This is a genomic window from Salinicola sp. CPA57, assembly GCF_003206035.1.
Taxonomy (GTDB): Bacteria; Pseudomonadota; Gammaproteobacteria; order Pseudomonadales; family Halomonadaceae; genus Salinicola; species Salinicola socius.
Genome location: NZ_PZJR01000014.1, coordinates 1 through 113,999, shown reverse-complemented (window position 1 = coordinate 113,999; position 113,999 = coordinate 1). Strand labels below are relative to the sequence as shown.

The following is a 113,999-nucleotide window of genomic DNA, read 5'->3' as shown; positions in this document are numbered from 1 at the left end:
TCCGGGTCGAACTCACTGCGCTGACGCCGGACGACTTCAAGCGCATCCTGACCGAGCCTTCGGCGGCACTGACCAAGCAGTACCGGGCCTTGCTCAATACCGAAGGTCTGGACGTCCAGTTCACCGACGACGGGATTTCCCGTATTGCCCAGATCGCCTGGCAGGTCAACGATGGCACCGAGAACATCGGGGCGCGTCGCCTGCACACGGTGATGGAGCGACTGCTCGAGGAAGCCTCTTTCCAGGGCAGTGACTTCGCGAGTCCGCTGGTGGTCGACGCGGACTACGTCAACGACAAGCTGGGCGAACTGGCGGTGGACGAAGATCTGTCGCGGTATATTCTCTAAGGCACGAGCCGCGAAACGCGTCGGTCGCTCGCCGTCATGGCGGGCGATCGGCCCGAAGCCAGGAGTCCGTCATGTCCGTCCCGATTCCCACCCGTGTCCACTACCACAAGGGCGATCGCGAGCTCGAGCTGGGTTATCCCGATGGTCAGAGCTATCGCCTGCCGGTGGAGTTGCTGCGCGTCTACTCGCCCTCGGCGGAAGTCCAGGGCCATCATCCCAGCGAGGCCGTGTTGCAGACCGGAAAGCGCCACGTCGGGCTGCTGGATATCTCCCAGACCGGCCGCTACGCGCTGAAGCTGCACTTCGACGACGGACACGATACCGGGCTTTATACCTGGGAGTACCTTCACGACATGGCGATCCACCGACAAGCGTGGTGGGAAGATTATCTCGCTCGGCTGGCACGCGCCGGCGCCTCGCGCGATGCCAGCGTGATTCAGATTCACCAGGTCTGAAGCCGGACGAGCGACGCCAGGAAATCCCGGGCGAGAGATCTCGAGCAGGAAATCGAAAAGGGCGGCGACCGCAAGGTGCCGCCCTTTTGCGTGCGTGAAGCGCAAAGACAAGTTTGCGACCAGACGCTACAATGCGGACTCGATCGATTCACATCGTTTTGGCCCTGACCTTCAGCGCGTCACCCACATCGGCTCGGTCCGCTCGACAGCTCATCGCCGGACAGCGACAACATCGCCTCGATGGCGATACGATCGCCGCTCGCGTCATCTCGGAGAAAAGCACATGGATAAGCGCACCACCGACTTCGGCTACGAAAAGGTCGCGGTCGACGAGAAGGCCGCCCGCGTGGCCGACGTCTTTCACTCGGTGGCCGCGCGCTACGATGTCATGAACGATCTGATGTCATTCGGCATTCACCGCCTCTGGAAACAGCTGGCACTCGAGCGCAGCGTTGTTCGCCAGGGCCACAGCGTTCTCGACATCGCCGGCGGCACCGGTGACCTGACCCGCCAGTTCGCCAAGCGCGTCGGCCCGAAAGGCCGGGTCATCCTGGCCGACATCAACGAATCCATGCTGCGTGTGGGTCGTGACAAGCTGATCGATCACGGCGTCGGCGACAACGTCAAGTACGTTCAGGCCAATGCCGAAAGCCTGCCGTTTCCGGACAACAGCTTTCACTGCATCACCATCGCCTTCGGCCTGCGCAACGTGACCGACAAGGACGCTGCATTACGCTCGATGACACGGGTACTCAAACCCGGCGGACGCCTGCTGGTGCTGGAGTTTTCCAAGCCGGTCAACGGCCTGCTGTCGAAAGCCTACGATCAGTACTCTTTCCGCCTGTTGCCGCAGATGGGCCGACTGGTGGCCAACGATGCCGACAGCTACCGCTACCTGGCGGAATCGATCCGCATGCATCCCGACCAGGAAACGCTCAAGACCATGATGCAGGCGGCCGGTCTGGAGCGCGTCGAATATACCAACATGACCGGTGGAATCGTCGCGCTACACCGCGGCATCAAGCTCTGAGGGCTGGCGTCATGCTGGATACTTTCGCCCTGGTCGCCCTGGAGCGCTCGCTGAACACGCTGCTGCGTCGTGACCCCGCATCGCCCGCACGTCTGGCAGCGCTGGCCGGCCATACCTTGCGGCTGACCTTCGTCGACGCGGAACTCGGACTGCGCGTGGCTTTTCATGCCGAAGGCGTCACGCTCGGACGCGTCCATGACTGGCACGATTCAGACGATCTCGAAATCACCGTCACTCGCCACGTCATGACTCGCCTCGTGGCCGGCGACTCGCCCGAACGTCTGCTGTTCAGCGGGCAATTGCCGGTCACCGGCCAAACGGGGCTGCTGTCTCCGATCCAGGCGCTGTTCATGGAGCTTGATGTCGACTGGGAAGGCGCGTTATCCCGGGCGATGGGCAACGCGACGGCTCATGGTGTCGCCAGCGGCATTCGCCACCTCGACCGCCAGGCCCGTTTCCTGGTCAGCGAATGGCATCAGGACATGCGCGACTATCTGTTCGAGGAACGGCGCTGGCTGGCCGGACGCGACCAGCTCGCAGTGGCGCGCGACCATCTCACGGCACTTCAGCAATCCGTCGACCGTCTCGGTGCCCGAGTGGCTCGGCTACAACGTGGCCAGGAGTCGCATTCATGAGCTTGCGGTTATTTCGCATCGCCTGGACCGTCTCCCGTTATCGCCTCGACAGCCTGGTGCCTCCGGAACGGCTACCGCCGGTCATCCGTTGGCTATGGCGCTTCGCGCCCGTTCGGCTGATTCCGATCGGCAACGATTCGCGCGGCAAACGGTTACGCCTGGCGCTGGAGTCACTCGGGCCGATCTTCGTCAAGTTCGGCCAGATGCTGTCGACGCGCCGTGATCTGCTGCCGCCGGATATCGCCGACGAGCTCAAGCGTCTTCAGGACCAGGTTCCGCCCTTCCCCGGCGAGACCGCTCGTGCCATGGTCGAAGTCGAACTCGGCAAGACCGTCGAGGAAGCTTTCGCGGCCTTCGACACCGAACCGCTGGCCTCGGCGTCGATCGCCCAGGTTCATGCCGCCGAGCTGCACAGCGGCGAGCAGGTCGTGGTGAAGATCATTCGTCCCGGGATCGATCGCATCATGCGCGAGGATATCGGGCTGCTCTATACCTTCGCGCGCCTGATGCGACGAATTCCCGAAGCGCGCCGCCTGCGGCCGGTCGAGGTGGTTCAGGACTACGAGGCGACCCTGTTCGACGAGCTCGATCTCAACAAGGAAGCCGCCAATACGTCGCAACTCAAGCGTAACTTCCTGAGTTCACCGCTGCTCTATGTGCCGGCCATCCACTGGTCGCTGACCCACCGCCAGGTCATGGTCCAGGAGCGCATCAACGGCATCCCGGTTGCCGATATCGACGCCCTGCGCGCCCAGGGCACCGACCTCAAGAAGTTGGCCGAGCGTGGCGTCGAGATCTTCTTTACCCAGGTCTTTCGCGACAATTTCTTCCATGCCGACATGCACCCGGGCAATATCTTCGTGTCGCGGGACAATCCTGCCGAACCTCGTTACATCGCCATCGACTGTGGCATCGTCGGCAGCCTGACCCGTGAAGATCAGGACTACCTGGCCCGGAACCTGCTCGCCTTCTTCCGCCAGGACTACTACGAGGTCGCGGTGCTGCACATCGAATCCGGCTGGGTCGGGGAAGGCACGCGGGCCAACGAGTTCGCCTCGGCGATCCGGGCCGTCTGCGAGCCGATTCTGGAGAAACCGCTCAAGGACATCTCTTTCGGCCAGGTGCTGCTGGGCCTGTTCCAGACGGCTCGCCGCTTCAATATGGAAGTCCAGCCACAGCTGGTGCTGCTGCAGAAGACCTTGCTCAATATCGAAGGCCTGGGTCGTCAGCTCTATCCCGATCTGGATCTGTGGAGCACCGCCAGACCGTATCTCGAGCGCTGGATGCGCGAGCGCGCCGGCCCCAAGGGGTTCTGGAAAGCCCTGCAGAAGCACGCACCCGAACTGGCTCACCAGATTCCAGAGCTGCCGGTGCTCGCCTATCAGGCGCTATCCGATCGCGAACAGCAGCGTCGGCTCAACCGCCAGCAGACGGAGGCGCTGACGGGCCTCGAAGCCCGCTTCCAGCGAGCCGCGCCTCGGGCCAGGCGCCTGCGTCTGGGCGCCGTTCTGCTGGCCGTGGCGCTGGCCTGGCAACCGATGCTGGAATGGGCCGAACAGCAACCCTGGCCGGTACTGGTCGCCGCCGGACTGGGCTTGGTGCTGCTCGCCTGGCGCTGAGTCTATAATGGTGGCCCGAGCCACGACGTCGTCGAGCGCCTCGCCGGGCCAAATTCGCTATACACGCAGGAATGTCATCTGATGAGTGATACCCTCGAGCAACTGGCAGCGGTACTGGACGCCCGTCGCAGCGCGGACCCGGGCAACTCCTATGTCGCGCAGCTGCATCACCGAGGCCTCAACAAGATCCTGGAAAAGGTCGGCGAGGAAGCCACCGAAACGCTGCTTGCCGCCAAGGATTTCGAGGTAGATGATGCACGAAGCCGTCAGGATCTGGTCGGCGAAGTGGCCGATCTCTGGTTTCACAGTCTGGTCATGCTGTCGCATCTCGATATCGATCATAGGGAAGTGCTGGCGGAACTGGCCCGGCGTGCCGGCGTCTCGGGGCTGGACGAAAAGGCCTCGCGCCAACGAGATTCATGAATCATCATCGCGCCAACGCGCATCGGTAAGGAGAGAGTTATGCTGGGCGGGATTAGTATCTGGCAGCTGTTGATCGTCCTCGGGATCATCATCCTGATTTTCGGCACCAAGAAACTGCGCAACGTGGGCAGCGACCTCGGCGGCGCCGTCAAGGGCTTCAAGAAAGCCGTTGGGGAAGATGAAGAGGAGAAGAAGGGGAGCAACACGCAGCAGAGTATCGACCACTCCCAGGACGCGACTCGCAACACGACGCCCCATGACACGACCAGCCAGGACAGCAACTTCGACAGTCGCCCCGACGAGACGAAGACAACGTCCGGCGACAAGGTCGAGCGCCAGTAACCGACATGTTCGATATCGGCTTCTTCGAACTTCTGCTGATCGGCATCGTCGGCCTGCTGGTGCTGGGTCCCGAGCGACTGCCCAAGGCGGCACGAACCGCCGGCCTGTGGGTCGGTCGGATCAAGCGCAGCGTCTCGACCATGCAACGGGAAATCACCTCCCAGCTGGAAGCCGAAGAGCTGCGCCAGAAGCTCGCCGAGCAGCAGAAAAAACTGGATGAAGGCATCAATCAGGCGCGGCGCGGCGTCGAAAGGAGCTTCGAGAGCGAGTCGAAAAACGACTCGTCCGCTTCGACGTCAGCATCCGCGGCCGGCGGCGATCGCGAGCAGACCGCCCTGCCTTCCGATACCGACCTGCCCTCGTCGTCTTCCGCGCCGGGTTCGCCGCCTTCCACGCCCTCCTCCTCACCTGCGGACAAGGATTCGGCTCCCCGATGAGCGATGCCTCCTCTCCACCGCCAGATGACAAGCAGCCACAGGCACCGTTGATCGAGCACCTGATCGAATTGCGCTCGCGCCTGCTCAAGGCGGTAATCGTCGTCGTGGTGATTTTTCTCGGGCTCTACGCTTTCTCCAACGACATCTACCGTTTCGTGGCCGATCCCCTGGTGGCATTGCTGCCGGTCGGGTCGAAGATGATCGCCACCGAGGTCACGTCGCCCTTCCTGGCACCGTTCAAGCTGACCATGGTGGTCGCCGTCTTCGCGGCGATCCCGTTCATTCTCTATCAAGCGTGGGCGTTCATCGCACCGGGGCTCTACAAGCACGAGAAGGCACTGGCGTTTCCGCTACTCGCCTCCAGCATTCTGCTGTTCTACTGCGGCGCGGCTTTCGCCTACTACGTGGTGTTTCCGCTGTTGTTCAGCTTCTTCGTGCATACCGGGCCTCAGGACGTCACGGTGATGACGGACATCAACGCCTACCTCAATTTCGTGTTGAAGATGTTCTTTGCTTTCGGCGTCGCCTTCGAGATCCCCATCGCCACGTTTCTGGTGATCTGGACCGGGATCACCGACGTGAAAAGTCTGAGCCAGAAGCGCCCCTACGTGATTCTGATCTGCTTCATCGTCGGCATGCTGCTGACCCCGCCGGACATCATCTCGCAAAGCCTGCTGGCCGTGCCCATGTGGCTACTGTTCGAGGTAGGCATCATCTTCGGCCGTATCGTCCAGCGGCGACGCGCGGAAGAGCCGACCGAGGCTGGCTGAGCCGCTTGCTTGTCGAACTGCTGCGACAACCGCCCTCAACCTGGCGTTCGCCACGGTTGTTATACTGAGGCGTCGAACCCACTGTCATCGTTCTGTCACTCGCCGTCGGTAAGTTAGCTACCGGCGCCGCGAACGTGTCGAAAGGCACGCTCGCCGTCTATCGTGGAGAGATTCATGCGTTACAACCTTCCTCGTCAGTATCCGGCCACACGCCTGCGTCGTCTGCGCAAGAGCGACTTTTCCCGCCGCCTGGCCAGAGAGTCGACACTGACGACGGACGACCTGATTCTTCCCGTGTTCGTCCTCGATGGCGAGAAACGCCGCGAACCGGTCGCCTCGATGCCGGGTGTCGAACGACTGTCCATCGACGAATTGCTGCGCGAGACCGAGGAGCTGGTCGAGCTCGGTATTCCGGCGATCGATCTTTTCCCGTTCACGCCGGCGGAAAAGAAGACCTTCGACGGGGCCGAAGCATGGAATCCGGATGGCGTGATTCAGCGTGCGATCCGGGCGCTGCGCGAGCGATTCCCGGAACTCGGCATCATCACCGACGTGGCGCTCGATCCTTACACCACCCATGGTCAGGACGGCGTACCGGACGACAACGGCTACCTGATCAACGATCGCACCATCGAGGCGCTGATCAAGCAGGCACTGTCCCACGCCGAAGCCGGCGCCGACGTGATCTCGCCATCCGACATGATGGACGGTCGGATTGGCGAGATTCGTGCCACCTTCGAACGCGAAGGGCTCCACGAGACCCAGATCATGGCCTACTCGGCCAAGTACGCCTCAAAGTATTACGGCCCGTTCCGCGATGCCATCGGTTCCAGCGCCAACCTGGGGAAGGCCGACAAGTTCAGCTACCAGATGGATCCGGCCAACACCAACGAGGCGTTGCACGAAACCGCCCTGGATATTCAGGAAGGCGCCGACATGGTGATGGTCAAGCCGGGCATGCCCTACCTGGACGTGATCCAGCGCGTGAAAGAGTCGTTCGGCGTGCCCACCTTTGCCTATCAGGTCAGCGGTGAGTACGCCATGCACATGGCCGCCTTCGAGAATGGCTGGCTGGATGCGGACAGCGTGATTCTGGAATCGCTGACCTGCTTCAAGCGCGCGGGCGCCGACGGCATCCTGACCTACTTTGCCAAACGCGCCGCACAACTGCTCAAATCCTGAGGACCGCGGGCGTGTCTACCCCGGTACCGGAGACTTCTCATGACAGACTCAGGCACACCCGACACGCCCGACACCTCTACCGATACCGATATCCCGCTGGCGGTTATCGGTGACGAGATGAACACGGCACCCTTGCGCGTCAACCGCACGCGCAAGGGCATTCACGCCAAGCAAACGCCTTCTTCCCATGCGGATCTCGATGACCCGGCGCTCTATTTCAACCGGGAACTGTCACATCTGCAGTTCAATATCCGCGTGCTCGAGCAGTCATTGGATGCCTCGCACCCGCTGCTCGATCGCCTGATGTTCCTGTTGATCGTCTCTTCCAATCTCGATGAATTCTTCGAAATTCGGGTCGCCGGGCTCAAGCATCAGCTGGCCTCGTTCCACGAGGAGACCGGCGCCGACGGCATGCCGCCCATCCGCGTGTTGCAGGAAGTCTCACGCATCGCTCATGAGCAGGTGGAACGCCAGTACCGCATCCTCAACGATGTGCTGGTACCGGCTCTGGAAGAGCAGAAGATCCGTTTTCGACGTCGCGCTCAGTGGACACCCGAGCAGGCCGCCTGGGTCGCGGACTACTTCGAGGAGGAGATCGCACCGGTCATCAGCCCGATCGGACTCGACCCCTCGCATCCGTTTCCTCGGCTGGTCAACAAGAGCCTCAACTTCATCGTCGAGCTCGATGGCACCGATGCCTTCGGCCGCGAGGGCGGCATGGCGATTCTGCCCGCCCCACGCTCGCTGCCGCGACTGATCCGGCTGCCGGCGGCGCTCTGCGAGGAGGGTTTCACCGACTACGTGTTTCTGTCGTCGATGATCCACGCCCATGCCCATGAAGTCTTTCCCGGCATGGAGGTGGGGGGCTGCTACCAGTTCCGGCTGACCCGCAATGCCGACCTGTCGGTCGATCCCGAAGAAGTCTCGGACCTGGCCTCGGCACTGCGCGGTGAGTTGCTGGCACGACGCTATGGCAGCGGTGTCCGTCTGGAGGTCGCCGACAACTGTCCCGACAGCCTGATCGACTTTCTGCTCAAGCAGTTCGAGCTTGGTGAAGAGGACCTCTACCGGGTCAATGGACCGGTCAATCTGACCCGGATGATGGCCGTGCTCGGCGATGTACAGCGCCCCGATCTGCGCTACCGACCCTTCACTCCGGGCCTGCCCAAGCCATTGCGCGGCGAGGTCAACCTGTTCTCCGCCATCCTCCAGGGCGATATTCTGCTGCACCACCCCTTCCAGTCGTTCAATCCGGTAGAGGATCTGCTGCGCCAGGCGGCACGCGACCCCGACGTGATGGCGATCAAGCAGACGCTCTACCGCACCGGCGCCGACTCCTCGATCGTCGGCGCACTGGTGGAAGCCGCGCGCGGCGGCAAGGAAGTGACCGTGGTCATCGAGCTGCGCGCGCGCTTCGACGAGGCCGACAATCTGGTACTGGCTTCCCGGCTGCAGGAGGCCGGCGCCATCGTTATCTACGGCGTCATGGCCTACAAGACTCACGCCAAGATGATGCATATCGTGCGCCGCGAGAAAGGCGCGCTACGTCACTATGCTCACCTGGGAACCGGCAATTACCACGCCAAGACCGCCAAGCTGTACACCGACTACAGCCTGATGACCACCAACGAGGCGCTGTGCGAGGACGTGCACAAGGTGTTTCAGCAGCTCTCCGGCATGGGCAAGCCGCGCAAGATTCACACGCTGTTGCATGCACCGTTCACGCTGCACAAGGCGCTGATCGAAATGATCGAACGCGAGGCCAAGCTGGCCGAAAGCGGCAAGAAGGCCCGGCTCGTCATCAAGTGCAATGCGCTGACCGAGCCCAGGCTGATTCGGGCACTCTACCGGGCCTCTCAGGCTGGCGTGATCTGCGACCTGATCATTCGCGGCATGTGCTGTCTGCGCCCCGGCATTCCGGGCATCTCCGACAATATCCGGGTGCGCTCGATCATTGGCCGCTTCCTCGAGCACACCCGCGTCTACTACTTCCACAATGACGGCAAGCACGACGTGTGGTGTTCCAGCGCCGATGCCATGGAACGCAACATGTTCCATCGGGTTGAGACCTGCTTCCCGCTGCTGGACAAAAAAGTGGCGCAGCAGGTACGCAAGGATCTCGACACCTATCTACTGGACAACTGCCAGAGCTGGGAGCTCGACACCGAGGGGCAGTATCAGCTGCGCAACCCCGGCGATGCCGAGCCGATCAGCGCCCAGGAAACGCTGCTTTACGCCTACGCCAGCCAGGCCTGAGAACGCTACCGTCGCGCCCGGCCAGGGCGCGGCGGCAGGCCCCCTTCCACAGCGTTTCCTGCAGCCGTAAAGCGATGCCTGACGCTAGCCCTATCACTTATCCTCGGCCCTAGGCACTGTCTGAAAAGTACTGCGCTCGCCCATGCGGCGTTAAAAATCGGCTCACTGAACAATCGGCTCACTGAACAACGTTCAGAACGTCCGAAGGACGGCCCGAAGGGCGAGCGGAGCGAGTCGCATGCTCATTGACACCGCGTAAACTGGAGCGCCAGCCCGGTCCGCTTTCGCCGATCTTTGCCTTAGCTACGCGTCCCGGTCTTGCCTTCGCTCGTCGACGTTTCAGACAGCACCTAGCACTATCGCGGTCTATATCGCTCTCCAGACCAGCACATCGGCTGTTTTCACATCTTGGTTCTTACGTCCTGGGTGCTCACGTCGCGTGTGCTCATCTCATCTGTATATGGCCCGCGCTGACAGGGCTGCGGCGCCCTTCCTCGGCACCTACCGCTGGCATCTCCCTGAATGAAAAGGGCCGCGCAGTGCGGCCCGAGACTCGAGTGGCGAGTTGGTTGGCGTGGTGGGACAGCCGCGGGTCAGACCCCGACCTCTCCACCGTCGCGCTTGCGGATAACCACGGTGGAGGCCCGCGGGCGGACACTCTCCGAGGTGGTGGCGACCGTGGCATCCTGGACGCTGGCGTCAGGATCGGCCGGCCAGTTACCCGGGTGCTGGATGTTGATGAACAGCGAGGTCTTGTCCGGCGTGGCGAAGATACCGGTCACCTCACAGCCGTTGGGGCCGACGGCGAAACGCTTGAGCTGGGCCTGGTCCGCGGCATCGATGACCGCTTTGTCTCCCGGACCGCGGCTGACGCTGCCCGGCACCACCGCCAGCACCTGGTCGTTGGTATAGTCGGTGACGTTTTCGTAGCCGTTGTCGGTCTCGATCCACAGGATGCCGCGGCCATCGCCGCGGTCGTCGTACCACAGGCCGTCGGGGCTGGCGAACTGGTTGAGTTCGGTGAGACCCGAGAAGTTGTCGGGATCATTCTCGGCGGCGCCGAAGACGAACACTTCCCATTCGAAGCCGGTGGCCGACGGCGAAGGCTCGCGCCAGCGAATGACCTGGCCACCCTCGTTGTCCGGACGCGGGTTGGGGGCATTGACCGGGGCCGTGGCATAGCCCGCGCCAAGCGCCTCGGCGTCGCTGCCACCGCTGGTGTAGGTGGCGTCGGTGCCCTCGGCGGTGCGCTTGGAGTTGTTGGTCAGGGTCATGTAGACCTCGCCCGACGACGGGTCGACGGTGCCCCACTCGGGGCGGTCCATCGGCGTCGCGCCCATGAAGTCGGCGGCGTCACAGGTGTTGATGATCACCCCGGCGAGATCGCGCTCGTTGGCCAGTTCCAGCGCCTGCCACAGTGACTTGCCATCCCGAGTGGTGGCATCCGGGGTCAGCGGCAGCCAGTCGCCGCTGCCGTCGGCGTTGAAGCGTGCCACGTAGAGGGTGCCCTCATCGAGGTACTTGGAACCGATCGCCAGGCGGTCGTAATCCTGCCCCGGGCGATTGGCGTCCTTGGGATCCCAATTGGCCTTGGAGACGAACTTGTAGATGTACTCGTTGCGCGAGTCGTGGCCAGAGTAGAACACCACCGGCTCGCCCTCGATCACCTTGCCCGGCCAGCACCCCTCGTGGCGGAAGCGCCCGATATGGGTGCGCTTGAGCGCGGCGGTCTCGGTGTCGACGCTGTCTGTATTGCCATAGGGGTCGATCTCCACCACATAGCCGAAGGTACGCGGCTCGTTGCGGTAGTCGCCGGCGGCGGAGGCGGCACTCGGGGTGGCATCGAAGCGCACGAACTCGCCATTGGAACCGCCCTGGGCGGTCTCCCAACCGTAGCGGCCGCGGCCTTCGGGCAGCCCCAGGCGGTCGTCGTCGCGATAGCGTCCGCTCGATTTGGTGAAGACCTCGGGCCAGTTCTCCTCGCAGGTAAGATAGGTGCCCCAGGGTGTGTAGCCGTTGGCACAGTTGTTGTTGGTGCCGCGAGTGTGCGTGCCGTTGGTGGAATAGGCGGTCACCACGTAGTCACTGCCGCGTACCGGTCCGGCGAGTTCGATCGGCGTGGCCGAGGTGATACGACGGTTGTAACGCGAGCCACGCTCTTCTCGCCACTGGCCGTTGGCGTCGAGCATGAGCTTGACCAGAGTCACGCCGTGGGCGTTGATCTCGGTGCGCACCTCGTTGGCCGGACGCGCGCCGCTGTCGGCATTGGTCGGGCCGCCCTGGGGCGCCCACAGCGCGTCCTGGTCGATGTACTCGTTGTTGAGCGCCATGATGAACTCGCGCGAGGCGCTCTCGTCGCTCAGCGCGAAGTTGTGCATGCCATCGTGGTGCATGCCCACGCTGGCTGCCTGATATTCGGGCGTCACGCGGAGGTTGGCCGACCAGTTGCCGACACTGTTGTCGAGCGGGGTGCCCCAGGGAATCAGCACCTGGGCGACGTAGCCTTCGGGCACCACCACCGCATCGGTGCGCGAGCCGCGGATCGAGGCGAACGCCAGCGCCAGCGGGGTGGCTTCCGGCGAGCCGTTGCTGGAGCCGCCGTTGTCATCGTCGCGGCTGCAACCGGCCAGGCCGAAGCCGCCGAGCAGGCCCATGGCAGCCAGCCCCGCCCCCCCCTGCATGACGCCGCGACGCGATACACGGCGTGAGAGTACCGACGAGAACGGCTCGTTGCTGCTCTGATTGAGAACGCGGTGATCCTCGATTTCCTTGCTCATGGGGTATCCCCTCTACTCTGAGTGATCCACTAATGACGGTCTGCTAGTCAACGGCACCCGGGCCGGCGATGCGCGCCGCCGGCCACTTGGCATCCCGGTGCCTTTGGTCACCGGGCTGCGTTACCGGAGGTAACTTAGAGCAGCAACGTGACAACACCATGACGATTCCGTCGGCAGCGCCGCGCCCGTTGCGTAGTCACGAAACCGTCATCTCCCAATCATTAGGATGCCGAGTCCGGCGGCGGCGAAGACCGTACGTCGCGTTGACTCATTCGCGGGAGCCTCATGACTGACCCCCTTTCCACCGCCGCCCAGGCCGCCACCGGCCGAGGCTGCAACTCCAGCCGCCGTCGCCTGGTCGGCGCCCTGCTGGGTGCCGGACTCGGCGCCGGGCTGAGCGGCTGCGCCACGCCGCTGACAGACACTGCGCGGACGCCGGCCCCTGGGCGCCAGGTCGAGTTCCTTTACTTCGCCGACACCCTCGAGTGCCTCGGCCCCACGCGCATCGTCGCCCCCGCCACTTACCTCGGCCCAGCGTCGCTGCTCGGCGCCGCGCCCTGGGCAACTGCGGACGGTGTGACCACGCTGGCGGGCAGTGCTAGCGCCGAGTGGGCCGCACTCTATACACCGCGCAGCGCCGCCAGACGCCACACCGCCGGCTATGGCGGGCTGGCCGCGCAGCTCGACCGACTGCGCCGGGAACTCGGCGCCGAGCGCACCCTGACGCTGGAGAACGGCCAGTGCTGGAGCGGCAGCGGCCTTGGCCATCTCGCCACCGGCAGCGCCGGCGTCGCCGCCAGCCGCCTGCTGGCCAGCGATGCCCGGGTCAGCAGCGACGAGCGCGTGCTGTGGCCACAGCGTGCCGCGGCGCTCTATCGCGACTATGCGCGCCCGGTGCTGGGCAACCTGGCCGCGCCGCCCGCCGGCGTCAGCGCGGCGACCCTCTTCGAGCGCGACGGCGTGCGGGTAGCGGTGGTCGGCGCCAGCGACCCCAACGCCGTCGACGAGACCCGCTCCCTGGACCAGTGGTACCAGACCCTGGCCCAGAGCGTGTCAGAGGCCGCCGCAGAGGCCGAGCTGGTGGTCCTGCTGGCCGATACCGGCAGCGCCACCGCGCGCTGGCTGGCCGGGAGGCTGCCGCAGGTGGACCTGGTGCTGGCCGCCCGCGGCCAGGATTTCTGGCCCCGTCTGATCGAGGTCGACAATGCCCACGGTGCCCCGGTGTCGCTGTGTCTGCCCGGCAGCCACGCCAGCGGCTTCTTTCATCTCAGCTGCCGCAGCACCCAGGACGGCTGGCAGATCCACGCCGAGTTCCAGCGCAACGACACTGCAGTGGACACCCAACACCAGGCGCGCTTCGACGCCCTGCGCACCCCCTACGCCGGCTGGCTCGACCGCCCGTTGGGCAGCGCGCCCGACTGGCTGTGGCGCCGCGACAGCGTCGGCGGCAGCTGGGACGGCCTGATCGCCGCCGCCCTCACCGCGGATAGCGACGCCACCCGCGCCCTGCTGCCGGGGCTGCGTCACGACACCCTGCTGGCCCCGGGCGAGACGATCACCCGCGATCACCTGTGGCGCCTGAGCGGCGGCCATCCGGCACGGGTCGTCGACCTCGCGCCAAACCCCGACGCGCTGAAGCGCCTGCTCGAACGGGCGCTGGACAGCAGCCTGGGCACGCCGCTGATCCTCAATGACAGCCGCGACCTGCCGCGTCTCTCGTCGACCCGCTGGACGCTCGACTACGGTGCTGCCCCGGGCGCTCGCGCCCATCTCGACCCACTGCCCGAAGGGCTCACCTGGCGCAGCTTCAGCGCCCGCCTCCAGGCCAGTGGCGAACCGCTGTGGCAACGTCTGGAGCGCTATCTCGGCGACCATGGCGGCACCCCACCGGCCCCCACGCCGCCGAGCATCGAGGCGCGCTACGTCGAGGGGCATCCCGGCTGGCATCCCCAGGCGCGCCTGAGCGCATGATGGTCCTGCCCCGGATGCGTGCGCTGACGCAGTGGCTGGCGCTGTGTCTGCTGGCGTGGCTGGCGGCCCAGGCGCTGACCGGCACGGCACGGCTGCTGGCCCCCGCCGCCCCTGCCTTGCCGCCGACGGCCTTTGTTCTCGACCCCGCCGCGCTGCCGCCGATACCCGCCGCCTGGCAGCGGCAGGCATCCGCGGCGGACCGGCGCATCCCGCTCACCGACCTGCCCTACCACGTGGTCGGTCGGGCACTTAGCGCAAGCGGCTCGGACTCGCTGGTGGTGCTGGCGACCCCAGACGGCCAGCGCGCACTGATGCCGGGCGACCGCATCGCCGCAGACATCACCCTGGCGCGTATCGATGGCGAGGGCGTGGTGCTGTCCCGCGGCGGGCGGCTGGAGCGGCTGCCCTGGCCCGAGCCGCCCGCGGCACCGAGCGGGGGGATCTCGCCCGCCGCCCCGGCCGCCGCCTCTTCATCCACGCTTTCGGAGTCATCCCCATGAGGCCCCTGCCGTATCGCTTGGTGGTCACGCTGCTGCTGGCGCTGCTGGTTCCGCCCCCTGCCCTGGCCCAGGCGCCCGCGGGCGAGGCGGCCAGCGCCACGACGGACGCCGCGCCGCGCTATGACGTCGACTTCCAGCAGACCAGCCTGCGCGAATTCATCGACAGCGTCGGGCGGATCACCGGCCATGAGTTCCTCGTCGACCCGCGGGTCCAGGGCAACATCTCGTTGACCAGTCAGCGACGGCTGAGCGCCGACGAGCTCTACCGCCTGTTTCAGAGCGAGCTGCAGATCAACGGCTATGCCACGGTCCCGCTCGGCGACGGTCGGGTGCGCATCGTGCCGGCCCAGGCCTCGCGCACCCAGCCGCTGCCGTTCGCCGATGCCGCCGAGGGGGCCAACGTCGCCACCCGCGTGATCGAGACACGCAACCTGGACGCCGCGACCCTGGCCAACGTGCTGCAGCCGCTGGTCGACAGCCAGGTGGGCACGGTCACGCCGTGGCCGGAGAGCCACCTGGTGGTGGTCACCGACTGGCGCGACAACCTCCAGCGACTGACCCAACTGGCCCGGCGTCTCGACCGCCAGCGCGACCTCCAGGCCGCAGTGCTGCCACTGGCGCACGCCTCCGCCGACGAGCTCGCCGGCACCCTGGACACGCTGATGCAACGCGAGGGCGGCGGTCAGGTGAAGGTGGTGGCCAACCCGCGTGCCAATGCCCTGGTGGCCTACGGCGATCCCGCCGGGCTGGCCCGGGTGCGCCAGCTCGTCGCCTCGCTGGATGCGCCCCAGGCCCGGACCCAGCAGCGCAACACCCGAGTGATCTATCTCGACAACGTCAGCGCCGAATCGGTGGTCGCGGTCCTCGGCGGGCTGACCGGCGAACGCCCCCAGAACGCGGACAGCGTCAATCCCCAAAGTCAGGTGCAGCAGTTGCTCCAGCGCGCCGGCGGTAGTGATAGCGCACTGCAGGGAGGCAGTCTCGGCGCCATGGCTGACACCAGCACCGGCGGGCTGCCGGCACTGCCGGACGCCACCAGCCGCAACGCCGCGGTCGCCGGCACCCTCGGCAGCGGCGACGACGCGGTCGGCTTCGCCGTCCACCCCTCGACCAACGCGCTGGTACTGATCGGCCCACCGGCGCGGCTCGACGCCTACGCCAGTATCATCAAGCAGCTCGACATCCGCCGCGCCCAGGTGGCGGTGGAGGCGATCATCGCCGAGATCACCGAGTCTCGCGCCAAGCGCCTCGGCGTGCAGTGGCTGTTCGGCGATCTCTCCGGCAGCGGCACGGTGCCGGTGGGCGGCTTCAACTACGCCGCCGACGGCCAGCCGGGGATCAACGCCATCGCCGGCGCCGCCGCGCGCAACGACACCAGCCAGCTGGCGCGGCTGCTCGGCAGCATCACCGGGGCCAGCGCCGGCGTCGGCCGGATCAGCGACAGCGGGGTGAGCTTCGCCGCCCTGCTCGGCGCGCTGCAGAGCGACAGCGAGACCAACCTGCTGTCGACCCCCTCGCTGACCACCCTCGACAACGCCCAGGCCTACATCCTGGTAGGCCAGGAGGTGCCCTTCGTCACCGGCTCCACCACCTTCAACGAGAACCCCTACCAGATCATCCAGCGCGAGGACATCGGGGTCAGCCTGCGCATCCGCCCCTCGATCAGCTCCGACAACACCATCCGCATGGATATCGTCCAGGAGGTGTCGTCGATCGATCCCAACGTCCAGGCCTCCGACGTGGTCACCAACAAGCGCGAGATCGAGACCTCGGTGATCACCCGCGACGGCGGCATCGTGGTGCTCGGCGGGCTGATCAGCAACGCCGGCAACTCGACCTCGGCACAAGTACCGCTGCTGGGCGACATCCCGCTGATCGGCAAGCTGTTCCAGTACGACCGTGACGAGCAGGAGAAGCGCAACCTGATGGTGTTCATCCGCGCCCGGGTGCTCCGCGACGCCGCCCAGATGGACAGCGCCACCGCCGACAAGTACCGCTACATGCGCGCCCAGCAGCTGCTCGCCGGCTTCGACGAGGATCAGGCGCTGGCGCCCTGGGAGGTGGCCAGCACGGTCGCCGCCGACAGGTCGTCGGCTGGCGCGGGAACGGGTGGTGGCGGTGGGGATGGAGCGGCGCCGGCCTCACCGGGTCAGCCGCGCTGGAGCGCGCTGTTCCCCGACCAGCGCAGCCGCCTGGGGAGCCTGGCGCCATGACCGCGACCGCGGCCCTCACCGCCGGCGACGACCTAGCGCCACTGCCCTACCGGCTGGCCAAGCGCGCCGGGGTGGCGCTGGCCCCGGGCATCCATGGCTACCGCCTGCTGTGCCGCGACACGCCATCGCCGCTGCAGCTCGAGGTGCTGCAGGACATCCAGCGTCGCCTGGGCCGCGCCGAGGGCTGCGAGTGGCTCGACGGCGACACCTTCGAGGCGCGTCTGGCCGCGCTGCACGATGGCGAGCGTGCCGACAACGCGGCGCTGCTGGAGGGCCTGGCCGAGCACGTCGACCTCGACAGCCTGATGCAGGAGCTGCCTCGCGCCGAGGATCTGCTCGAGAGCGAGAACGAAGCGCCGGTGATCCGGCTGATCAACGGCGTCTTCTCCGAGGCCCTGCGCCTGTCCGCGTCGGACATTCACGTCGAGCCCTTCGAGCGCGAGCTGGTGATCCGCCTGCGGGTGGATGGCGCCATGCGCGAGGCGCTGCGCCCGCCGCGAGTGCTGGCGCCGGTGCTGATCTCGCGGATCAAGGTGATGGCGCGGCTCGACATCGCCGAGAAGCGCCAGCCCCAGGATGGCCGCATCACCGTGCGCGCCGCCGGGCGTGACGTCGACATCCGCGTCTCCACCCTGCCCGGTATCCACGGCGAGCGGGTGGTGATGCGTCTGCTCGACAAGCACGCGGCCCTGCTCGATCTCGACCGTCTGGGCATGCCGCCGGCGGTGCTCGAGCGCTATCGTCGGGTGCTCCAGCAGCCCAACGGTATCCTGCTCAACACCGGGCCCACCGGTTCGGGCAAGACCACCACGCTCTACGCCAGCCTCAATGCGCTCAACGACCGCAGCCGCAATATCCTCACCGTCGAGGACCCGGTGGAGTACGCCATCCCGGGTATCGGCCAGACTCCGGTCAACCCCCACGCCGGGCTCACCTTCGCCCGCGGCCTGCGCGCCATCCTGCGCCAGGACCCGGACGTGATCATGATCGGCGAGATCCGCGACCTGGAGACCGCCGCCACCGCGGTGCAGTCGAGCCTCACCGGCCACCTGGTGCTCTCGACCCTGCACACCAACAGCGCGCTGGGGGCGATCGCGCGCCTGCGCGACATGGGCATCGAGCCGTTCCTGCTGGCGACCAGCCTCAAGGGGGTGATGGCGCAGCGCCTGGTGCGCCGGTTGTGCCCGGCGTGCAGCGATTGGCGCCCGCGCCGCGCCGACGACGCCCAGTGGCTGCCCGGCATCGAGACCTTACCGCGCCTGGCCGAGTCCCAGGGCTGCGAGAGCTGCGACCACAGCGGCTATCGCGGGCGCCTGGGCCTTTACGAGTTCATCCCCATCGACGCCCATCTGGCCGGCCTGATCCATGAGCGCGCCCCCGAGGCGGCGCTGGCCGAGTACGCCTTCGGCCAGGCCGGCGCCCAGAGCCTGGCGCAGGCGGCGCTAGCGCGGCTGGCTGCGGGCGAAACCGCCCTCGACGAGGTGCTGCGTGCGATCCACCGCTGAGCGCGCGGCCCGCGCTGACCTCAAACTGCCATCGTCCGTGGGTCAGACTACGGCGCCATCGATGCCCGTCATGACCGTCGCGATGCGTGACGGGCGCCATATCGACATCGCTACTGGGGAGGGTCCATGCCTACCTATCGCTATGTCGCCCTGAGCCCCGACGGCCGCCGCCAGCGCGACGTGCTGCAGGCCGAGAGCGAGCGCCAGGCGCGCCAGCTGCTGCACGAGCGTGGCCTGTTCCCGCGCCGGCTGGCGCTGGTGCGGGGCGCCGATGCCCCAGGTCGCAGCGCAGGCCGCGGGCGCCTCGATACCACCAGCCTGGCGCTGCTCACGCGCCAGCTGGCGACGCTGATCGACGCCGGCATCCCGCTCAGCGACGCCCTCGACGCCCTCACCCGCCAGGCCGAGCGCCAGCGCGAACGGGCGCTGCTGCTGGCGGTGGGCAACCGGGTGCGCGAGGGCCACTCGCTGGCCGACAGCCTGAAGCCCCACGCGAGCTTCGATCTGCTCTACCGCTCGCTGGTCGCCGCCGGCGAACGCGCCGGGCGCCTGGCGTTGGTGCTCGAACGCCTGGCCGACCACCTCGAGCGGGTCCAGGCGCAGCGTCAGAAGGCGCGCACCGCGCTGGTCTATCCGCTGGTGCTGGCGGGGGTGTCACTAGCGGTGATTAGCGGGCTGATGACCTGGGTGGTGCCACGCCTGGCGCAGCAGTTCGAGCGCTCCGACATGGCGCTGCCGTGGCTGACCCGGCTGATGATCGGCCTCTCCCAGCTGACACTGAGCCTAGGGCCGTGGCTACTCGCGCTGCTGCTGCTCGGCCTGCCGCTGGCGATACGGGTGCTGCGCCGACCGGCGCCGCGGGCGCGGCTCGACGCCCTGCTGCTCGGCCTGCCGCGCCTGGGCGAGCTGATCCGGCTGCTCGACACCGGGCGCCTGACCCGCACCCTGGCAATCCTCACCCGCAGCGGCATCGCCCTGCTGGAGGCGCTGCGGGTGAGCCGCGACACCCTGGGCAACCATGGCATGCGCGAGGCGGTGGCGCTGATCGAGCAGCGCGTCGAGAGCGGGGTCAGCCTGCATCGGGCGATGCAGGAGTCGGGGCGCTTCTCGCCCTCACTACTGCACATGGTCGCCAGCGGCGAGGCCAGCGGCACCCTAGACAACATGCTCGAACGCATCGCCGACGCCCAGGAGGGCACCTTCAACCGCCGCGTCGACATGGCCCTGGCGCTGTTCGAGCCGCTGATGATCCTGGTCATGGGCGCGGTGGTGCTGACGGTGGTGCTCGCCATCCTGCTGCCGATCATGCAGCTCAACAGCAGCGTGGCGCTGTGACGCCCACCACGCCGCCATCGACGATATCGCGCGCTGCAGGCCATACGCCGTCAGCGCCCATCCGCCATCAGCCCATCTGCAACAACAGAGGAAACGGCATGACACGCGCTCCCCGTCCCGGCCACCAGTCCGGCTTCACCCTGCTCGAGATCATGGTGGTGATCTTCATCATCGGCCTGCTGGTGGCGATCGTCGCCCCCAATGTGCTGAGCAACCAGGACGACGCCATGCAGCAGAAGGCGCGCGCCGATCTCTCGACCCTCGAGCAGGCCCTCGACATGTACCGTCTCGACAACTACCGCTACCCCACCACCCAACAGGGGCTGGCGGCGCTGGTCAGTCGCCCCACCAGCGACCCGCAGCCGGACAACTATCGCGAAGACGGCTATATCCGGCGCCTGCCCGAGGACCCCTGGGGCCACCCCTATCACTACGCCAGCCCCGGCCAACACGGCCGGGTCGATCTCTACAGCCTGGGCGCCGACGACCAGCCCGGCGGCGAGGGCATCGATGCCGACATCGGCAACTGGATGCTGTGAGGTCTCGTGGCGCCCGGGGCTTCTCGCTGATCGAGCTGCTGGTGGTGATCGTGATCATCGCCCTGGGATCAAGTCTCGCCGTGGCCTGGCTGGCGGGTACGCGCCCCGGCGAGCGGCTCGACCGCGAGGCCCGCGAGCTGGCCGGTACCTTCCGCCTGGCCGCGGACGTCGCCCGGGCGCGCCAGCGGGTGATCGGCTGGCAGCCGCAGGGCGACGGCTATCGCTTCGTCAGCTGGCAGCCCGGCCATGGCTGGCAGCCCTTCGGCGAGCGGCTGGGGCTCGCCGCGCAGCGCTGGGATCCGCCGCTGCAGCCCAGCCGCCAGCCGCCGGCCGCCGACACCACCACGCCCTGGCTGGTGTGGCTGCCCGACGGCGAGGTGGTGGGCGCGCATGTCCAATTGGCCAGCGACGGCGCCCGCCGCACCCTGGCAGTGGACGCGCTCGGCGTCAGCGTGACAGGCAGTGGACGATGAGTGCCAGGCGCGGCTACCACGAGGCCCCATGCCAGCGCGGCTTCACCCTGCTCGAGGTGATGGTGGCGCTGTTCATTCTGGCGCTGATCGCGGTGATCGTAGCCCAGGGCGTGCAGCAGCGGGTGCGCATCGCCGAGAGTGCGGCGCGCCGCGCCCCTATGCTGCTGTGCGCGCGGGAGTTCGAGAGCCGCGCTGCGCTCGACCACTACTGGCCGCGCCTGGGCACCCAGCAGGGCGAACTGAGCCAGACGGGGCACACCTGCTGGTGGCGGCTGACGGTGAGCACCACGCCGATCCAGCGTCTGCGCCAGGGGCGCCTGGCGCTCTACGACGCCCCGGCCCGCGCGCACCCGGTGCTCACCTTCACCCTCTATCTGGCGCCACCGTGATACCCGTCCTCCGAGCCACAACGCGCCAGCGCGGCTTCACCCTGCTCGAGGTGATGATCGCCATCGCCCTGACCACGCTGGTCGGCATCGGCGTGGCGGCGCTGGTCAATCAGCTGGTGAGTGTCCGCGAGCGCTTCGCCGAACCAGCCCCACTGGACGCGGAGATCGATTTCAGCCGCCTGCTCACGCGGCGCCTGGAGGCGCTGGTACAGCGCCCGGTGCACGAACGCGGCCTGGTCCTGTTCAACCTGCCGCTGGCCTATCGTGCCGATCTGGCACGGCTGGAGTGGGTCTCGCTGGGCGCCCTGGCGCTGCCGGTAGGCGATTTCTACACCCGCCTGCGCCGCCAGCGCCTGCAGTGGGATCGCGACAGCGCCACCCTGACGCTCGATTCCAGCGGGCTGCTCGACGCCGCCGGGGAGCCCGAGTGGCAGCGGGTGGCCGCGCTCGACGGCGTCAACGCGTTGACGCTGGAGTTCTTCGCCGCCGGGCGCTGGCTCGCCGCGCCGCCGCCGAACGGCATCGCCCAGGGCGTGCGCGTGCAGTGGCAGCGCCACGGCCGGCTAATGACATCGACCGCCATCCTGCCGGAGCTGCTGCCATGACCCCGCCGCCGAGCGCCCGCCGCGGCTCATCGGGCGTGCCGCGCCAGACCGGGGCCGCGCTGCTGATGGTGCTGCTGGCGCTGGCGCTGGTGAGCGTCACCCTGAGCGCGCTGACCCTGCAGGGGCGGCGCGAGCTGACCCGGCTCGAACTGCTGCAGCAGGAGACCCAGGCCGAGTTCTACGCCCGCGGCGCGGAGATCATCGCCCGCCGTGCGCTCACCGATGCCGCGGTGCGCCACGCCGACCTGTGGTGGCAGACCCTGGCCGGGCGCCCGCTGCGCTACCCCACCGACGCCGGCGAGCTGCGTCTGGTGGTGCACGATCTGCGCACCTGCTTCAACCTCAACGCACTCGGCGGCAGCCAGGCCGCGCTGGCCCAGCTCCAGCTGCGCTACTGGGCGGCGAATTACGCCGGCGAGCGCCTCACCGACATGACGCCGGGCGAGTTCGTCGCCCGCCTCGCCGACTGGATAGACCCCGACAACATCCCCCGCGCCGGCGGCATGGATGGCGCCGACTATGCGCGCCTCGATCCGCCCCGGACGAGCGCCGACACCTGGCTGCGCGATCCCAGCGAGATCAACTGGCTGGCGCCCCTGGACAGCCGCCGCGTCGGCCGCTTCGGTGAGCTCTGCACCCTCCCCGACGACGGCCCCTGGCGGCTCAACCTCAACGCCCTCGGGCCCGGCGACCTGCCGCTGCTGGATGCGCTGTTCGAGGGCCAGGTCGATCGCGGCGCCCTGGCCACGCTGCTGCGTTCCCGCCCACCGGGGGGCTACAACAGTCTCGACGCGGCGCGCCAGGTGCTGGGCGGCGATGCACCCTGGCTCGACCGCTTCAGCAACCGCCTGCGCCTGACCCCGGACTATGTGGCACTGGAAATCCGCATCCGCCTGGCAGGGCAGCACTACGACTTCCAGCGCCGGCTGCTGGCCGAGGGCACCAGCGCCTTCTACCCGCAGCAGCCGGCCGCGCGGGTGCGAGTGCTGAGCCGCCGCAGCGGCTACCCCAGCGACCGGCTCGACGCCGTCTCGACCGACGCCACCGGGCCGGCGGCGGACAACCTCTTCACCCAGGAGCAGCCCTGATGCGCCGATCCGGACGCCCGGCGCGCGCCGCCACCCGCCTGCTCGTCGCCCCGCGCCAGCGCCTTGCGCCGCTTACCGATGCAGGCGCCGACGCCAACACAGGCACAGGCACAGGCACAGGCACCATGCCCTGCGTCGACTGGTGCCTAGAAGGCACTACCCCACAGACGCTGAGCGCCGCCAGCCCCGCCGAAGCGTGGCAGGCGCTGACGCGGCTGGCCGCGACCCATCCGGTCACCCTGCTGCTGCCAGCGGATGCGGTCAGCCACTTCCATCTCGCCGCGCCGCGCGGGCTCAAGCGTCGCGAATGGCCGCTGCTGCTGGAGACAGTGACCAGCGATGCGGTGGACCAGCTCCATCTGCACGCTCTGCAACGCGGCCGCGGCCACCTGGAACTGATCGCCCTGCCGCGGGCCGAGCTCGCCGCCTGGCACGCCTGGGCGCAGCACCTCGGCCTGGCCCCGGCGGGCTGGAGCTGCCCCTTTCTGGCACTGCCGCGGCCGGCGACACCGGAGCAGATCACCACACTCGACGACGGCAGCCATCGCCTGTGCCTGGGGCTGGCAGCGCCCGCGGCATCGGGCGCGCCGGAGACTCGCCAGTGGCTGGCGTGGCCGCGAGACTGGCCGCCGCCGCCGATCTGGCGCGAGCGCGACTGCCAGGTGGTCGATGGCGCTATCGATACCCATCTCGATGCCGATACCCATGGCGGTGCCGGCCAGCCGCAACAGTGCGGCGACAACCGAGACGACGACGGGAACGATGGCGGCGAAGAAGCCGCCGAGCACGCCCGGCGTCGCAGCCTCACCTGGCTGGCGGCGCGCCCCCCCGCCGCGCTGCCATTCGCCGATGACAGCGGGCCGCGCTGGCACGGCGCTGCCTGGCGACCGCGGCGGCGCACGCGCTGGCTGGCGGGAGCCATCGCCCTGCTGGCACTGCTCGACGCCTCGCTGTGGCTGGCCACGAGCTGGCGCGAGGACGCCGCGGCGAGCCAGCGTCAGGCGGCGGCCCTGGCCGCGCGCTTCACAACCGCCCCGCCGGCCGATGCCCCGACCGCCTTGGCCCGACGTGAAGCCGCCATCGAGGCCCTGACGCAGCGCAACCGCCAGCTGAGCGAGGCGCTGGCGCAGGCCACGGCACAGCTCGCCGCCACGCCCTGGCAGCTATCACGGCTGGCAGTCACCGGGAACCAGGCGACGCTGGCCTGGCGCTACCCCGAGCCGCCGGCGCCGGTGGTGGTGAACCGGGCCCGCCAGCGGCTGGCCGACCTGGGCGAGCCGCAGTGGCAGGCGGGGCCGGGCGAGCTGAGCCTGAACCTCTCCCTCGCCGCCAACACCCCGGAGCCCACGCCATGAGCCGACTTGTCCCTCGTCTGCCCGCTCGCCTGGCGCCGCTGTGGACGGCGCGCTCGGCGCGGGAGAAAGGACTCCTGATGCTGGCGCTGGTCGGTGTGCTGGCCTACGCCGGCCACGCCGCACTGACACGTCTGCCCGCAGGGGGCGAGCCGTTCGCCACGGTGAGGCCGGCGCCGAGCCTGCTGCGGCTGCCGCCGATCGCGCCGGTGAACGTCGAGCAATGGCGCAGCGCCGCGGTGGAACAGGGGCTGGCGCTGACCCGCATCGAGGTGACGGAGCATGGCGTCACGACCCGCGGCGAGGCGGCCTCCCCCGCGGCGTTCAGCGACTTCGCCCGCTGGGCGGCGCAGCATGGCTGGTGGGCGGTGGGATGGCAGCTCGAACGCCGCGAGGGGCAGAGCCTGGCGCTGGCAGCGCACTGGCGCAGTCAGCTCGAAAGGCCGGGTTCGGGGCCAGAGTCAGAGCCGGGTTCGGGGCCGGAATCAGAGCTGGGGCCAGGATCGGCGCCGCTGGATACCCGCGCAACAGCGACGGAGAGCCCATGATGCGACGCGGTATCGCCGTTCTGGGGACACTCGGCGCGGGGCTGACCATCGCCCTCGTCTTCGTATCGACATTAGCCCTGACCTGGCCGCTGACGACCTTCGGCCCGCGGGTAGCGGTGGCCCACGATGTCACCCTGGTCGCCCCCTCGGGGACGCTGACGGCGGGCCGCGTGGCTCGCATCGTCTGGCGCGCCGATGGCTGGCCGCTGGCGCTGGGGCCGCTCGACTGGCAACTGGCCTGGCCCGGCCAGCTCGCGCTCACCCTGGGTGAAGGCCGCGGCGCCTGGCACGCCCGCGGCACCTGGCGCGGCCTCGACACCCACTGGACGATCAGCGGCGGCGACCTCGACGCGCTCGATCTCTCGCGCCTGCCGCTGGCGCTGGCGGCGCGCTGGGAGGGGCAGCTGGATGTCACCCTGCGCGGCAGGCGCTGTCTCGCCAGTCACGGCGCGCTGACGGCCTCCAGCGTGACGTTGCTCACCCCGATCCGGGTCGCGCTGGGCCACGCCAGACTGCAGCTCACGTGCCGTGGCGGCGCGCCCGAGCTGCGGCTGAACCTGGAACGGGGTCAGGCCCTGGCGCTCGCCCTGACACTCGAGCCCGACAGCGGCCGGGGCGAGCTGCGCGGGCGCATCGCCGACAGCCATCCGCTGGCCGAGTGGCGCCGGCGTCTAAATCCCGACGCCAGCGGCGAACGACTCGAACACCATTTCCGCTGGTAGCGCTTGCGCTGATGGCGCAGCTCAGCGCGGCTGGCGCAGACGTTCGGCCACTCGCGTCAGCAGACTGCCGGTCGCGTCCCACCCCAGGCAGGCGTCGGTGATCGAGACGCCATAACGGAGCGCGGCGGGATTCAGCGCCTGCTTGCCTTCGAACAGATGGCTCTCGAGCATCACGCCGATCAGGCTGCGCTCGCCCGCTAGCCGCTGCTCCAGCACATCGTGGAGAACCTCTGTCTGGCGCCGATGATCCTTGTGCGAGTTGGCATGGCTACAGTCGACCATGATCCTCGGCTCGAGCCCGGCCTGCGCCATTGCCCGGCGGCTGGCAGCCACGCTCCCGGCATCGTGGTTGGGCCCGCTGCGACCGCCGCGCAGCACCAGGTGCGTGGCGGAGTTTCCCGGCGTCTCGATCATCGCTGGCCCCCCTTGGGCAGTGACGCCGAAATGGCGATGCGAGTGGGCGGCCGACTGCATTGCCGCTATCGCGACATCGATGTTGCCCTGGGTGCCGTTCTTGAAACCTACCGCCGCCGCCAGACCGCTGGCCAGTTCACGATGGATCTGGGATTCGGTGGTACGCGCGCCGATCGCCACCCAGCTCAGCAGGTCGTCGAAGTAGGCGCTGGCCATCGGCTGCAGCAGCTCGGTGGCGATCGGGAGACCCATTTCGGCGATATCGCGCATCAGGTGTCTTGCCATGGCCAGACCTGCGGCCATGTCGTCGCTGCCATCCAGGTGGGGGTCGTAGGCCATGCCCTTCCAGCCGACGGTCGTGCGCGGTTTCTCGACGTAGACTCTCATCACCAGCAGCAACCGATCGCCGACTACCGCATTGAGCGCCGCCAGACGTTCGGCGTACTCGAGGGCCGCGGCAGGATCATGTACCGAGCAGGGCCCGGTGACGACCAGCAGACGATCGTCCTCGCCGTCGAGAATGGCACGTATGGCCTGTTGGCTCGCGGCGATCTGGGTCTCCAGTGCCGTGCTCAACGGCACTGCCTGGCGCAGTTCGTGCGCCGTCGGCAACGGCAGCGTTCTGATGGTAGACAGGGTAGCCCGTCTCGAAGGGGTCGGTTTCAGCTCGGCGGTAGCGGCGTTCATAACGATCTCATTCCAGGTGAATTCAAGAATTGAGACCCGAAACGCGAGAACCCCCGGTTGGGGCTGCCATCCGGGGGTTCTTGATGCGAGGAGGCAGCCCGGTTCCGGGCGTGCCTCGCGGGTTCAGGTCATATCGACCAACCGGCGGGCACGCCAGTCCTAAACCAGTAGCCATAACCAGAGAACGCCAACGCCATCACACCGCCAGAAGCGCAGGCGGTGTCGATGAAGCGTGTGTCGTGGCGTTCGGTCATGACAATCTCTCGCAGAGAGTCTTCGTAAGTCGTGGTTCTATCCTAACGCCCCGATGAATTTTGACAAGTCTTTTGGCGTGAATGACAACCGATCGCCATCCGCGCTTTACTTGTTGGGGCCCGTTGGCGAGACTGACGCACAAGAAAAAGAAAGCATTCTAAGGACTTCCATGGCCTACCCGCCTCATGACGTGCTGATCGACAATCTCCACGCCAGCGCCCGTGGCGACGGTCTCGCATTCGAAAAGCTCTACCGCGCGACCAGTCCGCATCTATATGCCCAGCTATTGCGTATCGTCAGACAGGAAGCCGCCGCACAGGACTGCCTGCAGCTGGTGTATCTGCGCGTGTGGCAGGTGGCCGGGCAGTACGATGCCACCCGCGCCCGTCCGATGACCTGGCTGTCGACGCTCACGCGCAATATCGGTATCGACTGGCTGAGGCGTCAGCGCCCCCAGGAAGCCGACGGTAATGCCATCATCGAGACCTTGCCCGGCGAGACCGATGTCGAGCGCGAGAGCGACCTCAATCAGCAGGCGGCGTCTCTACAGCAGTGCCTGACCGAATTGACGACGCAGCAGCGCCAGGCGCTAGAACTCGCGTTTTTCGAAGGGCTGACCCACCACGACCTGGCATCACATCTGACCACGCCGCTGGGAACCGTCAAGAGCTGGGTCCGGAGAGGCCTCGAGAGGTTGAAGGCATGCATGACACGTTTAGCTTGAGCGATCCCGAAGCGCGAGACCTGGCGGCCGGCGAGTACGTCCTCGGCACGCTGGATCGCGACCAGTGCGCAGAATTCGAAGCGCTGCTGGCGGTCAGCTCGGATCTGCAACGCAGCGTCGATGCGTGGCGGGAACACCTGCAACTGCTCAACCAGCAGTTGGAAGCGGTCTCCCCTCCCAGCCGGTTGTGGGCGGATATCGCCTCCCGCCTGGGGCTGCGAACCGGTCTGATCCATCGACTCGATTTCTGGCGTGCTTTCAGTGGTTTCGCCACCGCTGCGGCGCTGGCGCTGGCGACGATCGCGCTGGCACCACGCGAGCCGCCGATGATGCCGGGGGAATATGTCTTCGTGATCAATCAGCCCAGCGGTCAGCCGGGCTGGATCCTCAATGCCACGCTGGATGGCAAGATGATGGTTCAGGCCGTCGCGCCGGGCCCGATGCCGTCAGGAAAAGGTGGCGAACTGTGGATGATGGAGAACGGCACGCCGATCTCCCTGGGGATGCTGCCCATTCACGGGCAGGCCACCATGCAGCTGCCGGCCAAGATGCTGGGGCTGATGAAGACGGCAGATTTCGCCGTCAGCATGGAACCCAGCGCCGGTGCACCGGGAGGCAAACCGTCCGGGCCGGTGATCGACGAAGGCAAGCTGGTGCAGATCCGCAACAGTACCGTCTCGTTGTGATACCCGTCTCGTTATGACACGCCGTGGCGGGCTCGTGGGTGGCCGTCAGGCGAGGTGCTGGCCACCGTCGACCGGTACGACGGTGCCGGTCACGAAATCGTTGTCCAGCAGATAGCGCAAGGTCTGATACACCACGCCGGGCCCGGGCACACGCCGCCCGGATTCCCGGCTGCCATCATCGTCATCGTTGAGCATCACCAGGCCCGGGGCGATGGCGTTGACCTGAATCCGCGGCGCGAACTGCGCCGCAAACGATCGGGTCAGACTCTCCAGCCCGGCCTTGGTCGCGGCATAGGCTGCCTGGCCGGCAGCGCCACGCTGCACCACGCTGTCGGTGATATGCACGATGTCACACTGCGGTTCCTGACACGCCTCCAGCAGCGCCTTCGCATGCAGATTGATCAGATAGGGCGCCTGCATGTGGACGCGAAACAGGCGCTCGAAGGTTGCCCCTGCCGCCTCCGGCTCGGGATCCGATAGCCACTCGCCGGCGTTGTGAATGATGGCGCGTAGACTCGAGGTGCTATCGCGTAGCCGAGCGATGAAGTCGAGAATCCCGGCTTCACTGGCAAAATCCGCGGCCAGGGTCACGGCACCGCGCGCCCGCAGCGCCGACAGCGCCTCGCGCTCGCGGCGATAGGTGAGGATGACCGGATGGCCGTCGTCGAGCAGCCGTTCGGCGCAGTGTCGACCCAGGCGCTGAGCACCACCGGTGATCAGAATCGGGGATTGGCTCACGACTTCTTCTCCGATGACCACGCGCTCTCGCCCGGGGTCAGTGGCGCCCGTGCCGGGTCGCCTTCCGGCAGCGGCAGAAAGGGAATGCGCGGCGCGTAGCTGAAGACGTCCGAATGGACCTGCTGTTCGACCAGCCCCATCGGTGCCAATGTGTCCACGCAGGCATAGACCATGCCCGGAGAGCCGGCGAGATAGATCTCGATCCCCGTCAGCGACTCGAGCTGCCGCCCCAGCACGTCGGCCAGTACCTGGTCGATACGCCCGCTGTGCCAGTGGATGTCCGACAGCGCCTCGAGCTCGGTCTCGGGTGACTCGACCACGGCGTGGAACTGCACGTTCGCGTAGGTTCGGGCCCACTCCCGCGCCAGGGTCTCGGCATAGAGATCGCGACGCTCGCGCACCGCCCACCAGATCGAAAGGTCTCTCTCGGGGTTCTCGGCCAAAGCCGCTTCGACGATAGCCTTGAGCTGGGCAAAGCCGGTGCCGGCGGCGATCAACAGCAGCGGCTCGGAGCGCTTCGGTGGCAGAACGCACTCACCGCTGGGGAGACGAACCGACAGTCGGTTACGATGGGTCAACAGCTGTCGCAGACGTGCCGAGTGAGTGCGTTCCGGCCAATGCTGGATATGCAGTTCCAGCCGACCGTCGCCGGCCTCGGCGCAGGCGATAGAGAAAGGCACCCAGGTCTCCTCGTGCAACTCCAGTTCGAGATACTGGCCGGGTGCATGGGCAATCGCCTCGGCGCGCCCTTCTAGCACGACCCGAAATACGTCGGGCGTCAGATCCTCGACGGTTTCCACCTGGCAGGTCAACGTTCTGACCGTCATGTTCACCTCATTGCTTGCCGTCATGCCGCCCCATCATTCGAGGATTTCCCGGTTCGCGCCGATGGTGGCGCGATATCGATACCGTAGCTTTCCCAGCGTTCGTCGACGCGCGATCGGGTCGCTGAATCCATCACGATGGGCTCGCCCCACTCGCGCGTGGTTTCACCGGGCCACTTGTTGGTGGCATCGAGACCCATCTTCGATCCCAGCCCCGCCGTCGGAGAGGCAAAATCGAGATAGTCGATCGGCGTGTTTTCCACCATCACCGTATCCCGTGCCGGATCCATCCGTGTGGTGATCGCCCAGATCACGTCTTCCCAATTGCGCGCGTCGACATCGTCATCCAGCACGATCACGAACTTGGTGTACATGAACTGACGCAGGAAACTCCACACGCCCATCATCACGCGCTTGGCATGGCCGGGATACTGCTTCTTCATGGTGACGATCGCCATCCGGTAGGAGCAGCCTTCCGGTGGCAGATAGAAATCGACGATCTCGGGAAACTGCTTGCACAGGATCGGCACGAACACTTCATTGAGCGCCAGGCCCAGCACCGCCGGCTCGTCCGGCGGGCGGCCGGTGTAGGTAGAGTGGTAGATCGGATCACGACGATGGGTGATTCGCTCGACGGTGAATACGGGAAAACTTTCGACTTCGTTATAGTAACCGGTATGGTCGCCATAGGGCCCTTCGGGCGCCATGTCATCCGGATGAATGTAGCCTTCCAGCACGATCTCGCTCGACGCTGGAACCTCCAGATCGGCATGGCCGCACTTGACCAGCTCGGTCCGCGAGCCGCGCAGCAGCCCCGCGAAGGCATACTCGGAAAGCGTGTCCGGCACCGGCGTCACTGCGCCCAGGATGGTCGCCGGATCGGCGCCCAGCGCTACCGCGACCGGGAAGGGCTCGCCGGGATGAGCCTGCTGCCACTCGCGGAAGTCCAGCGCCCCGCCCCGATGACTCAGCCAGCGCATGATCAGACGATTCCTGCCGAGCTTCTGCTGGCGATAGATGCCCAGATTCTGGCGCGACTTGTGCGGGCCCTTGGTCACCACCAGCGCCCAGGTCACCAGCGGCGCGACGTCGCCCGGCCAGCAGTGCTGAATCGGCAGGCGGTCGAGATCGACATCCTCGCCTTCGAGCACGACCTGCTGACACGGTGCCGAACGCAGCGTTTTCGGCCCCATGCTCATGACCTGCTTGAAGATCGGCAGCTTCTCCCAGGCATCCTTGAGCCCCTTGGGCGGGTCCGGCTCCTTCAGAAAAGCCAGCAGCTTGCCGACCTCGCGCAGTGCCTCGACACTCTCCTGGCCCATACCGAACGCCACCCGCTCAGGCGTCCCGAACAGGTTTCCCAGGACCGGCATGTCGCTACCCTTGACGTTCTCGAACAGCAGCGCGGGTCCGCCGGCACGCAGCGTGCGGTCACAGATCTCGGTGATCTCGAGGTATGGATCCACCTCCACCGTGACGCGCTTGAGCTCGCCGCGAGCTTCCAGCGCCGCGATGAAGTCCCGTAAATCATGATATTTCATGGCGTTGCCCGTATCCCGCTATCCAAGAACGCAAAAAGGGCAGCATAACATGCTGCCCTATTGCATCTCTGCTCGATTTCCAAATCTCGATCCCATCAGACCCGAACATCGGATCGAGCGATGGCAGGACAAGGCGAACGACGACGAGCCAGCCGAGTGTACTGTCGTACATGAGCATGGCGAGTCGGCGTTCAACGCCGTACTGCCGAGCGCAGCCCGACGTTATCTACGCTTCATGGCTTCGAAGAATTCAAGATTGGTCTTGGTATCCTTGAGGCGATCGATCAGGAACTCGGTGGCGGCCACATCGTCCATCGGATTGAGCAGCTTGCGCAGAATCCACATGCGCTGCATCTCTTCCTCGGACGCGATCAGATCCTCGCGACGGGTACCGGAGCGGCGGATGTTGAAGGCCGGATAGACCCGACGCTCGGCCAGCTTGCGATCGAGATGGGCTTCCATGTTGCCGGTACCCTTGAACTCCTCGAAGATCACTTCGTCCATCTTCGAGCCGGTATCGACCAGCGCCGTGGCAATGATGGTCAGACTGCCACCCTCTTCGATGTTACGCGCGGCACCGAAAAAGCGCTTGGGCTTCTCGAGGGCGTGAGCATCGACACCACCCGTCAGTACCTTGCCCGATGACGGCACCACGGTGTTGTAGGCACGCGCCAGGCGAGTGATGGAGTCGAGCAGGATGACCACATCCTTCTTGTGCTCGACCAGACGCTTGGCCTTCTCGATGACCATCTCGGCCACCTGGACGTGGCGTGCCGGGGGTTCGTCGAAGGTCGATGCCACGACCTCGCCACGCACCGTACGCGACATTTCCGTCACCTCTTCCGGGCGCTCGTCGATCAGCAGCACGATCATGTGGCATTCAGGATTGTTGCGCGTGATCGAGGTGGCGATGTTCTGCAGCATCAAGGTCTTGCCGGCCTTGGGCGGCGACACGATCAAGCCACGCTGGCCCTTGCCGATCGGCGCGGTGAGATCGATCACCCGGGCCGTGATGTCCTCGGTAGAGCCATTGCCGATCTCCATCACCATCCGTTCCTGCGGGAACAGTGGCGTCAGGTTCTCGAACAGGATCTTGTGCTTGGCGTTTTCCGGCTTGTCGAAGTTGATTTCATTGACTTTCAACAACGCGAAATAGCGCTCGCCTTCCTTCGGCGGGCGAATCTTGCCGGAAATCGAGTCGCCCTTGCGCAAGTTGAAGCGGCGAATCTGGGACGGCGAGACATAGATGTCATCGGGGCCAGCCAGATAGGAAGAGTCGGCACTACGCAGGAAACCGAATCCGTCCTGCAGAATCTCCAGGACGCCATCGCCGTAGATGTCCTCGCCGCTCTTCGCGTGCTTTTTCAGGATCGCGAAGATGATGTCCTGCTTGCGTGAGCGCGCCAGATTATCGATTCCCATTTCACGGGCGATATCCAGCAGTTCAGGAACGGATTTTTGCTTGAGTTCGGTTAGATTCATGAGTTCGGTCAGAGAGGGCTCGTGTCGCAGGCAATGACTTTTGCCGAGATAGAAAAGAAGGACAAGAGGCGGTCAGTTCAAACGCCGCGCGGCGCGTTCAGTCGTCCCAGGATGTCAGGCATTCGTATGGTCTATTGGTCCAACGCCGAAGCATGTCGAGAGCCGACTGCTGGGTGACGAAGGTGCCGGGAGAGCGTTTCGATTCGCCTGCAATCTCACGGAAGAGTCATCCGAGAGAGTTGTCACTGTCCAACGATCGGGGTTGCCGAAAATCGGTACTGGGATTGACTGACGACTTGGGGGACCGCGACGCGGTCGAGAAGCATTCGGAACAGGCGAACGTCCAGATGGTAGACAAGCTATCTGCCGAAAGCAAGTCACGATAGGGCGATAACCGATTGTATTGTCCAATGTCTCCGACTAATTACGCGCACACTCTTCGCCAATTTGCAGCAGTTGCTGTTCCGACAACGCGCCGACTCGCGTCAGCCGCGGTTCACCGTCGATGAACAGAATCAGCGTCGGCGTTCCCTTGACCCCGTAGCGTTCGGCCAGCATCGGCTCGCGATCGACATCCACCACGGCTACCGGCAGACCGCGAATCGACTCCTGGGAGACCGAGGACAGCCGTGATAGCAGCGTTTCGCAGGGCTGGCACCAGTCGGCAACGAAGACCGCCAACCACGGAGAGTCATGATCTTCACGCTGAAGCTCGAAAGCTTCACTGTCCAACTGGCGACGCTGTGACGACATGTTCTCGGGTCTCGATCGGGGTAACTGCCTGTTGCCGACAGCATGCCTGCCGCCTCATCGATTGACAAGGCCACGCCCCCACCGCAATCTTGCGGTGCCCGAAGCGCCTGCCCTGCCGGCATTGGTCCGGCGTCGGGCATACCCGGCAGACCCGCCTTCCACTTGCCAGCTTTCGAGGACGCCACGCCATGAGCGGGAAGTCGACCGCCGAAGACGCGACGCGCCGTCTGGCCGCCATCGATCTCGGTTCCAACAGCTTTCATCTGTTGGTTGCCAACTATCAGGACGGCCAACTCCAGGTCGTCGCCAAGATGGGCGAGAAAGTCCAGCTCGCCGCCGGGCTCGACGACGATGAGAACTTTACCGACGCGGCGATGGACCGGGCACTCGGGTGCCTGGAACGCTTTGCCCCCTTTCTCGAGGGCGTGCCCTCCGCCGATCTGCGAATCGTCGGCACCAATGCCCTTCGCGCCGCCCATAACGCCCGAGCGTTGATCGAGCGTGCCGAAGCGCTGATCGGCCATCCGATCGAAATCATCGGTGGCCGTGAAGAGGCTCGCCTGATCTATCTCGGCGCCGCCCACGCGTTGGCCGAAGTCCACGGGCGACGTCTGATCGTCGATATCGGCGGTGGCTCCACCGAATTCATCATCGGCGAGGACTTCGAACCGCAGGCGCTGGAAAGCCTCCACATGGGCTGTGTCGCCTACACCGGCGCCTTTTTCGCCGATGGCGAACTCAGTGAAAAGCGCTTCCGGCGTGCCGAGATGGCCGCGCTGTCGGAGCTGGCCCATATTCAGCGCCATTATCGTCAGTTGGGATGGCAGGATCCGATAGGCTCCAGTGGCACGATCAAGGCGGTGGCAGCCGTCATCGCCGCGCGAGGCGACGGAGACGCCACACTGATCGAGCGCGATGCGCTGATGAAACTGCGCAGGAAACTGATCGCCTGCGGCCACCTGGACAAGGTCGCGATGGACGGGCTCAAGGAGGACCGAGCGCGAGTCTTCCCGGCTGGCGTTGCCATTCTCTGCGCCGTTTTCGAAGCCTTCGAGCTGGAACGCATGCGCTATTCGGACGGCGCGCTACGGGAGGGCGTGCTCTTCGACCTGATCGGCCGCAACACGCTGGAAGACCCCCGTCGTCACAGCGTCGAACTATTGATGCGACGCTACAGCGTCGAGACCAGCCATGCCGATCACGTCGCGGAAACCGCCATGGCTGCCTTCGATCAGGTCCAGGATCATTGGGAACTCGGTGAACAACAGCGACTGTTTCTCTATTGGGCAGCCCAGGTGCATGAAATCGGCCTGGCGATCTCTCACAGCCAGTTTCATCGTCACGGCGCCTATCTGATCGAATACTCCGACCTGACAGGCTTCTCCCGTCCCGAACAGCAGGCGCTGGCGTTCCTGGTCCGCGCCCACCGGCGTAAATTTGCCCAGAAGGAGCTGGAATCGCTGCCTCGCGCCGTGCAGACCACCTATCAGCGCCTGGCCCGCCTGCTCAGGCTCGCAGTCATGCTCAATCATGCCCGGCCGGAGCAGGCGAGCACCGATTTTCGCCTCGCTTGCGACGGTGACGCGCTGCATCTTGCATTGCCACAAGCCAGACACCAGGCCCTGCTGCTCAACGACCTGGAGCAGGAAGCGGAATTTCAGAAGGCCGCAGGGCTGTCGTTGACCTACGATGCCTGACGTCGATCTAGCGCGTCTGACACCAGCCTTCCGCCGACACCAGGCCAATGACAGCCACCAGCTCTTCGCCAAACCATACCAGTGGCAGGCGATCTCGCTGCCACGGCGGGACGCCGGCTTCCTGCAGCAGGCGCTTGAGATCGCGCCTGCCGCGACCGGCCAGACGCAGACTTTCTCCACCCCGACGCAGACCGACCCGTAAACGCGCCGTGGCGGCTTCCGGTGGCGGGCGCAACTCAAACGGATAGACGCCCCAAGGCGTCGCAAGCGGCGCGTGACCCTCCCAGATCGTCTGCCAGGCTGGATCCACCGCCGACAGTGGCGCCATCAGATGGAGATGGTCCCGCCAGATCCGTGCCTCGGCGCCCGGCCAGAGAATGGCCGGCAGGCGGTCCGCGCCCGCCTCGGCAAGCTGACGCTCGAGTTCGACCAAGCGCGCGGCCGGCGGCGAGGGAAGGCCCAGACGTTCCAGCGCATGACGAATCAGCAGCCGGCGCCGTGGCCCGCTCAACGCCATCAGCGTCGATAACGGCAGACGTCCGGGATCGCCACCCGCGGCCGCCAGATCGATCGCCGCCAGCTCTGTCATCAACCCATCGCTCTCCTGCAGCCAGACGGCACTACGCGCGAGCGATTCGACAGCCGTTGACCAACGGTCCCGCAACGGTGGCATCAGACGATGGCGCAGATAGTTGCGATCGAAGACCAAGTCCTCGTTGGTGGGATCTTCACACCAGGTGACACCGCGCCGAGCCGCTTCCTGCGTCAGCGTCGACCGGCTGATAATCAACCAGGGTCGCTCGATCTGGATGCCCCGCCACTCGCGCCGGGAAGGCATGCCCGCCAGCCCGCGCACGCCGCTCCCGCGCAGCGCGGCCAGCAGGAACGTCTCGGCCTGGTCATCGGCGTGCTGAGCCAGCCATAAGTGGTCCCCCGCCGAAAGATGTTCGGCGAAGGCCCGATAGCGGGCGTCTCGCGCCGCCGCTTCGAGCCCTTGCCCCTGCAACTCGACCTGCACCTGCGCCACGGTCAACGACACCGCCAGCGCATTGCACAGCTCACGGCAATGTGACTCGAAGTCGCGTGCCGCCGCCTGCAGGCCGTGATTGACGTGAATCGCCCGCAGCTCGATCCCGCGCCGGCGCGCCAGCGGCACCGTCACGTTCAACAGCAGGCAAGAGTCGAGCCCCCCGGAGAGCGCCACCCAAACGACACGCCCCGACACATGACGTGCCAGGGCGTTATCGACGAGATCTTCTAGAGAATGCTGCAACGCGGGGCTCCTGAACGCTCGACCTTTGGACAACATCCCATGTCGCCGAGTGACCGTGCGAGCGATACTCAGACAAGGCGAGCGCGGTCGAGGGCGCGCAGTGTAGTTCACTACATGAGCGGACCGAGTGAGCGCTCAACGCCGTGTGAGTGAGCGCAGCCGGTCATTTTCACTAAGGGGCGCCATAGCTCATCAGGCGATCATACCTTCGCTCCAATAGCGTCTCGGTATCCATCGCCCGCAGCCGATCGAGACTGCCCGTCAGCGCGTCCTTGACTCGATCGGCCGTCTTGCGCGGATTCCGGTGTGCGCCACCCAACGGCTCGTCGATCAGTGAATCCACGAACCCGAGTTCTTTCAGACGCGACGCGGTGATGCCCATCGCATGGGCGGCTTCGGAGGCCTTGTCGGCGCTCTTCCACAAAATCGAGGCACAACCCTCCGGCGAGATCACCGAATAGGTGGAGTACTGCAGCATCTGCAGCTCGTCGCAGACACCGATGGCAAGCGCCCCGCCGGAGCCGCCCTCGCCGATGACCGTGGCGATGATCGGCGTCTTCAGCCGCGACATGACGGCGAGGTTGTAGGCGATCGCCTCTGACTGGCCCCGCTCCTCGGCATCGATACCGGGATAGGCACCCGGCGTATCGATGAAGGTCAGCACCGGCATCTTGAAGCGCTCGGCCATCTCCATCAGACGACACGCCTTGCGATACCCTTCCGGACGCGGCATGCCGAAGTTGCGGCGAACCTTCTCCTTGACGTCACGACCCTTCTGATGGCCGATGACCATCACCGGCTTGTCGTCGAGCCGCGCCACACCGCCGACCAGGGCGGCATCGTCGGCGAAATGACGATCGCCGTGCATCTCGTCGAAGTCGGTAAAGATGCTGTCAAGGTAATCGAGCGTATAGGGGCGCTGGGGATGGCGCGACAGCTGCGTCACCTGCCAGGCGGTCAGGTCACGGAAGATCTGCTCGGTGAGCTTGCGGCTTTTCTCCTCGAGCTTGCCGATCTCGTCACTCAGGCTGATACGGCTATCGTTGCCGACCAGTCGCAGCTCTTCGATCTTGGCCTGAAGTTCGGCAATCGGTTGTTCAAAGTCTAGATAGTTGGGATTCATAGAGCTTCTACTTTGTGATCCTGGCAAGCTTCGATTTCTGAAATACGGGCGACTGGCGTGCCGCGAAACGGATCATTATCGCACCTTCACAAGTGTTGGCAAGGAGGCGTCCGGCGAGCACGGGTCAGCCACCCCGATAGCGAAGGGCGACTTTTTCATAACCTTCTACGTCACGAAGCGCGCTCATCAGCTCATCGCTGGGCGATACCTTCCACGCCGCCGCCAGCTCGAAGCAGCCGCTGGCCTGGGCATTGCGATAGCGCACGCGAACCGGAAGACCGGATTCGCTCAACCACGGCGAGAGGCTGTCGTGCAGCGAGCTGGAGAATCGCCCGTTGAGCTGACTGCCATCCACCGAGAGCTCCACCGCCTCGCCGAAACGCGCGCGGGCGTCCGCCATCAGGGTGACGTCCTTGGTACGCAGCCGCAAACCGCCGGAATAATCGTCGCTCGAGACCTCGCCTTCGATGATCAATACCTGATCGGCGGTGAGCTTGCCGCGGACCTGATCGAACAACTCGCCGAACAGCGAGGCCTCGATGCGGCCGGTACGGTCATCGAGGGTCACGAACGCCATGGTGTCGCCACGCTTCGATTTCATGGTCCGCATCGCCACGACCAGCCCGGCAACGCGCTGGGGCTCGCGGGACGGCTTGAGGTCGACGATGCGGGTCGCCACGAAACGTTTGAGCTCGTGTTCGTACTCGTCGATCGGGTGACCGGTAAGGTAGAGCCCCAGCGTCTCCTTCTCGCCCGCCAGACGCTCCTTGTCGCTCCAGTCGCGGGCGTGGCGATAGTCGGCGTAGATGTCCTCGCTGCCGTCGACTTCGGCAAATGCCTCGCCGAACATGTCCATCATGCCCCGGCTCTGGTTGGCCTGATTCTGTGAAGCCGCCTTGATCGCGGCATCGACCGAGGCCGCCAGCACCGCGCGGGATGGCCCCAGCGTGTCCAGCGCACCGGAGCGGATCAATGCTTCGAGGGTGCGCTTGTTCATGCGCTTGCCATCGATACGTCGGCAGAAATCGAACAGATCGGTGAACTCGCCGTCCGCCTCGCGCGCCTCGACGATGGCACCGATCGGACCTTCACCGACGCCGCGGATCGCCCCGAGCCCGTAGACAACCTGACCACTCTCGTCGACGGTGAACTTGTAGGCGCCCACGTTGACATTGGGCGGCGTCACCGTCAGCCCGATATGACGACACTCCTCGATCAGCGGCACGACCTTGTCGAGATTGTCCATCTCGGTCGAGAGCACGGCCGCCATGAACGGCCCGGGATAGTGTGCCTTGAGCCAGGCGGTCTGATACGAGACCAGCCCGTAGGCGGCCGAGTGCGACTTGTTGAAGCCGTAGCCGGCGAACTTTTCCACCAGGTCGAACAGGTTGCCGGCCAGATCCTTGTCGATCCCGTGGGCGGCGCACCCTTCCATGAAACCGGCGCGCTGCTTGGCCATCTCCTCGGGCTTCTTCTTGCCCATGGCTCGACGCAGCATGTCTGCCTGGCCCAGGGTGTAGCCGGCCAGCACCTGGGCGATCTGCATCACCTGCTCCTGATACAGGATGATGCCGTAGGTCGGCTCCAGCACCGGCTTGAGCAGCTCATGCTGGTAATCCGCACTCGGGTAGGCGATCGCCGCGCGCCCATGCTTGCGGTTGATGAAATCATCGACCATCCCGGACTGCAGAGGCCCCGGCCGGAACAGCGCCACCAGCGCGATCATGTCCTCGAGCGAATCCGGCTGCAGCCGCTTGATCAGTTCCTTCATGCCGCGGGATTCGAGCTGGAACACCGCCGTCGTCTCGGCCTTCTTGAGCATGTCGAAGGTCGGCTTGTCGTCCAGCGGAATGGTGCTGATATCGAGCGGACCGACATTATCGCGGGCCCGCACCACGTCGACCATTTCCAGCGCCCAGTCGATGATCGTCAGCGTGCGCAGGCCGAGAAAGTCGAACTTGACCAGGCCGGCATCCTCGACGTCGTTCTTGTCGAACTGGACCATCAGCCCCGAGCCGTTGGCCTCGCACAGCAGCGGCGAGAAATCGGTCAGCTTGGTCGGCGCGATGACCACCCCGCCGGCGTGCTTGCCGGTACCGCGGGTGATGCCTTCGAGCTTGAGCGCCATCTCCCAGATTTCGGCCGCTTCCTCGTCGTACTCGAGATACTCCTTGAGCTGCGGCTCCTGCTCGATCGCCTTGCCCAGCGTCATGCCGACCTCGAACGGAATCAGCTTGGAGAGCTTGTCGCCCATCGAGTAAGGCTTGCCCTGGGCACGCGCCACGTCACGCACCACGGCCTTGGCCGCCATGGTGCCGAAGGTGACGATCTGGGAGACCGCATCGCGGCCGTAGCGATTGGCCACGTAGTCGATGACCCGGTCACGCTTCTCCATGCAGAAATCGACATCGAAGTCGGGCATCGAGACACGTTCCGGATTCAGGAAACGCTCGAACAGCAGATCGTATTCGAGCGGATCGAGATCGGTGATCTTGAGCACATAGGCGACCAGCGAGCCCGCGCCCGACCCACGCCCCGGCCCGACCGGGATGTCGTTGTCCTTGGCCCACTGGATGAAGTCCATCACGATCAGGAAGTAGCCCGGGAATCCCATCTTGAGGATGATGTCGAGCTCGAAGTCGAGCCGCTGCCGGTAGGCCGGCTCGTGATCGGCCAGCGACCGTCCCGGGTAGATCGGCGTGTCGCCACCGAACAGCAGATTCAGACGGTCGGTGAGACCATCATGGGAAATCTTGCGGAAGAATTCGTCCTGCGTCAGCCCTTCGGGAATCGGGTACTCCGGCAGGAATATCTCACCCAGGCGCACGCTGGCAGTGCAGCGCGCCGCGATCATGACACTGTTCTCGAGCGCCTCGGGGACGTCGGAAAAAAGCTCGGCCATCTCCTGGGGCGTCTTGAGATACTGCTCTTCGCTGTAGCGACGCTCGCGGCGGGGATCCTCCAGCGCCTTGCCCTCGCCGATCGAAACCCGGGTCTCGTGCGCCCAGAAGTCCTCGCGTTCGAGAAAGCGCACGTCATTGGTCGCCACCACCGGCACGCCGGTTTCGCTCGCCAGCCGCACGGAGTGGTGGACACACTCTTCATCGTATTGGCGACCGGTGCGCTGCAGCTCCAGATAGAAACGCCCGGGAAAATGCTGCTGCCATTCCGACAGCAGCTGACGCGCGGTATCGACATGCTCGGCGATCAGAAACCGGCCGATCTCCCCTTCCCGGGCACCGGATAGCGCAATCAGCCCCTCGCTCTGCTCGAATACCCAGGCCTTGTCGAGAATCGCCAGATTCTGACGCTGACCTTCGGTCCAGGCTCGCGAGATCAGCTCGGTCAGATTGCGGTAGCCGATATCGTTCATCGCCAACAGCGTCAGACGATAGGGGTGGCTCTCATCATGGGCGTTATGCAGCCACAGATCGGCGCCGATGATCGGTTTCAGGCCGGCGCCCTGGGCCGCCTTGTAGATCTTGACCAGCCCGAACAGGTTGGTGTCGTCGGTCACGGCCACGGCTGGCATGCCGGTCTCGGCCGTAGCCTTGACCAACGGCTTGAGCCGGACCAGACCATCGACGAGAGAGTATTCGCTGTGGACACGAAGGTGAACGAAGGGTGTTGTCATGACGAACTCGAGTCAGGCGGCGAATGAATTCAGACACTGGCTATACGATCGATAAGGCCCGGTCATGCGCCTGGCAACGCGATAGCGGCATGCCATGGCCAGCGCATTGAGAAGATCAGCATGCCTAAAGGCGGCACGAGCCACAATGGGCCGATGGATAAAGACCGGGGAGCCGGCGCGATCCATCACGGTCGATCGTTCATGCCCAGGCGAGCCGGGCGCGGACGGGCGCGAAAGAGCTGCGGTGCTCCGCCAGCGGGCCAAGACGAACCAGCGCATCGAGATGTTCCGGCGTCGGGTAGCCCTTGTGACGGCAGAAACCGTAGTCCGGATACAGCAGATCGAGCGCGGCCATCTGCGCGTCCCGGGCCACCTTGGCCAGAATCGACGCCGCGCTGATCGCGGAATGGCGCAGGTCGCCTTTGACCACGGCCTGCCCCGGGCAGGCATGCCCCGGCAACCGGTTGCCGTCGACCAGCAGATACTCGGGCGGGGTCGGCAGCGCGTCGATGGCACGTCGCATTGCCAGGTGCGTAGCGTGATAGATATTGAGCGAATCGATCTCCTGGGGCGAGGCTTCACCGACGGCGAAGGCGAGCGCGCGGTCGCGAATCTGTACGTCGAGCGCCTCGCGCCGTACCGCGCTCAGACACTTGGAGTCGGTCAGACCCTCGATCGGGCGGTCGGGGTCGAGAATCACGGCGGCAGCCACCACCGAACCGACCAGCGGGCCCCGCCCGACCTCATCGACGCCGGCGAGCAGATGCCCCTCGTATTCGATGATGATTTCCGGCCAGGCGGATGGCGAAGATTTCAATGGCATGACTTCTCTCGTCAAACACTTCTCGTCAGAGACTTCCGGATGCTGGCTCCAGCGTCCCGTACTCGGCCAGCGAAAGGATGGCCGTGGCGGCCCGCTCGCTGGCATCACGCTGCAACTCGGCGTGCAGTGCCGCGAAACGCCGTTCGAGCGCAGCACGAGCCTGGTCATCCTCGAACCACGGCAGCAGTGTCTCGACCAGCGATTCGGGTGTCACCGCCTCCTGAATCAGCTCCGGCACCAGCGTTTCCTGGGCAATCAGATTGGGCAGCGAGATCCAGCGCGTCTTGACCATCCGCTTGGCCAGCCAGTATGTCGCTGGCGCCATGCGATAGGCGACCACCATGGGCCGATGACAAAGCATGGCTTCCAGCGCCGCCGTGCCGGACGTCAACAGCACCGCATCGGCGGCCGTCATCACCTCTCGCGAACGTCCCTCGACAATGACCGTATTGGCGGCGAGATCCGGAAACCGTCCGAGCAGCGACTCGAGCTCCTGGCGCCGCTCCGGCGAGGCCGCAGGTATTGCCACCTGCAGGGCGCCGAGATGCGCACGCAGCGCGGACGCCGCTCGCAGGAACATTTCGCCCTGGAACCGAACCTCATTGCTGCGCGAGCCCGGCAGCATGGCCAGCGTCGGCACGTCGAGAACCAGCCCGAGCGCTCGCCGGGCTTCAGCACGGTCGTTGACCAGCGGCATCTCGTCGGCCAGCGGATGCCCGACATAGGCGACCGGCACGTGGTGGTCCGCGTAAAAATCCGCTTCGAACGGCAGAAAGGTCAACATTCCGTCGACCGCCTTGGCGATCGTCTTGACGCGCCCCTGACGCCAGGCCCAGACCGAGGGACTGACGTAATGCGCGGTCCGGATACCCTCGTCATGGAGCTGCCGCTCGAGGCCGATATTGAAGTCCGGGGCATCGATACCCACCATGATGTCAGGTCGCCAGTCCAGCGCATCTCGCTTGAGATGACGGCGCACCTTGATCAGGCCCGGGAGATGCTTGAGCACCTCGACCAGACCCATCACCGAGAGGGTTTCCAGCGGATAGAGCGACTCGAGCCCGTGTGCCTGCATTCGCGGGCCACCGATGCCGCGAAACTCGATTTGGGGATGGCGACACCTGAGCGCCTGCATCAGTCCGGCACCGAGAATGTCGCCCGACAGTTCGCCCGCCACGAGATAGACGCGCATCAGGCTGTTCCTAGCGGATGATGCCGCGTTGAGACACTTTCAGAGAATCGATGAAGCGTTGCGTTTCGTCGAGCGAGAAACGGCTTTCGATTTCGCTGACAGCCTGCTCCAGCGTCAGACCTTTGCGATAGACCAGGCGGTACGCCTCGCCCAGCGCCTTGATCGCCTCGGCGGAGAAACCCCGGCGCTTGAGCCCGATCGAGTTCAGCCCGTGGGGTGCCGCCGGATTGCCGCTGACCATGATGAACGCCGGAATGTCCTTGGTGATGGCCGAGCAGCCACCGACCATGGCATGTTCGCCCATGTGGGCAAACTGATGGATTGCGGAGAGCCCACCAATGATGGCGAAGTCGCCAAGCGTCACGTGACCGGCCAGCGTCGCCTGGTTGGCGAGAATGCAGTCGTTGCCGATCAGGCAGTCGTGGCCCACATGGGAATAGGCCATGAACAAGTTGCGGTTGCCGATGGTGGTAACGCCACGGTCCTGGATGGTTCCGCGATGGATCGTCACGCTCTCGCGCACGACGTTGTCGTCCCCCATTTCGAGCCGCGTCGGCTCGCCGGCGTACTTCTTGTCCTGACAGTCCTCCCCGACCGAGGCGAACTGGAAGACCCGATTACGCTTGCCGAGTCGAGTCGGCCCCTTGAGCACGACGTGCGGCCCGATCACGCTACCGGCATCGATCTCGACGTCGGCTCCGATCACGCTGAATGGACCGACTTCGACGTCGTCGGCCAGTCGGGCGGAGGGATCGACGATGGCGGAGGGATGAATCAAGCGACTTTCCTCTCGGCACAGATGATTTCTGCTTCGCAGGCCAGCTCGTCACCGACCGTTGCCCGGCAGGCGAACTTCCAGATACCGCGCTTGCCCTTGATCACGTTGGCCTCGAGCCGCAGCTGGTCACCCGGCATGACCGGGCGCTTGAAGCGTACGTTATCGCTACCGACGAGGTAATAGACGTAGCCATCGGCCGGCAGCTTGTTGACGGTCTTGAAACCGAGGATGCCACAGGCCTGGGCCATCGCTTCGATGATCAGCACGCCGGGCATGATCGGGTGATGAGGAAAATGGCCGTTGAAGAAAGGTTCGTTGATGCTGACGTTCTTGTACGCCACGATCGACTCGCCAATCGTGATTTCCATCACGCGATCTACCAGTAAAAATGGATAACGATGCGGTAGATATTCGCGAATCTGGTTGATGTCCATGATCATCAATACAACCTCTGAAATAACGAAATGCCTGCCCCTACACTTTGGCTAAGGGCAGGCAAAGGGCGGCAAAACGGCGTTCACCCATGTGGGCGGGCATTATACAGGCGCACCTGACGACTGCCAGCCTCGGGAGGCGACCGGTGACGGCCCCGAGGGTGTCACGGATCCTCAAGCGTCGCGGATATCGCGCTCGAGCCGCGTCAAGCGCTTGGCGATCTCGTCGAGCTGTTTGAAGCGTACCGCGTTCTTCCGCCACTGACTATTCGACATCGAACCCGTGCCGGAAGAGTAGACGCCGGGCTCCAGAATCGAGTTCGTGACCAGACTCATCCCGGTCACCTGGACACCGTCGGTGAGCGTGAGATGGCCGGAGAGCCCGACGCCGCCGCCCAGCAGACAGTGGCGGCCGACCTTGGTGGAACCCGCGATGCCGACGCAGCCTGCCAGCGCACTGTGATCGCCGACCTGAACGTTGTGGGCGATCTGCACCTGGGAGTCTATCTTGACCCCGTTGCCGATCAGCGTGTCGCCCAGGGCTCCGCGATCGATGCTCGAACAGCTACCCACTTCGACATCGTCACCCAGACTGACGCCACCCAGCTGAGCGATCTTCTCCCAGCCTTTGCCATCATGGGCGAACCCGAAGCCGTCGCCACCGATGACGCATCCGCTATGGAGAATCGCCCGCTCACCGATGATCACCCCGTGATACAGCGTGACATTGGCGTGCAGGCGAGAGCCGCTACCGATCGCGGTGTCGGCGCCGATGAAACACCCGGCACCGATGACACAATCATCAGCAATGTGCACACCGGCTTCGATGACGCAGTGAGCGCCGATCTCGACGCGCTCGCCAAGGGTCGCCTCGGGGGATACGACTGCCGTCGGATGCACACCTTGCGAAGCCTGGTTGGCCAGCGGATCGAACAGGCGCGACAGCTTGGCGTAGCCCAGATACGGGTTTTCCAGCTCCAGCCGCGGGCAAGGGCAGTTTTCACCATGCGCCGGGTGCACCAGAACGGCACCGGCCTGCGTCGTCGCCAGATACTTCAGATAAGCCCGGTTGGCGAGAAACGCCAGATCCGTCGATATCGCGTCGGTCAGCGTCGAAAGACCACTGACACGCACTGTGTCATCACCCACCACGCGGGCGTCGATCCGCTCGGCGAGCTCGCCAAGCGTGTAAGAGGTGGAAGCATCTCTCTTCATGAACGGGCGCCGGTTTGAATCATCAGTTGAGCGAATTGAAGATCTGCGTCACTTCGGAAGTAATGTCGAGGCTATCGCCGGAATAGACGACGGCATCACGGTCGACGACCATATCCAGATCATGCTTGTCGACGACTCGCTGAATGGCCTGATCGAGCTTGGGCTTGGCCCCTTTCAGATACTGCTGCTCGGCCTGCTGCTGCGCCTGGGAGATCTGACCGCGCAGCTGCTGGAACTGACCACCCTTCTGACGCAGCTGCTGGGTCACCGAGTTGCGCTCGGATTCCGACATCACGTCGCCATCCTTCTGCAGCCGCTGCTGCAGCTGCTGCAGCTCTTGGCTCAACGACTGCGCCTGCTGCTGTTGGGAACTGATACGGTTCTTCAGCTGATTCATCGATGCTTGGGCGGAACTGGAAGACATCAGCGCTTCGCGCCAGTCGAGCACGCCCACTTCGGTGGCCATGGCCGGCACCGAGACCATGGTCAACAAACCGAGCCCGAGAACTCCTGCTATCTTGCGCATGCGGCAACTCCTTGAAAGCCTGACTTGGAATCTGGAATTTTTCTGACTCCGGATTCACGGCCCTGTGAATCGTGCCGTGAATCCGGTGCGATGGCGCTAGAACGTCTGACCCAGCGAGAACTGGAACACCTGCGGGTCGTCACCATCCTTCTCGTTCAGCGGCTTGGCAACGCTGAACGTCAGCGGGCCGACCGGTGTCAGCCAGGAGAGCCCCAGGCCCACGCTGTAGCGCAGGTCGTCGAGGCTGACACCGCTGTTACAGCTGGACGGACCATCGCCGGGCACCACTTCGTAGCAGTCGGAGAGGAAGGTATTACCCCCGTCGAGGAAAATACTGGTCTGCAGCGACCGGCGATCCTCGATCCAGGGGAACGGATAGATCAGCTCCGCAGAGCCCTCGACCAGAATGTTGCCACCCAGGGTATCGTCATCCCCATCGCCGCGCTGCGTGGTCTTCTGCCCCAGCGTGTTACCGGTGTAGCCACGTACCGAGCCCAGACCGCCCGAGTAGAAGTTCTCGTAAAACGGATAAGGATCGTTGGAACCCAGCGTATCGGCATAGCCGAGATTGCTGCCGAACTTGAGCGACCAGTCCGGGTTGAGCTCGAACAGCTTCTGGCCGCGGTAACGCACCTTGTAGTACTCGGCGTCCGATCCCGGCAGTGCGGCTTCCAGCGAGACGCGCTGATAGCTACCGGCCGTCGGCATGATCCCGCGGTTCAGGTTGTTGCGGGTCCAGCTCGCCGTCAGCTTGTAATTGAAGAAGTCTTCACCCTCATCGTCGGTGTACTTGACGATTTCGGAAGGCGTGTCGTCGTAGGTATCGATCGACAGATTCTCGAGCCCGACACCGAAGTTCAGCCGCGACAGATCATTGATCGGATAACCGAAATTGATGTTGCCGCCGTAGGAATCGGTCGAGTAGGTCGAGATATCGGAGTCTTCGTAATCGGTTTCGCGGTAGAAGACATTGTAGCCGCGCGAGATGCCGTCGAGCGTCCAGTACGGGTCGGTGAAGCCGAAGTTGATGTTGGTAAACGTGTCACTGCGCTGCGCGCCGATATTGACGCGATTGCCCGTCCCCAGGAAGTTGCTCTGGGACAGCGCAGCGCCATAAATGACGCCTGCGGTCTGGGAAAACCCGACGCTGGCCGAAATGGAGCCCGAGGGCTGTTCCTGAACGTTGTAGGTCACGTCCAGCTGATCCGGCTCGCCGGCTACCGGTCGGGTGTCCACATCGACCTGCTTGAAGAACCCGAGCCGCTCAAGACGCTGACGCGACTGCGATATCTGGTCGGTCGAGGCCGGCGCGCCCTCCATCTGTACCATTTCGCGGCGCAGGACTTCGTCCTGCGTCGTGGTATTACCTTCGAAGTTGATCCGCCGCACGTAGGCACGACGACCCGGATCGACGCGGAAAGTGATGTCCACGGTATCGCCCGCTTCATCGACCGTAGGCACCGCCTGAATATCGGCAAAGGCGAAGCCTTCGGCGCCGAGCTTCTGGCGCAGCGCTTCCGAAGATTCGGTCAACTTGCTCTGGGAAAAATACTCTCCCGACTTGGCAGTCACCAGCGAGCGCGCCATCGATTCGTCGATCTTCAGATCGCCGTCGAACTTGATCTGGTCGAGCTTGTAACGTTTGCCTTCGTCGACGTTGATGGTCACGAAGATCCGCGACTTGTCCGGGCTGATCGAGACCTGCGTCGAGGTGATGGCGAAGTTGACGTAGCCACGATCGAGATACCAGGAACGCAGCGTTTCCAGATCACCGGAAAGCGCCTCCCGGGAATACTCGTCGTCGGAGAACCAGCCGAAGAACCAGCCCGGCTTGTCCTCGAGCTGAAACAGGTCACTCAGAGTGCCGTCGTCGTAGGCCTCGTTGCCCACGACGTTGATCTGGCGAATCTTCGCCACTTCCCCTTCGTTGATGTCGATGTTGACGCGAACCCGATTACGTTCGAGCTGCTCGACCGAGGTCTTGATGCTGGAGCTGTAGCGGCCCTGGGACTGATAGAGACGCTCAAGCTCGCGCTGCATCTCTTCCAGCGTCGAGCGCTGCAGCACCTGACCCTCGGCCAGGCCAGCGTCGGTCAGGCCCTTGCGCAGGTCGTCGTCGGAGATCTGGGAGTTGCCTTCGATGTTGATCTCGGCGATCGACGGCCGCTCGACCACATTGACGATCAGCACGTCGTTGTCGCGGGATAGCCGAATGTCGTCGAACAGCCCGGTGTCGAACAGTTGCTGGGCGGCCTCGCCCAGTTGCTGGTCGTCTACCGTCTGGTCGGCACTGACGGGGAAAGCGTTGAAAACGGATGCAGCCGAGACGCGCTGCAGCCCCTCTACACGAATATCCGAAATCTCAAAAGGTGCCGCCAGCGCAACGGGAGAGCTGGCCAGCAGTAGTCCTGCCAATCCGATGGTCTTGAGTTTCATGCAATCAATCGCTTCTGTGGGGTCCGCCCGCGTATCGAACAGGCACCTTATACATTTCTCCCTACGACTGACAAGCTCATCGCTCGCCACGCCTGGGGTCTTTCCGTTCGCCGCCACTGCGGCGCCGACCGCTGACCGTTCGCATCGCCAGCGTCGCCTCTCGTTCCTCTCGTTCCTGTCGTTCCTGTCGTTCCTGTCGTTCCTGTCGTTCCTGTCGCTACAGTCGCATCAAGTCAAAGTAGAGCGCCATCATCATCAAACATCCGACCAACGCCACGCCGACACGCAGACCCATCGCCTGGGCGGCCTCCGACACCGGCTTGCCGCGAAGCAGCTCGATCAGGTAATAAGCCAGATGACCACCATCGAGCACCGGGATCGGCAGCAGGTTCAAGACCCCCAGACTGATCGACAGATAAGCCAGAAAGCCGACGAACGTCTCGACGCCGCTGCGGGCCGAGTCGCCGGCAATGCGAGCGATGGTGATCGGCCCCGACAGATTCGAGGGGGATATCCAGCCGACGATCATCTTGCGAATCGAATCCGCGGTCAGCCAGGTCATCTCGCCGGTCTTGCTCACAGCCTGCCCGATCGCGGCGATCGGACCATATCGAATTTCACGCCGATAGGACTCAGGCCATTCGACTGTCTGTGATGCGGCACCGACATAACCGATGTTCTCGCCATCCTCGGCCTGCTTCGACTCGGGCGTCAGCGACACGCGGCGCTTGCCGCCATCGCGCTCGACTTCCAGCGCCAGCTCGACGCCAGGATGACGGCGCACGGCCTCGACGAAGGCGACCCAGTCGTCGACCGGCTTGCCGTCCACGCTGACGATGCGATCATCCGCCTTCAATCCCGCACGGCTGGCCGGGCTGTTGTCGAGCACGCGGCCAAGAACCGCGGGCACCTGCGGGCGCCAGGGCGTGATGCCAAGCGACGACATCGGCTGCGGCGGGTCCTGCCGCACCAGCCACTGCCGCACCGGTACGTCGTGGGTTCTTGTCGCGCCGCCTGCGGGATCGCGCGTCGTGAACTGCAGCTCGCCATCGGCGCCGATGGCCGCGATCAGCTGCAGATTGACCTCATTCCAGGAGGGTGTCTCGCGTCCCTCGATGCTGACGATTTCCTGGCCGCTGCGTAGCCCCCCCTGAGCCGCGGGCGAATCCGGCATCACGTCGCCGACCACCGGCGCGACGGTGGTGGCGCCGTAGACGAACAGCGCCCAGTAGGCGACCAGTGCCAGCAGGAAGTTGGCGATGGGGCCGGCTGCCACGATCGCGATCCGCGCCCAGACGCTCTTGCGGTTGAACGCCCGGTCGAGCTCTGCCGGTGCCACCGGACCTTCCCGCTCGTCGAGCATCTTGACGTACCCGCCCAGCGGGATGGCAGCGATGGCGTACTCCGTACCCTGGCGATCGAAACGCGACCACAACGGTTTGCCAAAGCCTACCGAAAACCTCAGCACCTTGACGCCGCAGCGCCTGGCGACCCAGAAGTGCCCGAACTCGTGAAACGTGATCAGCAGGCCGAGTACGACGATGACCGCCAGTACGTTCTGGATCGTATCCATCACGCCCGCCCCCTCTGGAAAGACCGTTGGTGCAACAAACGCTCGGCCAGCTGCCGCGCTCGTGCATCCTCGCACAGTATCACGTCGAGCGAGTCCGCCGCGCGTACCTCGGTCGCTTCGAGCGTCGCTTTCACCAATTGTGCGATACCGAGAAACGCTAGCTTTCCATCAAGAAACGCCTGCACAGCGATCTCATTGGCAGCATTGAGGCTCGCCGGGGCGGTGCCGCCTGCAGCCATTGCCTCTCTCGCCAGGCGCAAACAGGGAAACCGTGCTTCATCCGGAGCTTCGAAATCGAGCCGGGAAACCGCGAACAGATCGAGCGGCTCGACGCCGGCATCGATCCTGGCGGGCCACGCCAGACCATAGGCGATCGGTATGCGCATGTCGGGATTACCCATCTGGGCCAATATCGAGCCGTCGGCATAACCCACCATCGAATGGATGACGCTTTGCGGATGCACGACCACTTCGATCTGCTCAGGTTTCGCATCGAACAGCCAGCACGCTTCGATCAGTTCCAATCCCTTGTTCATCAGAGTGGCACTGTCGGTCGAAATCTTGCGCCCCATCGACCAGTTGGGGTGCGCACAAGCCTGATCCGGCGTCACCCTCTCCAGCGCTGACAGCGACCACTCGCGAAACGGTCCACCCGATGCGGTCAACAACAGCCGCGACACGCCGTGAGCCGATAACCCGCCCCGGTGCTGCATAGGCAGACACTGGTAGATGGCATTATGTTCCGAGTCGATAGGCAAAAGCGTTGCGCCATGGCGGGATACGGCGTCCATGAAGAGCCCCCCGGACATGACCAGCGCTTCCTTGTTGGCCAGCAGCACCCGCTTGCCTGCCTCCACGGCCGCCAGCGTCGGCAACAATCCTGCCGCCCCCACGATCGCCGACATCACCGCGTCCACCTCCGGTGCCCGTGAGACCTCGAGCAGCGCCGCTTCGCCATGACTGACATCGATGTGCGTCAGACGGGCCTCTCGCAGCTGGGCACGCAGCCAGTTGGCATCTTCCTGCGTGCCGATGACGGCTCGCGCCGGCTCGAATCGTCGACAGATCTCGAAAAGCGCCTCGCGGGAGCGCTGAGCGGTCACCGCGTGGAGCTCATAGGCATCGGGATGCTGGCCGATCACGTCCAGCGTGCTGCGACCGATGGAGCCGGTCGCACCCAATAGCGTGACTTTTCGGGGAGAAGATGTGGACATCGGATTGCTATCCCAGCCAGGGGCTAATCAAGGCGAAGAGCGGAACGGCAGCGGTCAGGCTATCGATACGATCGAGAATGCCACCGTGCCCCGGCAGCAGATGGCTGGAATCCTTCAGGCCCCGGAAGCGCTTGAGCATGCTTTCGAACAGATCCCCGATGACGGAGATGAAGGCAACGCCCCATGCCACGACCATCAGCGCCAGCGTCTGCGCGACATCGAAGGAGAGCCAGACGGCATAGATGAGCACCAGCACGGCCACGGCCACCCAGCCGCCGTAGACGCCTTCCCAGGACTTGCCCGGACTGACGTGCGGGGCCAGCTTGCGGCGCCCGAAGCGACGTCCGGCGAAGTAAGCCCCGATATCGGCGACCCACACCAGCAGCAGCACGAACAGCAGCCATTCGCTCCCTTCCTGGCGCAGCTGATAGAGCCCGACCCAGCAGGGCACCAGCACCCACGCGCCCATGCCGAGGCGCAGCGCCGGAGGCTGCCACTGGCCGGTGGCTCGAGGGTAGCGCGACACCCACCAGGCATTGGCCAGCCAGCCGATGGCACCGATCCACAGTGGCCAGCGATCCAGCAGCCATCCCGCCCACCAGGCGACCAGCAGCAGGAGTGCCAGCCCGGCGGTGTAGAGCAGCCGCGGCTGAGCGTCGTCGAACCCGGCCAGACGCGCCCACTCCCAGGCCCCGAGCAGCAGAACCAGTGCGGTAAATGCTGCGAAGGCACCACCCGATAGCCCGAACAGGCCACCAAGCGCCAGAGGCGCCAATATCAATGCCGTCAATATACGCTGTCTAAGCACCCTGAACCTCGACCTGCTGCTGGCTCAGGCCGAAACGGCGCTGACGCTGCTGAAAAGCCTCGAGCGCCGCATCGAATGTCGTACCATCGAAGTCGGGCCACAGCTCCGGCGCAAACACGAACTCCGCGTAGGCAAGCTGCCACAACAGAAAATTTGAGATTCGCTGCTCCCCACTGGTGCGGATACATAGATCGATTGGCGGCTCCTGACTCAGGCACATCTCGCGGTCCAGCGCTTCCTCGTCGATCGACTCGGGTGTCATCAGGCCATCGGCAACCTTGCGCGCCAGACGCTGGGCGGCGCACGCGATATCCCAGCGACCGCCGTAATTGGCTGCGACCACGAGATGCATGCCCGAGTTGTCGCGAGTCAGAGCTTCGGCACGGCTCATGTGCTTCTGCAAAGACGAGGAGAAACGACGGCGATCGCCGATGATGCTGAGTCGAATACCATTCTCGTGGAGTTTTTTCACCTCGCGCTTGAGCACCAGCATGAAAAGCTCCATCAAGGCACTGACCTCGGCCGAAGGCCGACGCCAGTTCTCGCTCGAGAAGGCGAAAAGCGTGAGGGTCTCGATGCGCCGCTCGGCCGCGCGCCGGATGACCGCACGCAGCGATTCGACGCCAGCACGATGCCCTTGTGCGCTGGAGAGCCCCCTGGCGCGCGCCCAGCGATTGTTGCCGTCCATGATGATCGCCACGTGGCGAGGCATCGACGACACCGCTTGAGCGTCGCGCAACTGCATGTCAGTCATGATAGCTCGCAAGACAGGTAGGTAGCGGCGCCCGCGGCAGGTAGAAAACGGGCGCCTGCGTTCCTTAGACCTGCATCAGGTCGTGTTCCTTGGTTTCCAGAAGTCGGTCGATTTCACTGACATGCTTATCGGTCAACTTCTGGATTTCCTCTTCGCCGCGGCGCTCTTCGTCTTCGTTGATCTCTTTGTCCTTGAGCAACGCCTTGAGATCGCCATTGGCATCACGACGTATGCTGCGGATCGCAACACGCGCGTTCTCGGCCTCGGCTCGCGCCTGCTTGATGTAGTTGCGACGCGTCTCCTCGGTCAACGGCGGCATCGGCACACGGATCACGGTACCGGCCGTGGCAGGATTCAATCCCAGGTCGGCCGTCATGATCGCTTTTTCGACCTTGGCCACCATCGGACGTTCCCACGGCGTCACCGCCAGGGTGCGGGCATCTTCGACCGTGATGTTGGCGACCTGGTTGATCGGCATGTTGCTGCCGTAGTAGTCCACCATCACCGCATCGAGAATGCTCGGATGGGCTCGACCCGTGCGAATCTTGTGGAAGTTGCTCTGAAGCGCTTCCAGGCTTTTCTGCATGCGCGCACTGGCGTCTTTCTTGATATCGTCGTTCATGTCCTATACCTCAATCAATCAGCGTGCCTTCTCGCCCACCAACCACCAGATTCAGCAGTGCGCCAGGCTTGGTCATATCGAAGACGCGTACCGGCATATCATGGTCCCGTACCAGGCAGATAGCGGTCAAATCCATCACGCCGAGCTTCTGATCCAGCACCTCATCGTAGCTCAAACTCTCGTACTTGATGGCGTCAGGATACTTGACCGGATCCTTGTCGTAGACGCCGTCGACCTTGGTCGCCTTGACCACCACATTGGCATCGATCTCGATGCCACGCAGGCAGGCCGCGGAATCCGTGGTGAAGAACGGGTTGCCCGTACCGGCTGAAAAGATGACCACGTCACCGGACGTCAAGTAGCGAATCGCGGAGCGGCGATCATAGTGCTCGACGACGCCGCTCATGGGAATCGCCGACATCACCCGCGAACGGATGTTGGAGCGCTCGAGCGCGTCCCGCATCGCCAGCGCGTTCATCACCGTCGCCAGCATGCCCATGTGATCGCCGGTAACCCGGTCCATGCCCGCCGCGTGCAGTGCAGCGCCACGGAACAGATTGCCACCACCGACCACGATACCGACCTGGACGCCGATACCCACCAGCTGCCCGATTTCCAGCGCCATGCGATCGAGCACCTTGGGGTCGATACCGAACTCCTGCTCACCGGTCAGCGCCTCACCCGAGAGTTTCAGCAATATGCGCTTGTACTTTGATTTATCACCACGCTCCGATTTATCACCGCGCTCACTGGGCTTGCTGGTTCGATCGATGACTTCAGGCATGACGCTCTCTCCTGGTTTGACGAGTCGGGTCGGCAGGTCATGACAGATGATCTTCTCATCTGCCGGATACGCAATGGCGTGCGCTTTCGCGCACGCCATCGATGAGGCCGGGTTCAGTCAATGTTACCTGACACCTCAGCCTTGGGCACTGGATGAAACTCGGCCCTGCAAAACTTAACTACGGCGAGCCTGTTCCATCACTTCCTTGGCGAAGTCGACTTCTTCTTTCTCGATACCTTCACCGACCTCGAAGCGCGTGAATCCGACGACTTCACCGCCAGCCGCCTTGGCATATTCAGCGACAGACTGGTTCGGATCCTTGACGAACGGCTGCTCGGTCAAGCTGTTTTCCGCCAGGTACTTCTTGAGACGGCCCTGAACCATCTTCTCGGCGATTTCCGCCGGCTTGCCGGCCATGTCCGGCTGCGCCAGGATGATCGCCTTCTCGCTGTCGAGCTGCGCCTGCGGCATGTCCTGCGGACGTGCCACGACCGGATTGATCGCCGCTGCGTGCATGGAAATGTCCTTGGCCACTTCCTGGCTACCGCCAGTAAGCACGGTCAGCACGCCGATGCGATCGCCGTGGACGTAGGCACCAACCACGCCGCCTTCCGGCGCGTCGACGACGACTGCACGACGTACGGAGATGTTTTCGCCGATCTTCTGCACCAGCTGGTTACGAGCGTCTTCCAGCTCGCCATCCATGATGGTGGCAATGTCTTCGGACTTGGTCTCGAACACCTTGGCCAGCACCTTGGAAGCAAAGCCCTTGAAGTTGTCATCGCGAGAGACGAAATCGGTCTCCGAATTGACTTCGAGCATCGCGGCGCAGCTGCCGTCTTCGGCAACCTGAGTCAGGATCGCGCCTTCGGCGGCGATACGACCCGCCTTCTTGGCGGCCTTCAGGCCGGAATTCTTGCGCAGATCTTCGATCGCACGCTCGATATCGCCGTCGGCTTCGGTCAGTGCTTTCTTGCACTCCATCATGCCGAGACCGGTACGCTCGCGCAGTTCCTTGACTAGAGAAGCGCTGATAGCTGCCATGTTCTACCCCTGAGGATCGCTGTTTCGTCTGACGAGCGGTGCCGCGCGGGCACCGCTCCGGGTGTAAAAAGGGGGCTATAGAGCCCCCTTTCTGTCTGCGCCGATATCGGCACATCGACTGCCTTCTGCAGGAGCAGGTTCAGCGCAGACTCGATGCCGTGGCCATCTTGCGTTACTGGGCGGCGTCGCTGGTTTCACTCGTCTCGTTCACCTCGACGAAATCGTCGGGGCGGCCTTCCTTCGCCTTGCCGCAGGCATCGGCGATGGCCTGGACGTAGATCTGGATGGCGCGAATGGAGTCATCGTTACCCGGGATGACGTAATCGACGCCATCCGGGTTGGAGTTGGTGTCGACGACACCGATGACCGGAATGCCCAGCTTGTTGGCTTCATTGATCGCAATACGCTCGTGATCGACGTCGATCACGAACAGCGCATCCGGCAGACCCGCCATTTCCTTGATACCACCGATGGAACGCTCGAGCTTGTCCTGCTCGCGAGTCGCCATCAGGACTTCTTTCTTGGTCAGCTTCTCGAACGTACCGTCTTCGCGCATGGCTTCGAGTTCGCGCAGACGCTTGATCGACTGACGAATGGTCTTGTAGTTGGTCAACATGCCGCCGAGCCAGCGGTGATTGACGAACGGCTGACCTACGCGATTGGCTTCTTCCTTGATGATCTTGCTGGCGGAACGCTTGGTGCCGACGAACAGGATCTTGTTGTTGGAAGAGGCCATCTTCTCGACGACACTGGTCGCTTCCAGCAGGGCCGGCAGCGTGTGCTCGAGATTGATGATGTGGATCTTGTTACGTGAACCGAAGATGTACTGCCCCATCTTCGGGTTCCAGTAACGGGTCTGGTGACCGAAGTGAGCGCCTGCCTTGAGCAGGTCACGCATATTGACTTGTGCCATGATGACTCCTGGAGAATCGGGTTAGGCTTCCACACACCCCATGGATCCGACCGTACGGCTAGGCCGTCACGGCACCCGGGACCATGTGCCGGTGCATGTGTGTTTTTTGATGACGCGGCAATCACGCGGAGAACCATCGTCGCTACTGACTCGGCTGCGCTGGCGCCTCGACATGAATGCCGACGGCAGGCAAGCTCGGCCACCACTTCGCAGAACGCAGGGATGGGCAATTGCAGTCGAGCGCGCGGATTTATACCATAGAAGACGCACAAGATGAAGTCGCCGGACGTCCAAGACCGCTCCCGGGCGAGCCATTCATCGCCATCCGGAACGACTCATTCTCCTATTGCCCCATTGCGAGAGCGCATGAACATTCCACGCAAGACCCCCGAAGAAGTCGAGAAAATGCGCGAAGCCGGCCGCCAGGCCGCCGCCGTGTTCGAGATGATCACACCGTACGTTACCGCAGGCGTCTCCACCGGCGAACTCGACCGCCTCTGCCACGACTTCATCGTCAAGGAGCTGGGGTCGACGCCGGCACCACTCGATTACCATGGTTTCCCCAAGGCGATCTGCACCTCGATCAACCACGTCGTCTGTCACGGCATTCCCGACTTCGACAAGAAGCTCAAGAATGGCGACATCATGAATATCGACATCACCGTGAAGACGACCGACGGTTATCATGGCGACAGCAGCATGATGTTCGTGATCGGCGATACCATCCAGGGCGAACGTCTCTGCCGTGTGACTCGGGAGAGCCTGTATAAAGGTATCGCCGAAGTCCGTCCGGGCGTCAAGCTGTCGACCATTGCCAAGGTCATCCAGGCTCACGCGGAAAACGCCGGCTACTCGGTCGTGAGAGATTTCTGCGGTCACGGTATCGGCGCCGGCTTCCACGAGGAGCCTCAGGTGCTGCATTACGACGGGTATGCATCAGAGGCCGACGCCGAACTCGCCGAAGGCATGTGCCTGACCATCGAACCGATGCTCAACGCCGGTGGCTACCGGACCAAGGTGCTGAAGGATGGCTGGACCGCCGTGACCAAGGACAAGAGCCTGTCGGCGCAGTGGGAGCACACCCTGCTGGTCACCGCCTCCGGCGTGGAAGTTCTGACAGCGCGTTCCGACGAAGACTTCAGCTTCCTGACGGCCTGATCGCCGCGCCATTGCCTCGCCATCGGAGACGCACGTCGCATGCTGCTGCATCACTATCGCTTTCATCCGGACCCGACGCTCTTCGATGCAACGGCGTTTCGCGAGGCACTGGCGCGAGATCGCCAGCCGATCCCGCTATTCAAGCAGGCGCTCAGGACGATCCGCGAGCGCCTCGACGAACGCTTCCGTGCCGGTGCCGATGTACGCGACCTGGTCTACGGTCGCGCCTGGTGCCTGGATCGGCTGCTGGAAATTGCCTGGGCGCGTTTCGACTGGCCCGACGACAATGTCGCACTGCTCGCCGTCGGAGGCTACGGCCGCGGCGAACTGCACCCCCATTCCGACATCGATCTGCTGCTGCTGCTCGGCACCAACGACGACACCCCCTATCGCGAGTCGCTGACAGGCTTCATTACCCTGCTCTGGGACATCGGCCTCGAGATCGGCCAGAGCGTGCGCTCGCTCGACGATTGCGAGCGCGAGGCCCGGGCCGACATCACCGTGATCACCAACCTGCTGGAAACTCGCACCCTGGCGGGCCCGGAAAGCCTGCGGAGCGCCATGCGAGAGCGGCTGTCGACACAGCACATGTGGTCATCGGCGGCGTTTTTCGAGGGCAAATGGCAGGAACAGATCACCCGCCACTACAAGCACAACAACTCCGAGTACCATCTCGAGCCCAACCTCAAGAGCGCGCCGGGCGGACTGCGCGACATCCAGATGATCGGCTGGGTGGCCAAGCGTCATTTCGGACCGCTGCGCTATGAAGATGTGGTCGCCCAGGGCTTCATGAACGATGCCGAACTGCGGATTCTGAGCCAGGGCCAGGCCTTTCTGTGGCAGGTTCGCTATGCACTGCACATGATTGCCGCGCGGGCCGAGGATCGCCTGCTGTTCGATCATCAGCGCGCGCTGGCAACGCTATTCGGCTACGCCGACACCCCGCAGCGCCTCGCGGTCGAGCAGTTCATGAAAGCCTACTATCGTCATGTCACCGCGCTGGCCGGGCTCAACGACATGCTGCTGCAGCATTTCGACGAAGTGATTCTGCACGCTGGCGAATCGCTGGAGATCAAACCGATCAATGCGCGCTTCGAGATTCGAGGTGGCTACATTCAGCATCGTCATCCCAACGTCTTTCTTTATCGCCCCGGCGCGCTGCTCGAACTCTTTCTACTGATGGCCCAGCATCCGGAAATCGAAGGCGTTCGCGCCGATACCATTCGTCAGATCCGGGATCACCGCCACCTGATCGACGATGCCTTCCGCGACGATCTGCGCCATCAAAGCCTGTTCATGGAGCTGCTGCGCAGCGGTGGCGACGTGCCGACCCAGCTGACCCGCATGAACCGTTACGGGGTGCTGGGCAAGTATCTCCCCGAGTTCGGCGAAGCCGTCGGACTGATGCAGCACGACCTATTCCACATCTATACCGTCGACGCGCATACCCTGCGGCTACTGAGCTTCCTTCAACGGTTTCGCGAAGAACGGGAGACCGATGAATACACCGTCGCCCTCGAGGTGATCCAGAAGCTGCCCAAGCTCGAACTGCTGTGGATCGCCGGGCTCTATCACGATATCGGCAAGGGCCGTGGCGGTGACCACTCCGTGCTCGGCGCTGTCGATGCCGCCGACTTCTGCCGCCGGCACGCGCTGTCACACTGGGATACGCGCCTGGTCGCGTGGCTGGTCGAGCACCATCTATTGATGTCGAAGACAGCCCAGAAACGGGACATCTCCGACCCGGACGTGATTCACGCCTTCGCCCGCACCGTGCGCGACGAAACCCATCTCGACTATCTCTATGTGCTGACCGTCGCCGATATCAGCGCCACCAACCCGACGCTATGGAACGGCTGGCGCGCCTCGCTGATGCGTCAGCTCTATACCGAGACCCGCCGGGTGCTGCGGCGCGGTCTCGACAATACGGTCGACCGTCAGGGCTGGGTCAGCGAGACCCGCGAAGAAGCCTCTGGATTGCTGCGGGCCATCGGCGCCGACATCGCCCGGGTCACCGCCCTCTGGCAGACCTTCGGCGAGGACTACTTCCTGCAGTACACGCCCAGCGAGATCGTCTGGCAGACCCAGGGGATTCTCGCCCATCACGACGACCACTTGCCGCTGATCCTGGTCAGCGCCCCCAGCGAAGACATGACCGAGGGCGGCACCAAGCTGTTCATCCATACGCGCTCGGCCGACGACCTGTTCGCCGCGACGGCAGCGGCCATCGAACAACTGGGCCTGTCGATCCACGACGCGCGCATCGCCACCTCCAGCGACGACTGGACGCTCAACACCTTCATCCTGCTGGATGACGACGATGACGCCATCCGCGACCCCGTTCGGCTGGAAACGATCCGTCGTCATCTGGTCGAGGAACTCGACGATCCCGATGACTATCCGCAGATCGTCAGCCGTCATACGCCTCGCCAGCTGAAGCACTTCCGGGTACCGGTCGAGGTCATCATCGAACAGGACCCGGCCAATGCCCGCACCTCGCTGGAATTGATCGCCCCCGACCGTCCGGGGCTGCTGGCTCGCGTCGGCCGCATCTTCATGGAGCAGGATATCGCGCTGTCGACGGCCAAGATCGCCACGCTCGGCGAGCGGGTCGAAGACGTGTTCTTCATCACCGACAAGCGCGGCCGGCCGCTGACCGATCCCGAAGCCCAGGCACGCCTGCGCGCGCGCCTGTATGAAGTGCTGGATGTATAGCGCTCAGGTCGGCCAGCCCTAAATATTCTCAATCGACCGGCGCAGGGTTGGCTTTCAGCCACGCCTGCATCTGCGCTATCTCAGCCTGCTGAGCCTCAATGATGTTTTGAGCCAACGCCCGCATTTCCGGGTCCTTGCCGTAGGCGAGCTCGACCTTGGCCATCGCAACCGCTCCCATGTGATGAGCCAGCATGCCGGTAGCAAAGTCGACATCCGGATCACCGCTATTCGCCAGCTCCATGTCGTGCTGCATGGTCTTCGCTGCCTCACGGTAGGCATCGACGGCCTCACTGGATTGGACGTCCGATTCAGAATGAACCTGATGCTCATCATGACCATCGCGCTCTGACTGAGCCAGACTACTGATGGCAAAAGCCAGCGAACCAACGGCCACGATACCGGCCAACCAGCGCTTTGAAGTCATCATTCGTTATCTCCCAGGAAAAATCCGACGCTAGCACCATGGTGTCACCCCTAGGTCAAGCGCAACCAAAACCCTATATCATCGTTCCATCGACACCCATCAGACCGAGCCTTGACCAACACCAGGCTGGCGTCGAACCGGCGCGGTTTGAGCCGTCGTCCGTGGGCGCCTATAATCCCCCGCTTCTCCGCAAGCGCTCGACGGACCCGTGACATGACCATTACCGTTTACGGCATCAAGACCTGCGACACCTGCCGCAAGGCGCGCCGTCAGCTCGATGCAGATAACGTCGCGTATCGCTATCACGATCTACGCGAAGACGGTCTCGATCCACAACATCTGGATCAATTCCTGCGCCACGTCGATTGGCAGACACTGCTCAACACTCGCAGCACGAGCTGGCGCCAGCTCGATGCGGCAGACAAGAAGCCGCTCGATGCCGAACGGGCGCGGGAACTCATGCTCGCCAACCCGACGCTGATCAAGCGCCCGGTGTTGCAACGCTCAAAGCCGGGTACCGACGACACGCTGATCGTCGGTTTCGACCCTGCCCGCTACGCGGCGCTCGCCTCATGAGCGGGCTCGACCCGCTGGATCGATGGCCGCCTCGCCGGTGTCTGTCAGCGAGCGAGCATGGCTTTCAGCGAACGACTTTCACTGAACGACCCTCAACAACCGACTAACCAGAGGAACCTTCGATGCTGAGCTTCGCGCTAGGAATCGGCACCCAGAACAGCCAAGGCGATTGGCTCGAAGTCTACTATCCGGCGCCCTTGCTTCAGCCAGCCGATGACCTCGTCGTGGCGGCACGTCAGGCACTGGGTGCCGACGAGGTCGAAGAAGTCGTCAGCTTTCTGCCGGAGCATGCCGTCAAGCTCGCCGCAGCGCTGCGCGAAGCCGGCGCCGCCGATCAGGCCGACGTTGCCGAGGCATTGGCGGACGCCCAGCGCCCGCTGGTCGCAGTCTTTCTGAGCGAGGATCATGCCCCGACCAGCGTGCCGGAGGTCTATCTCAAGCTGCACCTACTGTCCCATCGCCTGGTCAAACCCCACGGCACGCAGCTCGATGGCATGTTTGGCTTGCTCAAGAACATCGCCTGGACCAACGAAGGCGCCATCGATGTCGAAGAGCTGCCGGCGCGCCGCCTCAAGGCCCGACTGGCCGGGCGCCCGCTCTCCGTCGACTGCGTCGACAAGTTCCCCAAGATGACCGATTACGTCGTGCCCAAGGGGATCCGGATCGGCGATACCGCTCGCGTGCGTCTCGGCGCGCATCTGGGCGAAGGCACCACAGTCATGCATGAAGGTTTCTGCAACTTCAACGCTGGCACCGAAGGCCCGGGCATGGTGGAAGGACGTATCTCTGCCGGCGTCTTCGTCGGCAAGGGCTCGGATCTGGGCGCGGGTTGCTCGACCATGGGCACGCTCTCGGGTGGCGGCAACGTGGTGATCAAGATCGGCGAAAACTGCCTGATCGGCGCCAATGCCGGTCTCGGCATTCCGCTCGGCGATCGCTGCACCGTCGAAGCGGGCCTCTACGTCACCGCCGGTTCCAAGGTGACCGTGCTCGACGATCAGGGCGAGGCCGTGCAGACCGTGGCCGCACGCGAGCTCGCCGGCCAGGACGATCTGCTGTTCATTCGTCATTCGGTGACCGGGCGCCTGGAGTGCCGCACCAACAAGAGCGCCGTTGCGCTGAACGAATCCCTGCACGCTCACAATTGATCCGGCCTAAGCGGCCGGCTGTTCTGGAGAACCGCATGACCCAAGCGCCACAGCCGAATGCGCTTTCCCCCACGCAGGCATTGGCTCTCGAGTTACTGCGGCGACCGTCGGTGACCCCGGACGATCATGGCTGCCAGACGCTGATGATCGACCGGCTGGAACGGATCGGCTTTCAGGTCGAGCGAATGGCGATCGGCGGCATCGACAATTTCTGGGCCGTTCGCGGTCAGCACGGCCCGATGCTGGCCTTTGCCGGCCACACCGATGTGGTACCCAGCGGTCCGGAAAACGAGTGGGACCATCCCCCCTTCGAGCCACTCATCGATGAGGCAGGCTTTCTTTGCGGTCGCGGGGCCGCCGACATGAAAGGCAGCCTGGCGTCGATGGTCACAGCGGTCGAGCGCTTCGTCGCTGCCTATCCGGATCATCATGGCAGGATCGCCTTTCTGATCACCGCCGATGAGGAAGGCCCGGCGATCAATGGCACCCGGGCCGTGGTCGAACGGCTGCGCGAACGTCACGAGCCGCTGGACTACTGCATCGTCGGGGAACCCTCCTCCACCAGTCACCTCGGCGACGTGATCAAGAACGGACGTCGCGGATCGCTGGGCGGCGTGCTTCGCGTACGAGGCATTCAGGGTCACGTGGCCTATCCGCATCTGGTACGCAATCCGATTCATCAGGCGCTCCCCGTGCTGTCCGAGCTGGTCAACGAGCCCTGGGACGCCGGAAACGACTTCTTTCCGGCAACCACCTTCCAGATCTCCAATCTTCATGCGGGAACCGGCGCCACCAATGTCGTTCCCGGCGAGCTGGAAGTGACGTTCAATTTCCGCTACTCGAGCGAAGTCACGCAGACCCAGCTGCGTGAACGCGTCGAACAGAAGCTAGCCGCTCACGGCCTCGATTATCATGTCGACTGGACGCTCAACGGCGAGCCCTTTCTCACCGCGACGGGGGATCTGCTCGAGGCGACCCGCGATGCCTGCGAGGCGATCACCGGTCATCGCCCGACGCTGTCGACCTCCGGCGGCACATCGGACGGCCGCTTCATTGCTACACTGGGCACACAGGTGATCGAGTTGGGTCCCGTCAATGCCACTATCCACCAGGTCAACGAACGCATCCGTGCCGAAGACCTCGATACCCTGAGCCGCATCTACGAGGCGACACTCGAGCGGCTGTTCGCCAGAGGAACCCATGGAGCGTTTTCCTGATATCGAAATCTATCTCGCCGTGGCCGACGTCGAAGCCATCACCCGGTGGCTGCGCGAGGCACTGGTCGATAACGACATGACGCTCGGTCGCGCCGGAAAGGGAATCTGGCGCGGCAGGGCAGCCTGTGACGGACGCAGTATCGGCATCATGCTCGTCGAACGGGCCGCCGACGGCTATGCCAGCCTGTGGTTCGACTGCGACGCCACGCCGTGGCCCAGAGATACCGACTGCGCGCGCGATGCCTCGCGGGCGCTGGGCTGCGAGGCGCGCTGTTCGCTCGGCGGCTGGCAACCCGGCGACGAACCCGATCGTTTCTGGCAGGTCCTGCCGGACGGTCATGAAAACACCATCGAGTGGCCAGACTCAGGCCGCTGATCACGCCATCGCCGCCGGGATGCGGCCAATCTGACAGGGAGTCGTTCACATGGCGGAATCCAAGCCAGTCATCTATGCCGCCATGGGCGGCAATTTGCTCATCGCGATCACGAAATTCGTCGCGGCGGCCATCACCGGCAGCTCGGCGATGCTCTCCGAGGGCATCCACTCGGTGGTGGATACCGGCAATCAGATTCTGCTGCTGCTGGGCATGAAGCGCGCCAAGCGCCCACCAAGCCCTCAGTTCCCTTTCGGTCACGGCAAGGAAGTCTATTTCTGGAGCTTCGTGGTTGCGCTGCTGATCTTTGCGATCGGTTCCGGCGTCTCTCTCTACGAAGGGGTGATACACATTCTGCACCCCGAGCCGATCACATCACCGATGGTCAACTACATCGTGCTGGGTCTGGGCATTCTGTTCGAGGGCGCATCATGGGCCTTCGCTCTCAACGAGTTTCGCAAGACCAAGGGCAAGTGGGGCTACGTGGAGGCTGTACACCGCGGCAAGGACCCCTCCATGTTCGTGGTGATTTTCGAGGACTCCGCCGCGCTGCTCGGTCTGATGGTCGCGCTCGCCGGTGTGGCACTGTCGCAATGGACTGGCATCCTGCTGTTCGACGGCATCGCTTCGGTGATCATCGGCCTGATCCTCGGGGGCACGGCGATCTGGCTGGCCAAGGAGACCAAGAGTTTGCTGATCGGCGAAAGCGCCAACCAGCACGTGGTCGACAGCATTCGCGAGCTCGCGGGGGAAGCCGATGGGGTGGAGGGCGTCAACGAGGTGCTGACCATGCACATGGGGCCCAACTTCATCCTGGTCAATCTCAGCGTCCGCTTCACCCGCGATGCTACTGCAGAGCGTATCGAACGCGCGATCGCCAAGCTCGATCGGGAGATCAAGCAGGCTAACGACAGCGTCAAGCGGGTGTTCGTCGAAGCCGAAGCTCGCGCCGGAGTCGACGATACACCGGTACCGCTCGGCGCCAGCTGAAACCAGCCCGCCATGGCGCAAAAAAATACCCCTCGAAGGCGAGCCTTCGAGGGGTAGCGAGCGTATGGCGATCGGTCTCAGGTGATGACGGTCACGTCATCCGCCTGCAAGCCACGCTCGTTTTCGATCACGTGATAACGCACTTTCTGCCCCTCGGCGAGGGTGCGATGACCCTTGCCGCGAATCGCGCGGAAATGCACGAACACGTCTTCGCCATCGGCGCGGGTGATGAAACCGTAGCCTTTGTTGACGTTGAACCATTTGACCTCGCCCAGCTCGCGATCGTCATTCTCCACGTCGGCGAGCATGGCGGCGGTAACCGCCCTGGGCGAAGCGGGAGATAGCAACGCCATGGCCAGCGTGCCCAACCACAGCACGATGAAGACGGCGATCACCGTCGCGCCATACATGGCGGAAACGCCCTCCACGTTCAGAAACCAGGTCAGGTCGGTGGCTAACATGCTGCTGATCAGCGTGATCAAAAGACCAATCAGCAATGGCGAGGGTATCGAGAGGAGTAGACTGATCAGCGTACAACGCAGAATTACCTTGCTATTCATGGATTCTCATATCTCTAGACGTCGGAACAAGGAAAACGCCTCACCATCGATTCCCGGGCGAGAGCGGTTTTCATACCTAATATCACTAACTTATCTCTACTATTCGACTTTCAACAACGATTACGTTCACTAATGCGTTCACTAAAAGGTGCCGTGAATGAAAGATGACACACACCCTCGGAAGTCTAACACGGTAGCGCCCCCCTCGCGCATGGACCTGGAGGCGCGTCTCGACGCACTCGAGAGCCGTGTGGCGTTCCAGGACGACTGGCTGGAAACCCTCGATCGGTTGATCACAGAACAGGCCGGCGAGCTCGAGCGGCTGACGCGCGTCAATACACTGATGCGAGAACGGCTCAGCGAGCAGCGCCAGGCGATCGACGAACTGGGCGGGGAGATGCCACGACCGGAAGACGAGCTGCCACCCCATTACTGATTTTCGAGGACAATCCCCTGGCGAGGGTTTTGGTGACGATTCTGAAGCTTGTCCGGAACAATGAAGCCCAGCGGCTGCCGGGCTTCGTGAAGGTTCGGAATGGCTCGCTACCGCCAGCCGACGACTGTCAGTCGATACCGTCCAGAAATCGCTCCGCGTCCAACGCCGCCATGCAGCCGCTGCCGGCAGAGGTGATGGCTTGACGATAGACGTGATCCATGACGTCGCCCGCGGCAAACACACCGGGCACACTGGTCGCCGTGGCATTGCCTTCCAGCCCGGATTGAACACGGATGTAGCCGTTGCCCATGTCGAGCTGGCCTTCGAAGATCCCGGTATTCGGGGTGTGACCAATGGCGATGAATACGCCCATGGCGTCGAGCTGCCGGGTTTCGCCGGTCAGCGTGGAGCGCAGCCGAGCACCGGTGACACCGCTACCGTCACCCAACACCTCATCGAGCGTGTGATTCCACTCCATCGCCATATTGCCGTTCTCGACTTTCTCGCGCAGTCGATCCTGCAGGATCTTTTCACCACGGAGACTGTCGCGACGGTGAACCAGGGTGACCTTCGAAGCGATATTGGAAAGGTAGAGCGCCTCTTCCATCGCCGTGTTGCCGCCACCGACCACGATGACGTGTTGATTGCGATAGAAGAAACCATCGCAGGTGGCACAGGCGGAAACGCCCTGGCCCATGAACTGCTGCTCGGATGGCAATCCCAGATAACGCGCGCTGGCCCCGGTGGCGATGATCAAGGCGTCGCAAGTATAGGTACCGTTATCCCCCTTGAGAGTGAACGGCTTTTCGCGAAGCTCGACCTCGTTGATGTGATCGAACAGCACTTCGGTCTGAAAACGCTCGGCATGCTTGCGCATACGCTCCATCAGCTCGGGACCCTGAACGCCTTCGTCGTCGCCAGGCCAGTTGTCGACGTCGGTGGTCGTGGTCAACTGACCGCCGGCCTGCATCCCCGTTATCAGCAGCGGTTTGAGATTCGCCCGCGCAGCGTAGACGGCGGCCGTATAGCCCGCCGGTCCGGAGCCCAGGATGATCAAACGTTCGTGGCGCGCGTCGCTCATGACTACCTCGATTCAGATCAACGATTCGGTTGGTATGTATCGTTACTCAACGTCCTGTGGCATATCCCGAATCCGAGTCATGCCACAGGGCACTGCGATCGGCAGGCATGATACCAGAAACGGCAGAGGCGGCCCGATGGGCCGCCTCCAACATCATGCCGCTCAGGAAATATCGAATAAATTGACGAGCAGGTTGCAGCGCAAGACGCATGGAGCGCGGGAACCGGAGCCTAGGGGTATAGGTGAGGATTCGACCGGGCTGGCGCTCCAGCGCCACGCAACGCAGCGATTCGCCTGCACAGACATTTATGCAGTGTTTCCCTTACAGGTTGCCGGCGTAGGTGCCCAGGTACTTGGCAACGCCTTCGGCGGTGTCCTTCATACCTTCCTGGCCTTCTTCCCAGCCTGCCGGGCAGACTTCGCCGTGAGTCTGGTGATACTTGAGCGCCTTGACCATGCGCAGCATCTCGTCGACGTTACGACCCAGCGGCAGGTTGTTGACGGTCTGATGCTGAACGATACCGTCTTCGTCGATCAGGAAAGAGGCGCGCAGCGCAACGCCGGCTTCCGGGTGCTCGATGCCGTACGCCTGGCAGATCTCGTGCTTGACGTCGGCAACGACCGGGAACCCGACTTCACCGATACCACCGGCGTCCGGAGAGGTCTTGCGCCAGGCGTGATGGGTGTACTGGGAATCGATGGAAGCACCGATCACCTCGACCCCGAGTTCCTTGAACTGCGCCAGACGGTTGTCGTGCGCGATGATCTCGGACGGGCAGACGAAGGTGAAATCCAGCGGCCAGAAGAACAACACCCGCAGCTTGCCGTTGCTGTCCGAAAAACGGTAGTTGTCGTTGATGGAACCGTCGGGCATCACGGCGGCTGTTTCGAAATCCGGGGCCTGGCGGCCTACGAGTACACTCATGAGCATCTCCTGTATGGATTATGGTGAGGTGAAAAATTTAGAGCGGTTAGACTAATGGCTAACCGCTCGGACGCCAATTTGATTGCCGCAATAAACCATATAGTCATTGGCTATCGAGACTTTGCGGTATCCCTATTGCACGTCATACGACGTCGTCGTCGCTGGCGAGGGTTACCGCCGCCAGCTCCCCCGCTGGCGTAGCTTCGACCACGACATGAATCGGCTGGCAACAGACGGCGCAGTCTTCCCAGGTGTCATAGCCGCCGGCGCTCAGATCGAGCAGCATTGAAAATGGGGCATCGCAGTAGGGGCAGTGAACCGGCCACTCGATGATCGCTTCCTGAGACAAGGGCAACCTCCAGAGATGCAGGTGGCGTCTGCGGCGCGTCATGCGGGCCGCTCTGCAGAGTATGTCGCCAAGGGCTATGCTTCACACGAACCACGCTCGACGCTCGACGCGACTACCGAACTACCGACTACCGAACTACCGAACTACCGAACTACGTGGGAACTGGTGGCGAAGACAGGCGCTTTCAAGGTCGCACCGGACGATAGTCGAGAAGCATCCGATTGAAAATGCGTGTTATTGTGCCCATGATTATTGTCGACAACCTGATCCGTCCGACAGACACGCGCAGCGATGCCTGCTGGATCGTCGGATGGCACCGAACGATTTCGCACCAAGAGGCGAAGCGGAGCAGCAGGACCCAGACAACAGAGCGGTGCACCGACACCCCATCGACAGGCGATTGACAGCTATCAGCGCTGCGGAATCGCCGCAAAGGAACCTGACAGGCTTGCTGGCGCCATCTCTCGAGGCCAGCCGCCGCCATGAGGAGGATCACCCTGATGTCTACAGACCCGAGTCATACGCTAGCGACGCTCGACGTCAAAGGCACGACCTTTCACTACTACAGCCTGCCCAAGGCGGCCGAGACCCTCGGCAACATCGACAAGTTGCCGATGACGCTCAAGGTGCTGCTGGAAAATCAGCTGCGCTACGCCGACGACCCTACCGTCGCGGAAGACGATATCCAGGCGCTGGCCGACTGGCTCAAGGAAGGCAAGTCGACTCGCGAGATCGGCTACCGCCCCGCCCGCGTTCTGATGCAGGACTTCACCGGTGTGCCCGGCGTGGTCGATCTGGCCGCCATGCGTGACGCGGTCAAGAAGCTGGGGGCCAAGGCGGATCGCATCAATCCTCTATCCCCGGTGGATCTGGTCATCGACCACTCGGTGATGGTCGATCATTTCGGCGACGCGTCCGCGTTCAAGGACAACGTCGCGATGGAGATGGAACGTAACCTCGAGCGCTACGAATTCCTGCGCTGGGGCCAGGACGCCTTCGACAACTTCCGCGTCGTTCCGCCGGGTACCGGCATCTGCCACCAGGTCAACCTCGAGTATCTCGGCAAGACGGTGTGGACCAAGGAGGTCGACGGCAAGACCTACGCCTTCCCGGACACCCTGGTCGGCACCGATTCCCACACCACCATGATCAACGGCCTGGGGATTCTTGGCTGGGGCGTGGGCGGCATCGAAGCCGAGGCGGCCATGCTCGGCCAGCCGGTGTCGATGCTGATTCCGGAAGTGGTCGGCTTCAAGCTGACCGGCAAGCTCAACGAGGGCATCACCGCCACCGATCTGGTGCTGACCGTCACCCAGATGCTGCGCAAGAAAGGCGTCGTGGGCAAGTTCGTCGAATTCTACGGCGACGGCCTCGACGATCTGCCGTTGGCCGACCGCGCCACCATCGCCAACATGGCACCGGAATACGGCGCCACCTGCGGTTTCTTCCCGGTCGACGAGGAGACACTCAACTACCTGCGCCTGACCGGTCGCGAAGAAGAGCAGATCGAACTGGTCAAGGCCTATACCCAGGCCCAAGGCCTGTGGCGTCAGCCGGGTGCCGAGCCGACCTTCACCGATGCCCTCGAACTCGACATGGGCAAAGTCGAGGCGTCCCTGGCCGGTCCCAAGCGTCCCCAGGACCGCGTCGCCCTGACCGACCTGAAGTCCACTTTCGAAGGCCTGATGAACGGCGACAAGCCGGATGCCTCCGCCGAAGAGCAGGGCAAGTGGATGTCCGAAGGTGGCGATACCGCGGTCGGCGCTCCGCCTGCCGACGGCGAAAGCTATCGGACCGGTAGCGATTACCGTACCGGCGACAGCCAGGAAGTGGAGTACGACGGCGAGACGTTCTCGCTCAACCACGGCGCCGTGGTGATCGCCGCCATCACCTCCTGCACCAACACCTCCAACCCCAGCGTGATGATGGCTGCCGGCCTGCTGGCGCGGAAGGCGCACGAGAAAGGACTGACCACCAAGCCTTGGGTCAAGACCTCGCTGGCACCTGGTTCCAAGGTCGTCACCGACTATCTGGCCGCTGGCGGTGTGCAGGACGATCTCGACGCGCTGGGTTTCAACCTGGTCGGTTACGGTTGCACGACCTGCATCGGCAACTCCGGCCCGCTGCCCGAACCGATCGAGAAAGCCGTCAACGACGGCGATCTGACCGTTGCCTCGGTGCTTTCCGGTAATCGCAACTTCGAAGGCCGCGTCCACCCGCTGGTCAAGACCAACTGGCTGGCGTCGCCGCCCCTGGTCGTCGCCTATGCCCTGGCCGGCAACGTGCGCAAGGATTTGACCAAGGAGCCGCTGGGCAAGGATCAACAGGGCAACGACGTTTACCTGAAGGATATCTGGCCATCCCAGGCCGAGATCGCCGAGGCGGTCGAGAAGGTCAAGACCGAGATGTATCGCAAGGAGTACGCCGAAGTCTTCGATGGTGACGAGATCTGGCAGTCGATCGAGTTCCCGGAGAGCGAGGTCTACGCTTGGTCCAAGGATTCGACCTATATCCAGCATCCGCCGTTCTTCGAGGGCATGGAAAAAGAGCCGAAGCCGGTCGAGGACGTCAAGAATGCCCGCGTGCTGGCCAAACTTGGCGACTCCGTCACCACCGACCATATCTCGCCGGCCGGATCGATCAAGCCGGATAGCCCCGCAGGCAAGTATCTGCAGGAGCACGGCGTGGCGGTGAAGGATTTCAACTCCTACGGCTCGCGTCGCGGCAACCACGAAGTGATGATGCGCGGCACCTTCGCCAACGTGCGTATCCGCAACGAGATGCTCGACGATGTGGAAGGCGGATACACGCGTCACGTGCCTAGCGGCGAACAGATGTCGATCTACGACGCGGCGATGAAGTATGCCGAAGACGACACGCCGCTGGTGGTCATCGCCGGCAAGGAGTACGGCACCGGCTCCTCCCGCGACTGGGCGGCCAAGGGTACCCGCCTGCTGGGCGTGCGTGCGGTGATTACCGAATCCTACGAGCGTATCCACCGCTCCAACCTGATCGGCATGGGTGTACTGCCGCTGCAGTTCCCGGAAGGCGAAAGTCGCGAAACGCTGGGTTTGACCGGCGACGAGACCATCTCCATCGAAGGTCTGGCGGATCTCGCCCCGGGCAGCACGGTCAAGGTGACCATCGCAGGCGACAAGGGCGAGAAGAAGATCGACGCGCTCTGCCGCATCGATACCGTCAACGAACTGGAGTACTACCGCCACGGCGGCATCCTCCACTACGTGCTACGCAGCATGTTGTAGGCGCAATCGCGTCGCTTGAATGGCAGTCAACGAAGCCCCACCGATCGGTGGGGTTTTTTTGTGGGTCCCCGCCAACCGGACGAGGCAACTCATTTCATGTCTTCCTTACCACTGATCTGGCATCAACCTACCTTCTGCTCATGGTCGTGAGGGGCAAGCCCCTCACACTCCCCTTTTTGACGCCGCACAATAGCGAAACCCTGAACGCAGTCACGCTGAATTCGGGTCCGCGCAAAAGGGCATCCTGCCCAACGCGCCTTTCGCGACATCCATGTCGCAAACCCCGATTCATCGCTCCCACGTTCAGCGCTATTGCAAAGGCGTCGAAGGCTGCCACTTTTCGCGTGCGGGGAACCCCCCCCATCAACGAACAAGCCCCGCTCTAGGGCGGGGCTTGTTCGAAACTCGTAGCACGTAACTCGCGCGATCAGATCGAGCGTCGACGATACTGGCGATAACGCGGATACCAGAAGTGGCCGTGGATCGCATCCCATAGCACCTCGTCGCTGGAGGAGAGCGCGACACCATCCTGTTGGGCCTGCTTGCCGACAGCGAAGGCGATCGCCTGGCTGATCTCGCGGATGTCGCCCAGCGCCGGTAGCAATGCGCCTTCGCCGGTCTTGACGATCGGTGCGCTGTCGGCAAGCGCGTTGGACGCCGCCATCAGCATGTTGTCGGTGACGCGCGTCGCATTGGCGGCAATCACACCGAGACCGATACCCGGGAAGATATAGGAGTTGTTGCACTGCGCGATGGGGATCTTGCGGCCGTTGATCTCCACCGGCGGGAACGGGCTTCCCGTTGCGACCATCGCCTGTCCGTTGGTCCATTCCAGCACGTCCTGCGGCACTGCCTCGACCTTGGAAGTGGGGTTGGAGAGCGGCATCACCAGCGGGTTCTCGCAGTTGGCGTTGAGCGTCTTGATCACCTCCTCGGTGAACAGACCGCGTTGACCGGAGACACCGATCAGAATTGTCGGCTTGGCATTGCGAATCACGTCGATCAGCAGGCGTGTATTGCTATCGAAACCCAGTTCTGCGGGCTCGTGTGCCAGGCGTTGCTGGAAGCTGTGAAGCCCGTCCATGTCGGTGGTCACCAGGCCGTCCTTGTCGACCATGAAGATGCGCTTGCGCGCTTCGGCTTCCGACAGCCCTTCGCGGGTCATCGCGATCACGATCTGTTCGGCGATGCCGCAGCCTGCGGAACCTGCGCCGGCAAAGGCAATCGTCTGCTCGCTGAGTTTGGCATTCTTGGCCTTGCACGAAGCCAGCAACGTCGCCACGCAGACCGACGCGGTACCCTGGATGTCGTCGTTGAAGCAGCACAGCTCGTCGCGATAGCGCTCCAGCAGCGGCATGGCGTTGGTCAGCGCGAAGTCCTCGAACTGCAGCAGCACGTTCGGCCAGCGACGCTTGAGCGCTTCCATGAACAGGGTAATGAACTCGGCGTACTCGTCCGGAGATACGCGCTTGTGGCGCCAGCCCATGTACATCGGATCATCGAGCAGCTTCTGATTGTTGGTACCCACATCCAGCGTGATCGGCAGCGTATAGGCCGGACTGATGCCGCCGCAGGCGGTATAGAGCGACAGCTTGCCGATCGGAATGCCCATGCCACCGATACCCTGATCGCCCAGGCCGAGGATACGCTCGCCGTCGGTCACCACGATCACCCGGACCTTGTCCTTGGTGGCGCTGCGCAGGATATCTTCCATGTGATGGCGGTCGGGATAGGAGATGAAAAGACCGCGATGATTGCGATAGATATTGGAGAACTCTTCGCACGCCTCACCCACCGTCGGGGTATAGATGATCGGCAGCATCTCTTCGAGATGTTCTTCCAACAGGCGGAAGAACAGCGTCTCGTTGTCGTCCTGAATCGCCCGCAGGTAGATGTGCTTGTCGAGGTTGTTCTGACACAGGGTGTACTGGTGATAGGCGCGTTCGAGCTGCTCTTCGATGCTCTCGACGTTCTGCGGCAGCAGGCCCACCAGGTTGAACTCGACCCGTTCCTCGCTGGTGAAGGCGCTGCCCTTGTTGAGCAACGGCGTCTCCAGCAACGAAGGTCCAGCGTAGGGGATATAAAGCGGGCGCTTGGCGTGATCGGACATGAATCGACTCTCGCGGTAACCAACGAATGAAACGCGCCTGTCGCACGGGCGAACTCACCGATCGTTGGTGCAGGCCCGATGGCGCATTGTCGTTATCGCCCGTACGGCTGCCACGCAACCGAACGAACGCCCCTACCGCCAGTGGCTGGCCGAGGGCCGACCAGTATGCCATCTGCCGCGGACAATGGCATGTCCGCCAGAAAAACCCGGACCGGAGCGGTACCGGCCAGAAGACCGCGAGTCCGAAAACTATCGACCCACGAAATAGCCCCGCCAAGGCGGGGCTATCGTGATCGCCATCGAGGCGTTCAGCAGCTGGCGGCAACCGGTCTGGCCGGCCCGGGGAAGAACAGCGGCCGCAGCTTGACGCCGAACATGTTACCGGCGAAGGCCGCCACCAACCACAGCCAGCCATGCAGACTGCCGGAGGCGATGCCGCTGAAGTAGGCGCCGATATTGCAGCCGAACGCCAGGCGGGCGCCGTAGCCGAGGAACAGTCCGCCGATCACCGCTGCTGACACCGAACGCCACGGAATACGAAAGCTCGGGGCGAACCGACCGGCCAGCGACGCCGCCAGGCCGGCGCCCAGAATGATCCCGACATTCATGACGGTCGTGATGTCGCTGAAGACGTTGGCCGTCAGCGCCCGGGCATTGCCCGGCGTCTGCCAGTAACCCCAGCCGGTAACGTCACCGCCCAGCGCCTGGAAGGTCTTGGCGCCCCACAGCGCGAACGCCGACGTGATTCCCCATGGGCGCCCGGCCAGCGATAGTGTCAGGAAGTTGAGCAGCGCCAGGCCGATCGCTCCGGCCAGGATCGGCCACGGTCCGGTCAGCCAGCGGCCCGGCCCCGGAGAAACCGATGAAGTCTGTTCCAACTGGCCGTGACGCCGCTTCTCCATGGCAACGGTCAGCCCAGCGATCGCCGCGAACAGCACCAGACTGGCGACGATGCCGCCGCCGGTGCCGAAGAGATCGATCATCGAGGTCGGCTGGAAGGCCGGCAGACTCTGCCACCAGGTGAAATGTGCCGTACCGATCACCGAACCGACGATGAAGAACAAAAGCGTGATCAGCATGCGGGCATTACCGCCACCCACGGTGAACAGCGTTCCCGAAGCACAGCCACCGCCCAGTTGCATACCCACGCCAAACAGGAAAGCGCCGACGATCACGGAAACGCCGATGGGCGATACGAAACCCTGCACCGGATGGCCGAACAGCGTCCCGGCCCCGAGCGCCGGAAAGAACAGCACCACGGCAAGTGCCAGCATCACCATCTGCGCGCGCAGGCCGCGACCGCGACGCTCGGTGATGAAGACTCGCCACGCCGACGTGAAACCGAAAGATGCATGATAGAGCACGATGCCCAGCGCGCCGCCGACCAGCATCAGCCAGCCCTGATTGCCGCCGAACGCCACACCCACAGCCAACGAACCCAGCACCAGCAGGGCCGCCGCGATCCATGCTTTCGGCGAAAGCCGGCCAATCCCTGGTGGCGACGTGCGTGCCAGAGTCGTCATAAGCGGAGCCCCTTTTAGACTAAAATCGAATGGCCGATACTTTAGTCTTTTGCTCAGGAATACGAAAACGACAAAAAATGCTGTTAATAGAACGGAATATTATATGAAGGTGCACAAAAAAACCGGCCCAGGGGCCGGCCTTTTACGGGAGCGTACGCTTACTGGAAGCGTCCCAGCCCGACCGCGACACGCAACTTCTCCATCAGCGTGTTGGCCTCGGCGCGCGCGCGCTCGGCACCCTTGACCAGCACCTGCTCGATATAGGCGGGGTCGCTCATCAGTGCCTCATAGCGTTCCCGCGGCTCGCGTAGATGGGCATTCAAGTATTCGAACACCTCGTTCTTGGCATCCCCCCAACCGATCCCTTGCTGATAGCGCTGGCGCATGTCCGCGCTCTCCTCCACCGTCGCGAAGGCGGAATAGATCTGGAACAGCGTGCAGGTGTCCGGATCCTTGGGCTCGCCGGGCTCCAGCGAATTGGTCTTGATCTTGCGTACCAGCTTGAGCAGCTTCTTCTCGCTGACGAATAGCGGAATCGTGTTGTCGTAGCTCTTCGACATCTTGCGACCATCCAACCCGCGCAACACTTCGACCTTCTCGTCGACAATGGCCTCGGGCAGCGTGAAGTAGTCACCCTTGTAGATATGATTGAACCGCCCCGCCATATCGCGCGCCATCTCGATATGCTGGATCTGGTCGCGACCCACCGGCACCTTGTGCGCGTTGAACATCAGAATATCGGCCGCCATCAGCACCGGATAGCCGAACAGGCCCATGGTGATACCGCGATCGGCATCGCTCTGACCATCGGCCTCGTTATCGGCAACCGCCGCCTTATAGGCATGGGAGCGATTCATCAACCCCTTGGCGCAGACGCAGGAGAGCAGCCACGCGAGTTCCGGAATCTCGTGGATGTCCGACTGGCGATAGAAGATGGCGTTGTCGGTATCCAGCCCCAGCGCGAGCCAGGTGGCGGCGATCTCGAGACGCGACTGCTGCACCCGTTGCGGATCCTGCGCCTTGATCAGCGCATGCAGATCAGCGAGAAAGTAGTAGGACTGAACGTCGGGATTCTGGCTCTCGGCGATGGCCGGCTTGATCGCGCCGACATAGTTGCCCAGATGCGGCGTACCCGTGGTGGTAATGCCGGTAAGAACGCGTCGCTTGCTCATGAACTCTTCGAATCGATAGGGGAAAGTGACAGTGCGGGCAGTTTACCCTGCCACTCTCCCCGTGGCGAACACTCGCAATGAGTGCCTACAGGCCATAGCCGATCAGTAGATAGACAATCAAAGATACGGCCGCAACCGCAAGAGCAAAGGGTATCTGCGTGCGCACATGATCCATGTGATCACAAGCGGAGCCGGTGGAAGCCAGCACCGTGGTATCGGACAGTGGCGAGCAGTGATCACCAAAAACGCCACCGCCTGCGACGGCCGCGATCGTCGCATAGACAAGAGGCGTCAGCGTATCGCCAGTGAGCACGAATGCCACCGGCACCGAAATCGGCATCATGATTGCGAAGGTGCCCCAAGATGATCCGGTTGCGAAGGCGATCAATGCAGCGAATAAAAAGGTTATGGCAGGAAGCAGCGTCGGTGACAGCCAGTCGCGGCTCAAATGCACGATATAGTCCGCCGTTCCCATGTCCTTCGAGAGCTGATTCAGCGAATAGGCCAGTGCCAGAATGAGAATTGCCGGCATCACCCCTTTCATGCCCGCCGTGGCGGTCTTCATGATGTCATTGAGCGGAATTCCCTGAAATCGCATGATCACGCCCAGCACGATCGCCGCGGCCAGGAAGGCTTCCATGGTCTTCGCCGACCCCATGAATGCGAAGGTGCCCACGGCGACACTGATCACGATCAATACCGGCAGCACGAAATTCAGGAAGAGACTGGTCTTGATGTCTTCGAATGGCTGAAGGTCGGTCAACTCCTCGCCCAATAATGGATCCGCGCCGTCTCGGAAGACCTTGCCTTCCTGCTGCGCCCGAGCCTCGGCGCGCTTCATGGGACCGAAAAGCGGCACGATCCCCACGATCACCAACCCAACCATCAATACCGACATCCAGGCATAGACGTTGAACGGCACCGCATAAATGAAGGCCTGCATGGCATCGCCTGCCGTCTCGATGGGCCCCATGCCGATGAGCAGTCCGGAAATGAACACCGCCCATCCGGTAATCGGTACCAGAACGCTAACCGGCGCCGAGGTGGAATCAGCGATATAAGCCAGCTTCTCCCGCGAGACGCGATAACGATCAGTCAGCCCGCGAAGCGTGGAACCGACGAACAGCGGACTGAAATAGTCGCTAAAGAAAACGAACATGCCCATGAACCAACCCACCAGCTGTACACGGACGCGTGACAGCGCTTTGGCTTCGACCCAAAGGGTAAAATTGCGAATCGCCCCGGTTCGCTGAAAGAAAGCGATAACGGTACCGATGAAGAGTTCGAGCAGAAGGATCCAAGAAAAATCCGTGGTGCCAAGCGAGGTCTTCAACAGGTTGGGGAAACCAAACAGCCCCTTCCCCATGATCGATACGCCCACGACACAGGCGACAGCTAGCGAGAAAATCGTGTTGCGCGTAGCGAAAGCCAAGACAATGGCGAGACAGGCAGGCAGTAACGACAGTATTCCATAGTGCGTCTGCGGGTCCATGGTGACTCCTTGAATTGTTGTTTATGGGTCTCGATGACTCGTTGGTGGTACTAAGGCCTAGGCCAGGGGCGGGACGAACGTATCAGGCCTCATCTCGCCCCTTGTGCTGTTCGATGTTGCGAATGATATTGAAGGCGAGCTTGCGGATGGGCTCGGGCGGCATCCAGCTTGGCTTCCCGAAAAGGCCGGGAACATCGACTGTCGGCAGTTTCAGAGCCAGGCGCGCCAAGGCATCGCCCAACAAGGTGCCCTTGACGATGCCCCCGCCGTTGCAGCCCGCAGAGACGAATATGCCATCCTCCAGCTCCCCCCAAAGCGGGGCACCGTTATAAGTCAGACCGGTGGTTCCACCCCAGACCCGCTCGAACTCGATATCAGCCAGCTCCGGATAGCGCGCCACCAGGCTTGCCTTGAGATCGGCGGCCACGGTCGCGTTGTCCCGCTCTCGCTCGTAGCTGTACTGGGCACGGATCATCAGCCGGCCATCCCGGGTGGTGCGTAACGTGCAGCCCAGACGATGTGTTGGCAACAGCCCCCAAGGTGTGGCTCCGATCGCAGCCGTCAAAGCGGGATCGAGGCGCGCGGTCAACGCGGCGTAGGTATAGATAGCGGCGAGACGCGACCGGTCAGCGCCCAGGGAACGCGAGAACGCGTTATTGGCCAACACCACTTGGCGCGTACGAATCGCGCCATTCGGCGTCGTGATTCTCCATGCGTCGGCGTCTCGCTGAACCGCCAACGCCGGACTCTGCTCCCGACAGTCGATCGCTTCTGGTAACGCGTCGACCAGCCCCCTGATCAGCGCGGCCGGCTGCACGAGATAGCAATCGGGAGAGTAGAGCCCTTCGGCGTAGTAGCGGGTCCCTAACGCAGTGGCGAGCTGCTCGCGCTCCAGTCGCTCGTAAGACAGTCCCGCCGCATCCAGAAAATCTCGATATTGGGCCAGCGCAAGGCGCCCCTCTCCCCCCCGGGCGGCTCGATAAGTGCCGGTGCGCTGCAACTGACATTCGATAGCGTGATCGTCGACCTGCGCCTTGAGCTTCGCCATCGCCTGACGGCTCAGCGCATTGAGCGTCGACATTCGCGCCAGTTGACCCGAAGAGGCATCATTGGCTAGGGCGATCTCCAGCATGAAACCGGAGTTACGCCCAGGGCTACCCTCACCGACTCTTTCGGCCTCAAGCATCACGATGCGGCGATCCGGCGCCAGAGCGTGATAGGTCTGCGCCACGGCGACGCCGGTGTAGCCCGCACCCACGATCGCCAGGTCGGCGACCTGCTCACCCAGGAGCTCAGCCCGCGGCGTTGCGGGAGGCAACAGCGCCTGCCATCCACATGGGCGAAGATGAGATGGTTGAACCGTTTTCGACATAGTCATCATTCCGCCTGCAACAGACCGTGGGCTTCCGACATCAGGCTATCGGCCTGTTCCGCCATCATCGCCAGCACGTCCCGTCGATGGTCCACCGTCATCCGTGACTTGAGCATCGAGCAGCTAAAGGCGCCGAGGCAGCGCCCGCTATGGTCGAGAATGGGGATCGCCAGGCCCGTAAACTCCGGCAGGCTCGAACCCTCGACACCCCGGGCGTAACCCTCTCGATGGAAACGCGAGATTTCCTCCTCGACGGCTTCGACGCTGATCTCGTAGCGATCTTGTAGCAGATCGCGATTGGCGGTCAGGATCCATTCGCGCTCACGCGATTCGAGCGAGGCCAGTAGCGCGACCGATGCCTGCCCCACACCCAGCAGTACGCGGCCGCCGATCGAGGCGACGAAACTGCCGACCGGGTAGGCACCGTTCTGAACTTCGAGGCAGACCGCGTGGCGGCCATCGTGCGCAAACAGATAGAAGCTGTCGCCGAGACGCTGCGCCATCGTTAGTAGTCGGGGACGGGACAGATCGCGCAGACTGCCGCCGTTGCCTGCCTCGGCACCGAGTACCAGCAGCTCGTAGCCCAGCAGGTAGCGATGACGCAACGGAGAGGGCCGCAAAAACCCTTCTTCTCGCAGCCCCTTGAGCAGCCGATAGATAGTCGGCCGGCTCAACTCAGTGGCATCAAGATAATCGTCTATACCGGCGCCTCGGGCGCCGCACGCTGCGGTCACCCGCAGCAGTGCCATCACATGGCGCAGGGTGGAGGGAGTCTGGGAGGATTCACGTGAAGCTGACGACATGTTGACGGCTCGAGACAGGGTCTTTCCCGAGCATACCGAGACGCCTGACCAAGTTCGTCTCACATAGCGAGATTCTTACCAACTGCATTTCATGCAAGGCTGCACAAACACAGTCTGAAACCGAAAGCGGCACCGACAGTGTCGGCGCCGCTGACTTATCGATTTCGTCTATTGGCACCCGCCTCGGGAGGTGTTCGATCTCAGCCCTTCAGAATCTGCTCGGTTGAAACCACTTCCATATCGAACGCTTCGCCGACGGCGGCGTAGGTCACCTGGCCGGCGTGGACGTTGAGACCGCCGCGAAAATGAACATCGTCGGCCAGCGCCTGCTTCCAGCCCTTGTCGGCGAGGGCGATCACGAACGGTAGCGTCGCGTTGGTCAGCGCCTGGGTCGAGGTCCGGGCAACGGCACCGGGCATGTTGGCAACGCAGTAATGCACGATACCATCGACGATATAGCTGGGTTCGGCGTGGGTGGTCGGCTTGCTGGTCTCGAAGCAGCCGCCCTGGTCGATCGCCACGTCGACCAGCACGCTGCCCGGCTTCATCTCGGCGAGCATCGCGCGGCTGATCAGCTTGGGCGCGGCGGCGCCGGGCACCAGTATTGCCCCGATGATCATGTCCGACTCGCGCACGGCCGTTTCCAGCGTCTCGGTGGTCGAATAGACCGTGCGGATCTGGCCCTGGTAGCGATGATCGAGCACCTCAAGGCGCTGCAATGACTTGTCGAGAATGGTCACCTCGGCACCCAGCCCCAGCGCCATACGTGCAGCGTTCTCGCCGACCACGCCGCCACCGATCACCGTGACCTTGGCCGGTGCCACGCCCGGTACGCCCGGCAGCAGAATGCCGGCACCGCCCTGAGCCTTTTCCAGACTGTGCGCGCCGGCCTGTACCGCCATGCGACCCGCGACGCGACTCATGGGTGCCAGCAGCGGCAAACCGCCCTGCGCATCGGTAATGGTTTCGTAGGCGATGCAGGTCGCTCCGCTATCGACCAGCCCCCGCGTGAGACGCTCTTCGGCGGCCAGATGCAGGTAGGTGAACAGCGTCTGCTGCGGGCGCAGACGAGCGACTTCTTCTGCCTGCGGCTCCTTGACCTTGAGGATCAGGTCAGTGGTGGCCCACAGCGCATCGACATCGCTCAGCACCTCGGCGCCGGCCTCGCGATAAGCCTCGTCCGGATAGCCGCAACCGACGCCTGCCTCCGCCTGGATCGAGACGCGGTGGCCTCGTCCCACCAGTTCACGCACGCCGCCCGGTGTCAGGGCGACGCGATACTCATGGTTCTTGATTTCCTTGGGGACGCCGATATGCATGGTGGTTTCCTCGATCGCTGGTTGTCATTGAAGGATCGAGCGAATTACAGCACACCAGCAATAAAGGCGGGACAATGTCCGAGAAAACACGAACAAGACCTGAATTTTAGGATTTACGTGAAGAAAAATTCTGATTTGGCGTGATATACAGGATCATTTTCCAGACAAGTGCGACAGCACTCCCCGCTTAGGGCTACGACACGCTAGCGGGATGCCACCGCATTACCGTAAACCTCGACGAACCGAGGCGGCATGCGTTTTGGCCGCCCGCTGGAGAGCTCGATGCAGGCGAAACGTGTCTGCGCCCGAAGCAGCGTGCGCGAGGTTTCGACATTGCACAGCTGGAACCGACGCTCCAGCGTCAGGCGGCCGTCGCAGGCGACGATCCAGGTGGCAAGCTGAAGCGGCTCGCCTTCGAAGGCGGGCGCCAGATAATCGAGCTCGTGGCGATGGACGACCATGCCACGATCGAGCGCGCGGTAGTCCTCCAGACTCAAACCGAGATGCCGGGAATGCGTCCAGCTGGCGCGCTCGACCCAGCGCAGGTATTCGGCGTTGTTGACGTGCCCGTAGTGATCGATGCTCGAAGCTTCGACCTGAATGTCGATCACGAAAGGGCTGGGCAGATCCCACGTCATATCGGCCTCCTGAGCAGCGTCGTTCAACAACGTAAAGTCAGATCGATGCGAATTCTGCCGGACGCTCACGACCACACTGCCAGCAGCGATCGAAAACGCCCTCGAGTTGCTCCGCGCAGCCCGGGCAGCGCCAGCCGGGCGCGACCACGGCGGGCCCATCGAGCGCTTCCCGAACCAGCTCGCTGGCCGGCGCTTCGATCTCGGCATCGACCCAGACTTCCGCCTCGCATTGATCCGGGGGCAGCTCCCCCGCCCCGCCGGCCAGGGTCAGATTACGCAACGTGACCGCCAAGCCGGCGTTCTCGATCACGTTACGAACATGACTGACCAACAAGACATTGGGATGACGAAAAACGCAAACCTGAACGGCGCCCATGTCAGCGGTACCGCTCCATCGTGCCGATCAATTGTGGAAGACCCGCACGCCGAGCGCTTTCAGATAGGCCGTTTCCGGAATGGCCGGATGGATCGGGTGATCGCCGGATTGGCCGCCTCGATAGAGAATCTGGCCATGGCGATCCTGGTGACGAACCGCACCGCGCACGCACTCGACCAGCCGCTCTTCATAGAGATGCATGGAACAGGAGGCCGACATCAACAGGCCATCGCGGCTCAGCAGGCGCATCGCCTCGCGGTTGAGACGCGCGTAGGCGCGTTCGCCATTGGCAAGATCCTTGCGCTTCTTGATGAACGCCGGCGGATCGAGTATCACCACATCGAAACGCTCACCCTCGGCACGCAGCGCCGTCATGGCTTCGAAGACGTCGCCATGGCCGACAGCGACCTGCTCGTGAACGCCGTTGAGTGCGGCATTCTCGGCCACCCGATCGAGTGCCACCTCGGAGGCATCGACGCACAGTACTTCACTGGCGCCGTGTGCCGCCGCCTGTACGCCCCAACCACCCACGTAGCTGAACAGATCCAGTACGCGTTTGCCGGCGACCAGACCATTGAGCCAGGCGCGATTGGCGCGGTGGTCGTAGAACCAGCCCGTCTTCTGACCATCCAGCACCGGGGCCACGAATCGCACGCCGTTCTCTTCCAGCAGCACCTCGTCCGGCAGCTCACCGTGAACCACTGCGACTTCGGACTCGAGTTTTTCCAGACGACGGCCGCTGGAATCGTTCTTGAACACGATCGCCCGGGGCGACAGCACCTTGTCCAATGCCGAGATCACCTCGTCGCGCACCATCTCCATGCCGAGCGTATTGAGCTGAACCACGAGCACGTCATCGAACCGATCGATGATCAGTCCTGGCAGCAGGTCACCCTCGCCATGAATCAACCGGTAGAACGGCTTGGCGAATAGGCGGTTGCGCAGTGCCAGCGCCTGATTGAAACGATGCACCAGCAGCGAACGGTCCAGCCGGACAGCGGCATCGCGTGACACGACACGGGCACAGATCAGCGAGTTCGGATTGACGTAAGCGACGCCCAGCGCCTTGCCGTTGGCGGCTTCGATGATCACCTGCGCGCCCGGCTCGAGCCCCTTGAGCGGTGTCGCCTGGATATCGATCTCGTTGGAGTAGAGCCACAGGTGGCCCGCCTTCAGACGCCGATCGGCGTTCTTCTTGAGACGCAGGGTCTGGGTCACGGTTGACTCCATGTGCAGGGCTCCATCGGCAGGGGACATCGGGAAAAAGAAGTTGGAAAAAACGTTTCGAACGGGCATCGGTAAACAGCAATCCTGGCGCATTCTAACCCGCATGCGTCCGACACCAACCCGCAGAGGCAAAATCGAATGATTTTCGGGTCTGACTCGAGCCGGGCAAACCCGACTCAGGTCTGGCAGATGGCGCAATATACCGTAGCGCGCTGACCAAGCACGATGTGGCGCAATTCCATACCGCAGTGGCGGCAAGGCTCGCCGGCACGACCGTAGACACTGAGCCGCTGGGCGAAGTACCCCGGCTCGCCGGTACCGCTGACGAAATCTCGTAGCGTGGTCCCGCCCTGGGTAATTGCCGCCGCCAGCACCGCCTTGATCGTCTCGGCAAGACGCTCGAAGCGCGCCAGCGAGACCCGCCCCGCCGCCCGACGCGGATCGATGCCGGCCATGAACAGCGCTTCCGTGGCGTAGATATTGCCCACACCCACCACCACGATGTTGTCCATGATGAAGGTCTTTACCGCAGCCCGGCGCCCCCGGGAGAGCCGATAGAGTCGCCGACCGTCGAAATCCGGCGACAGCGGCTCCGGCCCCAGACGCGAGAGCCGGGTATCCGTTTCGGCATCACCCTTCAGCCAATCGACGAAACCGAAACGACGCGGATCGTGATAGCGCAGGATATTGCCGCCCTCGAAGACGACATCGACATGGTCGTGCTTCTTTGGCGAATCCCCCAGGCGAGCAACGCGAAGACTGCCGGACATTCCCAGATGCCACAGCAAGGTCCGATCCGCCAGCGGCAGCAACAGGTATTTCGCGCGACGGGCAAGCTCGCCGAATCGCTCGCCGATCAGCGCCGACTCCAGATCGCTCGGGACCGGTACGCGCAGACTGCGTTGGCGCACGACGACCTCGACGATCTCTCGCCCCTCGACGTAAGGCGCGATACCGCGGCGAGTTGTCTCGACTTCGGGAAGTTCCGGCATGCGTCAGGTTCTCGCGACTCTTTCATCACACACGAATTCATCACACACGAATTCATCACAAACGAATTCACCACAAACGAGAAAACCCGGTCGAGGACCGGGTTTTCCGTACTGTCACTCCAGCGCTGGCATTGCAGCACCGGTGGAAAGCTAGATCACTTGATCTTGGCTTCCTTGTAGATGACGTGCTTGCGAACGACCGGATCGTACTTCTTGAATTCCAGCTTGTCCGGGGTGTTACGCTTGTTCTTTGCAGTGGTGTAGAAGTGGCCGGTACCGGCACTGGACACCAACTTGATCTTGTCACGCATGTCTCGACTCCTTAAAGGCTAGCGCCGCGCTTGCGAATGTCGCTGAGCACCGCTTCGATGCCCTTCTTGTCGATGATGCGCATGCCTTTGGAAGACAGACGCAGCTTGACGAAACGCTTCTCGGATTCGACCCAGAAACGATGCGTGTGCAGGTTCGGGACGAAACGACGACGTGTCTTGCGCTGTGAGTGCGAGACGTTATTACCAGTCACCGGACGCTTACCGGTAACCTGACAAACTTGGGACATGGAAGCCTCCGACCACTGGCGGGTTGGGTTGTTCGGTTTATCTCGGGCACTCGGTTCGGGACGCGCCCATCCATTTCGGATCCATCACGGAAATGGCTGGCATTCATTTGCCCTACTGGCTTGAGTCGATGCCTTGATTCACTGAATTCAGTGCGTTGACTCAAAGGTACCCCGATTCAAAGGGCGTACTTTATACCAGACCCCCCCATTCTTCGCAACAAGCAACGGCAAGTCCCACCGCGCGAGCAAAGCGTCGACCCGCGTGATCGACAGGCCATCTGAGGGGAGCCACCCGAGATCATGGCGCGGTATGTTACCCGAATCCGGCGCGAGTTCCCATCCGAATCTCGAATCGGTTTTCGTTCCACGACTCGCCTCTCGCTGAAGGTTTCCTGCTGCAGTCTTCTACCCTCTAGGATCATCAGCCATCTATATGTCCATGACCAACAGCCTCAGGGCTTTTGTCGCCAAAATCCCTGCAGCCAACAGTTCCTAAAGCCAACAGTTAAAGCCAACAGTCGCTGCCCGCTATAACCAACCTCGCTCGGCGAACGAGATCACCTCGCCATCGCCGATCACGAAGTGGTCCAGCACGCGAATGTCGAAAAGCGCCAGCGCCTCGCGCAGGCGCTCGGTGATTCGCCGGTCCGCATCGCTGGGCTCGGCCACTCCGGAGGGATGGTTATGAGCGAAGATCACCGCGCCGGCGTTGCGCGCCAGCGCACGCCGGGCGACTTCCCGAGGATAGACCGAGGCGCTGTCGAGCGTGCCTTCGGACAGGATCTCGAAGCGGATCACGCGATGCTGGGTGTCCAGGAACAGCGCCGCGAACGCCTCGTGGTCGAGATGGCGCAGTTGGGCGCTCAGGAACCGACGGACCAATGTCGGAGAGGTCAATGCCGCGTCACGTTCAAGCAGGCTGCCCAGATGACGACGCGACAACTCGAGCGTCGCCTGAAGCTGCACGAACTTTGCCTCGCCGAGGCCATGTTCGGCACAGAATCGCTGACGATCCGCCTCCAGCAGTTGGCGTAGCCCGCCGAAGCTGCTCAGCAGATCGCGGGCCAGATCCACCGCCGAGCGCCCCTTGACGCCGACGCGCAGAAAGATCGCCAGCAGTTCGGCATCGGACAGTGCCGCGGCCCCCAGCGTCAACAGCTTCTCCCGCGGCCGCTCCCCCTCCGGCCAATCGCGTATTGCCATGCCCCTCCCGTTCATTTGCCGTGAGTTGTCGAGCCATTCATTCAGGACATCGGCCACTTCGGTCAAAACCTGTGATCGATTCTCCGGCATGGTGCATTTCTACCCCCAAAGTCGAATCGCCAATTTCTGCCAATTAACTACCATACTAGTCAGACAAGAACGCTGGAGCCCTTGTGACCACAACGACCCTGCATGACCTCTGGAATCTCTCGGATGCCGGCCATGTCCGCCAGCGTCTCTACGAGGTACTGCGTCACGCCATCATTCGGCTGGTGCTCTCGCCAGGGCAGGCGCTCTCCGAGAAAGAGATTGCCGACACCTTCGATGTCAGCCGCCAGCCGGTCCGCGAAGCCTTCATCCGGCTCTCCGAAGCCGGCCTGGTCGAAGTCCGCCCCCAGCGCGGCACCTTCGTGGTCAAGATTTCACCCCAGGCGGTCTACAGCGCGCGTTTCGTCCGCGAGGCGATCGAGGTGGCGGTGGCCAAATCCGCGGCGGAGAACGGGTTGTCATCGCGCGGACTGGACGATCTGTCCGAGCTGGTCGAACGCCAGCGCAGAACGATCGACGGCGGCGACTATGACCGTTTCTACGTGCTGGACGAGGAGTTTCACCAGACCCTGTCTCGGGAAGCCGGCCATGAATCGGCCTGGCGCTTCACCGAAGAGGTCAAGGCGCACTTCGATCGCGTGCGCTACATCAGCGTGCCCGATGGCACGCCGCTGGAGACGCTGGTCGATCAGCACGCCCGTATCGTCGAAGCGATCAAGAATCGCGACCCGGATGCCGCCGAGCGTGCCGTGCAGGCCCACCTGCGCGAACTGCTCAACTCGCTGCCGCGCCTGATCGAACGTTTCCCCGAGCTTTTCGCCAACCACTGAAGCTGCCCTTCTACCTAGCCGGAGAGTCCATGAAAATTATCGACGCCCGCGTCATCGTCACCAGCCCCGGACGCAATTTCGTCACTCTCAAGCTGATGACCGAATCCGGTATTTACGGAATCGGCGATGCCACGCTCAACGGGCGGGAGATGGCGGTCGCGGCCTATCTCGAAGAGCATGTCGTGCCGGCGTTGATCGGTCGCGATGCCAGCCGTATCGAGGACACCTGGCAGTATCTCTATCGTGGCGCCTACTGGCGTCGCGGTCCGGTCACCATGAGCGCGATCGGCGCGGTCGACATGGCGCTTTGGGACATCAAGGCCAAGGCCGCCAACATGCCGCTCTATCAGCTCCTGGGCGGCAAGAGCCGGGAGCGGGTGATGACCTACGCCCACTGCACCGGCAAGGATATCGACAGCTGTCTGGAAGAGGTCGCTCGTCACGTCGAGCTCGGCTACAAGGCGGTGCGGGTGCAGGCCGGCGTGCCGGGCATCAAGACCATCTACGGCGTCGCCAAGCGTGAGGGCGAGCGCTACGAGCCGGCCGATGCCGAACTTCCCGCCGAACACGTCTGGAGTACCGAGAAGTATCTCAACCACGTGCCCCAGCTGTTCGCCGCCGTGCGCGAGCGTTTCGGCCATGACCTGCACCTGCTGCATGACGTCCATCACCGGCTGACACCGATCGAGGCGGCACGTCTCGGCAAGGCGGTCGAGCCTTACCACCTGTTCTGGCTCGAGGACTGCGTGCCGGCCGAGAATCAGGAGAGCCTGCGCCTGATCCGCGAACACACCACCACGCCGCTGGCGATCGGCGAGGTGTTCAACTCGATCCACGACTGTCGAGAGATGATCCAGAACCAGTGGATCGACTACATCCGCACCCCGCTGACCCACGGCGGCGGTATCACGCATCTGCGCCGGATCGCCGACCTCGCCTCGCTCTACCACGTGCGCACCGGCTTCCATGGGCCGACGGATCTGTCCCCGGTCTGTCTCGGTGCCGCGGTCCATTTCGATACCTGGGTGCCCAACTTCGGCATACAGGAACATATGCCCCACGACGCGCTGACCGACTCGGTCTTTCCTCACGATTATCGATTCGAGGATGGCCATTTCCTGGTCGGCGAATCGCCGGGGCACGGCGTCGACATCGACGAGGAAGCCGCCGCCCGCTACCCGTTCAAGCGCGCCAGCCTGCCGGTCAACCGGCTCGAGGACGGCACGCTGTGGCACTGGTGAAGGTGGCACGGGCAAATGTGGGGCCGGCGCATGTAGCGCTGGCGAATGCGGGACCGGTCAGCCACCGATACGGCGATTGCGACACAGTCAGGAGAGTCATCGATGCAAGCCTTTGAAGTCAGCGCCCCTCATGTATTTGCCGTCGGCGATCAGCCTGCACCGGCCGCAGCACCGGGTGAAGTCGTCGTCGACGTCGCGTTCGCCGGCATCTGCGGCTCGGACATGCACATCATTCATGGCGACAACGCCTTCGTGCAGTTTCCCCGCATAACAGGTCACGAGTTCGCCGGCGTGATCAGCGCGGTCGGCGAAGGTGTCGATGCCGCCCGCGTCGGCGAGCGCGTCTGCATCGATCCGGTGGTCAACTGCGGCCAGTGCTATCCGTGCCGTATCGGCCGGCCCAACGTCTGCAGCGCCATGCAGGTGATCGGCGTTCACAGAAACGGCGGTTTTGCCGAACGGGTCAACGTGCCGGCGGCCAACGCCCACCGAATTCCCGACACGCTCGATCTGGATGCCGCCGCGCTGGTCGAGCCCTATTCGATCGCCGCCAACGTCTTGTCGAGGATGGAGCCGCATCCGGGCGATCGCCTGCTGGTGATCGGTGCCGGCGTGATCGGCCTGACCGTGCTGCAGATGGCTCGCGCCCTCGGTATCGAAGAGGTGATCGTCACCGACATCCTCGACGAACGGCTGACGACGGCACGTGAACTGGGCGCCAGCCAGGTGATCAACGGTCGCACGGACGATCTCGAGCAGGCCGTGCTGGCCGCCACCGACGGCGAGGGCATCCCGCTGATCGCCGATGCCGCCTGCATACCGGCGATGCTGCCGGCCATGCTGCGGATGGCCTGTCCCGCCGGTCGCATCGGCCTGCTCGGTTTCAGCCCCACGCCCAGCGACCTGATTCAGCTGGAAGTGATCAAGAAGGAGCTGACGCTGGTCGGCTCGCGTCTGAACAATCGCAAATTCCCGGAGGTGATCGCGCACATCGCCGCCGGTCGTCTCGACCCCAAGGGGCTGATCAGCCATCGCGTCGCGCTGACCGAGATGCCCGGTGCCATCGATCTGCTCGAGAATCACCCGGAACAGGCGCGCAAGGTGCTGGTGAAAATCTCGCCTTGAACGCCCTATCGAACCCGCTCTGAGGCCGGAAAAAGATCCGGAAGTGCGAGCTCGGACAACAACACCGACGCGTATCCCACGCGACAGGAGACTCACGCCATGTTGACGACGACAACCCTCAAACATCTGCTGGCCGGTGCGGCCCTCGGTGCCACCCTGCTGGGCAGCCAGGCGGTCATGGCCGCGGACTACACGCTGAAATTCGGCCATCTGGCCAATGAGCAGAATATCTGGAACAAGGCCGCGCTGAAGTTCAAGGCACTGGTGGAAGCCAATTCCGATGGCCGCATCGAAGTCCAGGTGTTCCCCAACGAGCAGCTCGGCAGCGAGATGGATGTGATCAACAGCATCCAGTTGGGGACCGCCGACATGACCATCACCGGCGAGAGCCTGCAGAACTGGGCGCCCGCCGCGGCGATGATGGCCGTACCCTATCTGTTTCGCGATGCGGACCACATGCGCAAGGCCGTGGAAGGCGAGGTCGGTGATCAGATCGAACAGCAGATCACCGAGCGCACCGGGCTGGTGCCGATCGCCTGGTTCGAGCGTGGTCCGCGCGAGCTGACCTCGAACCGCCCGATCAAGACGCCGGACGATCTCGACGGACTGCGGATCCGGGTGCCCAACGTGCCGCTGTTCGTCGATACCTGGCAAGCGCTCGGCGCTCGGCCGACCCCGATGGCCTTCAGCGAAGTCTTCACCTCGCTGCAGCAGAACACCATCGAAGCGCAGGAAAACCCGCTCAGCCTGATCGAGAGCGCCAGCTTCAACGAAGTCCAGCAGTACGTCGACATGACCGATCACGTCCGCAGCTGGATCTACGTGGTGATCGGCAAGCAGAAGCTCGAATCGATGCCGGACGATCTGCAGAACGTGGTACGCGACGCGGCCAGCGAGATGCAGTCCTACGAGGAAGGGTTGTTCGTGGATGACCAGAAGCGCCTCGAACAGGCACTCAAGGACAAGGGCATGAAGTTCGTCGACGTCGATCAGGAAGCGTTCGCCAAGAAAGCGCGTCCGGCGGTACTCGACGCGCTCGACGACGATCAGCGCAAGCTCTACGACGAAATTCAGGGTCTCTGACAATCGCACGCCGGGGGCACGACGCTCCCGGCCCCATTCCCCCCGTTCGGAGATCGCCATGTCGGAACAAGAAACGGACACTCAGCCGCAGGATATTCAGGAGAGCCTGGAGATCCTGAACCGTGTTCCGCGCCTGGGCGGCCCCATCGGCCGTCTGGCTAACGGGCTGGATCGCCTTCTGCTATGGCTGGCCGTGATCGCGCTGGTCGGGCTGTCGCTGACGGTATTGCTGCAGGTCGCTTCGCGACTGTTTCTACCCATCACGCTGTCGTGGACCGAGGAACTCACCCGCTATCTCTTCATCTACATGGTGGCGCTGGGAGCCGGCGTGGTGCAGCACCGCAACCGCCACGTCAACGTCGAACTGTTTCACGGCTGGCTTGGGTTTCGCGGTCGTGCCGCTTATCTCACGCTGATCTCGGCAATCACTCTCGTGTTCACGGTCATGGTGCTGCCCAACGCCTGGCAGTTCGCCCAGATCGGGGCGTTTCAGACATCACCGACCCTGCGTATCCCGATGCTCTACATCTTTCTCTCTTCGGTAGTGCTGTTCGGGGCGCTGTTGTTGTACAGCCTGATCGGTCTCGCCGAGGGCATCATCGCCATCGCTCGTGGCGAACGCATCGACACCGCTCGCCAGGAGGCGCTCTGATGGAAATCGCCGTTCTCTTCATCACTTTTCTGGCACTGCTGCTGATCGGTCTGCCGATCGCCTTCTGCCTCGGTGTCTCGTCAGTGGCCTACCTGATGCTCGGCGGCATCTCGCTGACCATCGTGCCGCAGCGCATGTTTTCCGGGATCGACTCCTTCGTGCTGCTGTGCATCCCCGGTTTCGTGATGGCCGGCAACCTGATGAACGTGGGCAATATCACTCAGCATATCGTGCGCTTCTCCAATGCCCTGGTCGGCCACATCCGCGGCGGCCTGGGCCTGGCCAACGTCGGCGGTTCGATGATCTTCAGCGGCATTTCCGGCACGGCGGTGGCGGATGCCGCCAGCATCGGCTCGGTGATGATCCCGGGCATGGCCAAGGCCGGCTACGACAAGCCGTTCGCCGCCGCCGTGACCGCCGCCTCCTCGACGATCGGCCCGATCATTCCACCCAGCGTGCCGATGATCATCGTCGGCTCGCTTTCGGGCATTTCCGTGGGTCGCATGTTCCTGGCCGGCGCCGTGCCCGGGTTACTGCTGGGCGTGGCGATGATGATCACCGCCTACTGGCTGGCGGTGCGGCGCGGCTATCCCAAGGAGAAACGCGCCACCTTCAAGGAGTTGATCAAGGAGGGCCGCAGCGCGTTCTGGGCGCTGCTGATGACCTTCATCATCCTCTACGGCATCATCGGCGGCCTGTTCACGCCGACCGAGGCCTCGATCGTCGCCAGCCTCTACGCGCTGCTGGTGGGCACCTTCATCTACAAGGGGATCAACTGGCGCAACCTGGGCGGCATTCTGTCGGACACCGTGATCACCTCCGCCTCGCTGATGCTGCTGGTCGGGCTGGCCAATCTGTTCGGCTGGATTCTGACCAGCCAGCAGATTCCGCAGATGCTCGCCGATGCGATTCTCGGCATCAGCACCAATCCGATCGTGGTCATTCTGATCCTCAATCTGATCCTGCTGTTCGTCGGTGCCTTCATGGAGACCATCGCTGCGCTGATCATCCTGTTCCCGGCGCTGCTGGGCGTGGCCACCGGCATCGGCATGGATCCGATCCACTTCGGCGTGATGGCGGTACTCAACCTGATGATCGGCCTGACCACGCCACCGGTGGGTGTCTGTCTGTTCGTGGTATCGAGCATCGGCAAGCTGCCCATGCTGCGCGTGGCAAAAGCCATCGTACCGTTTCTGATCTGTAACCTGATCGTGCTGATGTTGGTATCGTTCGTCCCGGCGCTGTCGCTGTGGCTGCCGAATCTACTGATGGGGAAATAGCGCCATGGCCGCAGCCGACATCCATATCGAGCGCGAGCCGAGCCGACGAACGTCGAGCGGGATCGGTATCGTTCACCTGGGCCTGGGCGCGTTCCATCGCGCCCATCAGGCGGTCTACGTTCAGCGTTGCCTGAATCGCCTCGGCGACGACCGCGGGCTCGATGACCAAAGACGGACAGACTGGGGCATCTGCAGCGCCAACATCCGTTCCAACCGCACCCTGGTCGAGCAACTGCGCCAAGGCGACTGCCGCTACCACGTCGCCGAATACAGCGACAGCGAGCATGTCACGCTGCGGGACGTCACCGCCATCCGTGAAGCGCTCTACGCGGGGCCGGATGGGCCCGACCGGGAGGCGCTGCTGGCGCGGATGAGCGATTCCGCTGTCCGCATCGTCACGCTCACGGTGACCGAGAAGGGCTATTTTCTGAGTCCGAGCAGCGGCGAACTGCTGACCGATGCCGCGCCGATCGTCCATGACATCGCAAATCCCGAATCGCCGGAGACCGCGCCGGGCATGCTGGTGGAGGCGCTGGCGCGACGCCGAGCGGCCCGGGTCGCACCGTTCACCGTGCTGTGTTGCGACAACATGCCCCACAACGGCCAGCGCACGCGGCGCGCGGTGGTCTCGCTGGCCCGTCTTCACGATGAGGCGCTGGCCGACTGGATCGAAGCCAGCGTCGCCTTCCCCTCGAGCATGGTCGACCGCATCGTACCGGCGATGACCGATGCCGATCGCCAGCGTCTGGCGGCGCTGGGGGTCGACGATCCCGCCGCCGTGGTCTGCGAAACCTTCAGCCAGTGGGTGGTCGAGGATGATTTCCCGCTGGGCCGGCCGGACTGGGAAACCGACGGCGTCGAGATGGTCGAGGACGTGGCCCCGTTCGAAACCATGAAGCTGCGCCTGCTCAACGGCGCCCACTCGCTGCTCGCCTATCTTGGCACGCTGGCCGGCATCGAAACGGTGGATGCCGCCGTTGCGCGCCCCGCTTTTCGTGAGTTGCTTCGGCACTATTGGCATCAGGAAGCGATCCCGACGCTGTCGCTGCCGACCGGTACCGATGCCGGCGCCTATACCGACAGCCTGCTGGCGCGCTTCGGCAACGACAGCCTGCGCCACCGGCTGCAGCAGATCGCCATGGACGGTTCGCAGAAGATTCCCCAGCGCTGGCTGGCCGGCGGTGTCGAGCGGTCGATCGACGGCGCCGACATCAGCGTAACCGCGCTGGGCGTCGCCGGATGGATTCGCTACACCGCGGGCACCGATCTCCGCGGCCAGCCGCATCCGGTCGACGATCCCTTGGCCGAGACGTTCGCCGCGCTGCATCGCCGTCACCCGGACGATCCGGTGGCGCTGGTCGCGGCCTTCCTCGCGCTCGATGCCGTTTTCCCAGCGGCGCTGCGCGACGATGCGCCTTTTCACACTCGCGTCGTGGACGCGCTGACGATCATCGAACGCGACGGCATCGAAGCGGCCATCGCCGCAATGTCCTACAAGAACTCAGACGGGAAAGCCTGATCATGGAACATACCTGGCGCTGGTTCGGCCCTGCCGATCCCATCACCCTCGGCGAGATTCGCCAGGCCGGCGCAACCGGCATCGTCACGGCCCTGCACGAGATTCCCAACGGCGAGGTCTGGCCGGTCGCCGCCATTGCCGAGCGTAAGCGCCTGATCGAAGCCGCCGACCTGACCTGGTCCGTGGTGGAAAGCGTGCCGGTACACGAAGCGATCAAGCAGGGGCTGCCGGAAGCCAAGCGTTATATCGACAACTATTGCCAGACGCTGATCCATCTCGGCGAGTGCGGTATCGACGTGGTCTGCTACAACTTCATGCCGATTCTCGACTGGACTCGCACCGATCTGGCCTGGCCACTACCTAATGGCGGCACCGCGCTGCGCTTCGACCAGACGGCATTCGCCGCCTTCGATCTGTTTCTGCTTCAGCGCGAAGGGGCAGCAACCGACTACAGCGAGACCGAGCGGGAAGCGGCCAGCGCTTATCTGGAGACACTCGACGCGACAGCGCGAACGCAGTTGATCGATACCGTCATCGCCGGGCTGCCCGGCACCGAAGAACACTACACGCTCAAAGATTTCCGTCAGGCGCTCGACGCCTACCGCGAGATCGATGCCGAACGGCTGCGCGCCAATCTGGCCACGTTTCTGCGCGCGATCGTACCAACTGCAGAAGCCGCCGGCATCCGCCTCGCGATTCACCCGGACGACCCGCCCCGCGAGCTGCTCGGACTGCCTCGCGTGGTCTCGACTGCCGACGACGCCCAGGCGATTCTGGCGTGCGCCCCCAGCCCCGCCAACGGCCTGACCTTCTGCACCGGTTCCTACGGCGTTCGTGAAGACAACGATCTCGTCGCCATGGCCAGGCGGTTCGGGCCGCAGATCCACTTCGTGCACCTGCGCGCCACCCGGCGCGAAGCCGATCCGCTCAGCTTCCACGAGGCCGAGCACCTGGACGGCGACGTCGACATGGTGGGCGTGATCGGCGAGCTGGTTCGGGAACAGCGCCGCCGCCAGCGGGAAGGCGGCCATCGCCTGCCGATGCGCCCCGATCACGGTCACCACCTGCTCGACGACCTGAAGCGCGACAGCCGCCCCGGCTACCCGCTGATCGGTCGACTCAAGGGGCTTGCCGAGCTGCGGGGGGTGGAGACGGCGGTGCAGCACTGGATCCCGTAGCGCCGTCTCGGCAACACGCCGAGGCGAGTGCTACCCAACTTGCGGCCGATGCCAATAGCGCCCGACCGCTAGCCCCTGGAGTCATCGAGATGACAGTCAAAGAGCAACAACAACGGCCCTCTAGTGTTTCCTCAGCCACCGCAGGCCTCTCCCGGCGCACTTTCCTGCAGGCGGTGGGCGTCGGCGCGGCCTGGGCGGTCAGCGCGCCGGGCGCCTTTGCCCAGAACAGCGCGTCGCAGGCCGACCCGATCGCACCGGCCGCATCACGCTATCTGTACGTCGGCACCTATTCGGCGCCGAACACGGCTCCCGGTGGTGTCGCCCCAAGCCGCGCCGAAGGCCTCTACGTCTACCAACTAAATCACGCTACCGGCGATCTGAGCCACGTCCAGACGATCACCGCTGACAACCCGTCGTTTCTCGCCGTGGCGCCGTCGCAGCGCTATCTCTACTGCGTCAACGAACTCGGCGCAGACGCCACCGGCGAGCCGCTGGGTCGGGTCAGCGCCTACTCGATCGCCCCCGACACCGGCAAGCTGACGCTGATCAACGCCCGCTCGACCCGCGGTACCTGGCCCTGCCACTGCGCCGTTCACCCCTCGGGCGGGCACCTGCTCGCGGCCAATTACGGCACCGGCACCTTCGTCGTCTTCCCGCTGGGCGAGGATGGCCGAATCGAGCCGATGAGCGACCTGTTCCAGGCGCCGGGCAATGGCGGCGGGCCCGACCCGGTACGCCAGGAGGGGCCGCACGCCCATATGATGCTCGCCAACCCCGGCGCCCAGCACGTCTTCGGGGTGGACCTGGGCGGCGATACGTTGCTGGCGTGGCAGCTCGACCCGGCGACGGGCAAGCTGGCACCCGGCCCGGTTCCGCGGGCCAACGTGCCTTCCGGCAGCGGCTGTCGCCACCTGGCGTTCCACCCCGACGAGCGCCGGGCCTACGTCATCAACGAGCTCTCTTCGACCATCGACGTGTTCGACTTCGAGCCCCGCCGGGGTGCCTTCATCTGGCGCCAGTCGATCTCCACGCTGCCCCAGGGCACTCCCTTCACCCGGCCCGCCTTCAATCCAGACAATCCGGGCGAGGTGCCGACAGGGACGAACACCACCGCCGAAATCCGGGTTCATCCCAGCGGACGCTGGGTCTATGCCACCAATCGCGGGATGGACAGCATCGCCATGTTCGAAGTCGACCCGAACTCGGGGCGTCTGGCCCCCATGGGCTGGGTCCAGAGCCGGGGGCAGATCCCCCGGGGCATGAACATCGAACCGTCCGGCCGCTGGCTCTACGTGGGCAATCAGAACTCGGACACCATCGCGGTGTTCCGCATCGGCGCGGACGACGGCCAGCTCGAAGGCCCGATCAAGCTGATCGACAGTCCGGTGCCGGTGGATTTCGCCTTCGGCCCCGCGGTGCGCTAAGGCAGCGGTGGCAGCGGCTCGGTTGGCGTGCGCGTACGGCGAGGGACGCCGACTGGGCTATGGTGGAACCACACCTCACCTCTCGGGAGCCATCATGAACCGACCGCGTTCGTTCGATTCGCGCAGGCGCCTGGTCAGCAACGCCGAGTGATCGCCACGAGCGGCCGCTGCACCGGCGGCCGCCACTTTTACCTCACCATTACGCAACCCGCGACCGCAGTGGTATGGTAACGACCGAACCATCAGGACAGATTCCATGTCGCTACCGATTGGTCCGGGATTGACCGGAAACCGCATCCTGCTCGGCATCAGCGCCGGCATCGCCGCCTACAAGAGCGCGCATCTCGCTCGTCTGCTGAAAAAGACGGGCTTTGATGTGCGCGTGGTGATGACCGAGGGCGCACAGGCGTTCATCACGCCGCTGACGTTGCAGGCGCTCACCGGCGAACCCGTGCGGACGTCACTGCTCGACCCGGAAGCCGAGGCCGGCATGGGCCATATCGAATTGGCGAAATGGGCGGATATCGTCCTGATCGCGCCGGCCACCGCCGACCTGATGGCGCGACTGGCCCACGGTCATGCCGATGATCTGCTGACGACGCTGTGCCTGGCGACCGAAGCCAGATGCCTGATGGCACCCGCCATGAACCAGGCGATGTGGCGTCATCCGGCGACGCTGGCCAATGCCGATCGACTGGTTGAGCTGGGCTGGTCCCTGCTGGGGCCGGACGCCGGCGACCAGGCCTGTGGCGACGTCGGTCTTGGCCGAATGCTGGAGCCGGAAACCCTTCTCGCCCAGCTGCTGAGCGAGGTCGGACAATCCGGCGGAGAGTCGGTCAGAATGATGCCCGTGCATCAGGATCTGGCCGGCAAGCGCGTGGTGATCACTGCCGGACCGACTCGCGAGGCACTGGATCCGGTGCGTTATCTCTCCAACCACAGCTCCGGCAAGATGGGGTACGCACTCGCTGCCGCCTGCGTCGAGCGCGGCGCCAGCGTCAGCCTGGTGAGCGGCCCCGTCACATTGCCGATCCCCCCCGGGGTCAATCGAATCGACGTGACCTCGGCGACGGAGATGCTGGCCGCCGTCGAATCCCAACTGCCCTGCGATCTGTTCATCGGCTGCGCCGCCGTGGCGGACTATCGCGCCGCGGCCGTCAGCGAGCACAAACTCAAGAAGACGGACGCCGACAGCGGCCTGACCCTCGAGCTGGTGCGCAATCCGGATATCGTCGCCACGATCGCGGCGCGACCGGACCGCCCGTTCACGGTTGGATTCGCTGCCGAGACGCAGTCGCTGGAGACTCACGCCGGTAGCAAGCTCGAACGCAAGCGGCTGGATCTGATCGTCGCCAACGACGTGTCTCGCGAGGGCGTCGGTTTCGGAAGTGATGACAACGCCGTCACACTGCTGTGGAAAACGCACGACCAGATACGTCATCTCGAGCTTCCGCTTCAATCCAAGGCGGCTCTGGCCGGCGCCATCGTCGATCATATCGCTGACCGCCTAACCTGACAGGGTGTCGATCGGTTCGCCTCCAGCGGTGGTAAACTATCGCTGTTTTATCAGGTCGTTTTTCGCATCAAACGCTTTCCCCTCATGCGCTTTCAGGAATGATTTTTCATGTCACTCAGCCATTCTTCCACCGCGCCATCTGCGGCAGCGACGGTCAGACCCAGGCTCTCGGTCAAGATTCTCGACGAGCGTGTGCACGACTATCCGTTGCCGCACTACGCAACCACCGGCAGCGCCGGCATGGATCTGCGCGCGCTGCTCGACGAGGCGCTGACCCTGACGCCCGGTGACAGCGCCCTGGTACGCACCGGCCTTGCCATCCATATCGGCGATCCCGCCCTGGCAGGTGTGGTCCTGCCGCGCTCCGGGCTCGGCCACAAGCACGGTATCGTGCTGGGCAATCTGGTCGGACTGATCGACTCCGACTATCAGGGCGAGCTGATGATCTCGGTGTGGAACCGCGGCCGCGACACGTTCATGCTCGAGCCCGGCGAGCGGCTGGCACAGTACGTGCTGGTGCCGGTGGTCCAGGCCGAACTCGAGATCGTCGAGGAGTTCGTCGCCACCGACCGAGCGGATGGCGGTTTCGGTCACTCGGGTCGTCGATGAACGGCCGCCGATGATCCGTGCCGACCACGGCAGCAGTCAGCTGTTCTCTCATTGAAGGAATCCAGCGTGGCGCTAAGCGCAACTATCTATAAAGCGAAACTCAATGTCAGCGATCTGGACCGTCACTACTACGGCGATCACGCGCTGACCGTGGCCTGCCATCCCTCCGAGACGGCCACTCGGCTGATGGTGCGTCTGCTGGCGTTCATCGCCAACGCGCACGACACCAGCGCGGATAACGATCTCGCGATGACGCGCGGACTGAGCAGCGACGACGAGCCGGATCTGTGGATCAAGGCATCGGACGGCCGCATCCTTTCGTGGATAGAACTGGGCGAGCCGTCGCTGAAGCGAATCAAGCAGGGGCTCTCCCGGGCCGAGCGCGTGCTGATCTACCCCTACGCGCCCCGCAGCGCGGTGCAGTGGTGGAAGAAACTCGAGAGCGACATTCGCGCACTGCCGCGGGTCGAGGTCTGGAATCTGCCGACCGAGCCGCTGGCCGCCTTGACTGCCCTCGTCGATCGCAACTTGAGTCTTGGCGCCACGCTGATGGAAGGCCAGTGGCTGATCACCGATGGTCACGCTTCGGTGGAACTCGAGTTCGAGCGCTGGGCGTGAACACGGATCGCCGTAGTGAACGACGGATATAGTGGATGATAGACGTGGTAAACGATGGCCGTGACGAACGAAGGCAAGGAAACGACGATGAATGACCAGCCCGGCGCCAACGTGCCCGCTTCGATCTTTCGCGCCTACGATATCCGCGGCGTCGTCGACGAGACGTTGACCGAGGAAACGGTGGAGTGGATCGGCCGTGCGGTAGGCAGCGAAGCCGCCGCCCGCGGCCAGCAGCGCGTGATCGTCGCTCGCGATGGCCGCCATTCCGGCCCCCGGCTGCAGGCGGCGCTGATTCGCGGCCTGAGGGCTTCCGGCCGCGACGTGATCGATATCGGTCGGGTACCAACGCCGGTGCTCTATTTTGCCACCGCCACCCTCGACGAGGGTCGCAGTGGCGTGATGGTGACCGGCAGCCACAATCCGCCGGATTACAACGGTTTCAAGATCGTGCTCGATGGTGTCGCGATTTCGGGCGAGGCGATTACCGGCCTGTTCGAGCGCATCCGCCAAGGCGAGCTCGCCGATGGCGACGGTACGCTCACACGGGTCGATGTCAGCGAAGCCTATCTCCAGCGCATCCTGGGTGATGTCTCTCTCGACCGGAGCCAGCGCGAGCGACCGCTCAAGGCGGTAGTGGACTGCGGCAACGGTGTCGCCGGTGAGCTCGGCCCCAGGCTCATCGAGGCACTGGGCGTCGAGACGATCCCGCTGTTCGCCGAAATCGACGGCGACTTTCCCAACCACCATCCCGACCCGGGCAATCCCGACAATCTGGTCGACCTGATCGCCAGGGTCAAGGAGAGCGGTGCGGATATCGGGCTGGCCTTCGATGGCGATGGCGATCGCCTCGGCGTGGTCACGCCGGCAGGCGAGATGATCTATCCGGACCGGCTGCTGATGGCCTTCGCGGTGGATCTGCTGGCGCGCGATCCCGGCGCCCGCATCGTGTTCGACATCAAGTGCACCGGCAACCTGGCTCAGATCATCGAGCAGGCCGGCGGCGAGCCGGAAATGTGGCGCACCGGTCACTCGCTGATCAAGGCGCGCATGAAGGAGACCGGCGCCCAGCTTGGCGGCGAGATGAGTGGCCACATCTTCATCAAAGAACGCTGGTACGGCTTCGATGACGGGCTCTATGCCGCCGCCCGGCTGCTGGAGATTCTCTCGCGCCAACCGCATGACGCCGATCGTTTTTTCAGTGCTTTCCCGCAGGATATCTGCACCCCGGAGCTGAACGCGGCGGTCACCGACGAGGAGAAGTTCGCGATCATCGAACGACTGGCCGAGACCGGTGACTTCGGTCAGGATGGCATCAAGACGACGCTGGACGGCATTCGCGTCGACTATCCCGATGGCTGGGGGCTGTGTCGCGCCTCCAATACCACGCCGATGCTGGTTTTGCGTTTCGAAGGCAAGGATCAGGCTGCGCTGGCCCGCATCCAGCGCCAGTTCGGCACCGCACTGCTGTCGGTGGCACCGAACGTCGAATTGCCGTTCTGAGGTCGCAGAAGACGAGCCTTACGCAACAACAGGGAACGCGCCACGCGTGGCGCACAGACAGTGGAGATATAACGCCTCATGAACGAGAGCCCACGCGATCCGCGTCAGGTCGTCGAGATCCTGTCGGAAGCGCTGCCCTATATTCAGCGCTATTCCGGCAAGACGGTAGTGGTCAAGTACGGTGGCAACGCCATGACCGAAGACAAGCTGATCGACTCCTTCGCCCGCGACATGGTGCTGATGAAGGAGGTCGGGATCAATCCGGTGGTGGTCCACGGTGGTGGCCCGCAGATCGGCCAGCTGCTGGCGCGACTCAACATCGAATCGCGCTTCGTCAACGGCATGCGTGTCACTGATGCCGAGACCATGGATGTGGTCGAGATGGTGCTCGGCGGGCTGGTCAACAAGAGCATCGTCACCCAGATCAACCAGTGCGGTGGCAAGGCGATCGGTCTGACCGGCAAGGACAACGCTCAGATCCTGGCGCGTCAGCTCAAGGTCGAGCAGCACAATCCGGCGCTGACCGAGCCCGAGATCATCGATATCGGACATGTCGGTGAAGTGGAGCACATCTCCACCGATCTGATCGAGATGCTCGCCGAGCGCGATTTCATCCCTGTCATCGCGCCGATCGGCGTCGACCGCCAGGGGCGCAGCTACAACATCAACGCGGATCTGGTGGCAGGCAAGGTGGCCGAAGCGCTGAAGGCCGAGAAGCTGATGCTGCTGACCAACGTCGCCGGCCTGCAGGATGCCGAAGGCAATGTCATGACCGGACTCTCCACCGAGCAGGTCGATGCGCTGATCGCCGACGGCACGATCTACGGCGGCATGCTGCCGAAGATTCGCTGCGCGCTGGAAGCGGTCAAGGGCGGCGTCGGCAGCGCTGTTATCGTCGATGGCCGCGTGGTGCACTCGACGCTGCTGGAGATCTTCACCGATGCCGGGGTCGGCACCCAGATCACCGACCACCGAGACTGACGAATCCAGCAACAACGGTGCGCATACCCCCCGTTCCCATCATTGCGGGCCCGGAAGGCCCGCCCCGGTCGCCCAATAGATCATCACGCGACCGGGCCGCTCCAGGAAGGAGCTCCAACAAAGCGACCGATAAGAACCGCCATGACGCAGGCAACTCCCCCACTCTCCCGCCGCGAACAGATCCTTCAGGCACTGGCACTGATGCTCGAGGAGGATAGCGGCAAACGTATCACCACGGCCGCGCTGGCCCGCCAGGTCGGTGTCAGCGAGGCAGCTCTCTACCGCCATTTTCCGAGCAAGGCGCGCATGTTCGAGGGGCTGATCGAGTTCATCGAGGCCAGCCTGTTCGAGCGTATCCGACGCATCCTCGACGACGAACCGTCGGCGCTCGCGCGCTGCGAGACGATCATCCAACTGGTGCTGACGTTCGCCGAAAAGAATCCCGGTCTCAGCCGGCTGATGGATGGCGACGTGCTGACCGGCGAGACCGCGCGTCTGCGCACACGCATGTCCCAGCTGTTCGAGCGACTGGAAACACAGCTCAAGCAGGTGCTGCGCGAGGCGGAACTCCGCGAGGGCTTGCGCCCTCGGCTGACCGTATCGGCGGCGGCCAATCTGCTGTCAGCCTTCATGGAAGGCCGGATCAGCCAGTACGTTCGCAGCGACTTTCGCCATCGGCCCACGACGCACTGGGAAGACCAGTGGCGTCTGCTGGGCGGCGGGCTGCTGGCCGCCTCGCCTCAGACCACCTCGCTATAGCGCTGGCGCCAGTCGTACTGACACCAGTCGTACTGACACCAGAAAGCCCGGNNCCGGGCTTTCTGGTGCTGCGTCCTGCAAAGATCATCAAGCCGCCAGGGAATCACCCAGCTGCAGTTTGATCTTCTTCATTGCATTTTTCTCGAGCTGACGGATACGTTCGGCGGAGATGCCGTAGACATCAGCCAGTTCATGCAGCGTGGACTTGTGCTCGGAGAGCCAGCGGCGCTGCAGAATGTCCCTAGAGCGCTCGTCGAGCTCACTCAGCGCGCTGCGCAGCCGCTGCGTGTAATCGGCTTCCCAATCGTCGGCCTCGAGCTGGGCGGCAGGATCGAAACTATGATCCTCGAGATACTGCGCCGGCGCCTGATAGCCCTGCTCTTCCTCTTCGCCCGGGCTGGCGTCGAAACCGGCGTCATAGGACGTCAGTCGACCTTCCATCTCACGCACGACCTTGGGTTTGACGTCGAGATCCCTGGCGATCGCATCGACCTCGTCGTTGTTCAACCAACCCAGACGTTTCTTGGCACTGCGCAGATTGAAGAACAGCTTGCGCTGCGCCTTGGTCGTGGCGATCTTGACGATGCGCCAGTTACGCAGCACGTATTCGTGAATCTCGGCCTTGATCCAGTGAACCGCGAAGGAGACCAGCCGCACGCCCTGATAGGGATCGAAGCGCTTGACCGCCTTCATCAACCCGACGTTACCTTCCTGGATCAGGTCGGCCTGGGGCAATCCATAGCCTGAATAGCTACGCGCGATGTGCACGACGAAACGCAGGTGCGACATGATCAATCGGCGAGCCGATTCGAGATCGTCTTCCTGGTATAGCCGCACGCCCAGATCATGCTCTTCGTCCGCCGTCAGCACTGGAATGCCGTTGACGGCTTGAATATAACCGTTGAGATCGTGACCCGGGGAGAGGTTCCCAATGGATTGAAGACTGGTGCTCATGTGCGTTGTCTCCATGATAGGCGGCGTGTCGAGGCGAAGAGCCATCCGGCTCGATTCGACCGCAACGCGTCGCGACAGAGTATTCTGCCTGTCTACGAGGATGCCTGATAGGACCCTCAGTCTAGACAAAAGTTCAATACTGACGCCAGCTCCGGAAAATCCGAAGTCATGCCGTCCTTCGAGATGACGATAAACCGGCGAACGGTGACGCCGGCTATTATGCCCTCAGTTGGGCGGCATTGGCGATGACTCGACACCGCTGATCAATCTACCTTGGCTTGATGTCCGCCAGATGACGCCCGACGGCGAGCCATGCGCCTAGCCAGCCTAGTAGTGTACTAAAAAGCAGCAGCAAAGCCGAATGGCTTCCGCCCAGGGATGGCAGCGCGAAGTGAGCGCCATAGCTTTGCGCCAGCGCCGCCACCGGCGATGCCAGCCAGTTGCCACCCAGCAGCAGAATCACCAGTGCCAGGACGCCACCACCCAACCCGTACCAGGCGCCACTGTAAAGAAACGGGCGCCGCACGAACGCATGCGTCGCGCCGATCAGCGTGACGACCTCGATCTCCTGGCGACGACTCTCCACGGCGAGCCTGATGGTATTGCCGACCACCAGCAGCACGCCCAGGCCGAACAGCAATGCCAGTGCCAGCGCAACGCGCTGCCCCAGCGCCGCCAATTGTTGCAGCCGATCCAGCCAAGCCAGATCCAGACGCACCTCATCGACACCGTCGAGCGTCTGCAACTGCTGGCTCAGTGACTGGACACCAGCAGGATCGGTATCCGCGGGCGTCACCACGACACTTGCCGGGAGCGGATTGGCATCGAGCTGGGACAGAGCGTCGTCGACCCCCAGCGTCTGCTGAAAATCCGCCAACCCTTCGGCTGCGGTCACCAGACGGGTTCCGGCCACGCCAGGTTGCCCTCCGACTTCGGCCGCCAGGTCCATCGCTTCGGACTCGTCGACATCGGCGTCGAAGTAGACCGTCAGCGTGGCGCTCTCGTCGAGCTCGGCATCGAGCAGCCGGGCACTATCCAGCGCCAGCCAAAGGCCGGCCGGCAGAATCAGCGCGATGGCGATCGCCAGCATGGTCAACAGCGTTGCGATCGGTCGCTTGACCAGCCGCAAGGCACTGTCACCCATCATCGCGCGATGGTGGCGCATCCACGCGCGACCGCCGCCCGCGGCACGACGCTGCGGCTTCTGCGCGCCACGGCGTTCTTCGCCGCGACGTTCTTCCACCGGAGATTGACGCTTGCTCATGCCGCCTCCCCGTCACCGATGAGCCGTCCATCCCGCAACTTCAACACGCGGTGACGCAGCCGGGCGATCAAGGCCAGATCGTGGCTCGCCACCATTACCGTGGTACCGATGCGATTGAAATCCTCGAACAGCCGCATGATGTCGGCAGAAAGCTGAGGGTCGAGATTGCCGGTCGGCTCATCGGCCAGCAGCAGTGCCGGCTTGTTGACCACCGCACGGGCGATCCCTACGCGCTGCTGTTCACCGGTGGAAAGTTCGATCGGCAGCGCCCGCTCGCGATGCAGCAGCCCCACCTTGTCGAGTGCAGCACGCACGCGGCGCGCGGCATCGGCCGGCTCGACGCCTTGAATCGTCAATGGCAAGGCGACGTTGGCGAAGATATCGCGATCGAACAGTAATTGATGATCCTGGAAAACCACGCCGATCTGACGGCGATAGTAGGGAACCTGACTGATATGCAGTCGATCGAGGTCGTGGCCGGCGACCAGAACGCGGCCCCGTGATGGCCGCTCGAGCCGCATGACCAGACGCAGCAGGGAACTCTTGCCGGCACCGGAGTGGCCGGTCAGAAACAGCATCTCGCCGCGCTCGACGCGGAAATTGATGTCGGCGAGCGCCTCGAAGCGCCCGCCGTAGCGTTTGCCGACATGCTCGAACGCGATCATGAATCCGCGTCGCTGTCCCGGCCGGCGTCTCGATCGAAGAGCGCCTTGACGAACGTCTGGGCATCGAACGGACGCAGATCCTCGAGCGACTCCCCGACACCGATGAAGCGAATTGGCGTCCCCATCTTCTTGGCAAGCGCGAAAATGATGCCGCCCTTGGCAGTACCATCGAGCTTGGTCAAGGTGATACCGGTGACCGGAATCGCCTCGTTGAACGTGGTCGCCTGGGAGATCGCGTTCTGGCCGGTGCCCGCATCGAGCACCAGCATCACCTCATGCGGTGCCGTGGCATCGAGCTTGGCCATGACTCGCTGCACTTTCTTGAGCTCTTCCATCAGATGGCTCTTGTTGTGCAGTCGGCCGGCGGTATCGGCGATCAGCACATCGACCTTGCGAGCTCGCGCCGCCGCGACGGCATCGTAGATGACCGAAGCGCTGTCGGCACCAGTGTGCTGAGCGATGACCGGAACCCGATTGCGTTCGCCCCAGACCTTGAGCTGCTCCACCGCCGCGGCCCGGAAGGTATCGCCGGCCGCCAGCATCACGCTGCGACCCTCGTTCTGAAAGCGCTGGGTCAGCTTGCCGATGGTCGTGGTCTTGCCGACCCCGTTGACGCCGACCATCAAAATCACGAACGGGCCTTCGCCCTTCGCTGGCAGCTGCATCGGCTTCGACACCGGCTCGAGCAGTGCCGCCAGTTCTTCCTGCAACGCGCGGTATAGCGCATCGGCGTCGGCCAGCTCCTTGCGTGACACCCGCTCGGTCAGACGCTCGATGATTTCGCTGGTCGCCTCGATACCCACGTCGGCCAGCAGCAGTTGGGTTTCGAGATCCTCGATCAGCTCGTCGTCGATCTGCTTCTTGCCCAGCAGCAGATCGGCAATGCCGTCGGTCAGGTTGGCGCGCGTGCGGCCGAGGCCGGCACGCACGCGCGACAGCCAGCCGCCCTTGGGCTTTTCCCTCGGCTCGGCCGCGGCGGTCGATGGCTCGACAGCCGGCGACGAGGCTTCAGGCTCTGGCGTCGAATCCAGCGTGGCATCGGATGCTGACGAGGGCGACGGCGTCGGGGTCACATCCGTTGCCAGATCGGCTTCACGTGTGCCGTCGGCCGGGGTTTCCTGGAGCGCGGACTTCGACGACTCCTGCGACAGGGGTGCATCGAGCGCTTGCCTGGCGGCCGTCTCCTCGAGTGTCGAAGGATCGTAATCCACCGCGGGCGGACGATCGGGATCCTCATCCTGAACGAGAGGTTCGATACCGGGCGCAACGGTCTCGACATTCAGTGGGAGCTCCTGGCCCGGCGCAGGGGAGGTTTCGGTCCGGTAGGACGCCTGCTCGACGCCGGTTTGGCCGCGCGGCACGTCCTCGGACTGCGACGCTTCGGAGGTGACGCGCTCGGCATCGTCGCTTGCCGTCTCGCCGGATCCCTCTTCTGCGCTTTCCTCTTCTGCGCTTCTCTCTGCCGCCGCGGCCTCGGCTTCCTCGGCCTCGCGCCGGCGGGCCTCTTCTTCCTGCTGCTTTTTACGACTCTTGAATAGTCCGAACATGGATGGCTTCACTGCTGAAAAGCCGTGCGTGCGCCGCTGGATTAGCGTCGATCATCACGGCTTCGGAGAATATCGATATCGAGGCCTCATCCTATCACCGCGAGGGTTGCGGGGGTACAATTGCGCGCCATGAATCGACGCCGCTCCCGCCGAGCTGCCAACGGCGCCCGACACCGCGCTGACGATAGCGCTCGAAGCCCCGCCAAAGGCAGCGACTCTCGCCGCACAGGCCAGCAACCCGCCCATCGTGGCAGCGGCCAGCTGCGCCTGATCGGCGGCGAGTTTCGCCGCCGCAAGCTACCCATTCCGGATAGCCCGGGTCTGCGTCCGACGCCGGATCGAGTGCGCGAGACGCTGTTCAATTGGCTGGCATTCGATATCGGCGGCCGTCGCGTGCTGGATCTCTACGCCGGCACCGGCGCACTGGGTCTGGAAGCGCTATCGCGGGGCGCGGCCATGGCAGCGTTCGTCGAGTCCGTTGCCGATGTGGCAACGATGCTGGAAGCGAATATCGAAACGCTGGGCGCGGCCGGCCACGTTCATCGAATCGACGTCGAGCGCTTCCTGACCGGGGCCCCGTCTCCGTTCGATATCGTCTTTCTCGACCCGCCTTTTCGCCAAGGCCTTGCAGCCCTGGCCTGCCAGCGGCTCGAGTCCCAGGGGTGGCTGGCGCCCGAGGCGATGATCTACGTCGAGACGGAGCACGAGCTTGACTGGCAGCCACCGGCCCACTGGCAACTGCACCGCGAAATCGTCGCCGGAGACAGTCACGGTCGGCTGTTTCGGCGCCAGCTGGCGACCGATTGACGTCGCCACTTCGAGACGCTTGTCGTCGGCCCCGGCGCCACGTAGGCTGGCGCCCACTGGGCCCATCGATGTTTTCAAACACGCGGTCATCAACGTTAAAGACACCCGTCGTTAACCGTTAACGTCACTCACTTTCAAGGAGAGTATCAATGAATGGTGAAATCTTCGCCAAACTGGAACAGAAGATTCAGGACGCCGTCGACAGCATCGAGATGCTGAAGATGGAGAATGAAGAACTGAAGGCCGAGAACGCTCGCTTCCAGCAGGAGCGTGACGAGTGGGAACAGCGCCTGGGTGGCCTGCTCGAGAAGCTGCAACCGCTGGACGGCAGCGCGACCAGCGACAACGGCTGAAGCGATGCCACGGGGCGACCTGCCACAGGCTGCCCCGTTAACCCCCTACCTGTATCACGCTCATCCGCTCGTTCTGCTGCAAGCCTTTCCGACAACTGCCCTGCCCACCGTTCGTTTCATCTGCCATTGCCTGCTTACACCACTGTCTTCGCCACTGGCCGCCGACACGGTTACTCGGTCAGCGCCCGCGACATCAGTAGCGCGTCCTCGTTACTACCGTCATCTTGCCGATAATAGCCACGCCGTTGGCCATCGATTCCGAATCCGGCGCCCTCATAGAGCCTGCGAGCCGTGACATTGGAAGCGCGAAGCTCGAGCAACAGGCGCTCGGCACCGCGTTCGCCGGCACGCCGCATGATCCAGCCCAGCAATTCCCGGGCCAGGCCGTGACGCCTCTCTTCCGGCAGAACACAGATCGACTGCAGCTCGGCGTCAAAGGGGAGATAGGCCAGAACGGCCGCGGCTCGCAGTTCCGCGCCGCCCCCGGACCAGAGGCCCCAGACTTCGTAGCCGTCATCGATCAGCGCGGCGCTCAACAGCGCTTCCGACCAGGCATCGTCGTTGGCCCGGCGCTCGAACGCCATCAGTGCCGGCAGGTCATGGACACCAAGCAGGACCAGTGACGCGTTATGCGATGAAATCGGGGAAGTTGGAACATTGGCGGACATGGAAAACGTGACTCTAGGGAGCATTTGACGTCGAAGACGCCGAACGTCAGCGAGATCCGCTCACTCCGGAGCGGTAGATCGTAGATGCCAGGCTTGCCCAACCGCCTGCAGCAGTGACCAGCATTCCCGTTTAGCCGTGGCCGAGGTCAGCAGATCGTCGGGATGCGGTAGATGGTGACAGCGCCAGTTGACCTCGTTTGCCGGGTCGCTCAGCAGTGGTGCCCAGATCTCTTCGCCCACCACGATAGCGCCGTCGATCGTCATGCCGTGGCGCCGCGCCTGCCCGGCACAGAACACCTGGATGCCTTCGCGGGCCTCGTCGGCCGGGTCGCTCGCCGACACATCCATCAACGGCCAGGACAGACTCGACAACGGGGTCGCCTCGACGGGCATCCCGACGCTTTTCAGCATCTGTCCGAGCAGGATCTGACCTGCAGAGGAGAGCGGCCGCTCGCCGGGCAGCATCAGCCACCATCGCTCGCCGATGACCGATAGCGACAGCGTGAAACGCAACGGCTCGGCCGGCGCCGATGTCCCGAGCGCTGCGACATCGTCGGAGGGTGCCTCGTCGACAGGCGCAGATGCCGGCCGGGAAGCGGGCTCGGATGCCGCTGCGGTCTCGGCGGTCTTATCGCCACCGCTCGAAGCGCCATTGATCGAAACGCCATCGACCGAAACACCATCGACCGAAACACCATCAAGCAGCGCCCGGGCTCGCGATAACGGCGCCGCGGCGCCTGAGCCAGCCGGAGGTACATCATCGGCGGGCTGGCCGCGATCGACCTCGACTGGCCGCACCGGTGTTTCCAGCAGTGCGTGCAGACGCTGACCCGGCGCCGGCTTTTCCGGCTCCGGTGCAACGCTCCAATCGCCCTGCTCGGTCGGCCGGGCATTGACGAAGCGATACCGCGAAACCCAACTGGCGATTCCCATGGCTTCGAGGTACTGGAGGCGTTGAGGGTCGCCGATCACCGGCTGCCTCCGCCGCGGCAATTGGGCGAATCGGGGCGCGCCTCGCCGCGAGCCGACCACTGCTGCGGCGTGTAGAGATGCAGCGCCAGCGCATGAACGGGCCCCGCGAGCTCGTCGGCCAGCAGGCTGTAGATCAACTGATGGCGCTTGACCGGCATCAGGCCCGCGAACCGCTCGGAGACCAGCGTCACCTTGAAGTGGGTTTCCGAATCCGGTGGCACATGGTGCATGTGACTCTCGTTCTCGACCGTCATCCGTACCGGTTCGAGCGTCGAGAGTTTCTCTTCGATACGTGCTTGAACACTCATGACAGCTCCTCCTGTGCCAACCGAACCATTGTAACGCCTCATCGCCCTCTCGGGCGACGGCCCGAAGAACGAGGTGGCGCGCAGAGGCGGCAGATCAGCGACGCAGCCCCTTGGCCGCCATCGGCGTTCGGTAGAGACTCAGCGCCAGAGCCACCAGAACCGAGCCAACCCCGACCCACAGCGACAGCGTCAGCGAACCGAAGGAGAGACCGAGGATGAGACCGACCAGCGCCGTCCCCAGCGACTGCCCGAAGGTGCGCACCGAGGCCAGCACGCCCGAGGCATTGGCGCTCAACTCCACCGACACGCTGCCGATCATTTCGCGGTTGTTGGGTGCCTGGAACAGACCATAGCCCACGCCGCAGAGCGCGGTGCGCCAGATCACGTCGATATAGCTGGAATCGGCATCGAGCCCGGTCAACGCCAGCATGCCCAGCAGAAACAGCGCCAGCCCGGTCGAGCTGATCAAGGCCGGATTGCCCTTGTCCGCCAGCCGCCCGGCCAGCGGACCGATGATCATGATGACCAGCGGCCAGGGCGTGAACAGTACCGCCGACATGATTGGCGACACGCCCATGACGGTCTGGTAGAGAAACGGCAAGCCCACGAAGGCCACACCCTGCGCCAGAAACGCGAACATCGACACGATAGCGGCGAACGAGAAGCGCGGCTCGGCAAACAGGGCCAGGGGTACCAGCGGCCTGGCGGCGTGGCGTTGGCGATAGATGAACCCCACCAGGCAGATCACGCTGAGCGCCAGCGTCACCACCGCGAGCGCGCCCCCGTTGCCATGACCCAGTTGATCGAGGGCAAAGACGCTGCCGCTGAGCATGACGATCGACATCAGCGCGCCCCAGACATCGATTCGCCCGAGGATGGGTTTCTCTCGCGGCAGCGCGCGCACGCCCAGCACGAGAGCCAGCAGGCCGATCGGTACATTGATCGCGAACAGCCACGGCCAGCTCGCCACATGCAGGATCAGCCCGCCCAGCGATGGCCCCGCCGCGATACCGAAGGCCACCGTCAGCGCACTGAGCCCGATCGCCGAGCCCAGCAGCCGGGTGGGAAAGATGATTCGATAGAGAGAGGGGCCGATGCTCAGCATCGCGGCGGCGCCGATCGCCTGCAGCCCCCGCATTGCCAGCAGGAATTCGAACGAACGGGCCAGTGCACAGCCCAGCGATGCCACGGTGAAGAATATCAACCCGCCGATATAGAGGCGGTGGCGCCCGACGCGCCGGCTCACCGCGGCGAAGGTCAGCAGCAGCGCGGCGGTCACCAGCTGATAGACGTTGGCGATCCAGATCGATTCGGAGCCGCTGATCGCCAGCTCTTTGGCCAACGTGGGAAGGGCAATGTTGACGATACCGTTGTCCAGCACCGCCATCTGGGTACCGGTGATCATCGCCAGCAGCGCCAGCCTGCGTTCGCGCCCGGGTAGACCGTCGTCCCCCGGGCGCTCCTCGAATAGCCGCTTCAGCATGGTCTGAAGAAGCGTCGAGCACTACCGTCAGGCAACATCCGACCCATCACTCCTCGTCGGTTTCCATCAGCAGTTCGTCGTCGACCTCGGAGGTCTCCAACTCGGCCTCGTCGTCGAGATCCACCGCCAGATAGCTATGCTCGAGCGTCAGGAAAGCTTCGAACAATGCCCAGTTCAGGCTCTCCGGCCACTGGCGTTCGTCCTCTTCCCAGGCCCGCAGTTCGCTTTCGAGAATGTCGTAGTAACGCTCCTCGATATAGCCGTGCAATGCCTCCGGCGTATCCATTTCGGGAATCAGATAGACGGTGTTTTCGCCAGCGATGTCGTCGAGCGTCAGGTCGTCTTCACCGACGGTCGGCTCCAGCGAGTTGACCCAGTCGACGAACGCCTGGGTCGGCTTGACGCTCAGCGCGGAACGATTGAGCAGCTTCATCGGTGTCACCTCTTTTTGGGAACCGCACGGGGTCGGCGGAATTCGAACCGCAGCCATTATGGGCGCTCGCTGCGCCCCTGACCAACAACGTCTAACGAAAACCGCTCACAGAATGCCGATTGGTCGTCTTCAAGTGAAAGAGGCCGAGACAATCTGCGAGCTGCTCTAGCGCAAGGCGCACGGAACTCGGGCGTCCGAGCCCATGGGGTATGGGTGAAGCCGAAGCTTGCCGCGCCACGCTGCGATCGAGCAGCGCAGCTATCGTATTCGGCCTTATTCAGGGCGCATCGCCGGGAACAGCAACACATCTCGAATCGACGGGCTGTCGGTCAGCAGCATCACCAGACGGTCGATCCCGATGCCCTCGCCGGCAGTCGGCGGCATGCCGTATTCCAGCGCACGCACGTAGTCGGCATCGTAATACATCGCCTCCAGATCGCCAGCGTCCTTCTCTGCCACCTGGGCGGCGAAACGCTCGGCCTGATCCTCGGCATCGTTGAGCTCGGAAAACCCGTTGGCGATCTCGCGCCCGCCGACGAAGAACTCGAAGCGGTCGGTGACATGGGGATTGGTATCGTTGCGCCGTGCCAACGGACTGACTTCAGCCGGGTATTCGGTAATGAACGTCGGCTGATCGAGTCGGTGCTCGGCGACTGCCTCGAAGATCTCGGTCTGCAGCTTGCCCAGCCCCCAGCTCGGCTTGGTCGAAATACCCAGGCGCTCGCAGGTCGCCTTGGCGGCGTCGAGGGTATCGATATCGGCTTCACCGATGGCGCCGCCTTCGACCTCGCCACCGTATTCGAGAATCGACTGACGCAGGGTCAGACGACGAAACGACTGACCCAGATCATAGTCGGTGCCCTGATAGGTGACGGTGGTCGTGCCCAGCACCTGTTCGGCCGCGTCGCGAACCATCGCTTCGGTGAGATCGAGCAGGTCACGATAGTCGGCGTAGGCCCAGTAGAACTCGAGCATGGTGAACTCGGGGTTGTGGCGCGTCGACAGCCCTTCGTTACGGAAGTTGCGATTGATCTCGAACACCCGCTCGAATCCGCCCACGACCAGACGCTTGAGATAGAGCTCGGGCGCGATGCGCAGATACATGTCGATATCCAGCGCATTGTGATGCGTGGTGAACGGTCGCGCCGTGGCACCGCCGGGAATCGGCTGCAGCATCGGGGTTTCGACTTCCATGAAACCGCGCTCGACCATGAAGCGACGGATCGCGGCGATGACGCCGGAGCGAACCTCGAACACGCGCCGCGACTGCGGGTTCATGATCAGATCGACGTAGCGCTGACGATAGCGCGCTTCGAGATCGGTCAGGCCATGGAACTTGTCCGGCAGCGGTCGCAGGCTCTTGGTCAGCAGCTTGGCCTCGACCAGCATCACGTAGAGATCACCCTTGCCGGACTTGTGCACCGGGCCGCGGCCGGCGACGATGTCACCGATGTCCCAGCTCTGGATATCTTCGAGCAGCGCGGCCGGCAGTCCCTTCTTGTCGACATAGAGCTGGATCTGGCCGGAGACGTCCTGGATCACCACGAACGGCCCGCGCTTGCGCATGACCCGGCCGGCAACGGAAGCCTGGCGATCGAGTGACTCGAGCTCGGGCTTGTCCTTGTCGCCCAGTTCCGCCTGCAGAGCCGCCGCCAGACTGTCGCGTCGGAAGTCGTTGGGGAACGCACTGCCGCCCTGCTCCGCCGCCTGCTCGCGACGC

107 protein-coding genes (1 of these 107 running past the window's edge) are annotated in these 113,999 nt (G+C 63.8%); 52 read left to right on the top strand and 55 right to left on the bottom strand.

Features of this window, described 5'->3' with window-relative positions; all coding sequences use genetic code 11:
* The 11 genes from hslU to ppk1 all read left to right on the top strand — a co-directional run.
* Positions 1–347, top strand: the 3' end of a protein-coding gene (gene hslU / locus DOM36_RS16540) for an ATP-dependent protease ATPase subunit HslU (RefSeq protein ID WP_075568401.1). Its footprint begins 970 nt before the window's first position; only the last 347 of its 1,317 coding nucleotides appear in the window; its start codon lies off the left edge, out of view; its stop codon occupies positions 345–347.
* 71 nt (positions 348–418) lie between these two features.
* Positions 419–802 carry a DUF971 domain-containing protein gene (locus DOM36_RS16535; RefSeq protein ID WP_110643753.1) on the top strand — a complete coding sequence of 128 codons (384 nt, stop codon included), beginning with the start codon at positions 419–421 and terminating at the stop codon, positions 800–802.
* 283 nt (positions 803–1,085) lie between these two features.
* Positions 1,086–1,832 carry a bifunctional demethylmenaquinone methyltransferase/2-methoxy-6-polyprenyl-1,4-benzoquinol methylase UbiE gene (gene ubiE, locus DOM36_RS16530; protein ID WP_110643752.1) on the top strand — a complete coding sequence of 249 codons (747 nt, stop codon included), beginning with the start codon at positions 1,086–1,088 and terminating at the stop codon, positions 1,830–1,832.
* 11 nt (positions 1,833–1,843) lie between these two features.
* Positions 1,844–2,467, top strand: coding sequence for an SCP2 sterol-binding domain-containing protein (locus DOM36_RS16525; RefSeq protein ID WP_075568145.1), 624 nt, complete (start codon positions 1,844–1,846; stop codon positions 2,465–2,467).
* Entirely contained in the window at positions 2,464–4,086 is a 1,623-nt protein-coding gene (ubiB, locus tag DOM36_RS16520) for a ubiquinone biosynthesis regulatory protein kinase UbiB (RefSeq protein WP_075568146.1), read from the top strand. The genes DOM36_RS16525 and ubiB overlap by 4 nt, the downstream gene beginning before the upstream one ends.
* A gap of 81 nt (positions 4,087–4,167) precedes the next feature.
* Positions 4,168–4,509, top strand: a complete 342-nt coding sequence (locus DOM36_RS16515; RefSeq protein WP_110643751.1) for a phosphoribosyl-ATP diphosphatase — start codon at positions 4,168–4,170, stop codon at positions 4,507–4,509.
* Between the two features lie 39 nt (positions 4,510–4,548).
* Positions 4,549–4,851 (top strand): Sec-independent protein translocase subunit TatA, encoded by a 303-nt coding sequence (tatA, locus tag DOM36_RS16510; RefSeq protein WP_075568148.1) that lies wholly within the window; start codon positions 4,549–4,551, stop codon positions 4,849–4,851.
* Between the two features lie 5 nt (positions 4,852–4,856).
* Entirely contained in the window at positions 4,857–5,288 is a 432-nt protein-coding gene (gene tatB / locus DOM36_RS16505; protein WP_110643750.1) for a Sec-independent protein translocase protein TatB, read from the top strand.
* Positions 5,285–6,058: a twin-arginine translocase subunit TatC gene (gene tatC, locus DOM36_RS16500; protein WP_110643749.1), complete on the top strand. Its 774-nt coding sequence runs from the start codon at positions 5,285–5,287 to the stop codon at positions 6,056–6,058. The genes tatB and tatC overlap by 4 nt, the downstream gene beginning before the upstream one ends.
* A gap of 174 nt (positions 6,059–6,232) precedes the next feature.
* Positions 6,233–7,240: a porphobilinogen synthase gene (hemB, locus tag DOM36_RS16495; protein WP_110643748.1), complete on the top strand. Its 1,008-nt coding sequence runs from the start codon at positions 6,233–6,235 to the stop codon at positions 7,238–7,240.
* Positions 7,241–7,357: 117 nt separating this feature from the next.
* Entirely contained in the window at positions 7,358–9,496 is a 2,139-nt protein-coding gene (gene ppk1 / locus DOM36_RS16490; RefSeq protein WP_075568402.1) for a polyphosphate kinase 1, read from the top strand.
* A gap of 593 nt (positions 9,497–10,089) precedes the next feature.
* On the opposite strand, the gene DOM36_RS16485 is transcribed toward ppk1, so the two are convergent.
* A complete protein-coding gene (locus DOM36_RS16485; protein ID WP_110643747.1) occupies positions 10,090–12,273 on the bottom strand; it encodes an alkaline phosphatase PhoX in 2,184 nt (727 codons plus the stop codon).
* A gap of 285 nt (positions 12,274–12,558) precedes the next feature.
* Here DOM36_RS16485 and DOM36_RS16480 point away from each other — a divergent pair, with 285 nt between their 5' ends.
* From DOM36_RS16480 to DOM36_RS16420, 12 genes are all read left to right on the top strand, one after another.
* Positions 12,559–14,244 carry a lipoprotein UxpA gene (locus DOM36_RS16480; RefSeq protein ID WP_110643746.1) on the top strand — a complete coding sequence of 562 codons (1,686 nt, stop codon included), beginning with the start codon at positions 12,559–12,561 and terminating at the stop codon, positions 14,242–14,244.
* Between the two features lie 496 nt (positions 14,245–14,740).
* A complete protein-coding gene (gene gspD, locus DOM36_RS16470; protein ID WP_110643744.1) occupies positions 14,741–16,957 on the top strand; it encodes a type II secretion system secretin GspD in 2,217 nt (738 codons plus the stop codon).
* Positions 16,954–18,462 carry an ATPase, T2SS/T4P/T4SS family gene (locus tag DOM36_RS16465; RefSeq protein WP_110643743.1) on the top strand — a complete coding sequence of 503 codons (1,509 nt, stop codon included), beginning with the start codon at positions 16,954–16,956 and terminating at the stop codon, positions 18,460–18,462. The genes gspD and DOM36_RS16465 overlap by 4 nt, the downstream gene beginning before the upstream one ends.
* A 126-nt stretch (positions 18,463–18,588) precedes the next feature.
* Positions 18,589–19,797 carry a type II secretion system inner membrane protein GspF gene (gspF, locus tag DOM36_RS16460; RefSeq protein ID WP_110643742.1) on the top strand — a complete coding sequence of 403 codons (1,209 nt, stop codon included), beginning with the start codon at positions 18,589–18,591 and terminating at the stop codon, positions 19,795–19,797.
* 98 nt (positions 19,798–19,895) lie between these two features.
* Positions 19,896–20,336, top strand: coding sequence for a type II secretion system major pseudopilin GspG (gene gspG, locus DOM36_RS16455; RefSeq protein WP_110643741.1), 441 nt, complete (start codon positions 19,896–19,898; stop codon positions 20,334–20,336).
* A complete protein-coding gene (locus DOM36_RS16450; RefSeq protein ID WP_157958668.1) occupies positions 20,333–20,809 on the top strand; it encodes a GspH/FimT family pseudopilin in 477 nt (158 codons plus the stop codon). The genes gspG and DOM36_RS16450 overlap by 4 nt, the downstream gene beginning before the upstream one ends.
* Positions 20,806–21,198 carry a type II secretion system protein gene (locus tag DOM36_RS16445; protein WP_110643739.1) on the top strand — a complete coding sequence of 131 codons (393 nt, stop codon included), beginning with the start codon at positions 20,806–20,808 and terminating at the stop codon, positions 21,196–21,198. The genes DOM36_RS16450 and DOM36_RS16445 overlap by 4 nt, the downstream gene beginning before the upstream one ends.
* Positions 21,195–21,803: a prepilin-type N-terminal cleavage/methylation domain-containing protein gene (locus DOM36_RS16440; RefSeq protein ID WP_110643738.1), complete on the top strand. Its 609-nt coding sequence runs from the start codon at positions 21,195–21,197 to the stop codon at positions 21,801–21,803. The genes DOM36_RS16445 and DOM36_RS16440 overlap by 4 nt, the downstream gene beginning before the upstream one ends.
* Positions 21,800–22,891 (top strand): type II secretion system minor pseudopilin GspK, encoded by a 1,092-nt coding sequence (gspK, locus tag DOM36_RS16435; protein WP_110643737.1) that lies wholly within the window; start codon positions 21,800–21,802, stop codon positions 22,889–22,891. The genes DOM36_RS16440 and gspK overlap by 4 nt, the downstream gene beginning before the upstream one ends.
* Positions 22,891–24,246, top strand: a complete 1,356-nt coding sequence (locus tag DOM36_RS20345) for a type II secretion system protein GspL (protein ID WP_198651312.1) — start codon at positions 22,891–22,893, stop codon at positions 24,244–24,246. Before gspK ends, DOM36_RS20345 begins: the two co-directional genes overlap by 1 nt.
* On the top strand, positions 24,243–24,791 hold the full coding sequence (locus DOM36_RS16425; protein WP_110643736.1) for a hypothetical protein: 549 nt from the start codon (positions 24,243–24,245) through the stop codon (positions 24,789–24,791). The genes DOM36_RS20345 and DOM36_RS16425 overlap by 4 nt, the downstream gene beginning before the upstream one ends.
* Complete coding sequence (locus DOM36_RS16420) at positions 24,788–25,513, top strand: hypothetical protein (protein WP_110643735.1); 726 nt, start codon at positions 24,788–24,790, stop codon at positions 25,511–25,513. Before DOM36_RS16425 ends, DOM36_RS16420 begins: the two co-directional genes overlap by 4 nt.
* Positions 25,514–25,534: 21 nt before the next feature.
* On the opposite strand, the gene DOM36_RS16415 is transcribed toward DOM36_RS16420, so the two are convergent.
* The gene (locus DOM36_RS16415) at positions 25,535–26,614 is read right to left on the bottom strand and encodes a 3-deoxy-7-phosphoheptulonate synthase (RefSeq protein ID WP_110643734.1); all 1,080 of its coding nucleotides are present in this window, start codon (positions 26,612–26,614) and stop codon (positions 25,535–25,537) included.
* A 128-nt stretch (positions 26,615–26,742) separates the two neighbouring features.
* On the bottom strand, positions 26,743–26,868 hold the full coding sequence (locus DOM36_RS20600; RefSeq protein WP_279626522.1) for a hypothetical protein: 126 nt from the start codon (positions 26,866–26,868) through the stop codon (positions 26,743–26,745).
* 170 nt (positions 26,869–27,038) lie between these two features.
* Between DOM36_RS20600 and DOM36_RS16410 the strand changes: the two genes are divergently transcribed.
* Positions 27,039–27,593 (top strand): sigma-70 family RNA polymerase sigma factor, encoded by a 555-nt coding sequence (locus DOM36_RS16410; protein WP_075568154.1) that lies wholly within the window; start codon positions 27,039–27,041, stop codon positions 27,591–27,593.
* Positions 27,572–28,279, top strand: coding sequence for an anti-sigma factor (locus DOM36_RS16405; RefSeq protein WP_110643732.1), 708 nt, complete (start codon positions 27,572–27,574; stop codon positions 28,277–28,279). The genes DOM36_RS16410 and DOM36_RS16405 overlap by 22 nt, the downstream gene beginning before the upstream one ends.
* 45 nt (positions 28,280–28,324) lie before the next feature.
* Here the strand turns inward: DOM36_RS16405 and folM are convergent, their stop codons facing one another.
* The 5 genes from folM to DOM36_RS16380 all read right to left on the bottom strand — a co-directional run bounded on the left by folM (position 28,325) and on the right by DOM36_RS16380 (position 33,617).
* Positions 28,325–29,017 (bottom strand): dihydromonapterin reductase, encoded by a 693-nt coding sequence (gene folM / locus DOM36_RS16400; protein WP_110643757.1) that lies wholly within the window; start codon positions 29,015–29,017, stop codon positions 28,325–28,327.
* Complete coding sequence (locus DOM36_RS16395) at positions 29,014–29,844, bottom strand: FAD-binding oxidoreductase (protein ID WP_075568404.1); 831 nt, start codon at positions 29,842–29,844, stop codon at positions 29,014–29,016. The genes folM and DOM36_RS16395 overlap by 4 nt, the downstream gene beginning before the upstream one ends.
* Positions 29,845–29,864: 20 nt before the next feature.
* The gene (ubiD, locus tag DOM36_RS16390) at positions 29,865–31,382 is read right to left on the bottom strand and encodes a 4-hydroxy-3-polyprenylbenzoate decarboxylase (RefSeq protein ID WP_075568156.1); all 1,518 of its coding nucleotides are present in this window, start codon (positions 31,380–31,382) and stop codon (positions 29,865–29,867) included.
* Between the two features lie 222 nt (positions 31,383–31,604).
* Complete coding sequence (gene rho, locus DOM36_RS16385; RefSeq protein WP_075568157.1) at positions 31,605–32,864, bottom strand: transcription termination factor Rho; 1,260 nt, start codon at positions 32,862–32,864, stop codon at positions 31,605–31,607.
* A gap of 420 nt (positions 32,865–33,284) precedes the next feature.
* A complete protein-coding gene (locus tag DOM36_RS16380) occupies positions 33,285–33,617 on the bottom strand; it encodes a thioredoxin family protein (protein ID WP_075568158.1) in 333 nt (110 codons plus the stop codon).
* A 188-nt stretch (positions 33,618–33,805) separates the two neighbouring features.
* Between DOM36_RS16380 and ppx the strand changes: the two genes are divergently transcribed.
* Positions 33,806–35,314 (top strand): exopolyphosphatase, encoded by a 1,509-nt coding sequence (gene ppx / locus DOM36_RS16375; protein WP_075568159.1) that lies wholly within the window; start codon positions 33,806–33,808, stop codon positions 35,312–35,314.
* 7 nt (positions 35,315–35,321) lie between these two features.
* On the opposite strand, the gene tilS is transcribed toward ppx, so the two are convergent.
* The 18 genes from tilS to rpsB form a co-directional block, all read right to left on the bottom strand.
* Positions 35,322–36,587, bottom strand: coding sequence for a tRNA lysidine(34) synthetase TilS (gene tilS, locus DOM36_RS16370; protein WP_232823890.1), 1,266 nt, complete (start codon positions 36,585–36,587; stop codon positions 35,322–35,324).
* Positions 36,588–36,759: 172 nt separating this feature from the next.
* Complete coding sequence (gene accA / locus DOM36_RS16365) at positions 36,760–37,710, bottom strand: acetyl-CoA carboxylase carboxyl transferase subunit alpha (protein ID WP_110643730.1); 951 nt, start codon at positions 37,708–37,710, stop codon at positions 36,760–36,762.
* Positions 37,711–37,834: 124 nt separating this feature from the next.
* Positions 37,835–41,344 (bottom strand): DNA polymerase III subunit alpha, encoded by a 3,510-nt coding sequence (gene dnaE / locus DOM36_RS16360; RefSeq protein WP_110643729.1) that lies wholly within the window; start codon positions 41,342–41,344, stop codon positions 37,835–37,837.
* A 199-nt stretch (positions 41,345–41,543) separates the two neighbouring features.
* A complete protein-coding gene (rnhB, locus tag DOM36_RS16355; RefSeq protein WP_198651311.1) occupies positions 41,544–42,167 on the bottom strand; it encodes a ribonuclease HII in 624 nt (207 codons plus the stop codon).
* A 25-nt stretch (positions 42,168–42,192) separates the two neighbouring features.
* Positions 42,193–43,359, bottom strand: a complete 1,167-nt coding sequence (lpxB, locus tag DOM36_RS16350; protein ID WP_110643728.1) for a lipid-A-disaccharide synthase — start codon at positions 43,357–43,359, stop codon at positions 42,193–42,195.
* Positions 43,360–43,369: 10 nt separating this feature from the next.
* Positions 43,370–44,137 carry an acyl-ACP--UDP-N-acetylglucosamine O-acyltransferase gene (lpxA, locus tag DOM36_RS16345; protein WP_075568165.1) on the bottom strand — a complete coding sequence of 256 codons (768 nt, stop codon included), beginning with the start codon at positions 44,135–44,137 and terminating at the stop codon, positions 43,370–43,372.
* A complete protein-coding gene (gene fabZ, locus DOM36_RS16340) occupies positions 44,134–44,577 on the bottom strand; it encodes a 3-hydroxyacyl-ACP dehydratase FabZ (RefSeq protein ID WP_075568166.1) in 444 nt (147 codons plus the stop codon). Before fabZ ends, lpxA begins: the two co-directional genes overlap by 4 nt.
* Before the next feature lie 168 nt (positions 44,578–44,745).
* Positions 44,746–45,786, bottom strand: coding sequence for a UDP-3-O-(3-hydroxymyristoyl)glucosamine N-acyltransferase (lpxD, locus tag DOM36_RS16335; RefSeq protein WP_110643727.1), 1,041 nt, complete (start codon positions 45,784–45,786; stop codon positions 44,746–44,748).
* A 22-nt stretch (positions 45,787–45,808) separates the two neighbouring features.
* The gene (locus DOM36_RS16330) at positions 45,809–46,312 is read right to left on the bottom strand and encodes an OmpH family outer membrane protein (RefSeq protein WP_075568168.1); all 504 of its coding nucleotides are present in this window, start codon (positions 46,310–46,312) and stop codon (positions 45,809–45,811) included.
* Positions 46,313–46,408: 96 nt separating this feature from the next.
* A complete protein-coding gene (gene bamA, locus DOM36_RS16325) occupies positions 46,409–48,748 on the bottom strand; it encodes an outer membrane protein assembly factor BamA (protein ID WP_232823889.1) in 2,340 nt (779 codons plus the stop codon).
* A 217-nt stretch (positions 48,749–48,965) separates the two neighbouring features.
* Positions 48,966–50,321: a sigma E protease regulator RseP gene (rseP, locus tag DOM36_RS16320; RefSeq protein ID WP_110643726.1), complete on the bottom strand. Its 1,356-nt coding sequence runs from the start codon at positions 50,319–50,321 to the stop codon at positions 48,966–48,968.
* Positions 50,321–51,535: a 1-deoxy-D-xylulose-5-phosphate reductoisomerase gene (gene ispC, locus DOM36_RS16315; protein WP_110643725.1), complete on the bottom strand. Its 1,215-nt coding sequence runs from the start codon at positions 51,533–51,535 to the stop codon at positions 50,321–50,323. Before ispC ends, rseP begins: the two co-directional genes overlap by 1 nt.
* Before the next feature lie 7 nt (positions 51,536–51,542).
* Positions 51,543–52,343 carry a phosphatidate cytidylyltransferase gene (locus DOM36_RS16310; RefSeq protein WP_075568171.1) on the bottom strand — a complete coding sequence of 267 codons (801 nt, stop codon included), beginning with the start codon at positions 52,341–52,343 and terminating at the stop codon, positions 51,543–51,545.
* Positions 52,336–53,097: a polyprenyl diphosphate synthase gene (uppS, locus tag DOM36_RS16305; protein WP_075568172.1), complete on the bottom strand. Its 762-nt coding sequence runs from the start codon at positions 53,095–53,097 to the stop codon at positions 52,336–52,338. Before uppS ends, DOM36_RS16310 begins: the two co-directional genes overlap by 8 nt.
* Positions 53,098–53,161: 64 nt before the next feature.
* Entirely contained in the window at positions 53,162–53,719 is a 558-nt protein-coding gene (gene frr, locus DOM36_RS16300; RefSeq protein WP_075568173.1) for a ribosome recycling factor, read from the bottom strand.
* 10 nt (positions 53,720–53,729) lie between these two features.
* Positions 53,730–54,503 carry a UMP kinase gene (gene pyrH, locus DOM36_RS16295; RefSeq protein ID WP_075568174.1) on the bottom strand — a complete coding sequence of 258 codons (774 nt, stop codon included), beginning with the start codon at positions 54,501–54,503 and terminating at the stop codon, positions 53,730–53,732.
* A 174-nt stretch (positions 54,504–54,677) separates the two neighbouring features.
* The gene (tsf, locus tag DOM36_RS16290; RefSeq protein WP_075568175.1) at positions 54,678–55,547 is read right to left on the bottom strand and encodes a translation elongation factor Ts; all 870 of its coding nucleotides are present in this window, start codon (positions 55,545–55,547) and stop codon (positions 54,678–54,680) included.
* A gap of 172 nt (positions 55,548–55,719) precedes the next feature.
* Positions 55,720–56,460, bottom strand: coding sequence for a 30S ribosomal protein S2 (gene rpsB / locus DOM36_RS16285; protein WP_075568176.1), 741 nt, complete (start codon positions 56,458–56,460; stop codon positions 55,720–55,722).
* Between the two features lie 366 nt (positions 56,461–56,826).
* Here rpsB and map point away from each other — a divergent pair, with 366 nt between their 5' ends.
* Together map and DOM36_RS16275 are read left to right on the top strand one after the other, a co-directional pair.
* On the top strand, positions 56,827–57,618 hold the full coding sequence (map, locus tag DOM36_RS16280; RefSeq protein ID WP_075568177.1) for a type I methionyl aminopeptidase: 792 nt from the start codon (positions 56,827–56,829) through the stop codon (positions 57,616–57,618).
* 39 nt (positions 57,619–57,657) lie between these two features.
* A complete protein-coding gene (locus DOM36_RS16275) occupies positions 57,658–60,333 on the top strand; it encodes a [protein-PII] uridylyltransferase (protein ID WP_110643724.1) in 2,676 nt (891 codons plus the stop codon).
* Between the two features lie 28 nt (positions 60,334–60,361).
* Here the strand turns inward: DOM36_RS16275 and DOM36_RS16270 are convergent, their stop codons facing one another.
* Positions 60,362–60,760, bottom strand: a complete 399-nt coding sequence (locus tag DOM36_RS16270; protein WP_279626523.1) for a DUF305 domain-containing protein — start codon at positions 60,758–60,760, stop codon at positions 60,362–60,364.
* 210 nt (positions 60,761–60,970) lie between these two features.
* Between DOM36_RS16270 and DOM36_RS16265 the strand changes: the two genes are divergently transcribed.
* The 5 genes from DOM36_RS16265 (at position 60,971) to DOM36_RS16245 (ending at position 65,062) form a co-directional block, all read left to right on the top strand.
* Positions 60,971–61,333 (top strand): ArsC family reductase, encoded by a 363-nt coding sequence (locus DOM36_RS16265; RefSeq protein ID WP_075568179.1) that lies wholly within the window; start codon positions 60,971–60,973, stop codon positions 61,331–61,333.
* Positions 61,334–61,455: 122 nt separating this feature from the next.
* A complete protein-coding gene (gene dapD / locus DOM36_RS16260; RefSeq protein ID WP_075568180.1) occupies positions 61,456–62,481 on the top strand; it encodes a 2,3,4,5-tetrahydropyridine-2,6-dicarboxylate N-succinyltransferase in 1,026 nt (341 codons plus the stop codon).
* A 35-nt stretch (positions 62,482–62,516) separates the two neighbouring features.
* The gene (gene dapE, locus DOM36_RS16255; RefSeq protein WP_110643723.1) at positions 62,517–63,698 is read left to right on the top strand and encodes a succinyl-diaminopimelate desuccinylase; all 1,182 of its coding nucleotides are present in this window, start codon (positions 62,517–62,519) and stop codon (positions 63,696–63,698) included.
* Positions 63,682–64,074, top strand: coding sequence for a hypothetical protein (locus DOM36_RS16250; RefSeq protein ID WP_075568182.1), 393 nt, complete (start codon positions 63,682–63,684; stop codon positions 64,072–64,074). Before dapE ends, DOM36_RS16250 begins: the two co-directional genes overlap by 17 nt.
* A 49-nt stretch (positions 64,075–64,123) precedes the next feature.
* Complete coding sequence (locus DOM36_RS16245) at positions 64,124–65,062, top strand: cation diffusion facilitator family transporter (RefSeq protein ID WP_075568183.1); 939 nt, start codon at positions 64,124–64,126, stop codon at positions 65,060–65,062.
* 77 nt (positions 65,063–65,139) lie between these two features.
* On the opposite strand, the gene DOM36_RS20595 is transcribed toward DOM36_RS16245, so the two are convergent.
* Positions 65,140–65,622 (bottom strand): cold shock domain-containing protein, encoded by a 483-nt coding sequence (locus DOM36_RS20595; protein WP_110643722.1) that lies wholly within the window; start codon positions 65,620–65,622, stop codon positions 65,140–65,142.
* 157 nt (positions 65,623–65,779) lie between these two features.
* Between DOM36_RS20595 and DOM36_RS16235 the strand changes: the two genes are divergently transcribed.
* Positions 65,780–66,058 carry a SlyX family protein gene (locus DOM36_RS16235; RefSeq protein WP_075568185.1) on the top strand — a complete coding sequence of 93 codons (279 nt, stop codon included), beginning with the start codon at positions 65,780–65,782 and terminating at the stop codon, positions 66,056–66,058.
* 127 nt (positions 66,059–66,185) lie between these two features.
* On the opposite strand, the gene trxB is transcribed toward DOM36_RS16235, so the two are convergent.
* From trxB to DOM36_RS16220, 3 genes are all read right to left on the bottom strand, one after another.
* Positions 66,186–67,139: a thioredoxin-disulfide reductase gene (gene trxB / locus DOM36_RS16230; protein WP_110643721.1), complete on the bottom strand. Its 954-nt coding sequence runs from the start codon at positions 67,137–67,139 to the stop codon at positions 66,186–66,188.
* Between the two features lie 322 nt (positions 67,140–67,461).
* Entirely contained in the window at positions 67,462–68,064 is a 603-nt protein-coding gene (locus DOM36_RS16225) for a peroxiredoxin (RefSeq protein ID WP_075568187.1), read from the bottom strand.
* A gap of 142 nt (positions 68,065–68,206) precedes the next feature.
* Positions 68,207–68,455: a CPXCG motif-containing cysteine-rich protein gene (locus tag DOM36_RS16220; protein WP_110643720.1), complete on the bottom strand. Its 249-nt coding sequence runs from the start codon at positions 68,453–68,455 to the stop codon at positions 68,207–68,209.
* A gap of 458 nt (positions 68,456–68,913) precedes the next feature.
* Here DOM36_RS16220 and acnA point away from each other — a divergent pair, with 458 nt between their 5' ends.
* Positions 68,914–71,676: an aconitate hydratase AcnA gene (gene acnA / locus DOM36_RS16215; RefSeq protein WP_075568189.1), complete on the top strand. Its 2,763-nt coding sequence runs from the start codon at positions 68,914–68,916 to the stop codon at positions 71,674–71,676.
* A 427-nt stretch (positions 71,677–72,103) separates the two neighbouring features.
* On the opposite strand, the gene DOM36_RS16210 is transcribed toward acnA, so the two are convergent.
* From DOM36_RS16210 to radC, 14 genes are all read right to left on the bottom strand, one after another.
* The gene (locus DOM36_RS16210) at positions 72,104–73,786 is read right to left on the bottom strand and encodes an NAD-dependent malic enzyme (RefSeq protein WP_110643719.1); all 1,683 of its coding nucleotides are present in this window, start codon (positions 73,784–73,786) and stop codon (positions 72,104–72,106) included.
* A 308-nt stretch (positions 73,787–74,094) separates the two neighbouring features.
* Positions 74,095–75,309, bottom strand: coding sequence for a YeeE/YedE family protein (locus DOM36_RS16205; RefSeq protein ID WP_075568191.1), 1,215 nt, complete (start codon positions 75,307–75,309; stop codon positions 74,095–74,097).
* Positions 75,310–75,467: 158 nt separating this feature from the next.
* Positions 75,468–76,481, bottom strand: coding sequence for a tryptophan--tRNA ligase (gene trpS / locus DOM36_RS16200; RefSeq protein WP_075568192.1), 1,014 nt, complete (start codon positions 76,479–76,481; stop codon positions 75,468–75,470).
* An 85-nt stretch (positions 76,482–76,566) separates the two neighbouring features.
* Positions 76,567–77,973: a Na+/H+ antiporter NhaC family protein gene (locus DOM36_RS16195; RefSeq protein WP_110643718.1), complete on the bottom strand. Its 1,407-nt coding sequence runs from the start codon at positions 77,971–77,973 to the stop codon at positions 76,567–76,569.
* 82 nt (positions 77,974–78,055) lie between these two features.
* Positions 78,056–79,291, bottom strand: coding sequence for an FAD-dependent oxidoreductase (locus DOM36_RS16190; RefSeq protein WP_157958667.1), 1,236 nt, complete (start codon positions 79,289–79,291; stop codon positions 78,056–78,058).
* Between the two features lie 59 nt (positions 79,292–79,350).
* Positions 79,351–80,148, bottom strand: coding sequence for an IclR family transcriptional regulator C-terminal domain-containing protein (locus DOM36_RS16185; protein ID WP_110643716.1), 798 nt, complete (start codon positions 80,146–80,148; stop codon positions 79,351–79,353).
* A gap of 200 nt (positions 80,149–80,348) precedes the next feature.
* Positions 80,349–81,467 carry an alanine dehydrogenase gene (gene ald / locus DOM36_RS16180; RefSeq protein WP_110643715.1) on the bottom strand — a complete coding sequence of 373 codons (1,119 nt, stop codon included), beginning with the start codon at positions 81,465–81,467 and terminating at the stop codon, positions 80,349–80,351.
* Positions 81,468–81,670: 203 nt separating this feature from the next.
* Positions 81,671–82,105: a thioesterase family protein gene (locus DOM36_RS16175; protein ID WP_110643714.1), complete on the bottom strand. Its 435-nt coding sequence runs from the start codon at positions 82,103–82,105 to the stop codon at positions 81,671–81,673.
* Positions 82,106–82,142: 37 nt separating this feature from the next.
* Positions 82,143–82,481 carry a DUF2007 domain-containing protein gene (locus DOM36_RS16170; RefSeq protein ID WP_110643713.1) on the bottom strand — a complete coding sequence of 113 codons (339 nt, stop codon included), beginning with the start codon at positions 82,479–82,481 and terminating at the stop codon, positions 82,143–82,145.
* 27 nt (positions 82,482–82,508) lie between these two features.
* On the bottom strand, positions 82,509–83,711 hold the full coding sequence (locus DOM36_RS16165; protein WP_208605353.1) for a class I SAM-dependent rRNA methyltransferase: 1,203 nt from the start codon (positions 83,709–83,711) through the stop codon (positions 82,509–82,511).
* Between the two features lie 173 nt (positions 83,712–83,884).
* The gene (gene mutM / locus DOM36_RS16160) at positions 83,885–84,700 is read right to left on the bottom strand and encodes a bifunctional DNA-formamidopyrimidine glycosylase/DNA-(apurinic or apyrimidinic site) lyase (protein ID WP_075568199.1); all 816 of its coding nucleotides are present in this window, start codon (positions 84,698–84,700) and stop codon (positions 83,885–83,887) included.
* A gap of 155 nt (positions 84,701–84,855) precedes the next feature.
* The gene (gene rpmG / locus DOM36_RS16155) at positions 84,856–85,011 is read right to left on the bottom strand and encodes a 50S ribosomal protein L33 (RefSeq protein WP_035472447.1); all 156 of its coding nucleotides are present in this window, start codon (positions 85,009–85,011) and stop codon (positions 84,856–84,858) included.
* A gap of 11 nt (positions 85,012–85,022) precedes the next feature.
* Positions 85,023–85,259, bottom strand: a complete 237-nt coding sequence (gene rpmB / locus DOM36_RS16150; RefSeq protein WP_075568200.1) for a 50S ribosomal protein L28 — start codon at positions 85,257–85,259, stop codon at positions 85,023–85,025.
* Between the two features lie 528 nt (positions 85,260–85,787).
* Positions 85,788–86,462 (bottom strand): DNA repair protein RadC, encoded by a 675-nt coding sequence (gene radC / locus DOM36_RS16145; protein WP_075568408.1) that lies wholly within the window; start codon positions 86,460–86,462, stop codon positions 85,788–85,790.
* A 173-nt stretch (positions 86,463–86,635) separates the two neighbouring features.
* Between radC and DOM36_RS16140 the strand changes: the two genes are divergently transcribed.
* The 15 genes from DOM36_RS16140 (at position 86,636) to slmA (ending at position 102,825) form a co-directional block, all read left to right on the top strand.
* A complete protein-coding gene (locus tag DOM36_RS16140; RefSeq protein ID WP_075568201.1) occupies positions 86,636–87,340 on the top strand; it encodes a GntR family transcriptional regulator in 705 nt (234 codons plus the stop codon).
* A 29-nt stretch (positions 87,341–87,369) separates the two neighbouring features.
* Positions 87,370–88,581: a D-mannonate dehydratase ManD gene (manD, locus tag DOM36_RS16135; protein ID WP_075568202.1), complete on the top strand. Its 1,212-nt coding sequence runs from the start codon at positions 87,370–87,372 to the stop codon at positions 88,579–88,581.
* 102 nt (positions 88,582–88,683) lie between these two features.
* The gene (locus DOM36_RS16130) at positions 88,684–89,706 is read left to right on the top strand and encodes a Zn-dependent oxidoreductase (protein ID WP_110643712.1); all 1,023 of its coding nucleotides are present in this window, start codon (positions 88,684–88,686) and stop codon (positions 89,704–89,706) included.
* Positions 89,707–89,805: 99 nt separating this feature from the next.
* Positions 89,806–90,789: a TRAP transporter substrate-binding protein gene (locus DOM36_RS16125; protein WP_075568204.1), complete on the top strand. Its 984-nt coding sequence runs from the start codon at positions 89,806–89,808 to the stop codon at positions 90,787–90,789.
* A 58-nt stretch (positions 90,790–90,847) separates the two neighbouring features.
* A complete protein-coding gene (locus DOM36_RS16120; RefSeq protein WP_075568205.1) occupies positions 90,848–91,441 on the top strand; it encodes a TRAP transporter small permease in 594 nt (197 codons plus the stop codon).
* Positions 91,441–92,721, top strand: a complete 1,281-nt coding sequence (locus DOM36_RS16115; RefSeq protein ID WP_110643711.1) for a TRAP transporter large permease — start codon at positions 91,441–91,443, stop codon at positions 92,719–92,721. Before DOM36_RS16120 ends, DOM36_RS16115 begins: the two co-directional genes overlap by 1 nt.
* A gap of 4 nt (positions 92,722–92,725) precedes the next feature.
* Positions 92,726–94,240 carry a mannitol dehydrogenase family protein gene (locus tag DOM36_RS16110; protein ID WP_110643710.1) on the top strand — a complete coding sequence of 505 codons (1,515 nt, stop codon included), beginning with the start codon at positions 92,726–92,728 and terminating at the stop codon, positions 94,238–94,240.
* A gap of 2 nt (positions 94,241–94,242) precedes the next feature.
* On the top strand, positions 94,243–95,418 hold the full coding sequence (gene uxuA, locus DOM36_RS16105) for a mannonate dehydratase (RefSeq protein WP_110643709.1): 1,176 nt from the start codon (positions 94,243–94,245) through the stop codon (positions 95,416–95,418).
* An 89-nt stretch (positions 95,419–95,507) separates the two neighbouring features.
* The gene (locus DOM36_RS16100; protein WP_083941367.1) at positions 95,508–96,842 is read left to right on the top strand and encodes a lactonase family protein; all 1,335 of its coding nucleotides are present in this window, start codon (positions 95,508–95,510) and stop codon (positions 96,840–96,842) included.
* Positions 96,843–97,098: 256 nt separating this feature from the next.
* On the top strand, positions 97,099–98,358 hold the full coding sequence (coaBC, locus tag DOM36_RS16095; RefSeq protein WP_075568209.1) for a bifunctional phosphopantothenoylcysteine decarboxylase/phosphopantothenate--cysteine ligase CoaBC: 1,260 nt from the start codon (positions 97,099–97,101) through the stop codon (positions 98,356–98,358).
* Positions 98,359–98,466: 108 nt separating this feature from the next.
* Positions 98,467–98,967 (top strand): dUTP diphosphatase, encoded by a 501-nt coding sequence (dut, locus tag DOM36_RS16090; RefSeq protein WP_075568210.1) that lies wholly within the window; start codon positions 98,467–98,469, stop codon positions 98,965–98,967.
* A gap of 66 nt (positions 98,968–99,033) precedes the next feature.
* On the top strand, positions 99,034–99,585 hold the full coding sequence (locus tag DOM36_RS16085; protein ID WP_110643708.1) for a YaeQ family protein: 552 nt from the start codon (positions 99,034–99,036) through the stop codon (positions 99,583–99,585).
* An 87-nt stretch (positions 99,586–99,672) separates the two neighbouring features.
* Positions 99,673–101,085: a phosphomannomutase/phosphoglucomutase gene (locus DOM36_RS16080; protein ID WP_110643755.1), complete on the top strand. Its 1,413-nt coding sequence runs from the start codon at positions 99,673–99,675 to the stop codon at positions 101,083–101,085.
* A gap of 78 nt (positions 101,086–101,163) precedes the next feature.
* Complete coding sequence (gene argB / locus DOM36_RS16075) at positions 101,164–102,066, top strand: acetylglutamate kinase (RefSeq protein WP_075568212.1); 903 nt, start codon at positions 101,164–101,166, stop codon at positions 102,064–102,066.
* 141 nt (positions 102,067–102,207) lie between these two features.
* Positions 102,208–102,825: a nucleoid occlusion factor SlmA gene (gene slmA / locus DOM36_RS16070; RefSeq protein ID WP_110643707.1), complete on the top strand. Its 618-nt coding sequence runs from the start codon at positions 102,208–102,210 to the stop codon at positions 102,823–102,825.
* 87 nt (positions 102,826–102,912) lie between these two features.
* Here the strand turns inward: slmA and rpoH are convergent, their stop codons facing one another.
* The 4 genes from rpoH to ftsY form a co-directional block, all read right to left on the bottom strand.
* Positions 102,913–103,779: an RNA polymerase sigma factor RpoH gene (gene rpoH, locus DOM36_RS16065; RefSeq protein WP_075568214.1), complete on the bottom strand. Its 867-nt coding sequence runs from the start codon at positions 103,777–103,779 to the stop codon at positions 102,913–102,915.
* Between the two features lie 268 nt (positions 103,780–104,047).
* On the bottom strand, positions 104,048–105,043 hold the full coding sequence (gene ftsX, locus DOM36_RS16060) for a permease-like cell division protein FtsX (RefSeq protein ID WP_075568215.1): 996 nt from the start codon (positions 105,041–105,043) through the stop codon (positions 104,048–104,050).
* Positions 105,040–105,708, bottom strand: coding sequence for a cell division ATP-binding protein FtsE (gene ftsE / locus DOM36_RS16055; RefSeq protein WP_075568216.1), 669 nt, complete (start codon positions 105,706–105,708; stop codon positions 105,040–105,042). The genes ftsX and ftsE overlap by 4 nt, the downstream gene beginning before the upstream one ends.
* Complete coding sequence (gene ftsY / locus DOM36_RS16050; RefSeq protein ID WP_110643706.1) at positions 105,705–107,255, bottom strand: signal recognition particle-docking protein FtsY; 1,551 nt, start codon at positions 107,253–107,255, stop codon at positions 105,705–105,707. The genes ftsE and ftsY overlap by 4 nt, the downstream gene beginning before the upstream one ends.
* A gap of 129 nt (positions 107,256–107,384) precedes the next feature.
* On the opposite strand from ftsY, the gene rsmD reads away from it, so the two are divergent.
* On the top strand, positions 107,385–108,062 hold the full coding sequence (gene rsmD, locus DOM36_RS16045; protein WP_110643705.1) for a 16S rRNA (guanine(966)-N(2))-methyltransferase RsmD: 678 nt from the start codon (positions 107,385–107,387) through the stop codon (positions 108,060–108,062).
* A gap of 149 nt (positions 108,063–108,211) precedes the next feature.
* Positions 108,212–108,415, top strand: coding sequence for a cell division protein ZapB (locus DOM36_RS16040; protein WP_075568219.1), 204 nt, complete (start codon positions 108,212–108,214; stop codon positions 108,413–108,415).
* A gap of 170 nt (positions 108,416–108,585) precedes the next feature.
* Here DOM36_RS16040 and DOM36_RS16035 read toward each other — a convergent pair whose 3' ends face one another.
* From DOM36_RS16035 to lysS, 6 genes are all read right to left on the bottom strand, one after another.
* On the bottom strand, positions 108,586–109,083 hold the full coding sequence (locus DOM36_RS16035) for a GNAT family N-acetyltransferase (protein ID WP_110643704.1): 498 nt from the start codon (positions 109,081–109,083) through the stop codon (positions 108,586–108,588).
* 60 nt (positions 109,084–109,143) lie between these two features.
* Complete coding sequence (locus DOM36_RS16030) at positions 109,144–110,055, bottom strand: hypothetical protein (protein WP_110643703.1); 912 nt, start codon at positions 110,053–110,055, stop codon at positions 109,144–109,146.
* The gene (locus DOM36_RS16025; RefSeq protein WP_110643702.1) at positions 110,052–110,363 is read right to left on the bottom strand and encodes a BolA/IbaG family iron-sulfur metabolism protein; all 312 of its coding nucleotides are present in this window, start codon (positions 110,361–110,363) and stop codon (positions 110,052–110,054) included. Before DOM36_RS16025 ends, DOM36_RS16030 begins: the two co-directional genes overlap by 4 nt.
* A 94-nt stretch (positions 110,364–110,457) precedes the next feature.
* Positions 110,458–111,846, bottom strand: coding sequence for an MFS transporter (locus tag DOM36_RS16020; protein WP_110643701.1), 1,389 nt, complete (start codon positions 111,844–111,846; stop codon positions 110,458–110,460).
* Between the two features lie 46 nt (positions 111,847–111,892).
* A complete protein-coding gene (locus DOM36_RS16015) occupies positions 111,893–112,279 on the bottom strand; it encodes a hypothetical protein (protein WP_075568223.1) in 387 nt (128 codons plus the stop codon).
* A 273-nt stretch (positions 112,280–112,552) separates the two neighbouring features.
* On the bottom strand, positions 112,553–113,999 hold a 1,447-nt coding region (gene lysS, locus DOM36_RS16010; RefSeq protein ID WP_110643700.1), incomplete at its 5' end, for a lysine--tRNA ligase.

What these genes read in the sequence shown, in the direction of transcription:
- DOM36_RS16535 (WP_110643753.1), top strand. Translation starts at nt 419, where the DNA reads ATGTCCGTCCCGATTCCCACCCGTGTCCACTACCACAAGGGCGATCGC.
- ubiE (WP_110643752.1), top strand. Translation starts at nt 1,086, where the DNA reads ATGGATAAGCGCACCACCGACTTCGGCTACGAAAAGGTCGCGGTCGAC.
- DOM36_RS16525 (WP_075568145.1), top strand. Translation starts at nt 1,844, where the DNA reads ATGCTGGATACTTTCGCCCTGGTCGCCCTGGAGCGCTCGCTGAACACG.
- ubiB (WP_075568146.1), top strand. Translation starts at nt 2,464, where the DNA reads ATGAGCTTGCGGTTATTTCGCATCGCCTGGACCGTCTCCCGTTATCGC.
- DOM36_RS16515 (WP_110643751.1), top strand. Translation starts at nt 4,168, where the DNA reads ATGAGTGATACCCTCGAGCAACTGGCAGCGGTACTGGACGCCCGTCGC.
- tatA (WP_075568148.1), top strand. Translation starts at nt 4,549, where the DNA reads ATGCTGGGCGGGATTAGTATCTGGCAGCTGTTGATCGTCCTCGGGATC.
- tatB (WP_110643750.1), top strand. Translation starts at nt 4,857, where the DNA reads ATGTTCGATATCGGCTTCTTCGAACTTCTGCTGATCGGCATCGTCGGC.
- tatC (WP_110643749.1), top strand. Translation starts at nt 5,285, where the DNA reads ATGAGCGATGCCTCCTCTCCACCGCCAGATGACAAGCAGCCACAGGCA.
- hemB (WP_110643748.1), top strand. Translation starts at nt 6,233, where the DNA reads ATGCGTTACAACCTTCCTCGTCAGTATCCGGCCACACGCCTGCGTCGT.
- ppk1 (WP_075568402.1), top strand. Translation starts at nt 7,358, where the DNA reads ATGAACACGGCACCCTTGCGCGTCAACCGCACGCGCAAGGGCATTCAC.
- DOM36_RS16485 (WP_110643747.1), bottom strand. Translation starts at nt 12,273, where the DNA reads ATGAGCAAGGAAATCGAGGATCACCGCGTTCTCAATCAGAGCAGCAAC.
- DOM36_RS16480 (WP_110643746.1), top strand. Translation starts at nt 12,559, where the DNA reads ATGACTGACCCCCTTTCCACCGCCGCCCAGGCCGCCACCGGCCGAGGC.
- gspD (WP_110643744.1), top strand. Translation starts at nt 14,741, where the DNA reads ATGAGGCCCCTGCCGTATCGCTTGGTGGTCACGCTGCTGCTGGCGCTG.
- DOM36_RS16465 (WP_110643743.1), top strand. Translation starts at nt 16,954, where the DNA reads ATGACCGCGACCGCGGCCCTCACCGCCGGCGACGACCTAGCGCCACTG.
- gspF (WP_110643742.1), top strand. Translation starts at nt 18,589, where the DNA reads ATGCCTACCTATCGCTATGTCGCCCTGAGCCCCGACGGCCGCCGCCAG.
- gspG (WP_110643741.1), top strand. Translation starts at nt 19,896, where the DNA reads ATGACACGCGCTCCCCGTCCCGGCCACCAGTCCGGCTTCACCCTGCTC.
- DOM36_RS16445 (WP_110643739.1), top strand. Translation starts at nt 20,806, where the DNA reads ATGAGTGCCAGGCGCGGCTACCACGAGGCCCCATGCCAGCGCGGCTTC.
- gspK (WP_110643737.1), top strand. Translation starts at nt 21,800, where the DNA reads ATGACCCCGCCGCCGAGCGCCCGCCGCGGCTCATCGGGCGTGCCGCGC.
- DOM36_RS20345 (WP_198651312.1), top strand. Translation starts at nt 22,891, where the DNA reads ATGCGCCGATCCGGACGCCCGGCGCGCGCCGCCACCCGCCTGCTCGTC.
- DOM36_RS16425 (WP_110643736.1), top strand. Translation starts at nt 24,243, where the DNA reads ATGAGCCGACTTGTCCCTCGTCTGCCCGCTCGCCTGGCGCCGCTGTGG.
- DOM36_RS16420 (WP_110643735.1), top strand. Translation starts at nt 24,788, where the DNA reads ATGATGCGACGCGGTATCGCCGTTCTGGGGACACTCGGCGCGGGGCTG.
- DOM36_RS16415 (WP_110643734.1), bottom strand. Translation starts at nt 26,614, where the DNA reads ATGAACGCCGCTACCGCCGAGCTGAAACCGACCCCTTCGAGACGGGCT.
- DOM36_RS20600 (WP_279626522.1), bottom strand. Translation starts at nt 26,868, where the DNA reads ATGACCGAACGCCACGACACACGCTTCATCGACACCGCCTGCGCTTCT.
- DOM36_RS16410 (WP_075568154.1), top strand. Translation starts at nt 27,039, where the DNA reads ATGGCCTACCCGCCTCATGACGTGCTGATCGACAATCTCCACGCCAGC.
- DOM36_RS16405 (WP_110643732.1), top strand. Translation starts at nt 27,572, where the DNA reads ATGCATGACACGTTTAGCTTGAGCGATCCCGAAGCGCGAGACCTGGCG.
- DOM36_RS16395 (WP_075568404.1), bottom strand. Translation starts at nt 29,844, where the DNA reads ATGACGGTCAGAACGTTGACCTGCCAGGTGGAAACCGTCGAGGATCTG.
- ubiD (WP_075568156.1), bottom strand. Translation starts at nt 31,382, where the DNA reads ATGAAATATCATGATTTACGGGACTTCATCGCGGCGCTGGAAGCTCGC.
- rho (WP_075568157.1), bottom strand. Translation starts at nt 32,864, where the DNA reads ATGAATCTAACCGAACTCAAGCAAAAATCCGTTCCTGAACTGCTGGAT.
- DOM36_RS16380 (WP_075568158.1), bottom strand. Translation starts at nt 33,617, where the DNA reads ATGTCGTCACAGCGTCGCCAGTTGGACAGTGAAGCTTTCGAGCTTCAG.
- ppx (WP_075568159.1), top strand. Translation starts at nt 33,806, where the DNA reads ATGAGCGGGAAGTCGACCGCCGAAGACGCGACGCGCCGTCTGGCCGCC.
- accA (WP_110643730.1), bottom strand. Translation starts at nt 37,710, where the DNA reads ATGAATCCCAACTATCTAGACTTTGAACAACCGATTGCCGAACTTCAG.
- dnaE (WP_110643729.1), bottom strand. Translation starts at nt 41,344, where the DNA reads ATGACAACACCCTTCGTTCACCTTCGTGTCCACAGCGAATACTCTCTC.
- rnhB (WP_198651311.1), bottom strand. Translation starts at nt 42,167, where the DNA reads ATGCCATTGAAATCTTCGCCATCCGCCTGGCCGGAAATCATCATCGAA.
- lpxB (WP_110643728.1), bottom strand. Translation starts at nt 43,359, where the DNA reads ATGCGCGTCTATCTCGTGGCGGGCGAACTGTCGGGCGACATTCTCGGT.
- fabZ (WP_075568166.1), bottom strand. Translation starts at nt 44,577, where the DNA reads ATGATCATGGACATCAACCAGATTCGCGAATATCTACCGCATCGTTAT.
- lpxD (WP_110643727.1), bottom strand. Translation starts at nt 45,786, where the DNA reads ATGAAGAGAGATGCTTCCACCTCTTACACGCTTGGCGAGCTCGCCGAG.
- DOM36_RS16330 (WP_075568168.1), bottom strand. Translation starts at nt 46,312, where the DNA reads ATGCGCAAGATAGCAGGAGTTCTCGGGCTCGGTTTGTTGACCATGGTC.
- bamA (WP_232823889.1), bottom strand. Translation starts at nt 48,748, where the DNA reads ATGAAACTCAAGACCATCGGATTGGCAGGACTACTGCTGGCCAGCTCT.
- rseP (WP_110643726.1), bottom strand. Translation starts at nt 50,321, where the DNA reads ATGGATACGATCCAGAACGTACTGGCGGTCATCGTCGTACTCGGCCTG.
- ispC (WP_110643725.1), bottom strand. Translation starts at nt 51,535, where the DNA reads ATGTCCACATCTTCTCCCCGAAAAGTCACGCTATTGGGTGCGACCGGC.
- uppS (WP_075568172.1), bottom strand. Translation starts at nt 53,097, where the DNA reads ATGACTGACATGCAGTTGCGCGACGCTCAAGCGGTGTCGTCGATGCCT.
- frr (WP_075568173.1), bottom strand. Translation starts at nt 53,719, where the DNA reads ATGAACGACGATATCAAGAAAGACGCCAGTGCGCGCATGCAGAAAAGC.
- pyrH (WP_075568174.1), bottom strand. Translation starts at nt 54,503, where the DNA reads ATGCCTGAAGTCATCGATCGAACCAGCAAGCCCAGTGAGCGCGGTGAT.
- tsf (WP_075568175.1), bottom strand. Translation starts at nt 55,547, where the DNA reads ATGGCAGCTATCAGCGCTTCTCTAGTCAAGGAACTGCGCGAGCGTACC.
- rpsB (WP_075568176.1), bottom strand. Translation starts at nt 56,460, where the DNA reads ATGGCACAAGTCAATATGCGTGACCTGCTCAAGGCAGGCGCTCACTTC.
- map (WP_075568177.1), top strand. Translation starts at nt 56,827, where the DNA reads ATGAACATTCCACGCAAGACCCCCGAAGAAGTCGAGAAAATGCGCGAA.
- DOM36_RS16275 (WP_110643724.1), top strand. Translation starts at nt 57,658, where the DNA reads ATGCTGCTGCATCACTATCGCTTTCATCCGGACCCGACGCTCTTCGAT.
- DOM36_RS16270 (WP_279626523.1), bottom strand. Translation starts at nt 60,760, where the DNA reads ATGATGACTTCAAAGCGCTGGTTGGCCGGTATCGTGGCCGTTGGTTCG.
- DOM36_RS16265 (WP_075568179.1), top strand. Translation starts at nt 60,971, where the DNA reads ATGACCATTACCGTTTACGGCATCAAGACCTGCGACACCTGCCGCAAG.
- dapD (WP_075568180.1), top strand. Translation starts at nt 61,456, where the DNA reads ATGCTGAGCTTCGCGCTAGGAATCGGCACCCAGAACAGCCAAGGCGAT.
- dapE (WP_110643723.1), top strand. Translation starts at nt 62,517, where the DNA reads ATGACCCAAGCGCCACAGCCGAATGCGCTTTCCCCCACGCAGGCATTG.
- DOM36_RS16250 (WP_075568182.1), top strand. Translation starts at nt 63,682, where the DNA reads ATGGAGCGTTTTCCTGATATCGAAATCTATCTCGCCGTGGCCGACGTC.
- DOM36_RS16245 (WP_075568183.1), top strand. Translation starts at nt 64,124, where the DNA reads ATGGCGGAATCCAAGCCAGTCATCTATGCCGCCATGGGCGGCAATTTG.
- DOM36_RS20595 (WP_110643722.1), bottom strand. Translation starts at nt 65,622, where the DNA reads ATGAATAGCAAGGTAATTCTGCGTTGTACGCTGATCAGTCTACTCCTC.
- DOM36_RS16235 (WP_075568185.1), top strand. Translation starts at nt 65,780, where the DNA reads ATGAAAGATGACACACACCCTCGGAAGTCTAACACGGTAGCGCCCCCC.
- trxB (WP_110643721.1), bottom strand. Translation starts at nt 67,139, where the DNA reads ATGAGCGACGCGCGCCACGAACGTTTGATCATCCTGGGCTCCGGACCG.
- DOM36_RS16225 (WP_075568187.1), bottom strand. Translation starts at nt 68,064, where the DNA reads ATGAGTGTACTCGTAGGCCGCCAGGCCCCGGATTTCGAAACAGCCGCC.
- DOM36_RS16220 (WP_110643720.1), bottom strand. Translation starts at nt 68,455, where the DNA reads ATGACGCGCCGCAGACGCCACCTGCATCTCTGGAGGTTGCCCTTGTCT.
- acnA (WP_075568189.1), top strand. Translation starts at nt 68,914, where the DNA reads ATGTCTACAGACCCGAGTCATACGCTAGCGACGCTCGACGTCAAAGGC.
- DOM36_RS16210 (WP_110643719.1), bottom strand. Translation starts at nt 73,786, where the DNA reads ATGTCCGATCACGCCAAGCGCCCGCTTTATATCCCCTACGCTGGACCT.
- DOM36_RS16205 (WP_075568191.1), bottom strand. Translation starts at nt 75,309, where the DNA reads ATGACGACTCTGGCACGCACGTCGCCACCAGGGATTGGCCGGCTTTCG.
- trpS (WP_075568192.1), bottom strand. Translation starts at nt 76,481, where the DNA reads ATGAGCAAGCGACGCGTTCTTACCGGCATTACCACCACGGGTACGCCG.
- DOM36_RS16195 (WP_110643718.1), bottom strand. Translation starts at nt 77,973, where the DNA reads ATGGACCCGCAGACGCACTATGGAATACTGTCGTTACTGCCTGCCTGT.
- DOM36_RS16185 (WP_110643716.1), bottom strand. Translation starts at nt 80,148, where the DNA reads ATGTCGTCAGCTTCACGTGAATCCTCCCAGACTCCCTCCACCCTGCGC.
- ald (WP_110643715.1), bottom strand. Translation starts at nt 81,467, where the DNA reads ATGCATATCGGCGTCCCCAAGGAAATCAAGAACCATGAGTATCGCGTC.
- DOM36_RS16175 (WP_110643714.1), bottom strand. Translation starts at nt 82,105, where the DNA reads ATGACGTGGGATCTGCCCAGCCCTTTCGTGATCGACATTCAGGTCGAA.
- DOM36_RS16170 (WP_110643713.1), bottom strand. Translation starts at nt 82,481, where the DNA reads ATGGGCGCCGTTCAGGTTTGCGTTTTTCGTCATCCCAATGTCTTGTTG.
- DOM36_RS16165 (WP_208605353.1), bottom strand. Translation starts at nt 83,711, where the DNA reads ATGGAGTCAACCGTGACCCAGACCCTGCGTCTCAAGAAGAACGCCGAT.
- mutM (WP_075568199.1), bottom strand. Translation starts at nt 84,700, where the DNA reads ATGCCGGAACTTCCCGAAGTCGAGACAACTCGCCGCGGTATCGCGCCT.
- rpmG (WP_035472447.1), bottom strand. Translation starts at nt 85,011, where the DNA reads ATGCGTGACAAGATCAAGTTGGTGTCCAGTGCCGGTACCGGCCACTTC.
- rpmB (WP_075568200.1), bottom strand. Translation starts at nt 85,259, where the DNA reads ATGTCCCAAGTTTGTCAGGTTACCGGTAAGCGTCCGGTGACTGGTAAT.
- radC (WP_075568408.1), bottom strand. Translation starts at nt 86,462, where the DNA reads ATGGCAATACGCGATTGGCCGGAGGGGGAGCGGCCGCGGGAGAAGCTG.
- manD (WP_075568202.1), top strand. Translation starts at nt 87,370, where the DNA reads ATGAAAATTATCGACGCCCGCGTCATCGTCACCAGCCCCGGACGCAAT.
- DOM36_RS16130 (WP_110643712.1), top strand. Translation starts at nt 88,684, where the DNA reads ATGCAAGCCTTTGAAGTCAGCGCCCCTCATGTATTTGCCGTCGGCGAT.
- DOM36_RS16125 (WP_075568204.1), top strand. Translation starts at nt 89,806, where the DNA reads ATGTTGACGACGACAACCCTCAAACATCTGCTGGCCGGTGCGGCCCTC.
- DOM36_RS16120 (WP_075568205.1), top strand. Translation starts at nt 90,848, where the DNA reads ATGTCGGAACAAGAAACGGACACTCAGCCGCAGGATATTCAGGAGAGC.
- DOM36_RS16115 (WP_110643711.1), top strand. Translation starts at nt 91,441, where the DNA reads ATGGAAATCGCCGTTCTCTTCATCACTTTTCTGGCACTGCTGCTGATC.
- DOM36_RS16110 (WP_110643710.1), top strand. Translation starts at nt 92,726, where the DNA reads ATGGCCGCAGCCGACATCCATATCGAGCGCGAGCCGAGCCGACGAACG.
- uxuA (WP_110643709.1), top strand. Translation starts at nt 94,243, where the DNA reads ATGGAACATACCTGGCGCTGGTTCGGCCCTGCCGATCCCATCACCCTC.
- DOM36_RS16100 (WP_083941367.1), top strand. Translation starts at nt 95,508, where the DNA reads ATGACAGTCAAAGAGCAACAACAACGGCCCTCTAGTGTTTCCTCAGCC.
- coaBC (WP_075568209.1), top strand. Translation starts at nt 97,099, where the DNA reads ATGTCGCTACCGATTGGTCCGGGATTGACCGGAAACCGCATCCTGCTC.
- dut (WP_075568210.1), top strand. Translation starts at nt 98,467, where the DNA reads ATGTCACTCAGCCATTCTTCCACCGCGCCATCTGCGGCAGCGACGGTC.
- DOM36_RS16080 (WP_110643755.1), top strand. Translation starts at nt 99,673, where the DNA reads ATGAATGACCAGCCCGGCGCCAACGTGCCCGCTTCGATCTTTCGCGCC.
- argB (WP_075568212.1), top strand. Translation starts at nt 101,164, where the DNA reads ATGAACGAGAGCCCACGCGATCCGCGTCAGGTCGTCGAGATCCTGTCG.
- slmA (WP_110643707.1), top strand. Translation starts at nt 102,208, where the DNA reads ATGACGCAGGCAACTCCCCCACTCTCCCGCCGCGAACAGATCCTTCAG.
- rpoH (WP_075568214.1), bottom strand. Translation starts at nt 103,779, where the DNA reads ATGAGCACCAGTCTTCAATCCATTGGGAACCTCTCCCCGGGTCACGAT.
- ftsX (WP_075568215.1), bottom strand. Translation starts at nt 105,043, where the DNA reads ATGAGCAAGCGTCAATCTCCGGTGGAAGAACGTCGCGGCGAAGAACGC.
- ftsE (WP_075568216.1), bottom strand. Translation starts at nt 105,708, where the DNA reads ATGATCGCGTTCGAGCATGTCGGCAAACGCTACGGCGGGCGCTTCGAG.
- ftsY (WP_110643706.1), bottom strand. Translation starts at nt 107,255, where the DNA reads ATGTTCGGACTATTCAAGAGTCGTAAAAAGCAGCAGGAAGAAGAGGCC.
- rsmD (WP_110643705.1), top strand. Translation starts at nt 107,385, where the DNA reads ATGAATCGACGCCGCTCCCGCCGAGCTGCCAACGGCGCCCGACACCGC.
- DOM36_RS16040 (WP_075568219.1), top strand. Translation starts at nt 108,212, where the DNA reads ATGAATGGTGAAATCTTCGCCAAACTGGAACAGAAGATTCAGGACGCC.
- DOM36_RS16035 (WP_110643704.1), bottom strand. Translation starts at nt 109,083, where the DNA reads ATGTCCGCCAATGTTCCAACTTCCCCGATTTCATCGCATAACGCGTCA.
- DOM36_RS16025 (WP_110643702.1), bottom strand. Translation starts at nt 110,363, where the DNA reads ATGAGTGTTCAAGCACGTATCGAAGAGAAACTCTCGACGCTCGAACCG.
- DOM36_RS16020 (WP_110643701.1), bottom strand. Translation starts at nt 111,846, where the DNA reads ATGCTGAAGCGGCTATTCGAGGAGCGCCCGGGGGACGACGGTCTACCC.
- DOM36_RS16015 (WP_075568223.1), bottom strand. Translation starts at nt 112,279, where the DNA reads ATGAAGCTGCTCAATCGTTCCGCGCTGAGCGTCAAGCCGACCCAGGCG.